This is a genomic window from Aeromonas sp. EERV15 (genome assembly GCF_900079845.1).
Taxonomy (GTDB): Bacteria; Pseudomonadota; Gammaproteobacteria; order Enterobacterales; family Aeromonadaceae; genus Aeromonas; species Aeromonas sobria.
In genome coordinates this window covers 1-114297 of the sequence record NZ_FKKY02000013.1, presented here as the reverse complement: position 1 = coordinate 114297, position 114297 = coordinate 1, and the positions used below count along the sequence as shown (strand labels likewise).

The following is a 114297-nucleotide window of genomic DNA, read 5'->3' as shown; positions in this document are numbered from 1 at the left end:
TTTGCGTGATTGGTTATGGCATGCCCCAGCCCATCGCACTGGTACAGCTGGCCGAGAGCGCCATGAAGGGTAATCGGGAAGAGGTGAATGCCAAGTTGGAGGCGGCGCGGGTGCGGGTCAACGATCAGCTGGAATCCCATGCCAAAATTCGCGGCATTCTGGTGGTGAAGACCCCCTGGAATATCGAGAACGGCGTGTTGACCCCGACCATGAAGATCAAGCGTCACCTGCTGGAGCATAAATATGCTCGACTGGGGGATGACTGGTCATCCTCCCACGCGGTGGTCTGGGAGGAGTAAGGCTTCCTTTACTGCCGATAACAGCATCAAACAACCGCGGCCCGTTATGGGCCGCGGTTGTTTTTGGGGATTGTCACTCGCCACTGTTTTGCGGGCGTGTGACAAGTGCCCCTTGGGCTAGATCAGCGCCAGCGCGGCGGCCAGATCGGCGATCAGATCGTCGGCATCTTCCACCCCGATGCTGAAGCGGATCAGATCGTCATTGACCCCGGCGGCGAGACGGCTCGCCTCGTCCATGGCGGCGTGGGTGGTACTGGCCGGATGGCAGGCCAGACTCTCCAGATCGCCCAAACTCACCGCCTGCACGAACAGCTGCAGGTTGTCGAGCAGGGTGGCGCAGCGGGCAAAGCCTCCTTCAAGTTCAATACTCACCATGCCGCCAAAGCCACTGGCGAAGGCGCCGAGGGCATCGTGGCCCGGGTGGTTGGCAAGGCCCGGGTAGATCACCTTCTTCACCGCCGGATGGGCCGCCAGAAACTCGGCAACCTTCTGCGCATTGTGCAGGTGAGCATCCATCCGCAGCGGCAGGGTCTTGACCCCCCGTTGCAGCAGGTAGGCCTCCTGGGGGCCAATGGGGGAGCCAATATGCTTGAGGGCCACGGTGCGGATCGATTTCATCAAGGCGTGAGAGCCCGCCACCACCCCGGCAATGATGTCGCCGTGGCCCCCCAGATATTTGGTGCCGCTGTGCATCACCACATCGACCCCGAGCTCCAGCGGGCGCAGCAGGTAGGGGGTAAGGAAGGTGTTGTCACACACTGTGATGGCGCCCACTTTGCGGGCCGCTTCCACTACCAGTCGCGGATCCACCACCTTGAGGGTGGGGTTGGTCAGGGTTTCGAACAGTACCACCTTGGTGGCGGGGCGGATGTTGGCCAGCAGATCCTGATCGCTCTCGTAGGCGGTGACCTTGATACCAGCTCGGCTGAAAGTCTGCTTGAGGAAGGCATCGGTGCCGCCATAGAGCGGGCCGATATAGGCCACTTCATCGCCACTGTCGGCCAGTGCATACATGATGGCGCTCACCGCCGCCATGCCGCTCGCTACCACCAGCGCTTCATCGGCACCCTCCAGCGCAGCCAGTTTCTGCTCCAGCTCGGCGGTGGTGGGGTTGCCAAAGCGGCTGTATATAAAACCGGGGGCCTGACCGGCAAAGCGATCCTTGCCCGCCTGGGCGTTGAAGTAGCTGAAGGTGCTGCTCTGGTAGAGCGGGGTGGTGAGGGCGCCGGTCTGGGGATCGATCCGCTGGCCACTGTGTACGCTCATGGTCTTGAATTTCATCGTATTACTCCGTTCGGGCCAGCTGCTGGCCCTGATATTCCGCGTTTAAAATCGATATGAAGGGGCGCAACTGGCGTCCCTTCCGGTGACATATTCGTTCGGGCGATGTCCAGGATCCCGCTGGTTCAGGCGGGCTCCCGCTCCCGCTGCTCCTTCGACAGCTCCCTCGGCTGCGATGGCACGGCGTAGTTGCTGGCATAGGGAGCAGCATAGTGACGCGCCGCCACATCCGGGTGGGAGCGCAGCCGCCCCTTGAGCACGTTCTCCCCCACCTGATAGAAGAGCGGGTTGGCCGGGTCACTCTCCGGCCCTTGCGCCTGCGTTGCCAGCTCGGGGGAGAGGGTGAGCAGCGGCACGGTGGCATCGAGCCGCGCCGCCATAAAGAAGGCGCAGGAGAGGCGTGAAACCCCAGGCGGCGGGCTCACCACCCGATGCAGGGTCGCTTTGAGATAACCGTTGGAGGCAAGCTCCAGCAGCTCGCCGATATTGACCACCAGCGCCCCCGGCAGGGGCGGCGCAGGGGTCCAGCCGTCGGCCGTCTCGACCTCCAGCCCGGAGTGGTCATCCTGCATTACCAGGGTCAGGTAGCCGGGATCCTTGTGGGCGCCGACCCCCTGACTGCTGCTACCCGCCTCTTGCCCCGGGTAGTGAATGAGCTTCATGTGCTGGTAGGGGGCGCCGCGAATGCTGGCGTCAAACACTCCGGCCGGTTGCTCCAGCACCTCGGCAAAGGCGGCTAGCAGGGTGAGGGTGATACCGCTCAGCCGCTCCTGCCACGCCAGCAGATGGGCTTTCATCTCGGGCAGGGCGGTCGGCCACTGGTTGGGGCCGATCAACCGCTGCCAGGGTTCACGGATCTGTGACGAAGGCAGAGCCTGCACCTCGTTCATGATATCGAACTGCTCCCGCAGATCCGGCCGCTGGCGGGTCAGCTCGGCGCCGACCCGGTTGTAGCCGCGAAAGTGGGGGCTGTTGACCATCTGCACCGCCAGCTTCTCCTGCTCCGGCAGGGCAAAGAAGCGCTCTGCCAGCGCCAGGGTCTCCCGCTGCTCGGCGTCACTCAGACCGTGTCCTGTCAGATAGAAAAAGCCCACCTCGCGGGCAGCTGCTGCCAGTTTGGCCAGCATAGGGCGACGCGTGTCGGGCGCCCCGTTGAGGGCGGCCAGATCGATGATTGGCAGTGGTGAATGTTCCATGTGCACCTCCTCACTCTTTCGTTATCTTTTGCTCTGCCGCCAGAGTTGGCGGGCGCTGATGAGCGGCAAACGGGGTGGCGCGACAGCGTGGCATAGTGAGCCCGGGTGATTGCGCCATTTGGATGAGGGGGATGCTACTGTGCGGTTTAGAAAGACGGAAACAACAAATTATTCTTAGTTATATACAAAATTCGAAATTGAATTCGGGATTGAATTCGGAATTGCGTGGCCATGCTGTCTGTTAGACAAGGGCATGCCGTGTGAGTCGCAGCGGGGAGCCGTAGCCAACCCGCAGGAGCATCCCACACGGAAAAAGGGGGGGGGATAATACCAATCACATTAGAGATGCTTTCACCCCCAAACGAGGGCAGGAGTTCGACAGCTCGGCAACCCATCTTTTGACGGGGTGGGGCAAGCGCATGGCATCCATACCTTTGTGGGGCAGCTGACATGGATGGCGGCCATCACGCTGGGTTACCTGATCAGTATCGGTGCCCATGTGTGGATCAATCAGGGGAGGGTCTAAGCGATAGGGAGGTTGGCCCGGTGATGTTCCGGGCCAGCCGCGTTACTCACTGGGCGTTTTCAATACCCAGTAGCTCAGGGCCGATCCCACGCCACAGCAGGCGATGGCGATGGCCATGGGCAGTGGCGATTGGGGGGGATTGAGGTTAACCAGAATGCCGACCAGGGCGCCGATGCCAAAGCGCAAGGTGCCCGCCAGCGCGGAAGCTGTGCCCGCTGACTGGGGGAACTGCCCCATCAGGCCGGTCATGGCATTGGCGCCCACCAGACTGATGTGGCCGATAAAGAGCACCACCGGAATCACTATGCCCCACAGGCCGCCGGTCTGGCTCCAGGCGTTGTAGATCAGCAGGGCGCCCGCACAGGGCAGCACCAGCAGGCCGTATTGCAGCATCCGCTCAGAACCCACCCCTTTCACCAGTCGGCTATTGACGAAGGTGACCACCATCATCAGCAGGATATTGAGGCCAAACAGCCAGCCGTAGTGCTCGGTCGGCACCTTGAAGTATTCGATATAGACGTAGGGTGAGGCGCTGAGAAAAGCGAACATGCCTGAGCTGGAGAGGGCACCGCACAGGACGTAGCCCATGGCGCCGCGATGGGAGAGCACCCCCCAGTAGTTCTTGAGGATCTGGCCGAGATTAAGGGGCTGGCGGTGTTCGGGTTTGAGGGTTTCCTGAATTTTCCACTGCATCACCAAGGACACCAGCAGGCTGATCCCCACCAGCAGCCAGAAGATCACTCGCCAGCTGGTATGGGCGCTGATATAGCCGCCAATCACAGGGGCGACCAGCGGTGCCAGCGTCATCACCAGAATGACGAATGACATGGCGCGGGAAAACGCATCCTTCTCGAAAAGGTCGCGCAGCAGGGCATTGACCACCACAGATCCTGCTGCGCCGCCAGCCGCCTGCAACATCCGATAAGCCAGCAGCTCCGGCAGTGAATCTGCCATGGCACAACCCACAGATGCGATGGCAAACATGGTGAGCCCGATCAGGATCACCGGCTTGCGGCCGTAGCTGTCGGCCAGCGGGCCGTAGAAGAGCTGGCCGATGGCAAAGCCGCCTAAAAAGGCGCTGATGGTGAGCTGGGCCCCATCAATGCTGGTGGCCAAGTCCCGGGCAATGGCCGGGATAGCGGGCAGGTACATGTCCACCGCCAGCGGAGTCAGGCCTGCCAACGCGCCAAGCAGAATAAATAGAAAGCGGGGTGAGAGAGGGAGGGGATGTCTGTGGGGCATAAGTTATCCGGTCGTGAACTATGGCGGCAGAAGAAGAGCGGGAATTCTATCAGCTTTAGCGTCGCCGAGCATGGCGTTACTGCCCCCTCACCGGAGGGGGCAGGTGTTAGCCTTGGCGCTGGCGCCGCAGGGTGCGGATCTGACTGGCCAGCAGCAGGCTCCAGATCAACCAGGCGATGAGAGAGAGGCCGTAACCGAGCCGCTCCGGCCAGCGGGCGGTCAGGGTGAAGGTAACCTGATGGCGACCAGCAGGCACCCACACCTGTATCAGCCCATTGCGGGTGCTGCTGATGGTCAGTGGCAAGGTGTCATCCAGCCTGGCTTGCCAGCCCGGGTAGTCAAATTGGTGCAGGATCAGTTTGGCAGGGGCTGGCGCATCGACGGTCAGGACGATCTGCCGTGGCTGCCAGTTGAGGATCTGCCACGAGATCCCTTGCTGCTCTGTGGTGACTGCGGGTTGAAATTCATCTTTCCAGGCCAGCAGGGTCGGGGCAAACATGCCTTTTGGCACCTGCTTTGGCCGGTATTCGCGGGCGCTGCGTTTGCTGTCAAACTCCCCGTCCAGCGCGCTCTTTTGCGGCGCCTGGGTGAGCGGCGATTCATGCACATAGACAGCTTGCGAGAGCAGGGTGAGGGCCAGCACCGTCCACCAGAGCCATTGCCATGGTCGATAGGCGGGGACGCCCAGCGCCACTACCGCGACGGTGGCAATCACCAGCAGCAGATTGAGCCGCCAGGGAAACTGCACCAGCTGTAGCGGAGGCAGCAGGTGCCAGAGTGGCTCGCTCAAGGGGAGCATCATTAAAAAGCTGAGGGTGCCCAGGGTGCCCCAGATCAGCAGTTCCGGATGGCGTGGTTCGCGGGCGGCAGCCCATGCCACCAGTAGCAGGACGAGGGTGAGCAGGGTCAGCCAGGCCAGATGGCCGCGAAAACGCCAGTCACTACTACTTTCGGGCAGACGGTCAAGGAAATTGCGGTGAAACTCGAACATGCCAATGCGCATCTGACCCATGGAGATCCCCCCCTGATCCAGCAAGGCTGGCAGCAGCAGGCTGGCCATCGCCAGTCCCCAGAGTTGGCCCAGCAGGGTGGGCCAGAGGTGCAGGGTTATCTTGCTGCGCCAGGCCAACAGCAGGCTGCGCACTGTGAGCAACCCCAAAATGAGTAGGGTGCTCGGCAGATGGGAGAGGGTCAGCAAGGCCACTGCCAGTGCGAGCAACAGCAGGGCAAAAGGGGCTCGGCGGCAGAGGCGATCTTGGGCCAGCAGCGCCAGCGGTGCCCAGACAAAGGCCCAGCTCTCGGCCAGTGCAAAGCGGGCATAGATATCGATCGCCAGATGATAGGGCAGCGCCATGTAGAGCAGGCTGGCGGCCAGCGCGCGCCCTGACGTGGCAAAGGGGCGTAGCCAGAGATAAGCAAACAGCCCGGATAAACCGAGCGCCAGAGTGTTGCTCCAGAGCAGGGGGATCATGGCGTGATGGGCGAGGGGCTCGGGGCCAGCGAACAGGGCACTCACATAGTAGGGGAGTGGGGGATAAAAGAAGAATGCCGGGCTGCCGAAGGCACCGTTCATCTCCATCAGCCAGCGGGGATAGATCTCCCCTTGCCACAGTTGCACCGCAAAAAAATGACCAGATAGCAGATGGTGAAACAGATCGTGACCCTGACTGCCCCCACGTAGCCAAAATGGCAGCAATAGCAGGGCGGTTGCGGTCATCAGTGCCAGTGGAACCCATAGCCACTCTCTGGTCATACGCATAAGGAGACTCACTTGTTATGGATGCGCAGTGAGTGTAACCGAGTCGCAACCCTCTTTTTGAGTCATTTGGGTGAGTTTTGCGCTCTTTTTATGTTGTTTGTCATTGGTGATTCAACGGTCACCGGTGAGGGTATGGCAAGCCAGAGTCCGGGCTCGGCGGCAAAGCGCGGGGCAAACCAGTGCTGGCGCGCCGCAGTGGGCATCTCGCTCGCTGCGATGGGGCGGCGACTGAGGCGACAGGCTCCCTGAGAGAGCGCCAGCGCCGCATCTCCCTTATACCAGCCATCGGTCACCGGCAGGGCCGTGGTCTCCCGCAGCAGCCGCACTCCCCACTGGGTCACCAGCGCCGGGCAGGCTTTTTCTGCCAGCCTGGCTGCCTGCACCATGGCGGGCGGACGGGGCAGGGTGACGGTTGCCGCGAGCAGCAGCAATCCAGCCACCGCTGCTAGCCCCTCGCCACGGCGTGGCAGCCAGCCTGCCAGCAGCACGATACCGAGCAGGGTGATGGGTGCCAGATGGCGGGGATTGTCGGGATTTTGGCCAAACAGGGTCCAGAGCAGCAGGGCGAGCCAGTAGAGCGTCCAGAGCGGGGATAGGGCGGCAGGGTGGTCTTTTGATCTTGGCCAGATCGGCAGTACCAGCAAGGCTCCGACAGCCAGGGGCCCGAGCGGAGTCAGCTGCTTGTTGAGGGTGTGCGCCCAGCTGAGCAGCCGATCGCCGTGGGCCGCCGCCGTGTTGCCCCACAGGGTAAAGTGGCCGTCGGTAAAGCGCCGCCCCTCGCTGAAATAGGCCCAGCCATCGGCTTGCCAGACAAACAGCAGGCAGGCTAGCCCAACCAACGCGATGGGGAGCACAAACCTGACGCGCGTCTCCTGCTGCGCCATCCCCAGCCAGAGCGGCAGCAGCGCCAGCACGAAGTAGGAGGGGCGCAGCGCCAGCAGCAAGCCCAGTAACAGACCCGCCAGCGCGAATCTGCGCTGCTGCAAGGCCAGCAGCGCCCCGAGCCAGGCGGCGAGCGCGGGCCCATCCGAGAGGCCGGAGAGCGCCAGCGTAGGTGTAAGCGGCAGGGCCAGCACCAGCAGCCAGACCGGGGCGAGCAGGCTTGGCCGTTGCCACAATCTGACCGCCAGCAAGGTGGCGAGCGGCGCCAGCAAACTGCTACCGAGCAGGCTTGCCCACTGCACCGCGCGGGCCGGATCGTCCACCAGCAGATTGACAAGACGCGCCAGCCAGATAAAGGCGGGGTAGCCCGGAAAGTGGGGGGAGAACTCCAGCACGCTAAAGCGCGTCACCCCGTGGGCGAAATTGAGGGCGTCGTCGGAATCGAGTGCCACAGGGAAGGCCAGCAGCCAGCCGAGCCAAGCCAGTTGCAGCAGGAGCAGTAACAGGAGCAGTAAGTAGGGTCGATTAGCGAAGCGTAATCGGCCGTGGTGACGCCCCCCTTCTCCCCTTGCGGGAGAAGGGTTGGGGATGAGGGGGGCTGTCATCATCGATGAGAGGCCATCAAAGCGGCGCCAGCACGGCCATCAGCGCTTTTTCTGCATCGCTAAAGGCGGCGGCATCGGCGGGCTTGGCACCCACCCCGAATACCCCCGGGTTGCCGATGGCATCGAGCACCTTGGCTAGCGCCTGTTCGGCGGCCTTGCGATCCCCTTCGCTGAGGGAGGGGAGGATCAAGTCGAGGAAGCGCTTGCTCTTGACCACCAGCACCTTGGCGGTCTGGTAGTCGCCAAGATTCTGGCTGGCCCCTTCGAGGCGGCGCTCGATCTCCGCCTTGTAAGCGCGATTGAGCAGGGCGGCAGTGGTGGCGGCGTCTTTCCCCTTGATGGCGGCCGCCAGCGGCGCTTGCAGTTCCACCTTGTGGTGCTGCTCCAGATAGGTCAGCTCGTCGGCAATCTCGCTCAAGGTGGCGCTGGCATCTTTGCCGTCAGTGGCAGCGCCAAGCAGCGTCTCGCGGGCGTCGATCAGTGGCTCCTTGCCGGCGGCGGCATAGGAGTATGCCTGCGCCTGTTCGCTGAGGGTCAGTCCGCTGAACGTCAACAGCAGGGTGAGGGCGAGTAAACCCGGGCGGATGGTCATCCTGTTCTCCTTACTTATGCCAAGAGGTTATGCCAATGGCGCGGCCATTAGGCCACGCTCTGGGTTTCGATCACGGTATTTTCGTTGCGATGGTTAAAGATGGCGTGGCGTCTGTCCACCCCGTCGATCACCATGTCGGCGGCCATCATCCCCATCTCCATGGCTGTGTCGGTGAAGATGTAGCGGAATGTCCCCTGACGGCCGGTCATGATGAGGTTACTGATCGGCATCAGCGCCTTGATGGCTTCGTTGCGGCGAGTCTGATAGCCCAAATCCATCAGCGGATAGGCGTATTCGCTGCGCGCTTCAAAAGTTTCATCGCCAAGCTTGGTGGTATCGACCCCGAGGCTCGCGAGATCGGCGGTAACCCGACCGCGCAGATCAGAGAGCGGCGCCTGCCAGGTGGCATCCCCCGGATTGCAGGGGATCTCCAGCATCACCGAGGTCTGGCCCTGGGGCGCCATAAAGGGGCTGCGGCGGCGCGGCTCCTGCAGGCGGGTGGCCAGGATATGGGGGTCGGAGAGGTACTGCCAGGTGTTGTCCGACAGGTTCTCCTGTTTGAGCGGCATATTGACGAAGCGAAGCGACCGGTAGTGCAGATCGCACGGCAAGCCCAGATGCTGGCAGGTGAGTGGCAGCGGCAGGGTGGAGATCACCTGATCAAAGCGCTCGCTCTGCTCAACGTCATCTTGTTTCCAATAAACCCGTTCAATTCGGCCATCAGCCTGCTCAAGGCGGGTGATGGTGGTGCCGGTTTTGAGCAGGGCCCCCTCTGCCACCAGCCGCTCGCCCAGGGTGGTGAAGATCTGGCCGAAACCATACTTTGGATAACGATATTTGCGGGCATAGGTGCGCACCGAGAGGTTGCCGTTGCGCCTTGGCAGCAGGCGGCGAGCCACGTCTTTGAGATCAATCAAGCTGATGCGCTGACCAGCCCAGTCGGCGGAGAGCTTGTCCGGGTTGATGCCCCACAGTTTGCCGGTGTAGCCCTCGAAGAACTGGCGATAGAGGGTGCGGCCGAAGTGGCTCTGGATCCACTCGGCAAAGCTCGCCTTGGCGAAATCATCCGGCTTCTTGCTAAAGGGCAACAGCAGCAAGTCCTTCACCGCACCGGCCATCAGCGGCAGCGGGGCTGTCTTGAGCAGGTTGGTTAGATTGAGGGGGTAGTCATAGGTGCGCCCGCCAAAGCGGATCACGCTCTTGCGATCGGCGTGGAGCAGATCGTCCCCCATCAGCTCGTCGATAAAGGCGAGCAGCTCGGGGTTCTTGGTGATAAAACGGTGGCCGCCGTAGTCGAAGCGATACTCGCCATCGTGCCCCTTGAAGGTCTGGGTAGCACACATGCCGCCGACCACCGGCTCCTGCTCGAACAGGGTGACTGCAAAACCGGCGCGGCGCAGGCGCCAGGCAGCCATCAAACCGGCTGGGCCGGCACCCAGCACTGCAATGTGCTTCTTGTTGTTATCGCTCATGACGTTTTCCGAAACTGCTTGATAGATAGGGGAACCGCACCAGGGCGCGGCTCCCGAATGGTGTTGTTACCCCGTGGCCTTGCTACCACAGGGCGTGCGGGCTCAGCCCTTGCCAGTCGCGGCACTCACCTGTGGACGATAGCTGCGCTGCCAGAGGGTAACGAAAATCGCCAGATAGAGGGCCCAGGTCAGCAGCTGCAAGCCAGCGGGTGAGGCATTGTAGCCAAACAGGGCGCGCAGGAAGGTACCAAATACCCCCTGATCGTCGAGAATGTGGCTGATGTCGAACACCGGCGTGGTCCAGAAGGTGATGATATCTGCCGCCTGCAACATGTTGACGGCGGACGACAGCAGACCTGCGGCGATGATGATGATAAGCAGGCCGGTCCAGCGGAAGAAGGGAGCCAGCGCCACCTTGCGGGTGGAGCGCAGCAGTCCCCACACCAGCGCGATGGAGACCAGCAGCCCCGCCAGCGCGCCCATCAGGCCGGATTGCAGATCGACCCCTTGCCCGGAGTAGAGCAGGGCGGAGAAGAAGAGCACGGTTTCAAACCCTTCGCGCATCACCGCCAGAAAGGCAAGCAGCACCAGACCAAACAGGTTGCCGCCATCGATGGCCGCATCGATGCGCGCTGTCATGGCCCCCACCTGGGATTTGGCCTGTTTTTGCATCCAGATCGCCATATAGGTGAGCACCAGAGTGGCAAACATCAGGATCCCCGCCATCAAGAGGTGGTTGTAGCGCTCGCTCTCGAACTGGCTCACCACCACCTGGAACAGGAAGGCGACGACAAGTGAGGCGATAAGGCCAAGCCCCACCCCCAGATAGATGAACTTGTTGTTGCGACTCGCCCCCAGCTTGGCGAGGTAGGAGAGGCAGATGCCGACCAGCAGGAAGGCTTCCAGCCCCTCGCGCAGGGTAATAAGAAAACTTGCAAACATCAGGATTGAGGCTCCGTAGCGGGCGTGACGGGGAGAGGCTGCAAGGTAAGTTGCAGCCGATTGAGTAGCACTATGGGTGGCTCCGGCAAGCTGGGCTCGGCGGCGCGCACCGCATCATTGACCCACTTGGGGTAGGTGCGGAAATTGAGTTTGATATCGGCCTTGAAGGGCCCTTGGGCATCTGCGGGTAGCGGCCAGGCTTCATCGCGCCAGCCATCGGCCGGAATGCGGGTATCTTCCAGCAGTTTGGCGTAGCGCCAGAACTTGAGCCCCACCGGCTTGCCCTCGGCATCGCCGAACACTTTTCTGAACAGCCGCGCATCTTCTGGGACAGCGCCATCCACCGGCTGGCCGCTGGCAAGCACCACCTTGCCGCTGGCGTCGGTGACGGTCAGCTCCAGCCAGAGTTCACGGAAATCAGCTACGCCAGTGGGCAGGGCATGGCCCGCGCCGGTATTGGCGACCCGCACCACCAGCTGCTGACTATCGGCAGCCTGTTCGATACGGGCGGAGAGGGTAGCGCTGGAGCGCAAGAGCGCCAGACTCTCCTGTTCAAGGTCGGGATTGCGCAGCCCCACCAGCTGGTGCTGGGCGCCGGTAAAGTTGTGGCGATAGAGACGCGCTTTCATGGTGCCGTTTTCGGTGGACTGGCCCGCCACCGGCGCGCCGCCATTGCCCGGCTCCGGGTTCATATGGCAGTCGATGCAGGTGCGCCGTTTGGCGGGATCCTCCGCATTTGCGAAGCTGGATTTTTCCCACTCGTCCCAGGTGTTGACGATATTGGCGCCGGTACCTGGGGCAAACTCGTTGTGGCACGACTTGCACAGGGCTGCGTCGCGGTAGAAATCCTTCTGATAGGAGGCTTTGTGGGCCGCCGGGCGGGCGTTGATCTGCCGCTCGGCCAGCCAGTGCTGGAGGCTGCCGCCCGGGGCATCCTCGAACACATAGCTCTCGCGGTCTTTCAAATTCACGGTAAAGGCGCTGTTGCCGCCCGCATCTTCTACCTTGGTGATGCGATGACAGAGCACGCAGCCGGTCCCTTCCTCCACCACAGGTTCGCCCGCCTTGTGGGCGGCAATGAGTGAGGCGCCCCCCTGCTCGAACATGTGGGAGCCCTTGGGCAGATCCAGCTGGCCTGTCATCACCTGCTGGGGCATATGGCACCCCTGACACCACTGACCGAACGCTTCCCCTTCGGTTTCGCGGGCCAGCGCCTGCACCACCTTGTAGTAGGGGTGGGAGTTGCCCATCAGCCGGTGGTTGCTCTCGCTCCAATCTTTGAAGGCCTGTTGGTGGCAGTTCTGGCAGGAGGCGGAGTTGAGCCACTCCTTCGGGTGGGTAGTCGGCGCCTTGGCGGGATCGGTGCGCGGGGCATCGAGTCGCAGCCAGTTGGCGAGATAGGGGAGGTTGCCATCGGCGGTGACGAAGGCGTGCAGATCTTCCATCATCGCCTTCACCTCGGGCTGGGGCTTGGCGGGGTCAACTGCCTCGGCCCCATCGCGGGTGTCATGGCCCATGCCGCCCTGGGTCTGCTGGGTCATGCGCAGGTATTCGCCGACAAAATCCCCCGCCACCATGTTGGTGAGGTTGGCGTGGCCGTTGATGGCGTTGTCGCCGCTCTTTTGGCGATGTGCCGCCATCAGATAGCGGTTGGTGAAGTTGAACCCGTCCAGATGACAGGAATTGCAGCTCATCCAGTTGTCTCCCGCCATGGGGAAGCGTGAGTTGGACGCTGTGTTACCCAGGTTAAACAGCCGCTCGCCGCGCTGAAGCGGCTTGGGGCGCGGATCCGTCTCTACCAGCTTGGCGAAGTGGGGCACATCGACCGTGACTCGGGCAAACGGGCCGCTGCCGCCACTATTGAGGCGGGTGAGATCCTGCCCCATGGCGTTGTGCACCAGAATATGGTCACCGTCGATCAGCAAGTCCCGCGGATTCTGGCCCGGCAGGTGGCGCAAGAGCTGGGTCGCCTTGGCGCCCCCCTGAAACTTCTTGCGGCGGTGACGGTTGTTGTTGGACTTGCCGCTGCGGGAGAGGTCAAACACCAGCAGATCTTCCGAGCCAGCCAGGGTCAGATAGACCCGCTTGCCGTCGGCGGCAAATCGGGCTGCAAACGGGTTGGAGACGATCTGGCTGCGGTTGCCGACGCTTGGCAGATTGATCTGCAAAAAGAGCTGTTTTCTTTCATCGACTCGCTCTTTCTCCTCATCGAGATCGATGATGGAGACCGCCGGAAAGACGGTGCTCTGAAACTGGAAGGGGTGGTCAAAGCTCCACAGCACATGGGGCAGCCAGGCTTCGCTGCCATCGGGGGAGAGGGCGATGCCATCGAGCAGGCGCGGCAAGCCCTGCGAGTCGCTTGGCGTATCGCTATGGGTCTCGGCCAGGGTAATGAGCTTGGGCTTGGGAAGCGAAGCGTTCTTGGCGCCGTGGCCAAGCTTGGCGAGATCATAGATGGCGAGCTGGCCTGTCATGGCGTGAGTGAGCAGCAGGCGATCGTCGTTGGTCAGGGCCAGCCCGCGGGGTGTCTCGGTAGTGGCCACATCCAGTTGCAGCTTACCCTCGGTGTCGTAGGCTTGCAGACGAGCTGATTCGAACAACGTGACCCAGAACCACTGCCGCTTGGCATCGAAGATGACGCCGTAGGGTCTATGGCCGGTGGGGATCGCCTTTTCCAGATCGAGATCATCATCCAGCAGCAGCAGGCGATCGCCGCTGTAGTCGGTGACCAGCAGGGTGCCGTCATCGGCGCGGGCCAGCTGGCGCAGATCGCCCGCCAGCTGCACCTCTTTCAGGCGCTTGCCGCTATCGCGCTCAAGCAGGGTGACGGAACCTGCGCTCAGGTTGGCGGTGACGAGGCGCGGGGCGCTTCCCTCCTCATAGGCGAGCATCCCTGAACTCATCTGCTGGGCAAACGCGAAGGGGCTGGCCAGCAGCAGGACGAGTGCCAGCAGGGGTGACAAACATGCACAAAGAGATGACTTCAACATGGGATCAGGAGCGCCATTTCAAGATGGTCCAGCGCCAGGCGTGGCGCAGCACCAGAGGAGTTAACGCCAACGCGCTCAGCCAGTGGGCCCAGCTGGCGAGGTTGCCCATGGCATCGCCTGGAGTGCCGTGCAGCACCAGCAGCAGGCCGCTGGCCAGACAGATCAGCAGCAGGGCTTCAATAATCCGCCCCGTGGTGCGTAAAAAGGGTTTGTTGCTGCGGTTCAACAAGCTGCGATGGGAGAGCCAGAAGGCGCCAAACAGCAGGGGAAACAGGGTGAGCGAGAGCATCACATGCAAAAACAGATTCCAGCGTGCCAGCGACCAGAGCGGGGTCAGCGGCTCCCACAGCAGCAGGCCGGAGAAGAACATCAGATAGAGGGTGCCCTCGGCGGCCTGATGGTGGTAGGCCAGCCACTGCCAGAATTGTCGGGGTGAGAGGGAAAGGCTTGTCATAAAGGCTCCAGCACCCGGGCGGGGCAGCCCGGGGGGAGCAAGTTTATAACGCAGTAAGGGTAATGAAAAGAGTTATCAATTGTATTGCTGGTGAATCAAGGCTGAACAAGCACAGTGATCCAGCCCGACTATTTATGATCCGCCATCCGTTCGGTTACGGCATAGATGAGTGCGGCGACCGAGAAGGCGAGAAAGACGATGACTGACCACTTCATCTCCACTTCATTGGTGATGCCATCTTCGAGGAAGGCTTTGAGCACTTCTACCCCGGCGATGGTGACCAGCGAGTTGATGACAATGAGCTTGAGGGAGGCAAAGTTGATCTTGCTGAGCCAGTTGTCGCCGATGGCCTCGCGCTGCTCCTGAGTCTGGATAAATTGCACATAGCCGCAGACCGCCACCAGGATCAGCATCTGGGCCACCAGCACGAAGTCCACCAGAGTTAGCACGCCGGTGATGAGGTCCATATAGTGGATCTCGATGATGTTGATGCAGAGCAGATAGAGTTGCATGGCAAACTTCACCATCAGCAGGGCCACGCATACCAGAATGCAGACGTAGAAGGGGAACATCATCAACCGGCTGCCATTGAGCATGAAATTGAATCGACGCATGAGAACTCCGATGTTGGAAAAAGTGTGAGTATGACGTGAACAGCCAGCGAGGGATCACGCTTGTGGCGGCTCATTATGGCGTTAGCATCCTGCTTGCGCCCATAAAAAGTAAACGGGTTACCAATAAAAAGAGGGAGGCATAATGCCTCCCTCACTGTTGAGCCCTGATCCCGCTTGGGGGACTCACATGTTCTTAACTGACCGGGATCAGATTAAGAGGCTTATTCCCATTCGATGGTAGCGGGTGGCTTGCCGGAGATGTCGTACACCACGCGAGAGATACCGCTGATCTCGTTGATGATGCGGTTTGACACATGACCGAGGAAGTCATAGGGCAGATGGGCCCAGTGAGCGGTCATAAAGTCGATGGTCTCAACGGCGCGCAGGGCAATCACCCAGTCATATTTGCGGCCATCGCCCATCACGCCAACGGAGCGCACCGGCAGGAATACCGCAAATGCCTGGCTGACCTGATTGTACAGGTCGGCCTTGCGCAGCTCTTCGATGAAGACGGCATCGGCACGGCGCAGGATATCGCAGTACTCTTTCTTCACTTCACCCAGCACGCGAACACCCAGACCCGGGCCCGGGAACGGATGACGGTAGAGCATGTCGTAGGGCAGGCCCAGCTCCAGACCAACGCGGCGTACTTCATCTTTGAACAGTTCGCGCAGCGGCTCGACCAGACCCATCTTCATCTCTGCCGGCAGGCCGCCGACGTTGTGGTGAGACTTGATGACGTGGGCCTTGCCAGTGGCGCTGGCGGCAGATTCGATCACATCCGGGTAGATGGTGCCTTGTGCCAACCAACGGGCGTTTTTCAGCTTCTTGGCTTCGTCGTCGAACACTTCCACGAACACGCGACCGATGATCTTGCGCTTGGCTTCCGGCTCGGCTTCACCAGCCAGGGCAGAGAGGAAGCGCTCTTCAGCGGCAACCTTGATGATGTTGAGACCGAAGTGATCACCGAACATCTCCATCACCTGCTCACCTTCGTTCAGGCGCAGCAGACCGTTGTCGACGAACACGCAGGTGAGGCGATCACCGATGGCACGATGCACCAGCATGGCGACCACGGAGGAGTCGACACCACCGGAGAGACCGAGGATCACCTCATCGTCACCCACCTGCTCGCGGATACGGGCAACGGCGTCGTCGATGATGGTGGCCGGGGTCCAGAGGCATTCACAACCGCAGATATCTTTGACGAAGTGCTCCAGCATGCGGGCACCCTGACGGGTGTGGGTCACTTCCGGGTGGAACTGCACGCCGTAGAAACGCTTGGCTTCATTGGCCATGGCCGCATGGGGGCAGGTCGGGGTGCTGGCGATGGTGGCGAAGTCAGCCGGGATGTCGGTGACCTTGTCACCGTGGCTCATCCACACATCCAGCAGGGTGTTGCCGTTGTCAGCGATGGCATCTTCGATGTTGCGCAGCAGGGCGCTGGTCTTGCCAGAGTCGCCCAGCACTTCCACCTTGGCGTAACCGAATTCACGCTCGGTGGAGGATTGCACCTTGCCACCCAGCTGCTCGGCCATGGTCTGCATGCCGTAGCAGATGCCAAATACCGGTACACCGGCGTTGAACACATAATCGGGGGCGCGCGGGCTGCCCGCTTCGGTCACGGATTCCGGACCGCCGGAGAGGATGATGCCGTTGGGATTGAATTCGCGGATCTGCGCTTCGGTGACATCCCAAGCCCACAGTTCGCAGTAAACGCCGATTTCACGGACACGGCGGGCGATAAGCTGGGTGTACTGAGAACCGAAATCCAGGATAAGGATACGGTGTTCGTGAATATTTTTAATCATGTTATTCCTGCATCAGGCGGATGTTTAACAAAAATCACGGGGATAAAAACGGTGACAAAACGGGGCCGTAGCCCCGTCTTGATCAGCCCATCCGATAGTTGGGGGCTTCTTTGGTAATGGTCACATCGTGGACGTGGGACTCTTTCATCCCAGCGCCGGAGATGCGCACGAATTCAGCCTTGGTGCGCATGTCGTCGATGGTGGCACAGCCGGTCAAACCCATGGAGGAGCGCAGGCCGCCCATCTGCTGGTGGATGATCTCTTTGAGGCGGCCCTTGTATGGTACGCGACCTTCGATCCCTTCCGGCACCAGCTTGTCAGCGGCGTTATCGGTCTGGAAGTAGCGGTCGCTGGAGCCCTTGGACATGGCGCCCAGGGAGCCCATGCCACGGTAGGATTTGAAGGAGCGACCCTGATAGAGCTCGATTTCGCCCGGCGCCTCTTCAGTACCGGCAAACATGGAGCCCACCATGACGCAGCTGGCGCCAGCGGCGATGGCCTTGGCCACGTCACCAGAGAAACGGATGCCACCATCGGCAATCACCGGAATACCGGTGCCTTCCAACGCTTCAACGGCATCGGAGATTGCGGTGATCTGCGGCACACCCACACCGGTCACGATACGGGTAGTACAGATGGAGCCTGGGCCGATACCAACCTTGACCGCATTGACGCCAGCCGCGACCAGCGCCAGTGCGCCAGAGGCAGTGGCGACGTTGCCACCGATGATCTGCAACTCAGGATAGGCATCGCGGGTTGCCTTGATGCGGTCCAGCACACCCTGAGAGTGGCCATGAGAGGAGTCAATCAGCAGCACATCTACACCGGCTTCCACCAGCGCTGCAACGCGCTCTTCGTTACCGGCACCAGCACCCACAGCAGCACCCACCCGCAGACGACCCTTGTCGTCTTTACAGGCGTGCGGCTTGCGCTCAGCTTTCTGGAAGTCTTTAACGGTGATCATGCCCTTGAGTTTGAAGTCGGCGTTCACCACCAGCACTTTTTCGATACGGTGCTTTTGCATCAGGGCAACCACCTCTTCGCGAGGGGCTCCTTCACGCACGGTGACCAGGCGATCTTTCTGGGTCATGATCTGTTCGACGGTCTGGGAGAGATCAATCACGAAGCGCACGTCACGGCCGGTGATGATACCGACCAGCAAGTTGCCTTCGGTCACCACAGGGTAACCGGCGAAGCCGTTCTTGTGGCTCAGCTCCTTGACCTGGGCGATGGTCATGTCAGGGCGTACGGTGACGGGGTCAGAGACCACACCACTTTCGTACTTCTTGACCTTGCGCACTTCGGCAGCCTGCTGCTCGATGGACATGTTCTTGTGGATAAAGCCGATACCGCCTTCCTGGGCCAGTGCGATAGCCAGACGGGCATCGGTCACTGTGTCCATAGCAGCGGAAATCATAGGGATATTCAAGCTGATAGAGGAGGTCAGCTGGGTACGCAGATCGGCAGTATTGGGAAGAACATCGGAGTGGGCGGGAACCAACAATACATCATCGAAGGTCAACGCTTCTTTGGTAATCCTGAGCATGGCAATATCTCACCGTTGAGGAAGTGGGGGTGTAAAATATTGCCGACGAAGTTTACTGACCGATCGGGTGTTGGTAAAGAAGTTTTTTTGATTTTTTATGGTCTAGCCGCACTTTAGGTCGCCAACAGGCTAAAAACCCAAGATTATCCCTCCTGAAATGGCCGTTTTGATGCAAAAGAGTGAAGCAGGTGCTGTTTTATACAACATTGACATCGTCAGCAGGCATCCGCTACAAGTGTCCCGCCCCGAGGTCGACGCCAGCACATCCCCGGCTATCGGCATGGCACCATCGCCCCAACTGCGCTGGGTTGGCACAGATCCAGGCCACTCAGATGCAGATTGCCATCGCGGCTGGATGACTGTGCTCAGATCACATTTTCAACCCGTAACTTGACCATAAAACGACCACCTTCAGGTGGTCATACCACCAAAGCACCTCTGACCGGTGAACCGTGGCATTTTTTGGGTCCAGTGGTGGTTCCGTGATACGGACTGTGCATTTGCCGTCAGGCACATCATCAACCAGATCAAGGGGCTGGCAATCCTATGCCATCAGCGCTGCAGCCATCTCCCCATAACCCACTAATCGACAGTCACGGTACACGCCAAGGTCTGTCACTTGTGCAAAAAATGTAAAAATACGCCATTACAGACACTTTTTTGCGTTCAATCGTTTGCGTGAAAATTTACGTTTAACAGCGAGGGCTTGATGTCCTCTCTGACTCGTTGTTCTCGATCGGGGAAATCGATATGTTGCTCATTGATAGCAGTGACGGGTGCTCTGTCTGAAAGGTGGGGATCCCAATTCAGGCCTCTGGAAAATAAAGGTGAAGCTCTACCAATGGATATTTCCAGCCACAACAGGGATGACCATTTTTTATGATTTTCGACCGACCATCCGCAGCAAGGTGTTATCTCTATCCAGTAGGTGATGTTTTAACGCCCCGACAATATGCACCAGCAACAATGCCAGTATGATATATGGCAAATAAACATGAAGGGTGTGAGCAATATCCCTGATGGACTCACTGTATGGGATCACATTGTCTGGATCATTGAGATCTGGATTCATCGGAATAATAAACCAGCCAAATATCGCAACACCTCGTCCAGCCGCCGCAGAATAACAGAGACCGGAAATCGGGATCAGCAGGGTTGAAATAAGCAATCCCCAGTGGATTGCCTTGGCAGCCAACGCCTCGTACACGGGATATTGGCGCACCGGCGCAGGCCACCCTTTGCCAAGGCGGATCATGGCGCGTGGCAGGATCAAGACCAGTGCAATGACCCCCAGAGATTTATGCAGGGCGTAGAGATCCCATATTTCAAATTTCACCATCAGATAGCCCAGCAGGGTCAAGGCGATCATCAGCAAGGCGACCGACCAGTGCAGCAAACGGGTCGTCAGACTTAACGGGGTTGAGGGATCCATGATCTACTCCAAATAGGGGGTGAGCAAAAGGTATCAAGTCGTGGTGCCCTGAGTATCGAGGGACATCAACGACATTGAGGCAGGTCGCAAGATGACCCGATGTGGGCAATCGCGAACTATATTGTCTGCCACCATAGTGCCTGCCCAGAGGAGTAGCCGCGTTTCCAATCTTGCTTTTCCAATGCTGCCCCAGATAAGCCCCGCATCCCTTTTCCTCGGCGTGTCGGAATATGCAGGAGCCTCCTGTTTCGCTCCCTCCCTTCTTTCCGCTTCACCAGCACGGCCATATTTCTTGGCTTGTAGTGGCTCACAGAGTGAGGCAAAAAGTCCCTTTGAGCATCAGATGGTTCTGGCTATGACCGTATCTTCCGTGATGGTTGTGGTGAAACCAGTTGTTCATGGCATCGGCATTAATCCAGAAGGTGAGTTCGCCACGGTTAATCAGAGGCCTGTTGTATTGAGGCCAGTTGGTGATGGGGGGAAGCGACTTGCCCATGATGCTGATTTGAAGGAGAGGGTGGTGATCAGATCACCGGCTCCGAGTTCCATTAAAGCGGCATCGATTTGGGAAACGATGCCGCTTTAATGGCTTTTATCGGTTACGGCGCGGACTCCTTGACGATCCCCTCGACCCGCACCTGCAGGCTCCCTTGTGCCAGGGTGGTGAGGAGCTGGTCGCCACAGCTGACCTGATCGGCGCGGCTGATGACTTCGCCACGCGCAGTGCGGGTGATGGAGTAGCCGCGACCGAGAGTAGCGAGCGGGCTCACCCCGTCGAGGCGGGCGATGAGCATGGCAAGGCGGTGGCTGGCCAGATCCTGGCGTTTGGCAATCAGCGCATGAAGCCGCTCCTCGGCCAGCTGGTGGCGGCGCTTGCCAGCGGCCAGCAAGCGCTCCGGACTCTTGCCCTGCAGGCGCAGCTCAAGGTTGGTGAGCCGCCGCTCTCCCTGATGCAACCGCTGGCGCAATAGCTGCTGCAAACGGGTGGAGAGCTCGTCGAGGCGCTGGGATTGCTGCTCCAGCCGCCGTTTCGGATCCTGATGGTCGAGCCGCTTTTGCAGCAGGATGAAATCGTGGCGGGCGGCGGTCTGCTGGCGGCTCATCGCTTGCAGCAGTCGCTGTTTGAGGTGGGCGAGGCGCTGAATGCGGGCCTGATTGTCCGGCGCCACCAGCTCGGCGGCAGCCGACGGGGTAGGGGCGCGCAAATCGGCGGCAAAGTCGCTGATGGTGACATCCACCTCGTGGCCCACCGCGCTCACCACTGGTATAGCGGAGTGGGCAATGGCGCGCGCCACCGCCTCTTCGTTAAAGCACCAGAGATCTTCGAGGGAGCCACCGCCGCGCCCGACGATCAGCACATCTACCTCGGCGCGCTGGTTCGCTTTGGCGATCGCCGCGACGATCTGGCTGATGGCGGCGCTCCCCTGCACCTGAGTTGGGTAGATAAAGATGGGCAGATCCGGCGCACGCCGTTTAAGCACCGTCAGCATATCGTGCAGGGCGGCGCCGGTGGCGGAGGTGATGAGACCCACTGCGCGCGGTTCACGGGGTAGCGGCCGCTTGCGACTCTCGTCAAACAGCCCCTCGGCGCCGAGGCGGCGCTTGAGCTCTTCAAAACGCAGCGCTAACACGCCGTCGCCCGCGGGCTGCATCGACTCGATGATCAGCTGGTAGTCGCCGCGCGGCTCATAGAGAGAGACCCGCGCCTGCACCAGCACCTGCATGCCATCCTGCGGGCGAAACACCACCCGCCGGTTGTTGCCCTTGAACATGGCGCAGCGCACCTGCGCCCCCAGATCTTTGAGCGAAAAGTACCAGTGGCCAGAGCTTGGCATCGCCAGATTGGAGAGCTCGCCGGTCAGCCACACCAGCCCCAGATCCTGCTCCAGGATCATGCGCACGGCGCTGTTGAGGCGGGTGACGGTAAAGACCTGCTGCTCGCGGCCGCTTGCCGCACTGGATGGGGTAAATCGGTTCAATGGCGTACCTGTGGTCTGCCGCGGCGAGTCGCCGAGGGGGAAACAATGGTCGTTATCTTAACCTGAAACAGGGGCGGGGGTTAAGGTGCGTGGGCATGCACTGGGTGCGCCATGCACCAAGCGCAGCATGACGGGGCATTGGCGATGACCAGCGTTGCCGCTGAGCGTGCAAGGTATTGGCATCCTGTGGCTGATCTTGCAGCTTGATCAGGATGCCCGTTTCCCAGCTTTATCCCGAGCTTATCAGCGTCGGCGATAGAGACCCGGCTCCACCTCTTCATAGTGGCTGGTCAGGTATTGATAGAAGGCGAGATGGGAGGGGGAGCTGGGCTTTTTAAGCTCCTCGCTCACCCGATCCGGCTTGGCGATGATGAACTTGGGAGTCTGGCGCTGGATATCGGCCAGCACTCGCTCGCGCACGTCATAGGGCGGATTGACGTTGGCAAAGAAGAGGTAGGCGGATGCCGGCTGGCGATCGGTCCAGAGATAATATTGCGGCTGGATGCCATCGACCCAGATCTTGTCGCTCGGGCTGGTTTCGGCCTTGATGCGATCGATCCGTACCTGGGCGGCCGGATTGAAGGGGCGCCCCTTGAGGGTTCCTTCCCAGGCGTTGTTGATCATCAGCAGCAGCATGGCCAGCGTCGCCAGCCAGGGGGTGGCACTGCGCACATCCCAGGCCCGCCAGAGGGGAATGAGGATCAGCACCGGCAGCGCCCACAGCAGACTGGTACCGAGCACCTCGTTGACCCGCTCGAGGGACCACTCCTTGGTGCTCCAGCCAAAGGCGAGCTGCTGGGCCAGCAGCCAGCTGGCGGTCAAGACGACCAGCGAGATGCAGAGTAGGCCGATGGCATCAGCCTGCTGTTCGCTGCGATCCAGCAATACCGCCAGCGGCAGCACCGCCAGTTGCAGATAGAGCACGTCGTAGTGATCGAACACATGGCCGGAGACCGAGTTGGCGATCAGGGTAAACAGCACCCCAAACAGGGTCGCCAGCAGGGCGGGCAGATACCACTCCTGACGGCGGCTCAGCATCAGAATGATAAAGGCGGGCAGCAGCATGACCAGGCCGGTGCGCAGCAGGCCGACGGCGCCTACCATGGGGGAGAAGCCGTTGCCGTAGCTCCCTTCGAAGAAGATGTCGAAGGCGTAGTATTTGAAGGCCGCCAGCATATCATGTTGCTGGAAGTAGGCATAAAGCGGGCCACCAATCAGCGCCAGCCCCAGCAGGCTGGAGATGAGCAGCAAGATGGCGTCACGCCACTTCTCGTGCAGACACCAGTGGCAGAACAACACCAGATACCAGGCGCCCCAGAAGGCGCCGTTGTTGGTGCGCATCCAGGCGACGATGGCAAAGGTGAGGGCCGCCACCAGCGCGGGCCACCAGCGAAATCCCTTGTCCAGCAGCAGGGTGATGAAGGCCCACTGGGCGATGAGGGCGAGGTGGAAGGTCCAGTCCTCGGTCATGTTGCCGTAGTAGTAACGGGTGCCGTAGAGGGCCAGCACCGCCAGCATGGCGCCAAGGCGCGCCTTGAACGAGAGACCGAGCTGGGCAAAGGCTTGCCAGCTGGCCAGCAGTCCGAGCCAGCAGAGCACCCACTCCAGCGCCCAGATCCCGACAAATCCCCCCAGTCCATAGCCCAGCGCGTCGAGGGCGAAGATCATCGGTCCCTTGATGTCGATCATGTCGCGATAGAGCACACCCCCTTCGCTCCACATCTTGCCCATCACCGCGAACAGCGAGGCATCAAAGCCCGGCGCCATGGCGTGGAAGAGCGGGTTGCGCAGACAGAAGAGCAGCGCCAGCAGGGCGGTCAGCAGCACGATGGCTGGCTTGATACCCGGGTTGACGCGAGGAGGGGTGAAACGGATGGAGTGATTCATGAAGTCGCCTGTTCCTGCAGCTGGTCTTGAAAGCGGGCCTATCTTGCCGAGCTAGTGAGTGCGATGCAATGGGGCGGGCCCGTGTGGGGCAAATATTGTCGAAAAAGCCCGGTTCTTGAAGGGAACCGGGCGCTTGCTGCGGCAATATTGGCCGTCAGGGGCATGTGGCAACAGCCATCCACCTCCTACATCAGCCGATGTACTCAATCAGGGGCGGCTGTGCTTCCAGCGTGGGCAGATGACGAGCCCAGCGGATAAAGGCGTCGGCCAGGGTGATACCGAGCTCCTGATTGTGCTGGGTCAGGGTTCGGGTCAGCGCGGTGTAGCCCTCCTTGCCGGAGGCGGTATAGGCGCTCGATACCCCGCGATAGATTTGTTGCGCATCGACAAACTGCCACTGGCCGGGAGTGGGTTCCCACTCCAGTCGGGTGATGCGCTGACCCTTGGGCCGATCGGCCTGATAGGTGAAGCGCACCCCCGCGGTGTAGGGGAAGCTGCCGTTGCCATTGCCGATCACGCCGTTGTTGGTGGCGTTGTCGATGGCATTTTCCATTGCTTCCGCCAGCTCGTGACCGTGCACCCGATAGAGGGTGAGCGGAATGGCAAACGGCAGCAGGCGACCGGCAATGTCCGCTTCGCTCAAGGGGCCCGGCTCCAGCGAGCAGCGCACGCCACCGGCGTTGTGCAGGGCAAAGTCCACTTCACCCACCTGCTCACGTGCGGCAGTCAGCATGGCGCGGGCCACCAGCGGGGCGAGTTGGCTGCCGTGGGGCAGGGTGGCATCCGGCAGCCGCTGATGGGGCAGTGGCGCCTCCAGTCGGGTGACGATGCGTTGACTCATGGTTTCAATTTCCGGCCGATAGCGTTTGGCCAGATGTTGTTCAAGCTGTGGGTCCGGCTCGCAGAAGGTGAGCCCGACAGGTGGCGTGGAGGCAAATGGCCAGGGCTGCCAGGGGAGCCACTCCAGCTGTCCCTGGCTTTGTACGACGCGGCCCGCTTCATCGAAGGTGAGCTCGCATACGCCGAGACAGAGGGCGCTGTGGCCTGCGTGCAGGATAGCGACTCCGTTGTTCATCAGGGGATAGCTGCCTTCGCTTGGCAGACCGAGGGGGGCGAGATCCCCCAGCAGGCTGTGGGTGTGGCCGCCGATGATGAGGCTGAGCTCGGGGAAGCGCTCGGCCAGCAGCTTGTCCTGATCCAGTCCGAGGTGGCTCAGCAGCACGATATGCTGGATCCCTTCGCTCTTTATCTCCCGCAGCACCCGGGTGAGGGTCTCGCTAACCGCATGGAAGCGGGTGTGGGCATCCGGGTTGGCGATGGCAGCCATCTGGGCGAGGGTGATGCCGAGCAGTGCAAAGGGAACCCCGTCGATCACCCGGCGATGCCAGGGCTGATGAGCGTCGTAGAGGTGGGGGATATCCCACAACCCGAGGGTTGTGTCGGCTGGCTCCTGGCTGTTATCCAGATTGGCGGCCAGCACCGGAAAATCGAGCTGGCGCAAGAACTCCACCAGCGGGCCGTTGCCCAGATCGAACTCGTGGTTGCCGAGCACCATGGCATCGGGGGCCAGCATGGCGAGCAGGTCGGCGTTGGCACGCCCTTTGAAGCGGTTGAAATAGAGCGATCCCTGAAAGGAGTCACCACCGTGCAGAAACAGAAAACTCTGGCCGGCAGTTGCGGCCTGGGCACGCAGTTGGGTCAGTCGGGTTAGGATCCGGGCATAACCGCCGCACTGGGTACGCCACTGCTCTTCACCGACAGGGGAGAAGCTCATGGGCGCGCCATCGAAATGGGAGTGGCAATCACTGAAATGGGCAAGTTGAACCGTAATACTCATCTCGGTCCTCCTTAGGGGGAAAATGAGCACCGAGTCTACTGCAAAGGGGGGGGATGATACCAGCCCGGCAGGATGCCGGGCTGGTGAACGATCAGGCGGGCACCATGATCTGGGTGGCAATGATCACCACCAGCAGGCCGACCGCGACCGGCATACTGGTGCGCTTGACCACTTCGAACGGCGATAGCTTGCCCATCCCCGCACAGGCGACCACCACCCCGGAGACCGGCGAAATGGTACGACCCAGGTTGGAGGCTTGCAGCATCGGGATCACCAGATAGGCCGGGTTGATGCCAAGGCTGGTGGCCAGGTTGGGGATCAGCTCCACGAAGGCGTAGAAGGGGGCATTGCCCGAGCCGGTAGTGAAGGCGGCCAGGGTGGTGATCACCACCAGTGACAGCATCATGATCATGCCGCCCGAGCCGAGATCTTGCGCGTGGGTCAGTAGGGTGTCGATAAAGCCGATGGTCATCAGACCCTGGGCAAAGACACCGGCACCGACCAGCAGCATGACCACACCGGCGAAGGCATCCGCCATGTGACGCCAGCAGACCTGCAGCCCGTCCAGCAGCTCCTTGCCGTTGCGGATCCGCACCAGCTCCAGCAGGCTGGCCAGCACCATGCACATCACTATGATGGTGACGATATCCAGTTGCGGGCCCCATTTACCGTCAAATACCAGCACCCCGATGATGGGGGTAAACGGCAGGATGGCGTAGAAGGCGGGGGCTGTGGTGACCAGATCACCCGGGGCGACCGGCTCATTGTGCTCGCCAGACTTCTGATCCAGATAGCGCTGCCAGAAGAAGTGAGTCACCGCCATGCAGGCGATGGCAATCAGCGAGATGGGCAGGGTCAGCTTGAAGGCAAAATCCAGCAGCGGCATGTTGGCGGCCTGAGCAGCCATCACCACGTCACCGGAGGTCGGTGCCAGAATGATGGCGGCTGGCGAGGCGCACACGGCCGCAGCCGCGCCACGGGAGATCCCCATGTTGACCATCAGCGGGAACAGGGTGGCCATCAACAGCACGCCGAGGCCAGTGGCAGAGCTCACTGCTAGCGACATGGCGCAGGCAACCAGATAGGCGGCAACCAGCAGGATGTAGGGGGACTTGATGATGCCGAGCGGTTTGCTGGCCAGCTTGACCAGAATGGTGTTGGCGCCGATATGGCTCATGTAGCCGGCGAAGCCGCACAGCACCATGATCAGCATCCCCAGTCCACCGCCACGGTCATTGAGCAGGAAGCGGATGTATTCGAAGATATCGGTCGCGATGTAACCGGTGCTGACCACCTTGCTCGGCAGTACCGGCTTGCCCATCATGGCGGTGATGACCAGCAGCAGCAAGCCGCCGCTCAGCAGCACCCCGGTCGCGGAGTATCCTTTGAAAATGGCACGGCCCACCACCAGGGTGACCAGGGTGCCAACGATGAGTTCCAGCATACGTTGCCTTCTGATTGGATGAGAGTGGGGGGAGTCTATTCCTATAGGGGTAGGCTGGCGACTGGCAACCGGATGTTGTGTGAGCTAAATCAACGTTTAACCCCGTGAACAGCATTAAAGAAAGGTAAAGGCACTTTACCCAGCGGGTTTGGCTACCTACCCTTGCCAGCCTTGGTTGTCTTTTGAGGCTTTTATATGGCGATTGGTGATTTTACAGGCGTTAAACGCTGTCTTTTTCTGCTTGCGCTGCTATTTTCACCTACTTGCGTGTTTGCGGTAACCAATGACGGTTTTCATCAAACCGGTCCTCATCAGGCGGTCGCCATGCGGCGTCTCATGGCCCCCCACTCTTACGGCGTAGTGGTTGTAGCCGAGGGGAACACACCCCGTTTTGCCGCGCTGGCCTCCAAAACCACCGAAGCAAACTGCCTGGCCCGTCACGCCATCCGCGTAGATGGGGTCGCGCTGCTGGTCACTCCGCGATTCTATGCCAAAGAGGGAAAACGGGGTCTTTGCGAGCTGTGGCTCAACGAGGGAGCAGATCAGGACTTTTTTGCCAACCGTCTTAAAAATGATCATTTTATTCAGATAGATGGTCATGACATCAATGTGAAAAACTACCATCTCGACTGGCAACGCATCAGCCGTCATGCTCAATAAAAATACAGTTTTGGCCTTGTGCCATACTCTGCTCACGCAACCTGTGAGCGTGCTCTGATTTCTGGTCGCATCATGGTATTGCGCCGCCTCGTCGTCACACATAGGCTATACCCGTCATCTGTGTGGCGGTGGGTTTCACCAAGGTTGGTACTCCGCCCGTGCAATCAAGGAAGGTCGTCTGGCATGGTCAGCAAGGTTTATGGAGTAGTGGGGGTCGGGTTGTTGCTGTTGCCCCTGATGAGTCAGGCTCAGCCGAGCCGGCCGCAAGTGGTGCCAGAGTCCCGCATCAATGTCCGTTTTTATGAGGTCAATGCAACCAGCCCTGATCAACTTGCCCGTGCGATTGCCCAGAGTGCCCCCAAGGTGAATGGCAAACCTGTGCTCGGTAAGGCGAGTTATCAGGTGGATTGGCAGCTGGATACCGAGCAGTTGCCGGGGCGCTGCCAGCTCAATCGGGTGACGGTGACGACAAACGCCACCGTGTTGCTGCCCCGCTGGCGTCAGAGCGCGGACAGTAACGATCCTGCCCGTCAGCGCTGGGGACGGCTGCTTTCCAGCATGTTTGACTACGAATCCCGCTTCAAGGAGATGGTGCTGCAGGGGGCCAATCAGGTGGGCGGTGCGATTGCGGCGTTACCGGGCCATGCAGATTGTCAGGCGCTGCGCTACGCGGCGTGGGCGGCGGGCAGTGGTGAGCTGAACAAGGTCAAGGGACGGCTCGACGGATTCCAGCGTCAGACGGACTACGGCGAACAGCTAGGGGTACATTGGCCCAAGTGAGCCGTGTTTCGAGGCGCTGTTCCTGCCAAACCACCGCTATATAGCAAGAGTTAACCCATAAAGAGTTAACCAATAAAAACAATGCCAGTCAGTTAAGCCTGACTGGCATTGTTTTTATTGGCTTTTGTCACTCTGCACTGCTGTTGTGGTGAGCAACCGGTGACTTAGAGGTGCTAATCCTCTACACCCGGCAAGGGGAAGTGTGTGAGAGGACGGCGGGAGTGATCCCGCCTCCTCCTCGATTAGGAGGGCACAGGATCAGTTGTCACACAAATCACTGGGCATATCCTGCCGCAAGCGGGTCCACAGCTTGCCAGATTCGATACCGTACTGACGCACTGTCATGAACACGGCATCGTGATCTTTGGTCTCCGCCAGATTCAGTAGCGCCTTATAATAGGCATCCGCAGTTTCTCTGGTCTGCTTGTCAGAGAAGTAGTAACTGCCTACCCGGCTATACAATCCCTTGAAACCGTTGAGGATCAAGGCGTAGATCGGGTTACCGGAAGCAAATGCCAGCTGGTGATGCAGACGATAATCGAACTCGGCATAGGCTTGCGCATTTTTATCAACCGAGCCTGCACCACGCAGGATCTCTGCTGCCTGCTCCGGGTTATGACGGATCGCACCCCGAATGAAGATAGTGCAGATATGGGTACGGGCAGAGAGCAACTGTGCGACCAGCTCAGGTACCTTGTCTTGATCCAGACGGGCAAGGGTCTCCAGAATATTGAGACCAGAGGTTTCCCAAAAATTGTTTACCTTGGTTGGTTTACCATGCTGGATGGTCAACCAGCCATCACGGGCCAACCGCTGCAACACTTCACGCAACGTAGTGCGAGTCACCCCGATCAACTCGGATAATTCACGCTCGGCGGGCAGAATTGATCCGGGAGGAAAGCGATTGTTCCAGATGGACTCGATGATGTATTCCTCGGCAAACCCTGCTGGGCTCTGCGCTTTTATGACCATGGATTAACTCTGTTGTAGTACGCAAAAAGGCGGCTGAATCATATCAAAGCAAGGAAGTGTGGCAAGTATAAGGTCAGTCCTCTGCTCACATATGCCAAATATAGTGTGATGGCAGTGCTGTTTATCCCATAACAGAAGCCAGATGACGCCGCCCAGCGGTGGTCGCAAAACAACCATATGAAGAAATATTCATCCACTATTATTTATAAACAACCCATTTTTTGATTAAAATCACGAGTAATCAGATAGATAAAAGCCAATATCGAGCGGAACAGGCGACACTATCCTTCACTGCATAGAAGCAGATCCTAACAACAGAGTTGAGACCCATCATCATGCCAATAAGCCTAGGGCAGGCATTCGCCAAGAACTTCTTGGGCAATGCACCACAGTGGTATAAAAACGCCATTTTGCTATTTCTGGTGATCAATCCGATCGCTTTTCACCTCGATCCTTTCATGGCCGGCTGGCTACTGGTTGTTGAATTTATCTTCACTCTGGCCATGGCCCTGAAATGTTACCCTTTGCAACCCGGTGGCTTGCTGGCTATTGAAGCCGTGCTGATCGGCATGACCTCTGCAGAGCAAGTCAAACATGAACTGGTGGCCAACATTGAAGTGCTACTGCTGCTGGTCTTTATGGTGGCGGGCATCTACTTCATGAAGCAGTTACTGCTTTATGTCTTTACCAAGCTGCTGGTCGGGGTTCGTTCAAAAATCCTGCTCTCCCTCTCTTTCTGTCTGGTATCTGCCTTTCTGTCAGCCTTCCTTGATGCCCTGACGGTCATTGCCGTGGTGATCAGCGTCGCGACCGGCTTCTACGCCATCTACCACAAGGTGTCATCCGGCAAGGGTTTTGGTCATGAACATGACCACACCCATGACCAAGAGGTGGAAGAGGATCAGTATCAGACCCTCGAACAATTTCGTGCCTTTCTGCGCAGTCTGATGATGCATGCTGCCATTGGTACCGCACTGGGTGGCGTCTGCACCCTGGTCGGTGAGCCGCAAAACCTGATCATCGGCGAACAGGCTGGCTGGAACTTTGGTGAGTTTGCCATTCGCATGGCCCCCGTTTCTGTACCTGTCTTTATTTGTGGCCTGCTGACCTGCGTACTGGTGGAGAAGATGCAGTGGTTCGGCTATGGCGCCAAATTGCCCGACTCGGTACGCAAGATCATGGAGGAGTACAACCGCCATGAGAATGCCAAACGCACACCGCAAGACAAAGCCAAGTTGATGGTACAAGCCTTGATCGCGGTCTGGCTGATCGTCGGTCTGGCGCTCCATCTTGCCGCCGTGGGCTTGATTGGTTTATCAGTGATAGTGCTGGCGACCTCGCTCACAGGTATTACCGAAGAGCATGCCTTGGGTAAGGCCTTTGAAGAGGCTCTCCCCTTTACGGCACTGTTGGCGGTGTTTTTTAGCATAGTGGCAGTCATTATCGATCAACAGTTATTCAAACCGGTGATCCACTGGGTCCTGTCGGCCGAGCGGGATCAACAATTGGCGCTCTTCTATGTGGCGAACGGTCTGCTCTCCATGGTCAGTGACAACGTCTTCGTCGGCACCGTCTATATCAACGAAGTGAAAACAGCGCTGCTCAATGGTGCCATCGACCGCGCCCAGTTTGATCTGCTGGCGGTCGCCATCAATACAGGTACCAACTTGCCCTCTGTCGCCACCCCCAATGGCCAAGCTGCTTTCCTGTTCATGCTCACCTCGGCACTGGCACCGCTGCTGCGCCTCTCCTATGGCCGCATGGTCTGGATGGCTCTGCCCTACACCTTGGTACTGGGGGTGGTCGGGTTCTTCGCCGTTGAATTGCTGCTCGCCCCAACCACCGAGTGGTTCTATCAGCATGGATGGCTGGTGATGGAAAGTGCCCTGCCAGCGGTGCAGTCAGCGCTTCATTAATCCCATGTAACACAGCTCAAGGGCCCTCAGCGCCCTTTTTGCTGATGACAACCCCCTGGCCGCCGATCCCGGGGGTTGACCTTGATGCACCGTTGGGGCTCTTTTCTTTTCGGTCATGCTCTGCTCTAATTCAGCCACTATTTTTTCTGTGAGATCAATCAGATGATCGAGTTTCTCCGCCGTTTAGCAGCCAATCGACTGGCCTGGGGTCTGCTGGCAGCCTCCGCCCTGTTCCTTGAGCTGTGCGCCCTCTTCTTCCAGCATGTATTAGGCTTGCATCCTTGTGTGATGTGCGTGTACGAGCGGCTGGCAACACTGGGTGTGCTGGCGGCAGGTCTGCTCGGCATGGTGGCGCCAGAGAAGTGGTATGTTCGCTGGAGTGCTCTGCTGCTTTGGGGCTATAGCGCATTCCGTGGCCTGCAGCTGGCGCTACAGCATGTGGATTATCAGGTTAATCCCTCACCCTTTAATGTGTGCAGCCCTTATGCCGACTTTCCGAGTTGGGCACCGCTTGATCAGTGGATCCCCTGGTTGTTTATGCCACAAGGGGATTGCGCTGAAGTGACCTGGCAATTCTTGACGCTCTCCATGCCCCAGTGGCTCGTGATCATCTTTGCCGCCTACCTGTTGGTGTTTACCGTGGTAGCCATAGGAAATCTGGTGAAAGGGCGCTGCTGCAACTGATCATCACAGCCGCCTGAACATAGAAAGGGGTGCCATCTCGGCTAATGCCGAGCAGGTAAGGCGCCATTGAACGAGCCTTGTGATGTGTGAAAATCCGACACCCAGTAATGGGTGTCGGATTTTTTTATGTGTATCGAACTATCCCCGGGGTCGCATGCATCTGCCAGATGGCGGCGAGCCTGAAAGGGGACACGGTGGGTCATCTTTGGCAAGCGCGGGTAATGGATTGAATGGTGTAAAGAGAGGGCAAAACGTTGATCCAGCGCAAATGAACCCTGCATTTATCACTTTGGTGGCATAGGACCCAACCGCTTATTGAGTTCAAATAGTGGCATCAAGAGCGGAGCCAATATCCGCCAGAAGGAACACACCTTTCACCGGATGAAGGACAGAAAATGAGTTTTCTTGAACACACCATCTGGACAGTACTGGGATATGGGGTGATGCCCTTTATCTTTCTGAGCGGATTTGTGGCGGTGGCAGTAACCTGCTGTGTGCTGCTCAATGCGTTCGGGGTGCAGTCCGCCGAGAAGTGAGTCGCTTCTCATGACCGCCAAATGCCAGTCTTCGGACTGGCATTTGTTTTTTGAGTCTTTTAAAGCACTTATCTGTGCTGAGGTGGGGGAAACTTTGGCTGAGATGGTCGAACCTGACCGCTATTTTGATTACACTGGCGGCCGTATTTTCCATTCACACGTTTTTACTCAGGTGTTCAAGGTTATCTATGGCGCTCAAGGCTACCGTATTCAAGGCCCAAATCAGCTTGTCTGATATGGACCGCAATGTGTATCAGGATTTTTCTCTCACGCTGGCCCGCCACCCTTCCGAAACCGATGAGCGGATGATGATCCGCCTCGCTGCCTTTGCCTGGCATGCGGCCGAACGACTGGAGTTTACCAAAGGGCTGAGTGCTGATGATGAGCCCGAGCTCTGGCACAAGAATTACACCGACGAAATTGAACTTTGGATCGAGCTGGGGCAGCCCGACGAGAAGCGCCTCAAAAAGGCCTGCAACCGGTCCCGTCACGTGGTGCTCTATCTCTACGGCGGCCGTGGTACAGCCGTCTGGTGGAAGCAGAACCAGGGCAAACTGAGCCAGCACGACAACCTCAGCATCATCGAACTGTCAGATAGCCAGACCTTGCCGTTGACCGCCATGGTTGAGCGCACCATGCACCTGACCTGCACCATCTCTGAAGGCCAACTGTGGGTCAGCAATGGCACACTGGATGTGACGCTTGATCCGGTCGTGCTGATGGGCAAGCCGGCTCACGAGCTATAACGGAGTCTGGTCATGTTCAGCGCCCTGCTCAATATCGTCATTCCGGTGTTCGGGGTCGTGATGCTCGGGGCACTGTATGGGCGATGGCGACCGGGGGCGACGCTCGGTTATGTCAATCTGGCCAATATCGAATTGTTTACTCCGGCGCTGGTCTTCTCCGCGCTGGTCAAGTATCCGCTGGCGTTGGGGGCTCATCTACCGCTGATTGCGGCGGGGGCGCTGGTTATTCTGTTACCCGGTCTGCTGCTCGCTCTGCTCAGGTTCAAGGGGATTGAGCGGGCTGCGCTGATCCTGCCCGCCATGTTCCGCAATACCGGCAACCTCGGTATTCCCCTGATGGTGCTTGCCTTTGGTGAGCAGCAGCTCGGGGCCATCGTGATCCTGTTTGTGCTCTCCAACCTGCTCCACTTCTCGGTCGGCATGTTTATCCTCTCGGCCAACACCTCCCGCTGGCTCTGGTTGCGCAGCCCTGTGCTGTGGGCCGCGCTGGCCGGTTTGCTGGTGGCCAACCTGCATATCACGCTGCCGGAGTATGTGGTGACCACGGCCTCCTTGCTTGGTCAGATCTCGGTGCCCTTGATGCTGTTTGCGTTAGGCATTCGCCTGATGGAAGGGAAGCTTGATCACCTTGGTCTTGCACTCAAGTGCAACCTGCTCTATCTGCTGGCGGGTGGATTGTCGCTGCTGCTGGCGATCTGGCTGTTGCCACTCAAAACAGAGTGGATCCCGCTGTTGATGTTGTCGGTCTCGCTGCCGCCAGCCGTGCTTAATTACATGCTCTGCGAGCAGTACCACTGTCAGCCGGACAAGGTGGCCAGTATCGTGCTTGGTGGCAATGCCCTCTCGGTGCTGGTGATCCCGCTGGCGGTCTGGCTGGCGCTCCATTTGCCAAGCTGAACAACCCTGGCTCGGGGAGCCTTCTCCCGTGTTTGCGTTATTCCATAAATGCATTAATGGTGCAGATATTGCTGTGTTCGCCGTTGAGATGAGAATGGAGAGCGAACAATGATCATTGGTGCAGCCCGATATCAATTAATGCAACCTGCGTTGGGGGCGACCCGGACGAGCGAATATGCCGAACCGCAGCAGAAAAGTATCCAACTTGCGGACGACAAGGTGACGTTGAATTCGAGTCGTGATGGTTTTTCTGCGACCTATGAACGCCCCGCGCTAGCTCGCAAGGATCCGGATCGAAGTCTGACCCAGATCGCGTGGGATAACCTGCTGGCACAACGTATCGGCCTTAGCAGGGAAAAACTCGACGAGCTCGCAGAGAAGAAGAAAGAGATTGAGGGCAGTACCGAGCTGTCTGACGAAGAGAAGCAACGGTTGCTGGCAGATCTCGACAAGCAGAAGGAGGAGCTTATCAAGGAGGCCAGCGAGCGGCGTCAGGCGCGTGGAGACGAAGAGCGCCAATCCAATCCAGACTCAGGCTCACCCAGTTAAAAATTGCTATTGGCGGCAACAGGTTGCCGGCTGCCAGGCAGCCCTTTGCCGTTTATAACGCACCATCTTCTTTCCCCGGACCTGCCTGCACATAGTGCGAGCTGTAGCGACACGCCATTTCCCTTTTCGTGATCCCCCCCGAAGTAGTTGCTCCTGATATCCCTTAGTATCTGGCCAGCATGACTCCCCTTAGAGGGAGCTCAATAAGAAAAGGAATGATGGATGAGCTCCGTGAGCAACCAATGTCTGTTGATGCAGATCCAGCCGACCATCTTGCGTTTTGCCAAGATGCTGGCGAGTGTGCTGCAGCTTGAGGTCGAGATTGTGGATGCCGATATGGTGCGGGTGGCTGGCACCGGGCCCTATGGCAAGTTCTTCGGTCGTCAGCTGGAGGGGGATTCCCGCCTGCTGCGCTATGTGATTGATAACCAGCGGGAGAAGATCGTTACCCACACCAGCGATGATCCGGTGTGTGACGGTTGTACCTGCAAGGAGAGCTGCCGTGAGCGCGCTTTCCTCGGGGTGCCGATCATGGTGGACGAGCGCTGCATCGGGGTGATCAGTCTGGTGGCGTTCAACGCCGAGCAGCAGGCTCGCCTTAACAACAATTTGCAGGATGTGTGCGACTATGTGCGCCATATCTCGGCCATCTTCGTGGCCAAGCTACTCGATTCGCGCGGGCTGTCGGACGGGGTCAACAAGGTGTTCCTCAATCTGATGACCAACATGGATCAGGGTTGCCTGCTGCTCGATGACAAGAGTCAGCTGCTCTACGCCAACGAGGCAGCGCTCCATCACCTGGGTTGCCAGCAGGAGCAACTGCAGGGACGCGAGCTGGGGATCCGCCCGCTCACCTTCTCCCAGCAGGGGCTGAGCGGCCATCTGCAGCACATCATTACCTTTGAAGCTCGTCAGGAGCTGATCATCGGTCAGTTGCACCATGTGCAGGGCCAGCAGCTCTTTCTGATGGCCTTTCACCAGTCCCACTCCGGTCTGGTTCCGGAGCCGGATCCGGACACGCGGATTGATCAGCTCATCGGCGAGAGCAAGCCGATCCGCACCCTCAAGCGATTGCTACACCGCATCGCCCTGAGTCCCTCCAGCGTGCTTATTTGCGGCGAGAGCGGCACCGGTAAAGAGGTGGTGGCCCGTGCCGTCCATCGCTTGAGCCCGCGTCAGGACAAGCCATTCATCGCCATCAACTGCGCCGCCATTCCTGAACAACTGCTGGAGAGCGAGCTGTTTGGCTACGTCAAGGGCTCGTTTACCGGCGCCTCCAGCGGCGGCAAGCAGGGCCTTATTCAGGCGGCCCATCAGGGCACCCTGTTCCTCGACGAGATTGGCGATATGCCACTCACCATGCAGGCCAAGCTGCTGCGGGTGCTGGAACTGCGGGAGGTGACCCCCATCGGGGCCAGCCGACCGGTGCCGGTGGATATTCGCATCATTGCCGCCACCCATCAGCATCTTGAGCAGTGCATCGCCGAAGGGAAGTTTCGCGAAGACCTGTTTTATCGCATCAACGTTATCCCGCTCAATCTGCCGCCGCTGCGGGAGCGGGAAGGGGACGTGGAGCTGCTGACCCACTACTTCCTCAACCTCCACACCAGCCGGATCGGCATTGTTTATCCCGGGCTGGCGCCCGAGGTAATGGCGCTGCTCAAGGGGTATCGCTGGCCGGGCAACGTGCGCGAGCTCAGTAACCTTATCGAATATCTTGTCAACGTCAGCCAGGCGGGCGAGGTGATCGACGCCAGCCTGCTGCCCCCCAATATCATCCGCAATCAGGAGCCCCATCCCGTCACGGCCCAGTCGATCCCGTTAACCAATCTGGATGCGGCATTCCATGTGCCTGCCACAGCAGCGCTCGCGGAGATGCCGGAGAAGCTGCCTGAGCCCGTTCCGGGTGAGAGTGGCCTTGAGAGCATGGAGAAACAGATGATTGAAGAGACTCTGCAGCGGCTGGGTAACAAAAAACTGGCCGCCCAGGCACTGGGGATTGGGATTGCTACCCTCTATCGCAAGATAAAGAAGTACGAGATTGCCGTGCAGAGCTGAGGATCTGGCGGCGTGTATCCGGCCCGTGTCATGTGAGTGATGACACGGGCTTTTTCTTGGTGCTCGGGGTGACCTGTTGCGTCTGGTGCAGCTGCCGTCAAATAACCACTTTAGGCAATCTGGGATTGTAAATTTTTCTATGTAAGTGGTTTTTAGTTACTGTTCTAGCCGCTCGCCGAACAGGAGCATAAATTGGCTCATCGCCTGCTGCCTGTCCCGTATCGGCATGGTCCATTGTTACTTGACCACTTACAGTCACCTATGACATTGCGATCATGTAGCGATGTGATGGTGGCAGCCTAATCAGTCACTGCGGGTGGACAGGTCTACTCTGGCTCGGTCTGGCCTTTTTGGCGATAGCAATGTCCATGCATAGGCAATGGCCACAGCCTTGGCAGGGCCTGCGTTAGGGGGACGCGCTTTTTTGCTAGAGCAGCAGGTTAGGTGAAGGCTGGCAGCAGCGCATGGCGCTCTTTAGAGTTCGTGGGCGTGGAATCCCTTGCGATAGCGGGTTTCGCAGCGCGGGCAGCGTTGCAGGGTTGGATCCTGCTCCAGCTGTTCGATGGCCAGTTGCTCTTCACAATCGGAGCAGAGGCCATAGAGGCCGAGATCCATCTGGCAGAGTGCCGCGTCGATCCGCTTGAGCCGTACCACGCTCAACTCGACCTTGGGCAGATCCAGCCGACTGGTGAGTTCAACCAGCTGATCGGGTTCGCAGTGATCCACTTTTTCTGCCCAATCGTCATGGCGAGAGGCTTTGAGCTGACCGATCAGCGTTTCTCGTACTTGTGCCCAGTCGAACAGCAGGCGATTACGCCAGACTGCCAACTGTGCTTGCGTCATTTCACACACATTATCCCCCAGAGACAAACCACAGATGCGAGGCAGTATAGGGAAGCGATAAGATTATCAGGATGATATGCGTCAAGTTAAACGTGGTTAGCCATGGCTTTTAGCTGCTTGCAGCAGGGCATCACGGATGGGCGCCGTCTCTTTGAGTACCCGCAGATCCTGAAATAACAGATCCGCTTCGGGATATTCCCGTTTGAGATAGCTGAACCACTGTTTGATGCGGCTGGGGTAGTAGTCAGCCTTCTCACTGGCCAGATCCTGCTCGGTGTAGCTCACCATCAGCTGCAGCACGTCGGCCCAGCTCATGTGCGGGCAGCCGGTTTTCATCACGTTGGCCAAATTGGGCAGGGAGATAGCACCGCGCCCGACCATCAGGGCATCGCAACCGGAGACGCTGGCACAGGCGAGGGCATCTTTATGATCCCAGATTTCGCCGTTGGCGGTGACGGGAATGGGTAGGGCGCGGCGGATGGCGTCTACATACTCCCAGTGAGCAGGAGCCTTGTACCCTTCACGCTTGGTGCGGGCATGGACGGCCAGCTCGTTGGCGCCCCCCTGAAAGACCGCCTGGGCGTTCTCCAGATAGAGCTCCTTGTCATCGTAACCGAGGCGGATTTTGGCGCTCACCGGCAGGTGGGCGGGCACCGCCTCGCGCACCGCCTTGACGATGCGATAGATGGTCTCGGGCTCTTTGAGCAGCACGGCGCCGCCCTTGCTTTTATTGACCGTGGGGGCGGGGCAGCCGAAGTTGAGATCGACGCCGGGGGAGCCCAGTTCGATGGCGCGCACGGCGTTTTCGGCCAGCCACTCGGGGTGCTGACCCAGCAGTTGAACCCGTACCGGGGTGCCTGCACGGGTCTTGCCATCCTGCTTGAGCTCGGGGCAGAGGCGGTAGAACACCTTGGCAGGCAGCAGCTGATCGACCACCCGAATAAACTCGCTCACGCAGAGATCGTACTCATTGACGGAGGTGAGTACCTCCCGCATCAGGTGATCCAGCACCCCCTGCATGGGGGCCAAAATTACGCGCATAACTGCTTCCGAAGACAAGGGTAAAAAAGAGCGCAGATTGTAGTGGGATTGATGCCCGCTGTCAGCTATCACCCAAATGCTGTTACGCTATGTGAAGACCCATAAAGCGAGGTTCGGCAGTGAAGCGTTGGTTTTTGATGGCTCTCGGGTGGTTGGCATTTGCCACCGGTATCGTTGGTATTGTGTTGCCGCTACTGCCGACCACCCCCTTTATGTTGCTGGCTGCCGCCCTGTTTGCCCGCTCATCCCCGCGTTTTCATCGCTGGTTGCTGACCCACCGCTGGTTCGGCCCGCCCATTGTCGATTGGCAGCAATATCGCGGTATTCGTCGCCATGCCCGGCGACGCGCCATTATCTTCATTTTGCTCACATTTTCGGTATCGCTGGCGGTGGTGCCGCTGCTGTGGGTCAAGGGGCTGCTGGTGGTCATAATGGTGATCCTGCTCACCTGGTTAATGCGTCTGCCGGTGCTGGAGCCGGTTGCAATGGAGAAGTGAAGTCCCTAAGCTATTGCAGCAATAATGCTATGGAGTCGGCCTGTCATTTTTGCGTGACAGGCTTTTTTATTTCCCGCAGAAGGGAATTGAGAAAAATGGCCACCCCTGGGTCAAAAAAATAAGCGGTCAACACATGAATCCGGAAACCCTGAAGTTTATTGAAGCGAGCATCAAGACCATTCCCGACTATCCGAAGCCGGGTATTTTGTTTCGCGACATCACCAGCCTGATCGAGAATGCAGAGGCTTTCAAAGCCACCATCGATCTGCTGGCAGCGCATTACCGTGGTCAAGGGATCACCAAAATTGTCGGCACCGAGGCCCGTGGCTTCATTTTCGGTGCACCCGTTGCCTTCGCCATGGGACTGGGCTTCGTGCCGGTACGCAAACCGGGCAAGCTGCCGCGCGCAGTGATCGAGGAGTCCTATGCCCTCGAGTACGGTACCGACACCCTGCAACTGCACACCGATGCCATCGTGCCCGGTGACAAGGTGCTGGTAGTGGACGATCTGCTGGCGACCGGCGGTACCGTCGATGCGACCGTCAAGCTGATCCGCCGTGCCGGTGGTGACGTGGCTGACGCTGCGTTCATTATCTCCCTGCCGTCTCTGGGTGGTGATGCTCGTTTGACCGCGGCAGGCATCAAGGTGCTCTCACTGGTCGAATTGGCTGGCGAGTAATGCCTCTTCGGCCCGATCCTCTGCATCGGGCCTGCGTTGAACCGGTGCCCTTGCGGGCATCGGTTTGAAAATCCAGCGATCCCTCCCGCTCTGACCGATAGCCGATACAGCCAGCCCGCCATTTGTGTTAGCATCCGGCCTCAATGCCTTGTTTTCCCTGCATGATGGATTTATGAGCTATCAGGTTCTGGCGCGTAAATGGCGCCCCCATACGTTTGAACAAGTGGTAGGCCAGCACCATGTGCTGACCGCCTTGACCAACGCCCTGGATCAGGGACGGCTGCATCACGCCTATCTGCTGAGCGGGACCCGCGGGGTCGGCAAAACCACCATCGCCCGCATTCTGGCCAAGAGCCTCAACTGCGAGCAGGGGATCAGCAGCCACCCGTGCGGCGTCTGCGATACCTGCCGCGAGATCGATCAGGGCAACTTTGTCGACCTGCTGGAGATTGACGCGGCGTCGCGCACCAAGGTGGAAGATACCCGCGAGCTGCTCGACAACGTGCAGTACCGTCCGGCCCGTGGCCGCTTCAAGGTCTACCTCATCGATGAAGTGCACATGTTGTCGCGCCACAGCTTCAACGCGCTGCTGAAAACCCTGGAAGAGCCGCCCCCCTATGTGAAGTTTCTGCTGGCCACCACGGATCCGCAGAAGCTGCCGATTACCATCCTCTCGCGCTGCCTGCAGTTTCATCTGAAGAGTCTGGATCAGACCCAGATCGCCAAGCAGCTCGAATGGGTGCTGGATCAGGAGGGTCAGCCCTTCGAGCCACGCGCTCTGCTGGCACTGGCCAAAGCCGCCGACGGCAGTATGCGCGATGCCCTGAGCCTGACCGATCAGGCGCTGGCCCACGGCAACGGCAGCGTGCGCCTCGAGAGCGTGCTGGCGATGCTGGGGACGCTCGATCACCGCCACCTGCACCAGCTGCTGGAAGCCATTTTGCGGCAAGATGCCCCCGCGACCATGGCCAAGATCACCGAGATTGCCACCCTGGGCCCCGATTTTGATCAGCTCCACGCCGAGCTGGAGGGGTTGCTCCATCGCATCGCCATGGCGCAGCTGCTGCCTGCCAGTGTGCAGGAGCAGGGGGCGGATGCCGATTCCCTGCTGCAACTGGCCAAGGCGATGAGCCCGGAAGAGGTGCAGCTCTGCTACCAGATTGTGCTGGGTGGTCGTAAAGATCTGCCCTGGGCCCCCGATGGCCGTACCGCGCTGGAGATGACCTGCCTGCGGATGCTCGCCTTCTCGCCAAGGCGCGATGCCCTGCATCCGGCCAGCCTCACCGCACTGCCCCCGTCAATGACGAGCAGTGCAGCGAGCAGCGCCACGCCGGTAGCCTCCTTGCCGGGAAAGCGCCCGGCCGCTGAATCGGCCGCACTGGCACCGATCAGCGGCGCCGTGCCCGCACCGCTAGCCAGTCCTCCCGTTGCCAACAGTGCTGCGCCAGCGGCTGATGCCTCCCTGCCTGCGATGGCGTCCGCGATGATGGATGACATCGGCAACACCGCCGACAGCGAGGAGGCGGCGCAAGCCGCCGAGCTGTTCAGCCAGCAGGATGAGCTGCTGCGCGAAGCTGCTGGCATGGGGTATCAATCTGAGCCTGCTCTGCCAAATTCACAGCTTGATGTGCCTGCGCACTCTGCCGCACAGCCCGCTGATGATGGTGCTCCTGCCGCAGCCGATACGGCCTATTCCCGTGGCGGGACGCTGACCACCTCCTTCGAGCCTGCAGCCGAGCCCGCGCTCGAGCCGATAGCCGAACCGACAGCCGAGCCGGTTGCCGCTGCTGAAGCCGTTTCTGCGGTATCGAGCATGCAGAGCCTGCTTGGCAAGCGAAACATGCTGCGTAGCCGTCAGCGTGGTCAGGATGCCCCGGTGGCTCCCGCACCGCGTGCGGTACCGGTTGCGCCAGCGCGCCCTGTAGCGCCCGCTGCCGCACCGGTCGTCGCTCCACAACCTGCGCCGTTCAGCCAACCGGTCGGGCAGGGGATGGCGGCGATGGGTCACTATGATGATCTGCCGCCGCTGGATCTCTATGGTGACGGTGATGAGCCGCAGGGTGACAACGGGGAATACGAAGAGTACCTCAATCAGGGCTTTACGGAGCAGGCTCCGGCGATGAGCCACGCTCCCGTCAAGGCACCGGCCCAGCCAACCGATCTGCCTCCCTGGGATCTGGAGGGGCAGCCGAGCTATCGGCCCGGTGAGCGCGCCGCCGTGGCTCCTGTTGTTGCGTCAGCGCCGCAGTCTGTTGCTGCTGTGCCGGTAGCCGCTATGGTGAGCGCCCCGGTGGTGGAGAGCCTCCCTTCTCAACCGGTGCTGGAGACCATCGACTGGGATGAGATTGAGAGCGACGAGGAGCCGCAAGAGGGTGAAGTGAGCCGCCTGATGCCCTCATCCCTGCTCAACAACTGTGGTGATGCCTGGTCCGAGCTGATTGCCCATACCCAGGTTGGCGGGCGACTGCGCCAGCTTGCCATCAACTCGGTGATGAAACAGGAAGGGGATAAGGTGTTGCTGACCCTCAAGCCGGAGCAACGCCATCTGGTGAGCGACAAGGCGCGCGCCGATCTGGCCGAGATCATCGGCCCGGCACTGGGGCAACCGGTGCAGGTGGAGGTGACCCTCGGCGTGGTGCCAGATCAGGAGACCCCCCTTGAGATCGAACACCGCCTCTATATTGGGGTGCGCGAACAGGTAGCGCGGGATCTGGATCAGGATCCTAACGTACAGTTTTTAGTTCAGCGGTTTGGTGCCGTGCTCCACCACGAGAGCATCGAGCCCCTCAACCGCTAAATTCCGTGGCCGGGAGTTCGCTCCCGGTTGAAAAGCAGTTTGGCTGTCCCCATCTAGGACAGACAAGCCCACAGCCCGGCGCTGGATGCCGGATTTCAAGACGAGAGACGACATATGTTTGGTAAAGGTGGAATGGGGAACCTGATGAAACAGGCCCAACAGATGCAAGAGCGCATGCAGAAGGCGCAAGAGCAACTGGCTCAGATGGAAGTGACCGGTGAAGCTGGCGCAGGTATGGTCAAGGTCACCATGACCGGTAGCCACAGCGTCCGTCGTATCGAGATCGATCCTTCACTGATGGAAGATGACAAGGAGCTGCTGGAAGATCTGGTTGCCGCTGCTTGTAACGATGCCGTACGTCGTGTGGAAGAGCAGAACAAGACCAAGATGGGTGAATTGACCGGCGGCATGCAGTTGCCACCTGGCTTCAAGATGCCGTTCTAAGGCGCCTCTCTTCGCGCATTCTTGATCCCTTTGTGCAGGCCGTTCGGGCCAACTTGAGAGGGATGGCAGAGAGACAAAAAACGCAGTTGCTATCGCCCAGGCGATGCAGCTGCGTTTTTATTTGTGCCCCGTTATTTGTCTGACTGGCCTGCTTTTCCTCACATACCGGCGACCTTGCCGGAAAACCCTATCCACTTCATGTTCTCTTCACATCGGGGTGGAGAATGGGTGACTCGTTCAAGATGAAACAAAGGTGGGCTCGATAATGATGACCATGATGATGCGTATTGGGGCCGTGCTGGCTGCCATGGGCTTGGCCTGTTTTGTGGCCTTCGAGCTGATTGGCTCGACGGTGGATGAGAACGGCCTGCTGCATGAACCCTTCGCCCTGATCCCCATCGGTTTTCTGTGTGTGGCCGTGGGTGTCTTGCTGGCGCTGCCGAGATTGATCCGCACTTTTGTGGGTCGCTGTCGCCACCGTGTGGGCAAATAGCGCCATAGCCCGCTGCACCTCGGGGAAGGCCGCCGCTGTTTGTCGATACCCGCTATCGGATATCCCGGTTTGGCGTGGGCGGGTAGGATCGGCATAATGGCGGCTTGCTGTATTGAGGAGATTGTATGAAATATATCGGAGCCCACGTCAGTGCGGCCGGCGGGGTGGAGAATACCATCGCCCGCGCCCAGGCCATCGGGGCCAACGCGTTTGCCCTCTTTACCAAGAATCAGCGTCAGTGGCAGGCGGCCCCTTTGTCGGATGCCACCATCCGCGCCTTCAAGGCGGCCTGTGACAAGGCAGGTTTTCTGCCAGAGCAGATCCTGCCCCACGACAGCTACCTCATCAATCTGGGTCACCCGGATCCCGATGCTCTTGCCAAATCCCGTGACGCGTTTCTAGATGAGATGAAACGCTGCGAGCAGCTGGGGCTTTGTTATCTGAACTTCCACCCCGGCAGCCATCTCAAGCAAATTCCCGAAGCGGCCAGCCTCAAGCTGGTGAGCGAGTCCATCAACTGGGCGCTGGAGCGCAGTGCAGGGGTGACGGCGGTGATCGAGAACACCGCCGGGCAGGGGACCAACCTCGGCTGGTCGTTCGAGCACCTTGCCACCATCATCGAGGGGGTGGAGGACAAGAGTCGGGTCGGGATCTGTTTCGATACCTGCCACGCCTTTGCCGCTGGCTACGATCTGCGCACCGCCGAGAGCTGCGCCGCCGTGTTTGCCGAGTTCGACCGCACGGTGGGTTTCCAGTATCTCAAGGGGATGCATATCAACGGCGCCAAGTGCACCTTCGGTAGCCGGGTCGATCGCCACCACAGCCTGCGGGAGGGCAATCTGGGGGAGGCGGTATTCCACCACATCATGAATGATGATCGCTTCGATCGCATTCCGCTGATCCTCGAGACCATTGACGAGGCCATCTGGGGCGAGGAGATCAGCTGGTTGCGCAGCCTGGCGAAGTGATAGTCAGCGAGCGAGTCAAAGAGAGGGAGCCGTGGCTCCCTCTCTGCTTTTTGCGTTTCTGCCGTTGGCGTGCTGCTCTGCCATCGACGAGTTGGCCGGCGTTACTCCGGGCTGATCACCTCGGCATCGTTCACCTGAGCCCGGCAGAAGTTAATAAAGTGGCGCAGGGAGGCGGAGTGATACTTCTGCTTGTGCCAGATGAGGGAGAGCTGGCGCGGGAAACGGCGGCTGAGGGGCAGGGCGATCAGCCGACCATCTTTGAGCCGATCAGAGACTGCAAGGCGGGAGATAAAGGAGATCCCCAGCCCCTTTTCCACTGCCAGCATCACCGCCTCCAGGGTATTTAGCTCCAGCCCCGCCTGCCAGTTGGGCAGCTCGGGCTGCACCTGCTGGATAAACTGCTCACGGCTACCCGATTGTGGTTCACGCAGTACCCAGGTTTCGCCCCCCAGTCGGGAGAGGGGGATCGCCACCTGATTGGCGAGGGGATGGCCGGGCGGGGCCACCACCAGCATCTCGTCTTGCAACCAGTTCTCGCTGATGAGGTCGGGGTGGTGGTTTTCCCCTTCGATCAGTGCCAGATCCAGTTCGAAGTTGGCCAACGCATGGCAAAGCAGGTGGGTGTTGGTGATGGTCACCTTGGGGGGCAGCCCCAGCTCCTGCTTGCTGCTGGCGAGCAGAGTCGGCAGCAGATAGTTGCCAATGGTCTGACTGGCCCCCAAGCGCAGTTGACCGCTTGGCTCGGCATCGGGGCTAAACAGGTTCTCGATATCCTGGATCCGGGTCAGCAGCTCTTCGGCTGCAGGCTGTAGCAGCCGCCCTTCGTTGTTGAGCTGCAATCTGGGGTGAATGCGGTCAAACAGCGGGGTAGCGAGCTGGCGCTCCAGCTCCTGCAATGACTGGGATACGGCCCCTTTGCTCAGGAATAGCTCGTTGGCGGCAAGACCGAGGTTGCCGTAGCGGGCAATGGTGGCGAACACTTTTAACTGCTGCAGGGTCAGTTTCATGGTGTTTGGTATTCCTGAATGATTGATTTAATTCATTTAGATATCGTAAACGATAAGGGGCCATTATCCTATCGCCATAGTCATCAATAGAAAGGTGTCATCATGATCGCAAGAACCCGTAAATCACTGGCTGCCGCCCCGACTCCCATGGCGGGTCTGGCCCTTGGCATCGCCAGTCTCGGTTGGTGTTGGGAGAATGCCGGTCACTTCGATGGCCGCATGCAACTGCTGGGCGCCGCTGTTGCGGCCGTGCTGCTGGTGATCCTGACCTTCAAGTTTCTGCTCCACCCCCGCCTGCTGTTGCAGGATCTTGCTCACCCGGTGGTGGGCAGCGTGGTGCCGACCTATGCCATGGGCACCATGGTGGTCTCAAAAGCGCTGGGTATGATTGCACCGCAAGCGGGCGAGGCTCTCTGGCTGTTCGCCGTGGCGGTTCACCTGCTGTTTCTGGCCACCTTTATCTGGCATCGTGCCAAAGAGTTTGAAATCCACCACATGGTGCCGAGCTGGTTCGTACCGCCGGTGGGGATCATCGTGGCTGATGTTGCCTTCCCGGGCGGTCAGTTTGCCGCGCTGGCTAACGGTCTGCTCTGGTTCGGGATCATCTGCTACGGCTTGATGTTGCCGCTGATGCTCTATCGCCTGATCTTCAGCCATGAAGTGCCGGATGCAGCCAAACCGACCATCGCCATTCTGGCGGCTCCTGCCAGCCTCTCTCTGGCCGGTTACCTGACCGTCAGTCTTGACCCTTCCTTGCTGCTGGTGGCTGTGCTGCTGGGGATCGCTCTGCTGATGACCGGTATTATCTATCTGGCCTTCATCAAACTGCTGCGTCTGCCCTTTTCACCGGGTTATGCCGCCTTTACCTTCCCGCTGGTGATTGGTGCCACCGCCCTGTTCAAAGTGGCCCATCTGGTTGAAGGCTTCGATCAAGCTGCCCACTATGTGGAGCAGATCAGACTGTTGGCCCACTTCGAGCTGGGGGTCGCTACCGTCATCGTCGGTTATGTGGCACTGCGTTACCTGATGTTTTTTCTGCCGCAGCGTGACAGCGCAATGAACAACGGCATGGCAGGCCAGGGGGCTCACCGGTAAATCTGAAATGGTGAAACCGGGAATGGTTAAGCAGTGCGCTCAGAGAGCGACGGGATAAGCGACCAGTCATATGATGGATGGCCAAAGAGCCACCACCCTGGTTGTGTAACGAGCAAAATGCCCCACAGTATGGGGCATTTTTTATGGTTTCTTGATGTGGCGCCGGTGTTGGGTCGCTCGCCATGGAATTAACTGGTATTACCTGTCAGGACGACTACAATACAGCACCACTTTTTTCGCTCGATCCTGAATCATGTCTGCCCAAGACCCCGTATTTGACTCCTCCTTTGAAGCCCGCTTTTTACATCCCCGTTACTGGTTTAGCTGGCTGGCCCTCGGCGTGCTGATGTTGCTGGCGTTTGTGCCGGTCCGGTTGCGTGACCGTCTGGCAGATATGCTGGCACCGCTGGTGTTTCGCCTTTCGAAAAAGCAGGTCTACATCGCCAGAACCAATCTGGAGATCTGCTTCCCCCAGAAGAGCCCGGAGGAGCGGGATGCCATTGCGTTGACCTCGATCCGCGTTGGACTCAAGAGTCTGCTGGGGTTTGGCGAGTTCACCATGCGTAGCCAGCGTTATCTGATGAGCCGGATGCAGGTGAGCGGTTGGGAACACATCGAGGTGGAGCGGGCTGCCGGTCGTCCGGTGATCCTGGTGGTGCCCCACACCTGGCCGGTGGATGCAGCCGGTTACTGCTTCACCCAGCGCGGGGTGCCCATGTGCACCATGATGAAGCGGGCACGCAATCCGGTATTTGACTGGCACCTCAACCGGGCTCGGGCCAAAAACGGCTGCCGCGTCTATGAGCGCAGCGCCGGGATCAAAGCGGTGATCAAGACCATCCGTCGAGGCCGTAGTTTCTTCTACCTGCCTGATCAGGACCATGGCCGCGAGAAGAGCATCTTTGCTCCCTTCTTTGATTGCCAAAAAGCAACCTTGCCTGCCTTGCCCCGTCTGGTGCAGGTCAGCGGTGTCAAGGCGGTGCCATTGCTCGCTTGCTACGATGAAGAGCATCACTGCTACCGGTTGGAGATCGATCCCCCGTTTGACAACTATCCCACCGATGATGTGATGGCAGACACTTGCCGGATGAATGACATGGTGCAGCAGCAGCTGACTCGCCATCCGGGTCAGTACATGTGGTTCCTCAAGATCTTTGATACCCGTGAAGATCAAGAGGGGTCGGATGGCCGTTACGAAGAGGGTATCCAGCGGATCCGCAAGGGGTTGCCACCACAGGGCTAATCCGTGCACTGTGCTATCTGACATGGCCCCAAGCGGGCCATTTCTTATGATAACTAGTCTGATCAGTGCCTTGCAGGTCGGCGGCCAGCCTCCTCAGGGTAGAAAAAAATGTCAGAATAATTACAATATCCGTTTGTTTTTTTATGACGTGATGGCCGTTATGTCTGCATTCGAACCGCTATTTGATACCTCATTTCATATCCGCTTGCTGCATCCCAAATGGTGGGGCAGCTGGTGTGCCTTGGGCCTCTTGTCCCTGTTAGCGTTCACTCCAGCCCGCTTAAGGGATCGCTTTGCTGATCTGGTCTCACCGACTGTGCTGCGATTTTCGAAAAAGCAGGCCTATATCATCGATACCAATCTCAAGATCTGTTTTCCCGAGCTGGATGCGGCTGATAGGCAGGTATTGCTGCTCAAATCGATCAGGGTCGGTCTCAAGACCTTTATGGGCTTTGGCGAGCTGAGTTGGCGCAGCAAGGCGCGCCTGATCCGCCGTATCAAGGTGAGCGGTTGGGAGCATATACAAGCAGAGCAGGAGGCGGGCCGTCCCCTGATTCTGGTGGTGCCTCACACCTGGGCGGTCGATATGATAGGCCGCTATTTTTCCATGATGGGCATAGAGATGTGCACCATGATGAAGAGTCCGAAAGATCAGGTATTCGACTGGTACATCAACCGCGAACGGGCCAAGGGCGGCAAGGTGTACGAGCGCAGTGTCGGCATCAAGCCGGCAATCAAGGCGATCCGCCGTGGCGCCAGTTTTTTCTACCTGCCGGATCAGGATCATGGTCGCGAGGCGAGCGTCTTTGTGCCATTTTTTACGCGTCCGAAAGCGACCCTGCCTGCCTTGCCCAAACTGGTGAAGCTGACCGGAGCCAAAGCCGTGCCTATTTGTGCCAGTTATGACGAGGATGAGGGGTGCTACCTGCTGGAGATAGAGCCGCCGTTTGACCCGTATCCCACCACGGATCTGCTGGCTGATATCAATGAAATGAACCGCATGGTGGAGCGACAGGTTGCTCGCCATCCAGAGCAGTACATGTGGTTTTTGAAAATTTTCGAAACGCTGGAGCATCCGCACAGGGATAGCGGTCTCTATGAAGAGGGGATCCAGCGGATCCGCCAGGGGCTTCCCCCTGAGCCGTGAGCCAGGGGCTGCAATCTTATCGTGACGTGATCGATCGCTGGATGATGGTGGGTTGCACAGGTAGCTCGATGTGATGTTTTTTTAGGCGTGCGGGTGGACAAAAATAGGGCAAACAGGGGATAAAAGGGTGTCATATGAAAGGGATAGGCAGGTGAGCGTGCGCGGAGCTATCTTCCGGAGCGGAAATAGGGTAAAAGGGCGGCCATGAAAATTCCAAATCGAATCCAACCTCTGGTTGATGACGGCCTGGTCGATGAGGTCGTCAGCCGGTTGATGAGCGGCAAAGAAGCCGACGTCTATGTGGTGCGCTGCGGCGATGCGATCCGCTGCGCCAAAGTGTATAAAGAGGCCTCCAAGCGCAGCTTCAAACAGGCGGTGGTCTATCAGGAAGGGCGCAAGGTGCGCAACAGCCGTAGTGCCCGCGCCATGGAGAAGGGCTCCAAATACGGTCGCAAGCAGCATGAAGAGGTGTGGCAGAACACCGAGGTCGATGCCCTGTTCAAGCTGGCCGCGGCCGGTGTACGGGTGCCACAGCCTTATGTCTGCCTCGACGGCGTTCTGCTGATGGAGCTCATCACCGATGAGGATGGCAATGTTGCGCCACGCCTCAACGATGTGGCGCTCTCCCCCGAGCAGGCGGTTATCGATCACCACAAGGTGATCCGCTACGTGGTACGGATGCTCTGCGCCGGTCTTATCCACGGCGATCTCTCGGAGTTTAACGTGCTGGTGGACGAGCATGGTCCCGTCATCATCGATCTGCCTCAGGTGGTGGATGCTGCCGCTAACAACCAGGCCAAGGCGATGCTGGAGCGGGATGTCAACAACATGCGCAACTACTACGGCATGTATGCCCCCGAGTTGCTGAAAACCCGTTACGCCAAGGAGATGTGGGCGCTGTTTGAAGATGGCAATCTCACCCCTGAAACCGAGTTGACCGGCCTGTTTGAAGAGAGCACCGAAGCGGTCGATATCGATGCCGTGCTGCACGAAATCGAGAGCGCCGAAGAAGAGGCCTATGCCCGTCAGGCCCGGATGAACGCCGAACAGGAAGACAGCTACTAACAGCTTCTCTTCCCCATAAAAAGAGCGCCTTCGAGGCGCTCTTTTTATTGCTATATCGGCTGTGGTGGCAGCGGTCGGGTGGTAGCGTTATTCCTGCAACTGATCGCTTGTTGCTGTTGCCAATAGATCTGCGGCTGTCGGGCGTGGCCGGGGGGCTAGCTGGTACATCTCCAGCCAGCGGCGATCCCCCGGATGGAAGCGCCGCCCCAGCAACACGCCACCTGCCGCTGTAATCACCTTGCGGGAGGCCAGATTCTCTTCGCCACAGCTGATCAGCACCGGCGCCGCCAGCACTTGCTGTATCCAGTGCAGCAAGGCAGAGGCAGCCCCTTCGCCACGGCGGGTGGGACGGGTCTCGTAGCCGATATGGCCCAACCATTGCCGGGTTGCCTCATTGTCACCGTGACGCAGGCGCAAGGTGGCGAGGATCTCCTCTCCATCAAGGGCAAAATAAGTGGTGGTAGGCAGGTATCCGCTGGGCAGATGATGTCCAGCGGCGTGATCCAGCAGGCTCTGTAGCCAGCCGTCCGGGTCAAATTGCGCCACCTGATAGAGCGGCATCCCCGCTTCGGCACACTCGACCACATATTGGTGATAGGCCGGGGCATCCGTCAGTCGGGCCGGGCGGCATTCGAAAAGGGTCGGCTCTGGCTGGTCTGGCGCCTTGAAGGTTGAGTCGGTCATTTAATCTGCTGCTACGACCGGTAGTGCCATCACAGTGGCCTGCCGCCCGAGATGGGCTAATAGACGGCGCACGTCGTCGAGGCGGATGATCAGGGTGGCGGTGTTGACCAGCGGATGGCACTGTACCTGCTCGGCCTGCCAGATACTTTCATCCACCACCAGCTCTACGGCCTGTTCGCTATCGCGCACCATGGCGAGCAGGGTCACCGAGCCTGGGGTGAGCCCGAGCACCGCATCGAGCCGCTCTGGGGAGCCAAAGCTCAGCCGCTTGACGCCAAGCTTTGCCGCCAGCGCCTTGAGATCGACTCGGCTCTCCTCCGGACTCACCACCAGAAACAGCCGCTCGCTTTTCGGGTCGCGCAAAAAGAGGTTCTTGGTCTTGGCGGCGGGCAGATCGGGCAGCAGCCTGCTCGCCTCCTCGCAGGTAAACACGGGGGGATGATCGACACGCTGGTAGGGGATGGTCAGCTGATCCAGCAGGGAATAGATTGCCACAAAGACTCCTTTCGTCAGTAACGCGCGGTAAGAAGCGCAGTCATAGCGCGGGAATAGCGCAGTCATAACCGGGTGGACGGGAATGATGACGGCATCGAGCTTACCAGTTTGCCTCCCGCCCCGCAGCTTGCGTGACGATTGCGAGTAGGCACTGTATGAACGTACAATAGTCCCATTCTCGGACAGCCTCTTTACGCTTCATGACTGCAACCCAGCCCACCGTACCCGCCACCCCACCGCTCGACGGTTTTATCCTGACCCGCCACGGTCGGGACGTGCGCGGCCGCAACGGGCACGCTGCCACCACCGAAATCGTGATGTGGCTCTGGAGCGCGCAGGGGCCGGTGCGGGTGGTGGTGCCGGGGCAGGAGCCTGTGTTCTTTTTGCCACAGAGCCACATGGCAGAGGCCGCCGAGCTGTTCAAAGGCGCCGGGGTGAGCGGGCGGTTTCGCCGCCTGCCGATGCACACCTTCGACGGTCGCCCTGTGGTGGGCTGCTATTTTGCCACCCTGAGCGCCTTTCACCGCGCCATCGAGCTGCTGCTCATTCGCGGGCTGGAGCACTTCGAGGCGGATATCCGGCTGCCGGAGCGTTTTCTGATGGAGCGCTTCATTACCGCTGGCGTGCGTTTCGATGGCCGGGCGGTGAAGAGGGGGGGCAAGCAGGGCTACTGGGAGGTCAACGAGGCACGCTGCGCGCCGCAGGCGGTGACGCCCACCCTCTCTTGGGTATCGCTGGACGTGGAGTGCGCCATGGACGGGGCCCTCTTCTCGGTCGGTCTTTATAGCGAGCAGGATGCGCGGGTCATCATGATCGGCACTCCGGAAGCGGATGCCGACAGCTGGGGCACCCAGGTCGAGTGGGTGGTGGATGAAAGTACCCTGCTCGGCGCGCTGGAGAGCTGGTTCAGCCTGCACGACCCCGATCTGGTGATTGGCTGGAACGTGGTCAACTTCGACTTTCGCCTGCTGCTGCGCCGCGCCGAGCTCAACAAGCGGCGGCTGCGGCTCGGGCGGGGGCGCGAGCTCTGCTTCTGGCGCTCGTCACGAAACGATCCCCAGACCGGCAACGTCATTATTCCTGGGCGAATGGTGCTCGACGGCATCGACACCCTCAAAAGCGCGACCTGGCAGTTTGCCAGCTACAGCCTGGATGCGGTGGCGAGCGAATTGCTTGGCCGTGGCAAGGATATCGAGGATGTGGCCAATCGGGGGGAGAAGATCACCGAGCTGTTTCACTCCGACAAGGAGGCGCTGGCCCGCTACAACCTGGAAGATTGCAAGCTGGTGTGGGAGATCTTCGACTACTGCCACCTCATCCCCTTTGCCATCGAGCGTGCTTCCCTTACCGGTCTGGAGCTCGACCGAGTGGGGGGCTCGGTGGCGGCCTTTACCAACCTCTATCTGCCGCGGCTTCACCGCGGTGGCTATGTGGCGCCCAATCTGCCTGCCGATGGCGGACTGGCGAGCCCGGGCGGCTATGTGATGGACTCCAAGCCCGGTCTCTATCGCCATGTGCTGGTGCTCGATTTCAAGAGCCTCTATCCCAGCATCATCCGCACCTTCTGCATCGACCCCATGGGGCTGGTGGAGGGGTTGCAACATCCCGATCACGCCATTCCTGGCTTTCGCGGCGCCCTGTTTTCCCGCGAGCGGCACTTCTTGCCGGATCTGATTGCCACCCTGTGGGCGGCGCGGGATAGGGCCAAGGGGGCCAGCAACAAGGCGCTCTCCCAGGCCATCAAGATCATCATGAACTCTTTTTATGGGGTGCTGGGCTCGGGGGGCTGCCGCTTCTACGATCCCAGGCTTGCCTCATCCATCACCCTGCGTGGTCACAGCATCATGCAGCAGACCCGCGAGTGGATTGAGGCGAAGGGGTTCGAGGTGATCTATGGCGATACCGACTCTACCTTTGTCCATCTGGGCAGGGAGACCAACCCGCAGCAGGCCGAGCAGATTGGCCGCGAGCTGGCCGCCATGATCAACGACAACTGGACAGCGCTGATCAAGGACGAGTTCGACCTGCCGAGCTATCTGGAGATCGAATACGAAACCCACTACCGCCGCTTTCTGATGCCGACCATCCGCGGCTTGGAGAAGGGGAGCAAGAAGCGCTATGCCGGGCTGGTAGGCGAGGGCGAAAGGGCACATCTGGTGTTCAAAGGGTTGGAGACGGTGCGCACCGACTGGACCATGCTGGCCAAGCAATTCCAGACCCGCCTCTATGAGCTGGTGTTTCACGATGAAGACCCCAGCGGCTATGTGCGCACCATGGTGGATGAGACCCGTGCCGGTCGCCACGACGATCTGCTTATCTACCGCAAACGGCTGCGCCAGAAGCTGGAGGAGTATCAGAAGAATGTGCCACCCCATGTGCGGGCGGCGCGGCTGGCCGATGAGGAGAACCTGCGCCGAGGTTTTCCCCAGCGCTATCAGCATCGGGGTACCATCGCCTATCTGATGACGCTGGGCGGCCCGGAACCGCTGGAGTACCGGCGCAGCGCTATCGACTACGAGCACTACATCGACAAGCAGTTGCGGCCCATCGCCGACGCCATCCTGCCCTTTATCGGCGAGTCATTCGACCGGATCTGCGGTCAGCAGCTGGATCTTTTCTGATTGGATCATGATGCCCCTTTACTTCTCTTTAATACTGGATAAAAATACAGTTATAAATCATGGAGAAGTACCCTATGCGTCTTGAAATCATCATCGATAGAAAACACCAGATCCCGACCTTGACCATGGAGGCGCTGCGTCAGGAGCTGCTCAAGCAGCTTGGTGAGAAGTTTCCCGACATCCACGTGCGGGTTGCCCCCGGCAGCGCCATGGCCCTGACCGTCAGCCGTGCCAGTAAAGAAGACAAAGAGCTGGCTGAAGCCATGGTGCAGGAAGTGTGGGAGAACGCCGAGAGCTGGATGCCGGAAGAGAACGTCCCGTCCTGATGCGGGTGGCGCCTGAGCGCAGATGAGGGTTGTTACTCCATCATGCGGCTTAGGCGCCATTTTTTCTGCGAGATTTGCCAAGATACCTCCCGGTTGCCTATTTAGGGCAGGAGTTAAAAAGGCATATACAGAAAAACCGGCACAAGGCCGGTTTCAAATTGTGCAATCACTGCACGCTGTCAGTCATTCTGACGGTCTGGACGAGGTTAGAAAAGGGATGGCTAACCACGAAACAGATAATAATGGGGTGGCTGATGGGGCTCGAACCCACGACAACCGGAATCACAATCCGGGACTCTACCAACTGAGCTACAGCCACCACTGAACTTTTTTACCATTTGTGTTTATCAGGAAGATCGAGGCAATAAATAACGAGTGCGTGATAAGTCACTGTATCCGTCGTTATTGCACTGATTTCAAACACATCTCAAATGGTGCGCCCTGCAGGATTCGAACCTGCGACCCACGGCTTAGAAGGCCGTTGCTCTATCCGACTGAGCTAAGGGCGCTCTGTATCGACCTGCTGCAGCAGCAAGTCGATGAACATGGTCGGTGATAAAGGATTCGAACCTTTGACCCTCTGGTCCCAAACCAGATGCGCTACCGGACTGCGCTAATCACCGAAAAACCCTGACCAGCATATCGACAAGAGATGTACTGGGCAACGGGCGGGCATCATAGCCAAGCGTACCGGCTAGCGTCAATGACTTTTTCCCCTAGTAAATTCAAGTGCCTACTTATTGCCCGCTACAGGCCTGACGAGCGTCTGCCGCTAACATCCCGGCTAAAAAAATGCGACAATGCGCGGCAGTTGAACAGAGGGTGAGTGGAGAACGATGTCTGCCAAAATCATAGATGGAAAACAGGTTGCGCAAACGATTCGTAGCCAGGTCGCGGCGCAAGTGCAACAGCGGCTGGCGGCAGGGAAACGGGCTCCCGGGCTGGCAGTCATTCTGGTGGGGGCTGACCCCGCCTCTCAGGTCTATGTCGGCAGCAAACGCCGGGCGTGCGAAGAGGTTGGTTTTCTCTCCTGCTCTTATGATCTGAGTGCGGCCGCGAGTCAGGAAGATCTGCTGGCGTTGATCGATAAGCTGAATGCCGACAGCCAGGTAGACGGCATTCTTGTTCAGTTGCCGTTACCGGGTCACTTCGATACCACTCAAGTGCTGGAGCGGATCAATCCTGACAAGGATGTTGACGGTTTCCACCCTTATAATGTGGGTCGGCTGGCTCAGCGTATTCCAGCGCTGCGCCCCTGTACCCCGAAAGGGATCATGACGCTCATTGAGACGACCGGCGTGAAGACCCATGGCCTGCATGCGGTCGTGGTGGGCGCTTCCAATATCGTTGGTCGCCCCATGACCCTGGAGTTGTTGTTGGCGGGCTGTACTACCACTACTTGTCACCGCTTTACCCGGGATCTGGAAGATCAGGTGCGCCGTGCCGATCTGCTGGTGGTCGCGGTAGGCAAGCCCAACTTCATTCCCGGTGAGTGGGTAAAGCCGGGGGCGTTGGTGATCGATGTGGGTATCAACCGTCTGGCGGATGGTTCTTTGGTTGGCGATGTGGAGTTTGAGACGGCCCGCAGCCATGCAGCCTTCATCACACCGGTACCCGGTGGCGTGGGCCCCATGACAGTGGCCAGCCTGATGGAAAACACCCTGATTGCCTGCAGCGAATATCATGACTGATCATGGCTGGCGATAACCCTGTGATCCCGTGAGGATGCAGGATGCGCCAGAAATCTGACAATAAAAAACCGGTTGCTCAAAGAGGAACCGGTTTTTTATTTATCCAACGGGTGTTATTTACATATTTTGTGCTTCGTTTGGCACAATAAGAGAGGCGTGATTCCCTTTCGGCCCCTGTTGCAGCTCAAAATTGACGGCCTGACCTGCTTTCAAGGTCTTGTAGCCCTCCATCTTAATGGTGGAGTAGTGAGCGAAGATATCTTCACCGCCTCCTTCCGGACAGATAAACCCAAATCCTTTTGCGTTGTTAAACCACTTAACTGTGCCGGTTGCCATACTTCTACATCCTTTTATTGATTACCCAGAAGTCGTTGAGTAACCTGCGCCAGCCCATTATAACTAGGGACATGAGCCCGTAGCAGACGGGCACAGATTAGCAAGTAATCAATTTAGTCTAAGTTTTGAGCGAGTCAAGGAGTTGTTAACAGCTGATGTGATCTGGTTAACAAGTCTATTGACAACCTTGTGTTAGACGGTAGTAATCTAGAGGTACCAAAGCGCGATTATGAGCAAGCAGAAAGAACTCTTTGCTAATGAAGAACTAGCAGAGGCAGAGAAAACCAAACTGCAGCCGCCATCCATGTATAAAGTTGTGTTAAACAACGATGACTATACGCCAATGGAATTTGTGGTAGAGGTGCTGCAAAAGTTCTTTGGTATGGATTTGGACAAGGCGACTCAGGTCATGCTGAGCGTGCATTATAGTGGTAAAGGGGTCTGTGGCATGTTTACTGCAGAAATAGCTGAAACCAAGGTAGTCCAAGTCAACACCTATTCACGTAACAACGAACATCCACTGCTATGTACTATGGAAAAGGCTTGAATTCGATGAGTTGATGGCGAGTGTGACACCACATTGCTGCTGTACTAGGGGAGGTGCCTATGTTGAATAAAGATCTAGAAAAGACGCTGAACGAGGCTTTCAAACTGGCCCGTGATGAGCGCCATGAATTCATGACTGTCGAGCACCTGTTGTTAGCCCTTCTGGATAACAGTTCAGCTCATGAAGCGCTGAGCTCCTGTGGTGCCGATATCGAGCTGATGCGCAAGGAGATCCGCGCATTCATCACCCAAACAACCCCGCTTATCCCTCGCGATGACGAAGATCGTGAAACTCAGCCAACCCTGGGCTTTCAGCGTGTGCTGCAACGCGCAGTGTTCCATGTGCAATCGTCTGGCAATACCGAAGTCAGCGGTGCCAACGTGTTGGTCGCCATCTTCAGTGAGCAAGAGTCTCAAGCTGCCTATTTTCTGAAAAAATCCGAGATAAGCCGCCTTGATGTGGTCAATTTCCTCTCCCATGGGGTGCGCAAGGATAGCAAACCGGATATCAGCAGTAACAATAATCCCGAGTCTGATGACGATGTCTCGGCTGCCCAGATAGAAAGCTTTGCCACCAACCTCAACCAGCTGGTGCTGGAGGGACGCATTGATCCGCTGATTGGTCGTGACCAGGAGCTCAGTCGGACTATCCAGGTGCTCTGCCGTCGCCGCAAGAACAACCCACTGCTGGTGGGTGAAGCGGGCGTGGGCAAGACTGCCATTGCCGAAGGGTTGGCCTACCGGATCGTCAAGGGCGATGTGCCCGAGGTGATAGCCGGTAGCACCATCTATTCGCTGGATATGGGTTCTCTGCTAGCTGGCACCAAGTATCGCGGCGACTTCGAGAAGCGCCTCAAGGTACTGCTCAAGCAGATTGAGCGTCAGGAAGGTGCCATTCTCTTCATTGACGAGATCCATACCATCATTGGTGCCGGAGCGGCATCCGGTGGGCAGTTGGATGCGGCTAACCTTATCAAGCCGTTACTTTCCAATGGTTTGCTGCGCTGTGTGGGGTCAACCACTTATCAGGAATATGCTCAGGTCTTTGAAAAAGATCGTGCATTAGCGCGTCGCTTCCAGAAGATCGATGTTGTCGAGCCGACGGTGGATGACACCACCCGCATTCTGATGGGCCTTAAAAGTCGCTATGAAGCACACCATGGGGTGCGTTACACCGCCAAGGCGATCCGTGCGGCTGCCGAGCTTTCCGCCAAGTACATTAACGATCGCCACCTGCCTGACAAAGCGATCGATGTGATCGATGAGGCCGGCGCTGGCCAACGGTTACTGCCAGCGAGCAAACGCAAGAAAGTGATCAATGTGCAGGAGATTGAGTCCATTGTGGCCAAGATTGCCCGCATTCCAGAGAAATCAGTCTCCTCCTCTGACAAAGAGGTGCTGAAACACCTGGAGCGTAACCTCAAAATGGTGGTCTTTGGTCAGGACAAGGCTATCGAAGTGCTGGCTGACGCGATCCGCTTGTCACGCTCGGGTCTTGGCAATGAACGTCGTCCGGTAGGTTGCTTCCTGTTTGCAGGCCCTACCGGTGTCGGTAAAACAGAGGTGACCCAACAGTTGGGCAAAGCATTGGGTGTCGAGATGCTGCGCTTTGATATGTCCGAGTACATGGAGCGTCATACTGTTTCACGACTGATCGGTGCGCCACCCGGCTACGTCGGTTTTGAGCAGGGCGGTTTGCTGACAGATGCGGTGATCAAGCATCCCCACTCGGTGGTGTTGCTCGACGAAATTGAGAAAGCACACCCCGATGTGTTTAACCTGCTGCTGCAGGTGATGGACAACGGCACCCTGACCGATAACAACGGGCGTAAGGCAGATTTCCGTAACGTCATTCTGGTGATGACCACTAACGCCGGTGTGCAGGAGACCCAGCGCAAATCGATAGGCTTCCAGCAACAGGATTTGAGCCACGATGCCATGGCGGTGATCAACAAGACGTTCAGTCCGGAGTTTCGTAACCGACTTGATCACTCTATCTGGTTTAACCACCTGGATATGGCGGTGATCCACCAAGTGGTCGACAAGTTCATTGTTGAGTTGCAGGTGCAGCTGGATGCGAAGGGGGTTTCTCTCGAGGTGTCTGAGCGAGCCCGTCATTGGTTGGCAGAGAAGGGATATGACAGAGCCATGGGCGCCAGACCGATGGGTCGGGTTATCCAGGAGCACCTCAAGAAACCCCTGGCCAACGAGATCCTGTTCGGTTCATTAGTTGACGGGGGGATTGTGAAGGTTGAGTTGGTAAATGACAGCCTCAGCTTTGATTTTCAGGTCAATGTTGAAGCTGTTTCCCACTAAGCGTCAGTGATCAGAAAACGACAAAAAACCCCAACCGATAAGGTTGGGGTTTTTTGCTGAATTCCTGGCTTAGCGAGAGCGGAAAACAATACGTCCCTTGGAGAGATCGTAGGGTGTCAGTGCTACCGTTACTTTGTCTCCAGTCAGGATACGAATGTAGTTTTTGCGCATCTTGCCTGAAATATGAGCGATAACCACGTGACCATTCTCCAGTTCCACACGGAACATGGTATTGGGCAGGGTTTCGAGAATAGTGCCCTGCATCTCAATACTGTCTTCTTTAGCCATTGAATCCTCTTGATAAGCCACAACAAAAAACCGCTGGATCATGCCGGATTTAAGGCTATGTGTAAAGTTTACTCGGGCTTGGTGTCGATATTTTTCCATTCCCCCTGAATTAACAGCTCGTGTGGCAGGTAATTACGCTTGTAATTCATCTTGCGGCACGCCTCCACCAGATAGCCGAGATAGAGCCAGCTCCGTCCGGTACGCCTGGCCAGATCGAGCTGACAGAGGATGGCAAAGGTGCCCAAGGAGCGATCGGCGTAGTCCGGGTCGAAGAAGGTGTACATGGCGCTCATGGAGTGGGGCAGCAAATCTGTGGTGGCCACGCCGATAAGGCGGCCCTCCTTGCGCATCTCCAGATAGAGTGGTGGCATCCAGTCACAATGGAGAAAGCCGCGGTACTGGTTGCGGTTGGGGGGATACATGCTGCCATCATGGTGGCGTTCGCGAATATAGCGTTCGTAGAGCTGGTAATACTCGGGCTTGTCATCGTAACTCAGGACAAGTTCGATATCCCTGTTGAGCTGGCGGATCCGCTTCTGGCCGCGGCTCGGACGAAATTGTTCGCTGTGAATACGCAGAGATTGGCAGGCGTGACATGCGGAACAGTGGGGACGATAGATGTCGTTGCCACTGCGGCGAAAACCGGCAGTCAACAAGCGCTCGTAGCCGTTGGCATTGAGCAGGTTGTGATCCATGAGCACTAGCAACTGCTCCTGTTCATGGTCCAGATAACTGCAGGGATGCTTGGGGGTCAGCCCTACTTTGAGGATCACTTCTTCAGTCATAAGCTGATCTCTCCCTCTTGCCAGCAGGAAGCCAATAGTGGTTGCTGGCCAAGGCGCGCCAGCTCGGCCAGAAAGCGCGACCTTGGCCACTCCTCGATACCCAGGGTGGCCAGAAACGGGTTCTGCATCTGGCAATCGATGAGGGCACCTCGATGGCGGGCAAAGTGGCGGCAGAGTGCCACCATCGCCAGCTTGGCGCCGTTATCAATCCGGCTGAACATGGATTCCCCGCAAAACAGTCTGCCGATAGAGAGGCCATATAGCCCCGCTTGCAGCTCTCCCTCCTGCCAGATTTCGATGGAGTGGGCATGGCCCAGCCGGTGCAATTGTTGATAGGCCTCGATCATCGGTGAGCTGATCCAGGTGCCATCAGCGGTGCGACGAGGGGCGGCGCAGGCGGTGATTACCTCATTAAAGGCGCGATTGACGGAAATATCGAATGGGGTGCGGCGGATAATCTTCTGCAATGTCCGCCCCACATGGAGTTGGTCGGGGCGGATCACCCCGCGAGGATCCGGTGACCACCACAGGGTCGGTTGGTGGGGTTCATTCCACGGGAAGATCCCCTTGTGGTAAGCTGCCAGCAATCTGGCCGGGGAGAGATCTCCGCCGATCGCCAGCAAGCCGTTGGGCTCTTCCAGCGCATGGCTGGGGTCGGGAAACCAGCAAAGCTCATCATCCAGTTGGGTAAGATAGCGAGACATAAGGCAACGAGGTTCATAGATGAAGGCCATTATCCTGATAGTATCCAGCTTGCTCTGCTTTGTCACGGCGCCCGCCGGGGCGGAAGTTTACCAGCGCAATACCGCGCGGCCGGTCAATCAGGTGGTGTTTGGCCAGGTCGAAACGGTGCGCAATATTACCCAGCGTCAAATACTGGAGTCAGAGCACTCTGGCTGGAAGACGTTGGGCGGTGCTGTGCTCGGTGGTCTGCTTGGCAACCAGTTTGGTGGCGGTCATGGTCGTGAAATCGCCACCGCCGTCGGGGCGCTGGCGGGGGCTGCGGCCGCGCAGCAATACCAGTCAGGGGGAACTGTGGTGGAAAACAAGTTGGTGGAGCTGCTGATCCGCAACGAGCAAAATGCCCTTATCAACGTGATCCAGGATTATGATCCCGCCATGGTCTTTGCCAATGGAGACAAGGTGCGCGTTCTCTATTTCGATGATGGGGTGCGGGTTGACAAGAGCTACTGATGCTCGTATTGCATGATACAGTTACGGCCAGCATGTTTGGCTTTATAGAGCAACTGGTCGGCATGGCTCAGCAAGACGCCCAGCTCGTCCGACTCCATATTGGTGACACCAAAGCTGATGGTGATGGAAAAAAAGGTCTCTTCGAATGCGATGGCTAATTCTGATATCGCTAGCCTGAATTGTTCTAGTTGGTTAATGAGGCCATAAAAATCGGGGCGCTTGCTCAAAATACAGAACTCTTCTCCCCCCAGGCGGGCAACCAGATCCCCTTTAAAGAACTCGCCGAGTTGCTGAGCGACCAACTTCAGGACGTTGTCACCGACATGGTGACCATAGTGATCGTTCACCCGCTTGAAATGATCAATATCGAGCAGACATGCCGTTAGCTTCGGCTGCTCTTGCAACCATTTATTGCCATTCTCGAACAGAAAGCGACGGTTGTAGAGGTTGGTCAGGTAATCACGGTTGGCGGTGTCGCGGATGGTATCCATCAGCTCCAGGGTTTCGAGATTATGCCCAACACGGCAGTAGAGCTCTTCTGGCGTAAAAGGTTTACTTAAAAAGTCGTTAGCCCCCAGTTTAATAAAGCGGGCCGAGAGGGTTTTATCTTCTGAACTGGAGAGACCAAGAATGGCCAGTGACTGCTTGTCAAACTGGTCTCGCAGCCTGCGTACCAACTCAATACCATCCATATGTGGCATCAGGTAGTCGGTGACAATCAGGCGAATGGCTGGGTGCTCTTTGAGCAGGTCAAGGGCCTGTTGACCCGATTCGGCTTCCCATACGGTGAGTAACTGACGGCGCAAATGGTTTGCAATGTAATGGCGGGAGAGTATGGAATCATCCACCACCATGACTTCGAGGTGACGGTTATTGGAGAGGCGGCGCACCATACTGACAGTGTATTGCGCGCTGAATCGTGAGTCCTTGATGATGTAATCCAGAGCCCCCTGTTCTAACCAGTACTTGCGTGACTCTTCGTTAAGGTTGGCGGTGAGAATAATGACGGGAACATGGCGGGCCAGCAATTCTCTGGCAGCTTCTCCGTTGGGGGCATCTGGCAGTGTCAAATCGACGAGCGCAATAAAATAGTCTTGATGGGGTTTGGCCAGGCACTCTGCCAGGGTATAGACAGCATCAAGCTCCAGATTAAGGCTCTTTCGAATTGCCTGAGCCAGCATGCGGCTGATGGTCTGGCTATCTTCCACCAGGAGGATCTTGGTCATTGCGCTTATTCCCTGCGATGGTTAGGTTTTTAGAGCAAAAGGTATACCAGAGTATACCTTTTGTGCAGTCATTAACGTGTGGTGACAGAGTGTTATTGGGCGTCGAGGTAGCGTTCGGCATCGAGTGCCGCCATGCAGCCAGTACCGGCAGAGGTGATGGCCTGACGGTAGTTGTGATCGGCCACGTCACCGGCGGCAAACACCCCTTCAATGCTGGTCTGGGTAGCAAAACCATCCAGTCCGCCACGAACGATCAGATAGCCGTTTTTCATCTCCAGCTGACCGTCGAAGATCTGGGTGTTGGGCTGATGACCGATGGCGATGAAAACCCCCATCAATGGCAACTCGCTGGTGCTGTTGTCCTGAGTGCTGCGCAGACGCACCCCGGTGACGCCCATCTGGTCGCCCAGCACTTCATCCAGGGTCTGGTGGGTGTGCAACACGATGTTGCCGCTCGCGACCTTGTCGTGCAGACGCTTGATCAGGATCTTCTCGGCACGGAACTCGTCGCGGCGGTGAATGAGGTGCACTTTCTTGGCGATGTTGGCCAGATACAGCGCCTCTTCGACAGCGGTGTTGCCGCCGCCGATCACTGCCACTTCCTGATTGCGGTAGAAGAAACCGTCACAGGTGGCACAGGCAGAAACACCGCGGCCCTTGAAGGCCTCTTCGGAGGGCAGGCCCAGATACTTGGCGGAGGCGCCGGTGGCGATGATCAGCGCATCGCAGGTGTATTCGCCGTTGTCGCCCTTGAGGCGGAACGGGCGCTGGGTCAGTTCGACACTGTTAATGTGATCAAACAGGATGCGGGTATCGAACTTCTCTGCATGCTCTTTCATGCGTTCCATCAGCGCCGGGCCGGTCAGACCTTCCGGATCGCCTGGCCAGTTTTCCACTTCGGTGGTGGTGGTCAGCTGACCACCTTGCTGCATGCCGGTGATGAGCAGGGGATTGAGGTTGGCGCGGGCGGCGTAGACGGCTGCGGTGTAACCGGCCGGGCCGGAGCCCAGGATCAGCAATTTGCTGTGAGTGACTTGGCTCATGATGTAATTTCCGGGATGTGATGAGTTTGCGCGATTGTAGGTAATTCGTGATCTGCGGTCAAAGGCTGGTGAGTCGATTGCACTAATCGTGTGCGCAAGGGTGACAGCGCGAAATAAAGGGATAAAAAAACCGCCCATCGCGGGCGGATTTTTACTCATCAATACTGGCGCAGGCCAGCAGAGATCAGTTCAACAGGGTCAGTGCATCCGTATAGGCAAGGCCATGAGCCACGGCTACCTCCTTGCAAGTCAGCTTGCCATTCATCACGTTGAGGCCATGACGCAGGTGTACGTCTGACAACAGGGCGTCGCGGTAGCCTTGCTGAGCCAATTTAATGATGAAGGGGAGGGTGGCATTGTTGAGGGCCACGGTCGAGGTTCGGGCAACGGCCCCCGGCATGTTGGCGACACAGTAGTGCACCACCTCATCGATGATATAGGTCGGGTCCTGATGGGTGGTGGCGTGGGAGGTCTCCACACAGCCGCCCTGATCGATGGCCACATCGACGATGGCAGAGCCCGGCTTCATGCGCGCAATGTGGTCACGGCTGACAAGTTTTGGCGCAGTGGCACCCGGCACCAATACACCGCCGATGACCAGATCCGCTGCCAGCAGATGGCGCTCCAGGGTCTCGCTATTGGAGTAGACCACCTTGGCTGCTCCCTGAAACTCGTTGTCGAGACGACGCAGGGTATCGATGTTGTTGTCGAGGATGGTGACATCCGCGCGCAGGCCGATGGCCATGCGGGCCGCATTGGAGCCTACCACCCCGCCGCCGATGATCACCACCTTGGCCGGTTCGACACCGGGTACACCGCCGAGTAACACGCCGCTTCCGCCGCGGGATTTTTCCAGTGCCTGGGCGCCAGCCTGAATAGACATGCGTCCAGCGACTTCTGACATCGGAGCCAGCAGGGGCAGGCCGCCACGGCTGTCAGTGACGGTTTCATAGGCAATACAGATAGCGCCGCTTTGCAGCAGGGCTTCGGTCTGGGGCAAGTCTGGCGCCAGATGCAGGTAGGTGAACAGGGTTTGACCCGGACGCAGCATGGCACATTCGACCGGCTGAGGTTCCTTGACCTTGACGATCATCTCGGCTTTGGCGAAAACCTCTGCGGCAGAGGCCAAAATTTCGGCACCAACAGCAATATAATCTGTATCGCTGAAGCCAATGCCGTTTCCGGCACCGCTTTGGACGAAAACAGTATGGTTTCGTGCTGTCAGTTCACGTACACTGGCCGGAACCATGCCTACGCGGTATTCATGGTTTTTTATCTCTTTAGGTACACCGATAATCATGCTATCCCTCGTCTATCGATTGGTGTTTCATGTTGCCAAAATGTTAACCAACATTTGCGCCTAGTATATTCAGGTATTGACAGGATTTGTGACCATAATTATAAAATGACTGGTGATTCTTACCAAAAAATAGCCAAAGGATGGAATAAAATGATGGAAGCTAAGAGTCGGCTAAAGGATTTGGACAGGATTGACCGCAACATTCTCAATGAACTGCAAAAGGATGGCAGGATTTCGAATGTTGAGTTGTCCAAACGAGTTGGCCTAAGTCCTACACCGTGTCTGGAACGGGTTCGTCGCCTTGAGCGACAAGGTTATATCGAAGGATATGCCGCTATTCTGAACCCTCATTATCTGGATGCATCTCTGCTGGTGTTTGTCGAGATAACCCTTAATCGCGGGGCGCCCGATGTATTTGAACAGTTTAACAAGGCTGTTCAGGTGCTCGAAGAGATCCAGGAGTGTCATCTGGTCTCCGGTGATTTCGACTATCTGCTCAAGACCCGAGTCAGCGACATGTCGGCCTACCGACGCCTGTTGGGTGAAACCCTGCTGCGTCTGCCCGGTGTCAACGACACCCGCACCTATGTGGTGATGGAAGAGGTCAAGCAGAGCTGTCGTCTGGTGATCAGCACCCGATAAAGCAGGTTATGCCGTGGTGTATTGTCCATATGAGGCACCATGACAGTCAGAAACGAGCGGCCGGTCCGCTCGTTTCTTCTTGTAAAGAGAAGTGCAAATATAGCCCCGTCCCATCAGGCATTGGCTGACAATCGGTGGGCTTTTCGGGGATACTAGGCCCCCTATTTCCTGCATTACATGTTTTCAGAAAGGAGCCGGAGTTTGGCCGATAAAAAGCTGTTTACTCCTTTATCAGGTACACAACGGATCTTCGAAGCCGTCTTGATCGCCATCACCCTGATGGCCGCGTATCTTCTGCTTGCCCTGTTGTCCTATCATCCCGCCGATCCCGGCTGGTCCCAGACCTCCTGGCAGGGGGAGGTGAAGAACCTCTCCGGCAGCGCCGGAGCCTGGCTCGCCGACATCACCATGTTCACCTTCGGTGCTTTTTCCTATCTGGTGCCGCCGCTGGTGGTATTGCTGGGCTGGAGCTTGTTCTGGCGCCCCAGCCGCTTGCTTGAGGTGGATTACCTCACCCTGGGGGTGCGGATCATCGGCTTTATCCTGACCGTGCTTGGCATGTCGGCCATTGCCAGCATGAACTTCAACGATATGCAGAATTTCTCCGCCGGTGGTCTGGTGGGGGATGTGATCGCCTCTGCGGTGGTGCCGCTGTTTGGCGGTGTCGGGGCCAACCTGATGCTGCTCTGCTTCGTGGCAACCGGCATTACCCTGTTTACCGGCTGGTCCTGGCTCACCATTGTCGAGCGGATCGGTGCGACCTGCACCGGTTCGGTCAGCGCGATTTACCACTTCCCGACCACCCTCGGCCGCTGGTTGACTGGCGGCTGGCGTCAACCCCGCAACGAGGGGCCGGATCCCTTGCTGGAAGGCGGGGTAGGGACCATAGAGTTTGATGACGAGGACGATGAGCCCCACAGCAGCTGGACTCGTCGACCCAAGGCCAAAGATCAGAAGGCGGCCGCTGAAGAGTGGCTGCCGGAGCTGGACGACGACACCTTCGAGTTCGATCCGCAATTTGATGATGAAGATGACGAGCCAGCCCCTGCTGCCAAGCCCAAGCGTGCGGTGGCTGCCGCCAATGGTCGCCGTCAGCCGGTACTGGCTGTGGCCGATGATGACGATGAGGATGAGCTGGATCTGCCTTGGGCGGAGGGGAACGAAGATGCCCCTGCACCCGCCGTCGTCACACCGGGCAAACCCAAGCGCCGCCCTCAGCCAGCTATGGCTCCTTTGCCAAGCATCGAGCTGCTCGACCGCCCGCCTGCCAAGACCCAGATGATGAGCAAGGACGAGCTGGATCGTATGGCCCGTCTGGTTGAGGCCAAGCTGGCCGATTACAACGTGCAGGCCAAGGTGGTTGGCGTCTATCCAGGCCCGGTCATCACCCGTTTCGAGCTGGATCTGGCGCCAGGCATGAAGGCGAGCAAGATCACCAACCTGTCGCGGGATTTGGCCCGTTCCCTCTCGGCCAGCAGTGTGCGGGTGGTGGAAGTGATCCCGGGCAAGACCTTCGTCGGTATCGAACTGCCCAACCGGGTGCGCCAGACGGTCTACCTGCGCGAAACCCTCGACTGCGATGCATTTCGCGATAGCCATCACCCTCTTTCCATGGGCTTGGGTCAGGACATCGCAGGGGAGCCGGTAGTGGTGAACCTGGCCAAGATGCCCCACCTGCTGGTGGCCGGTACTACAGGTTCCGGTAAGTCGGTGGGGGTCAATACCATGATCATCTCGATGCTCTATAAGTCATCCCCCGATGATCTGCGCTTTATCATGATCGATCCCAAGATGCTGGAACTCTCGGTCTACGAAGGGATCCCCCATCTGCTGACCGAGGTGGTCACCGACATGAAGGACGCTGCCAACGCCCTGCGCTGGTGCGTGGGCGAGATGGAGCGCCGTTACAAGCTGATGTCGGCAGTCGGGGTGCGTAACCTCAAGGGCTACAACGACAAGGTGTTGGCAGCGGCCGCCGCAGGTGAGCCTTTGCGTGATCCGCTGTGGCGTCCGGGTGACTCCATGGATCAGATAGCGCCGGAGCTGGAGAAGCTGCCCCACATCGTGGTGGTGGTGGATGAATTTGCCGACATGATGATGATCGTCGGCAAGAAGGTGGAAGAGCTGATTGCCCGGATCGCCCAGAAGGCACGAGCGGCCGGTATTCACCTTATTCTGGCGACCCAGCGCCCGTCGGTGGATGTCATTACCGGTCTTATCAAGGCCAACATCCCGACCCGCATCTCGTTCCAGGTATCGAGCAAGATCGATTCCCGCACCATTATCGATCAGGGCGGTGCTGAATCTCTGCTCGGTATGGGCGACATGCTCTACATGCCGGCCGGTACCTCCAACCCGACCCGGGTGCACGGCGCCTTTGTCGATGACCACGAGGTGCACAAGGTAGTGGCAGACTGGAAACTGCGCGGCGAGCCAAATTATATCGAGGAGATCCTCGCCGGTGAAAGCAGTGAGGGTGGCAGCAGCGAGTTTGGCGGCGGTGGCGATGAAGAGCTCGACCCCTTGTTCGACGAAGCGGTCGCCTTTGTGGTGGAGTCACGTCGTGGCTCGACCTCCAGCGTCCAGCGCAAGTTCAAAATAGGTTACAACCGGGCGGCCCGTCTCATCGAGCAGATGGAGAATCAGGGCATCGTCAGCTCACCGGGTGGCAATGGTCAGCGCGACGTGCTGGCACCGCCACCGGTGCGGGACTAAGCCTCACCGTTTCATACAATCCCTGGCCATGCCCTCCACGGGCGTGGCCTTTTATCGAGAGCGTCTTTATGAAGAGCGTGATGAAAAAACAACTGTTGATGGGTACCGTGCTGCTGATGGCCAGTAGCCAGGTGTGGGCCGATGCGGCCAGCGACCTCAAGCAAAAGCTGGCAGATGTCAGCCTCTTCTCCGCCAAGTTTGCCCAGACCGTCTATGACAGCAAGGGCAAGGAGCTGCAAAAGGCCAGCGGCGATCTGTTGGTGCAGCGTCCCAATCGTTTCAACTGGCACACCACCTCACCGGACGAGAGCCTGATCGTGGCCGATGGTCAGGATGTGTGGGTCTATGATCCCTTCGTCGAGCAGGTTACCGCTCTCAAGCTGAAGGATGCGGTACTCAATACCCCCTTCATTCTGATCGCCGGTAATGACGACAAGTTTTGGAAGAACTATGACGTGACCCAGCAAGGGGATGTCTATACCGTCACCAGCCGTAACAAGGACGAGCTGATCGCCTCCTTCCGCGTCACCTTCGATCGGGCCAACAACATCAGCCGTTTCGATGTGAAAGAGGCGCAAGGGCAGTGGAGCGAATTCACCCTGAGTAGTTTCAACCGCAAGCCGCTGCTCAAGGGCAACGAATTTGTGTTCAAGATCCCGAAGGGGGTCGAGCTGGACGACCAGCGCTAATGCGCACACGGTCGTTGGATTGCTCGCCACTGCGTCTGCCAAAGGCGGGTGGCGTGACGCTGGGTGGTCAATACAGATGAGTAACCTCTCATTGGATTTCTCGTCGGACCGTTTTTCCATGGCGCTATCCGTGATACTGAACGGTCAATACAGATGAGCAACTTGTCGCTGGATTTCTCATCGGACTTTCGTCCGCTGGCGGCCCGGATGCGGCCGCAAAACCTCGACCAGTATATCGGTCAGCAACATATCCTGGGGGCTGACAAGCCCCTGCGCAAAGCGATCCTGGCGGGGCACTGCCACTCGATGATCCTGTGGGGGCCGCCCGGTACCGGCAAGACCACCCTGGCGGAGCTGATGGCCCATTACTGCCAAGCGGAAGTGGAGCGGCTCTCTGCGGTCACCTCCGGCATCAAGGAGATCCGCGCCGCCATCGACAAGGCGAAGGAGAACAGCTGGCGCGGGGTACGCACCATACTGTTCGTGGATGAAGTGCACCGCTTCAACAAGAGCCAGCAGGATGTGTTCCTGCCTCACATCGAAGATGGCACCATCACCTTTATCGGTGCCACCACCGAAAATCCCTCGTTCGAACTCAATAACGCACTGCTCTCCCGGGCCCGGGTCTATCTGCTCAAGCGGCTGGAAGAGCGCGACATCCTCGCCATGATCGATCAGGCGATGCAGGATCCCCGTGGTCTCAATGATCCGGCGCTCACCTTTGCCCCCGGCGTCAAAGAGGCGCTGGCCAAGGCGGTGGAGGGAGACGGGCGCAAATCCCTCAACTATCTGGAGCTGTTGGCCGACATGGCCGAGCAAGATAGCAGTGGTCACAAGCAAATTGACAGCGCCCTGCTCGCCGCCGTGGTGGGGGAGCATGTGGCCCGCTTCGACAAGGGGGGGGATCACTTCTACGACCTCATCTCGGCGGTGCACAAGTCCATTCGCGGCTCGGCGCCGGATGCGGCGCTCTACTGGTATGCCCGCATGGTGAGCGCCGGTTGCGATCCGCTCTATATTGCCCGCCGCTTGCTGGCGATTGCCTCGGAAGATGTGGGCAATGCCGATCCCCGTGCCATGCAGGTCGCCCTGTCGGCATGGGATTGCTTCCATCGGATCGGTCCAGCGGAAGGGGAGCGCGCCATCGCCCAGGCGATCGTCTATCTCGCCTGCGCCCCGAAGAGCAATGCGGTCTATACCGCCTGGAAGGCGGCACTTAATGATGCCAAAAACCTCCCTGACTTCGAGGTGCCGCCCCATCTTCGCAACGCACCCACCAAGCTGATGAGCGAGCTGGGCTACGGCGCCGAGTATCGCTATGCCCATGACGAACCGGGCGCCTATGCCGCGGGTGAGGACTATCTCCCACCAGAACTGGCTGGCAAGCAGTACTACCAGCCCACCGATCGCGGCCTTGAAAAGCAGATCGGTCAAAAGCTCGATTATCTTCATGAGCTGGATCGGCAGAGCCCGCAGCAACGGGGCAAATAGCCCCTTTGTTACCTCGCATGGCTGAAAATTGGTCAGGCGTTTGAATATGCAGGACGGTGTGTGTGCCAACGTCGGTAAAAACGACACAAATAGTCCCTGTTCGGGCGGGGGGGCGGTCTGCTACACTGCCCATCCGACCCCGTTTGTCTTGGCCTCGCGCCATCTTCCTGATTTCGAAGGCCTGATTGTTAAGGCCCGATCCTGAAGACGATTGGGGTGCGCCAACCGATGTTAACTTCCGGATCTGTTTCCCAGCCCGTCATGATGACTCAGGCCCAGATCCCATTTTAAAAAAAGTAGGTAAACCATGCTGGATCCCAAATATCTGCGCAGCGATATCGAAGAGGCTGCCGCTCGTCTGGCGACACGTGGCTACGTTCTGGACGTAGTGGCTGTCAATGCTCTGGAAGAGAAACGCAAGGATCTGCAGTCCCGCACTCAGGAGCTGCAGGCCGAGCGCAACGCCCGCTCCAAATCCATCGGTGAAGCTGCCCGTCGTGGTGAAGATGTTGCCCCGCTCAAGGCTGAAGTGACCAAGATCAACGACGAGCTGGAGACCAGCAAGGTCGAGCTGGATACCCTGCTGGCCCAGCTGAAAGCCATTGCTGATGCGATCCCGAACCTGCCGAGCGAGACCACCCCGGTTGGCCGTGACGAGAATGACAACGTGGAAGCACGTCGCTGGGGTACCCCGCGCGAGTTCAGCTTCCCGGTACGCGACCATATCGATCTGGGCGAAGCGGCCAAGGGCGTTGACTTCAAGAATGGCGTCAAGCTCTCCGGTACCCGTTTCGTGGTGATGAAGGGTCAGATTGCCCGTCTGCACCGCGCCCTGGCCCAGTTCATGCTGGACCTGCACACCCTGCAGCACGGTTATACCGAGTGCTACGTGCCTTATCTGGTGAACCCGGACAGCCTCTATGGCACCGGTCAGTTGCCAAAATTTGCTCAAGACCTGTTTAATACCGGTATCGAGGGCGAAGGGGAAGAAGAGGGCAAGGTGCGCAAGTTCTCGCTGATCCCGACCTCTGAAGTGCCGCTCACCAACATGGCCCGTGACGAGATTTTTGACGCGCAAGAGCTGCCGATCAAGATGACCGCTCACAGCCCCTGCTTCCGTTCTGAAGCCGGTTCCTACGGTCGTGATACCCGTGGCCTCATCCGTATGCACCAGTTCGACAAGGTCGAGATGGTTCAGCTGGTTCACCCGGAGCAATCCTGGGAAGCGCTGGAAGAGATGGTCGGCCACGCCGAGAAGGTACTGCAACTGCTGGAGCTGCCGTATCGCGTGATGGCGCTCTCTACCGGTGACATGGGCTTCTGCGCCTCCAAGACCTACGATCTGGAAGTGTGGCTGCCGGCCCAGAACACCTACCGCGAGATCTCCTCTGTCTCCAACTGCACCGACTTCCAGGCGCGCCGCATGCAGGCTCGCGTGCGCATCGACGGCAAGCCGCAGCTGCTGCACACCTTGAACGGTTCCGGTCTGGCGGTGGGTCGTACTCTGGTTGCCGTGATGGAGAACTACCAGCAGGAAGATGGCCGCATCGCCATCCCGGCTGCGCTGCAATCCTACATGGGTGGCCTGACCCACATCGGGTAAGCTCACGCCGCTGACCACAACGCCATGGCATTGCCATGGCGTTGTGCATTCTGGCGCCGATCAACCGTTTTAGTGCTGAAAAAATGCGGCTGTTCGGCACTGCTTTGAACAGTTAACACAATTTTATCAAGCAATGCGCAATCGTTTTTGTTAGACTGCGCCGCAATTTCGCAGGACATCTTTTTCTATGGTCTGGATTGATTACACCATCATCGGCATCGTCGGTTTTTCTGCTCTCATCAGCCTGGTGCGCGGCTTCGTCAAGGAGGCCATGTCTCTCGTCACCTGGTTTATCGCCTTCTTTATTGCCAGCCATTTCTATCCCGATCTCGCCGTCTATTTCACTTCGTTCTCCGATGCCATGGTGCGCAATGGGCTGGCTATTGCGGCCTTGTTCGTCGCGACCCTGATCCTGGGGGGAGTGGTGAACTACGTAGTGGGGTTGCTGGTTGAAAAAACCGGGCTCTCTGGCACCGATCGGGTGCTGGGGGTCTGCTTCGGTGCAATTCGCGGGGTACTGATTGTCAGTGCCCTGTTGTTTTTTATGGATACCTTCACCAGCCTCTCCCAGAGCGACTGGTGGGTGGCGTCCAAACTGGTGCCGGAGTTCAAACCGGTGATCCAGTGGTTTTTCGGGTTCATGTTGAACTCATCAAGCTTTCTTCAACAGGTACAGTGACTTCGAGGTAGCAAAGACATGTGCGGTATTGTCGGTATAGTTGGCACCACCCCCGTCAATCAGGCCCTCTACGACGCCTTGACGGTGTTGCAGCACAGGGGACAGGATGCCGCCGGGATCGTGACCATTGATAGTGGAAACTTCCGGCAACGCAAGGCCAATGGCCTGGTGAAGGATGTGTTTGAAGTGCGGCATATGCAGCGTCTGCAGGGGAACATCGGCATAGGTCATGTCAGATACCCCACCGCAGGCAGTTCCAGTGCCGCGGAAGCCCAACCTTTTTATGTGAACTCTCCCTACGGCATGGTGCTGGCCCATAACGGCAACCTCACCAACGCCAAGGATCTCAAAGAGCAGCAGTTCAAGGTCGCCCGCCGTCACATCAATACCACCTCTGATTCGGAAGTGTTGTTGAATGTGCTGGCCCACGAGCTGGATCTCTGTGACAAGATGGCTCTGCGTCCCGAAGATATCTTCGCTGCGGTGCGCAGAACCCATCAGCAGATCCGCGGCGCTTATGCGGTGGTCTTGCTGGTGATTGGTCATGGCCTGATTGGCTTTCGCGATCCCAACGGCATCCGCCCGCTGATCCTCGGTCGTCGTCAGGACGAGCAAGGGCATCTGGAGTACATGCTGGCGTCCGAGAGCGTGGCACTCGATGCCATCGGTTTCGAGACGGTGCGGGATATTGCACCGGGTGAAGCCATCTACATCACCGAGCAGGGGCAGCTCTTCTCCGAGCAGTGTGCGGAGAATCCGCAGATGAGTACCTGCATCTTCGAATATGTCTACTTTGCTCGTCCTGACTCGTGCATCGACAAGGTGTCAGTGTATGCCGCTCGTCTCAACATGGGTCGCAAGCTGGGTCAGAAGATTGCCCGCGAATGGGAAGATCTCGACGTCGATGTGGTTATCCCCATCCCCGAGACCTCCTGTGACGTGGCACTGGAAATAGCCCACACCCTCAACCTGCCATATCGTCAGGGCTTCGTTAAGAACCGCTACATCGGCCGTACCTTCATCATGCCGGGCCAGACCCAGCGCAAGAAGTCGGTACGTCGCAAGCTCAATGCCATTGGTTCCGAATTCAAGGGCAAGAAGGTATTGCTGGTGGATGACTCCATCGTACGTGGTACCACCTCCGAGCAGATCATCCAGATGGCCCGTGAAGCGGGTGCCGCCAAGGTCTACTTCGCCTCGGCGGCGCCGGAGATCCGTTTCCCCAACGTCTATGGCATTGACATGCCCACCGCCAACGAGCTGATCGCCCATGGCCGTGAAGTGGAAGAGGTGTGCGCGCTGATTGGTGCCGACGGCCTGATTTTCCAGGATCTGGAAGATCTGGAAGAGGCAGTGCGGGAGCTCAACCCGGATCTGCGCCACTTTGAGACATCGGTGTTCAACGGCCATTACGTCACCTCCGACGTGGACCAATCCTATCTGGATCACCTCAATGCCCTGCGCAACGATGACACCAAAGCGGTGCGTGAGTGGCAGGAAGGCACCAGCAATCTGGAAATTTTTAACGAAGGAAGTTAAACGTTTTCGCTGGCGGTGCTTGAGATGAGATGGGGGCTAAGGCCCCCATTGTTATGTCTGCTCGGTGGGGATGGCAAAAGTAGTGCACATGAGATTGAAAAGTAAGCACTTATTTTGTTGGATATGGGCATGTCAGGCCGGATCCGTTAGCATAGAGGCCAACCTGTATGACCGATACGCTTTTAACCGACGAGAGTTGTGATGGACGATCTGCTAGCCCCTGTGCGCCAGTTTCTGCAGTGCGAGACCCCGGATGAGTGGGTCGAGATGGCGCGGGATCCGGCCCGTTTGCCGACCCTGCTCATCGATCACGCCAACTGCGAGACCAAGGCCGCGCTCACTGCCCACAGTCTGGTGCGCCGCTACTGCCTGCCCAAGGGCAAGCGTCATCTGCTGCCCAAACTGGAGTTCTATCGCGAGCTGGATGCCATCCCGGAGAAGGCCGAGATCCTGGGAAAACGCAGCATGGGAGAGTCTGATCGCACCGTCTTTGCCGAGCTGGAACGCAATCCGTTGCTGTTTCCCATGGTGCGGCTCATTCAGGAGGAGCTGCATCATTTCGAGCAGGTGCTGGAGATCATGCAGGCCCGCGGCATCGAATACGGGCCGGTGACGGCCTCCCGTTATGCCCGCCAGCTGATGCAGCATGTGCGCACCCATGAACCGGCCACCATTGTCGACAAGATGATCATCGGCGCCTACATCGAGGCGCGCTCCTGCGAGCGGTTTGCCAAGCTGGCCCCCCATCTGGATGAAGAGCTGAGCCGCTTCTATATCTCTTTACTGCGCTCCGAGGCGCGCCACTATCAGGATTACCTGAACCTGGCCGAACAGTATGCGGGGGAGGATATCAGCGAGCGGGTGGCCTTCTTTGGCAAGCTCGAAGCCGAGCTTATCTGCTCATCGGATCCGCAGTTCCGGTTCCATAGCGGTCTGCCTGTCACATCTGACAGTTGTTGACGCACAGGGGGCACACTACGATTGCCCTGTTCCTACTACGAGCGACAAGTAGTTATTTTTGAGCGCAATTCCCGGCCCTGAGCCGGGATTTTTTTATCGCGAGCCTGCTGACAGCCAATTGGCTCACTCTGCGTAAACCCTCATTATTTTTGCGCATCTTCCTTACGGTGAAATCCTGTTCGGTCAGCGGGCAATAATGGTGAGAAACTGCTCACTCAGGCGGCTCGAGCTTGTAGAAACGGGCGAAACCGTGTACTTTTTTGCCTTCGCAATATTTGAATAACCAATCAATAGGAGCGTGTATGCGCATTGTTCTGTTGGGGGCTCCGGGCGCCGGCAAAGGTACTCAGGCTCAGTTCATCATGGAAAACCACGGTATTCCCCAGATCTCCACCGGCGACATGCTGCGTGCGGCGATCAAAGCGGGCACCGAGCTCGGTCTGAAAGCCAAAGCTGTGATGGACGCAGGTCAGCTGGTCTCTGACGACATCATTATCGGTCTGGTCAAAGAGCGCATCGCTCAGCCGGACTGCGCCAAAGGCTTCCTGTTGGACGGTTTCCCGCGCACCATTCCCCAGGCGCAAGCCATGAAGGACGCCGGTGTCGTGGTTGATTTCGTGCTGGAGTTCGATGTGCCGGACGAAGAGATCGTCAAGCGCATGAGCGGCCGTCGCGTTCACTCCGGCTCCGGCCGTACCTACCACGTGGTGTTCAACCCGCCGAAAGTGGAAGGCAAGGATGACGTGACCGGTGAAGATCTGGTGATCCGCGCCGACGACGAAGAGACCACAGTACGCAAGCGTCTGGATGTATATCATCAGCAGACCGCGCCGCTGATCGGTTTCTACGGCAAAGAGGCGGAAGCGGGCCACACCCGTTACGTCAAGATCGACGGCACCCAGCCGGTTGATCTGGTCAGCAAGCAGCTTGCCACCATTCTGGGCTGATCTTTGCTGCCGGCACTGTTTCCCGTGCCATCAGATAAATAAAGAGAAGGGCCCTGTCGGGCCCTTTTTGCATAATGACAGATAGACAGGAAGCCAACGTGACCACGAAAACCGGAATATTGCTGGTCAATCTGGGTACCCCAGCCGCACCGACCACCGCTGCCGTCAAAGCGTTCCTCAGCCAGTTCCTGCACGATCCCCGTGTGGTGGACCTGCCCCGTTACCTCTGGTGCCCGCTGCTCCACTTCATCATCTTGCCGACGCGCTCGCCCAAAGTGGCCAAGCTCTATCAGCAGGTGTGGACCGAGCAGGGCTCGCCGCTGATGGTGATAAGCAAGCAGCAGCGCGCCGCACTGGAGCAGGAGCTCAAGCGGGAGGGCGTTGAGGTGCCGGTGGAGCTGGCGATGACCTATGGTTCTCCGTCAGTGAATGATGGCTGGCAGGCGCTCAAGGCCAAAGGGGTCAACCGGGTGATCCTGTTGCCGCTCTATCCGCAATATTCGGTCAGTACCACCGCCTCGGTCTTTGATGCCTGGGGCAAGGCAATGAAGAAAGAGCGCAATCTGCCGGTGGTACGGCTCATTCGTGATTATCACGCCCATCCCGAATACATACAGGCGCTGGCCATGAGTGTGCGCCGTCACTGGGAGCAGCACGGTCAGGGTGATCACCTGCTGATGTCGTTCCACGGCATTCCCGAGCGCTACGAGAACGAAGGGGACCCCTATGGTCACCAGTGTCGCCATACCGCCAGCTTGCTGGCCGAGGCGCTCGGGCTGGAGGCCGGGCAGTGGACGGCCAGTTTCCAGTCCCGCTTTGGCAAGGAGGAGTGGCTCAAGCCTTACACAGACGTGACCATCGAAGGGTTGCCTGCGAGCGGGATCAAGCGGCTCGATGTGATCTGCCCGGCGTTTTCCGCTGATTGCCTGGAAACCCTGGAAGAGATCCAGGTGCAGAACCGGGAGATTTTCATGGAAGCGGGTGGCGAACAATTTGAATATATTCCGGCACTCAACAGCGATCAGGCCCATATCAGGATGATGGTCTCTCTGATCTGCCGCGAGCTGGCCTGAGTGCACCTTGTAATAGCAGGAGTGACAAGATGATCCATATCACGCTGATTTATGCAGGCCTGCTGGGGTTGCTGTTTTTGGGGCTCTCTTTTTGGGTGGTCAGACGCCGCGCCCAGTTCGGGGTGATGATAGGGCAGGGGGAGGCTCCCGAGCTGCTGGCGGCGATCCGTGCTCATGGCAACTTCGCCGAGTATGTACCGCTGACCCTGCTGCTGATGGCGCTGTGTGAGCTTGCCGGTGCGGATGCGCTCTGGTTGCATGCCGGCGGTGCCATGTTGCTGGTCGGCCGCATCCTCCATGCCATCGGTATCCAGATCCCGAAAGCGCCCAATGTGCCCCGTTTTGTGGGGACCTTGCTGTTCTGGCTCGCCCTCGGGCTTTTCTCGGTGCTGGCACTGTTGCAGGGCGTTGTGGCAGCCTGAAAACCGATGCTTTTTTGTGCGTGAGAACCACCCCGGGCGGGGTGGTTTTTTTATGGTGAAAAGACAAACGTTTTCTCTGATAGCCCTTGGCTATACTGACCCCAGAATTTAATCAGGGCGACTTTTCGGGGCGGCGGATTGTGTTAAAATCCCGCCCCTCTTTCCCCCAGAGCACAGAACATTGCCATGAAATTTCCCGGTCAGCGCAAGTCCAAACACTATTTCCCTGTCGACAGACGTGATCCGCTGGTATCGCACAATCCGCTGTTGACCGAATTGGGCAAAGCCTATGTGGTCGGGATCGATCAGACCCTGGTAGATATCGAAGCCCATGTGGATGAAGACTTTCTGACCCGTTATGGTTTGAGCAAAGGTCATTCTGTGGTGATCAAGGATGACGTGGCTGAACGGATTTATGATGAGCTCAAAGCCAACAATATGGTGGTGAGCGAGTTTGCCGGTGGCACCATCGGCAACACGGTTCACAACTACTCGGTGCTGGCGGATTCTCACTCCATCCTGCTGGGTGTGATGAGTCAGGATATTCGCATCGGCTGCTACGCCTACCGCTATCTGTGCAACACCTCTTCCCGCGTCAATCTCGACTATTTGCAGCCGGTCGATGGCCCCATCGGTCGCTGTTTTACCTTCATCACCGAGTGCGGTGAGCGCAGTTTTGGTATCAACGCCGGCAAGATGAATCAGCTGGATGTCAATCATATCCCTGCAGAGGTGATCAAAGGTGCTTCGGCCCTGGTTATTACCGCCTATCTGGTGCGTGGTGATGATGGTGACCCGATGAAAGAGGCCGCGATGGCCGCCGTGCGCCATGCTCGCGAGGCCGGGGTGCCGGTCATCTTGACCCTGGGTACCCGCTTTGTCATCGACGAAAACCCCCAGTGGTGGCGTGACTTCATTGCCGAGAACGTGACCGTGCTGGCGATGAACGAAGACGAAGGTGAGGCCCTTACCGGGATCAAAGATCCACTCGGTGCTGCCGACAAGGCGCTCGACTGGGCCGACATGGTGCTTTGCACCGCGGGCCCCATTGGCCTCTATATGGCGAGCTACACCGACGAAGATTACAAGCGCGAAACCACCCATACCCTGTTGCCTGGCGTTATCCCCGAGTTCAACATGTATGAGTTCAGCCGCCCGATGGCCCGCGCCAAGTGCCGCAAGCCTGCCCGGATCTACTCCCACATCTCCCCGTACATGGGTGGCCCGGAGAAGATCAAGAACACCAACGGGGCAGGGGATGGCGCCCTTTCTGCCGTGCTGCACGACATGGTGGCCAACTCCTATCACCGGATGAATGTGCCCAACTCCGCCAAGCATATCTCCGAGTTCCTCACCTACTCCTCTTTGGCTCAGGTGTGCAAGTACGCCAACCGTGTCAGCTATGAAGTGCTGGCCCAGAGCAGCCCTCGTCTTTCGCGCGGCTTGCCGGAGAAAGAGGACAGCCTGGAAGAGGTTTACTGGGAGCGTTGATCCCAGGTTGTTATAACGCGCCTCCCCCGGGAGGCGCTTTTGCAGGCAAATGGCGGTTATCCCGGCTTTTTTCCATCAATAACCCCAATATGCTTGAGTCCATGTCACTTTTACGACACCATTTGGCCATCGTATTGTCGCCCGACAATGCCGCAGCACCCGAAAGAAAGAGAGAGCCCCATGAGCATGCTTAACGACAACCTTGACGCCAATTTCCAACTGTTTATCGAACAAGTCCGCGAGTCGGGTCAGGTGTGGGGTTTGCGCTATGGGGAAGACTGGGTCGTCTGCCGTTCCGCCGAATTTGAAGATGCCGATGTGATGCCGCTCTGGTCTGCCGAAGAAGATGCTCGTCTGCACTGCGTGGACGAGTGGGCTGACTATGAGCCGGAAGTGATCGAGCTGGAAGAGTTCCTTGATATCTGGATCAACGATCTGGATGAAGACGATGTACTGGTCGGCCCGAACTGGAACGCCGATCTGGAAGGCCAGGAGCTTGAACCGATCGAGCTGGCCAAGGCACTGGTAGAACTGAACGCCTGAAAGCACCTCCATTGATGGCCTGACAAGATAGGCCCATCCTTGGTTAAAGACCGGTATCTGCGAGGATACCGGTCTTTTTTATGGTCGATTGGGCCCAATGATGGCTTTAACGACGATTTGCCTTTGCACCTGCCTGGGGGATGGTCCATCATCAACCTTTTGCCAAAGGGGGCGCGCCATGTTTGTATTCGACGTAACAGGAGTGGCGGGAGGACGAGCCGAGATCCGGCTGCAGGCGCTTGACTGGGCGCAAGCTGGGCCTGTGACCTTCCAGTGTGACGACGATGAATTGGCGGTGATACTCTTGAGCGGCTGCCGTTGCGATGCGGTGGGATTTTTCAGTCTGCTGGCGGGCTGCAAGCCGCTGTATCTCGAGCAGTGGCTGAGCTATCTGCAGGAGAGCGGTCGTATCGGCAAGTGGAGCCACCAGACCGAGAGTCCGGCCGATACCCAATATCTGGCCCGAGCCGGTCTGGCGCATGATGAGCTCAATACCCTGTTGGGGCAGGTCTATCAGGTGGCGGGGTTCAACCGGTTGCAGATCAACCGTTACCTCAAAAATCGCCATAACCCCACCACGCTGGCGACCCGCTACGATCAGAAGGAGCTGGAACGTTACCGCCAGCTCAACGACATCATTCTGACTCTGTTGAAGTTGAAACATCCTCAGTAAACAGTCCTATCTGGCTGATATCCGGTCGCAACGGTTGCGGCCGGGCGATCAGATAGCCCTGCAAGCCATCCACATACATCCCCTGCAGCAGCTGTTTCTGGCCAAGCTGCTCTACTCCTTCTGCAATCACCTGGCATCCCATCCGGTGTGACACATCAACAATCATCCGCACGAACTGCTGATTGGTCTGATCTTGCTCCAGCCCGGTGATCAGGGCCGGATCCAGCTTGATATAGTCGGGTTTGAGTTCGCGAAACAGGGTGAAAGAGCCGATCCCCTTGCCGAAGTTGGCGATGGCCGAGCGACTGCCGTTGCGGCGCAGTAGCTCAAACACCCGCTTGGCACCGGTCAGGTTGCGCTCAAGGTTTTCTTCATCCAGTTCGAATACCAGATTGGCACTGGTGTTGGGATCCTTGATCAACTGGCGGTCGAGCCAGATCAAAAAGGCACTGTTTTGCAGCAGGTTGGGGGAGAGGTTGATCCCCCAACGGCTCTGATTCGCACCAAAAGCCCGGTACTGACGCATGATGTGGGTAATGACCAATTGTTCAAGGCGCATCACCAGATCGAGTCGCTGTGCCATGGCAAACAGGGTGTCAGTGGGCAGGGCGGTGCCATCGTTGCCACTGAAGCGAGTGTAGATCTCGTTGTAGGCCAGCATGCTGCGATGTAGTGGCTGGATCGGCTGATAGGTAAAGCTGAGGCGCTCCTGTGCCAGTACCTCGGTCAGCACTTCGCGCCAGTGATGCTGTCCCTGCAGGTCAGAGACGTTGTCATCTTGCTGAATAGCCCAACCATTGATGGTCTCGGTCTGGGCGCGGGCCAGCGCCAGATCTGCTCTGGCCAGCACAGCTTCGATTTTCTGGCCGCTGTTGAGTTTGGTCAGCCCCGAGTAGGCTGTGCTCTCCAGTTCATGTTGATCCTGATAGTGATCGAAGGCCATCTTCAAATCCTGCCCCAGCAAATGGGGCGGGATATTGGCGACCGGCTGGACCAGCACTGCGAAGTCGGCCCCCGAGATGCGATAGACCTGATTGCCCGGGAAGCGGCTCACGACTCGCTTGATCAGGGTTGCCATGTCCTTGATGTAGGCATCACCGGACTGGAAGCCACGCTGGGCATTGATCTTGCCAAGTTCGGTGGCGCGGATCAGCACCAGGGTGGCGGTTTGGGTGTCCTGATCCCGCTGCAGCAGCTCGGTCATGTCACGGCGAAACGCGTGGCGGTTGAGTAGCTGGGTCAGTTCGTCGGTGGTAGCCAGATTGCTCAGTTCGGTCAGTTGGCGATGGGCACTCTGTTCGGCACTGTCAAACTGCTCCAGCAGCTGTTGCAGCACCTCTTGTGAGGCGGGCTCATCGAGTTGTGAGGGATCCCGGCCCCTGATCGCCTTGACCCAGGTGAGCTCCTGATGCTGGAGCATGCCATCCATGGTGCGAATGGCCAGCATCAGCAGCAAGATCATGCCGAGCAGTGTGGTGGCCAGAATAATGGCCATGGTGAGCGGTGTGCTCTGAAGGGCCAACCAAACTGCTTGCAGGAGTAGCAGGGGTATGGTCACTATGATAGCGATCAGAAAGAGCGGGCGTCCGAGCTTGTGAACCATCTTGTCATCCTTGAAGTGGCTGCTTTTATGGGGGAATTTTAACCAAGCTTGCAGATCAAATCATGCTATTCCTCGCAACTCGGTTAAAAGGGTCAATTGAGATCGGTTAAATGTGAGTGAAACCACTTTCAGCATCATCTAAACCAGCGAAGATAGGTTGAAAACAGATCAAACAGGGCAGAGGTAAATCATGTTGCTAGAGCCAGAAAATAGTGCCAAAGCACGACAATTGTTAAATCAGAGTATGGCACTGGTGCTGGCGGGTGGACGTGGCAGTCGCTTGCAGCAGTTGACCGCTAATCGTGCCAAGCCTGCCGTCCATTTCGGTGGCCAATTCCGGATCATTGATTTTGTGCTATCCAACTGTATCAACTCGGGGATCCGCCGGGTGGGTGTAGTGACACAATACAAATCTCACAGCCTGCTGCGTCACCTGCAATCGGGCTGGTCCTTCTTGCGTTATCAGATGAACGAGTTCATCGATTTGCTGCCTGCCCAGCAAAGAGTGGACGAAGTGCACTGGTATCGCGGTACCGCCGATGCCATTTATCAGAACGTCGATATCATTCGTGACTACGGCCCCAAATACATAGTGGTGCTGGCGGGGGATCACATCTACAAGATGGACTACGCCGCCATGCTGCTCGACCATGTGCGCCTTGGCGCCAAGGTGACGGTGGCCTGTATCGAGGTGCCACGGGCCGAGGCGTCAGCCTTCGGGGTCATGGACATTGATGAGCAGCGCAAGATCCGCGCCTTTGTAGAGAAACCGGCCAATCCGCCCGCCATGCCGGGTCGGGATGATCGCTCCCTCGCCTCCATGGGGATCTATATCTTCGAGGCCGAGTATCTCTATCAACTGCTGGAAGAAGACATTCTCAATCAGGACTCCAAACACGACTTCGGGATGGACTTGATCCCCCGTATCGTTGAGGAAGGCAAGGCCTATGCCCATCCCTTCAATATGTCTTGTGTGGGTGCCCGTGAGGGGCAAGCGCCTTACTGGCGTGATGTAGGGACCCTGGATTCGTTCTGGGAGGCGAACATGGATCTCGCCTCTGTGGTGCCCGAACTCGATATCTATGATGAAAACTGGCCTATCTGGACCAGCCAGACCCTGACGCCACCGGCCAAGTTTGTGCAGGACCGCAACGGTCAGCACGGCATGACCATCAACTCGATGTTTGCTGGCGGCGCCATCGTCAGTGGCTCCTTCGTGCTCAATTCGGTGATCTTTACCAATGTGCGGGTCCACTCTTTTTGTACCCTTGATCAGGCGATCATTTTCCCGGGGGTTGAAGTGGGGGCAGGTTGCCGTCTGCGCCGGGTGGTGGTGGATAAGGGATGTGTGCTGCCCGATGGGTTGGTGGTGGGCGAGAATGCCGATGAGGATATCCGCCGCTTCTACCGCTCCGAGCAGGGGATCGTGCTGGTGACCAAGGAGATGCTGGACAAGCTGGTTTAGCCGGGTTGTGAAAAAAGTACCTTGAAACTGTGTCAGACGCTGTAATGCAAAGGGAGCCAAATTGGCTCCCTTTTACATGTGGGTGAATGGCGATGATTATTCGCTGACCACCGCTTTGGCGGCCATCACCATGGCGGTGCCGTGCTTGCCACCGGCGGCAGTCACTTGCGGTACCCCATCTTCATCGGTGTCGCTGCCGGCACCTTCGATGATGTTCTCGCCGGAGTCACCGATCCACTCGGCCATCTGCATGCCACCGTTGACGGTGCCACGGAACCAGCTGACGTACTGACCGGTCAGCTTGGCCAGCTCCAGCTCGGGCGCCTGCTCGGCCCCTTCGTTGCGCAGGTTCAGCATGGCAGAGCGCAGGGCGCCGGAGATGGCAGCCTGGGTCCAGGGGGTGTATGCATCCTGTTTACCCGCCAGCCAGGAACCTGCTTTGGCATTGAAGTAGGCCTTGTCGGTGGCGATGAACAACTCGCGGGCGGCAGTGCGGTACTTGGCATCGGAGGTGGCGAGGAACGCGGCAGTCAGGCCACGGATGGCTGCGAACTGCGCATCGATGGAGTGGCCTGCATCGAGCTTGCCACCCAGCGTGATGCCGTCATGCACCAGACCATTTTTGCCCTTGAGATTGGCAAGGATGAAATCGGCCTGTTTACGGATCAGCTCGAGCGCCTGCTGACCCTGCTTGGTCTTGAGGTTCAGCTCGCCATTGTCACCGGCGGCGTAACCGACCGGCAGCGCATCCTGAGCGCGCTGGAAGATCTGCAGGGCGACCAGTGCGTAAGCGGCGTCAAAGGTGGTGACGTGCTTGCCCTGTTTGCCTGCCTGCCAGCTGTCGACCAGGGTGCCAGCCTTGGTATCAAAGTGCAGGGCGGCCAGGTTCTTGAAGGTGAGGTTGGAGAGATTGATCGCCAGCGAGAAGGCATCGCTGCCCGCGACGGCTTTACCCAGATCATTGGCCTGGTTGGCAGCCGGTGCGGCGGCAAACGGTGCGCCGTCAAACACGGCGTGGAAGGCCGGGTTCTGGTTGGTGTTGGCGCTGCGCTGATCGCTGAAGGCATAGAACTCGGAGAGCGGCCACAGCATCATCCAGGCATCGCGCAGCTGGGCGGAGCCATCCACCACCTCCAGCTTGCCGATGGCACCGGCATCGTTGTTGCTGGTTTCGGTCACTTTCACCTGATGGGGGAAGTAGATCACACCTTTGGCCGGATCGTACTGCGGGGTGATCTTGGCGCCCAGTTGCTTGCCATCGAAGCCGAGCTGGTTCTGCATGATGGCCAGCTTGTCGATGGATTGCTCGGTCAGCATCATGCCGTTGAAGCCGTCAGCGGCAGAGACGCCCAGCTTGTGCTTGCCATCCTGATCCATGGTGGTGGAGGCCGCCTCTACCTCTTCATCGGTTTCGGCCACGTGCATGCCGCCGAGGAAGTCCTGAGACCACATCACCTCTTTGAGCAGGATGCCGCCCACGGCTGCGGGCACCAGCAGGTTGTCACTGCCGCTCCAGCGCAGGGTGCTGTAGTCACGGAAGTAGGCGGGCACCTGGGTCTTGACGGTTTTCTCGGTGCCTTTGGCGGTCTTGATGGTGATCTGGTCACCATTGACCGGAGTGGTATTCACTGCCTGGGCAAACTCAGGATTGGCGGAGGCGTAGGGCAGGGAGAGGGGATACATGCCCTGCGGCACTTCATCAGCCGGGAAGCCAACGGCGTCGGCCATTGCCAGCACCCGTTTGCCGAGATCGGCCATGGTGCCACCACGGGCCAGGTTTTGCGGCCCGTTCACCAGATGCGGGCCCATGCCGGATTGGTAGTTGAGGGCGTACATCGCCTCTTCGGAGTATTCGTAAGATTCGATGCCGGCAGCGAAGTCGAACGGGGTCGGCTCATCGGCACGGTTGGCATCCAGTACATCCAGGTCTAGCCCCAGCGCTTCGGCCAGCGGCTCACCGGAGAGCTCGAATTCGGTATAGGCCAGCATGTTGGCGGCAGTATTGAATGTTTTGTCTTCGACCTTGACGGCAGCGTGCGCGGCGCCGCTGATCAGTGCGCAGGCGATCGCCTGAACCAGTACGGTTTTTCTCATGTCCCTTCTCACCATTGGTTTTATTATTGACGCTTCTCATGACGAATCTAAATGAGAATGGTCTGCATTATGCTGTGTTGGAGGGGACTTGAGAAGTAAAAAACCGCCCTGATCGGCAGCACGTTAAACCGGATGTGCGCTGTCGAAGAGGACGGTTATCTGTTTATTGCCATGAAAGTGCCAGTGCGGCGGGGATCAGAGCAGCTTGAACGGGATCACCAGACGACCCGGCTCTACCTTGAGGGCTTCGACCTTATCCTTGATCCTGGCTTCGTTCTTGCGGCTGCTGTCGAGGCGGTAGACCGGGGTCTGCGACAAGAACAGGGAGAGCGACTGATTGAAGGTGGGCAGCAGAGGGGTGAGGGCGGCCCCGATATCGGCAGGCTCGGTCTTGACCGAGACCAGCTCAAGGTCGCGCAGGTAGATGGCGCCCTGGTCGGCCACATAGTCCGGGCGGGCACTCAGGGCAAAGCGGATCTTCATCTGCTGGCTGCCAAGGGGACTGCTCACCTGCAGGTCGCCAGCGGCATCCAGCTCGATGCGATCCGGTTGCTTGCGGCCGATACGGCTCTGCATCTCGTCCAGACGGATCTTGCTCGACATGATGCCGGGGATCCCCAGCTGTTTTTCAAAAGAGACCTGATCTTTGAGGTACTGGTTGATTTCGGCCTCGTTGACGTTGTACTGGGTCAGGGAGCAGGCCCCCAGCAGCAGGGCGAGGGGGAGTAACAACAGCTGTTTCAACATGATGGATTCCGCGTGGGCAAATATGAGTGCGCTATCTTACGCGATAACGGGCGTGGATTGAGAGCCTCATACCGTGGGAAAGCACGGACTAGCTGCATTCCCGGTTGTTTTTTGGCAACCGCCGGGTTCATCATCAACGGGTTAACTGAACAGGGCAGAGCTGTTGGCAACGGGCGTTGGCCCACGCCTGAGCAGAGCGTGAGTAGAGCACAAGAAGAGAGCGAGGAGAGCGTAATGGTTCGGATGAGCAAGGTTGGCCGCAGGGCGCTGCTGTGGCTTGGCTGCATGATGGGACTCTGGAGCTCGTCGCTGTGGGCTGAGGTGAAGGTGATCCCGGTCTTCGAGGCGCAGGCGGCGGTGCAGACCCTCAAGGAGATCTACCCCCAGCTTGGGGTGAGTGCCATGGGCAATCAGCTGGTGCTGAGCGGAACGCCAGCCCAATTGCAGGAGGCTGAAGCCACGTTGGCCCAGATCAACCAGCCACCGCAAAGCCTGCTTATCGAGTGGCGGGTGGATGGGGCCGCCAGCGGCCAGCAACTGGGGGGCTCAATCAGTCGCGACGAGGCCAAAAGGCAGTGGCTGCTCGATGGCAATGCCGAGCAGTATCAGCGCAGCCAGAACGACAGCTGGCAGGTGCGTGGGCTTTCGGGTCGCCCTGTGCTGCTGCAGATGGGCTCCTATCAGCCGGTGACCTTCTATCAGTGGAACGGGGGCGCCGTGGTGGGGATGATGCCGCTGATCAACGGCCTCTATGCCACGGCCAGCTTGATTGGCGATCGGGTGCAGATTGCGCTCAGTAGCGAACAGGCGAGGCTGGATCAGGGCACCATCAATCGTGGGCAGAGTGCCACCGAAGTGAGCGGGGCCCCGGGCCAGTGGCTGACGGTGGGGGAGCTCTCGACCAGTTCAGCAGATCAGGGGAGCCGCCTTGGTACCCAGCTACAGGGAGGGCGAGGCAGTCAGAGCGAGCGCCAGACCCTGCAGATCCGGGTTACTCGCCAATAGATGTCAGCCCCGTCCGTCAGTGGGGCTGGTCTGCGGCATATTCCCGCAGCTGGCGACTGCGCAGCAGATACCAGAGGGCCCAGAGGCTGGCGACCAGCACCAGTGCGGTGGGCCAGCTAAACGACCATTTTTGCAGATTGAGGCTATGCAGTTGCATCAGCAGGCCGCTGACGGCAGAGCAGAGTAGCAGCAGCGGGCTGTGGCGCCTGAGTCTGGCGCGAATGCTTTGGGTCTGCTGATAGGTACCCCCGCAGGCGAGCAGCGCCAGCATGGCGGGCACGTCGGTCAGCAGACTGATGTAGAGGGTGATCTTGTCCGGATAGAAGAGGGTCAGGATCTCGCTGCCGCTCTCGCGGGTGACCCCAGCCATCAGAAACAGCCAGACCGAGCGGGTCAGCAACAGGGCGATGGGCCAGAACCAGAGGGGCGGGCGTAACTGGCCGTGATCGTCATATCGGTGTTCGGGGTAGAGGGTCATGGTTGCCCGTTATCCACGTGAATGGAGTGATAGAGGGGATATGGGGCGACGAAGAGCCCTTTGCAAGGCGTTGGGCGTGGCGCAAATTAATCGGGGGGCCATGCCCCCCAATCTGTTTCTGCAGATATCGCAGCGTGCGTCAGCGGCCTTATAGCCAGCCTTTGCGCTTGAAGAAGAGGCCGGTGCCAAGCGATGACATCACCATCAGCACCAGCGACATGGGATAACCATACTCCCAGGCGAGCTCCGGCATCCGGCCGAAGTTCATGCCGTAGATACTGGCGATCAGGGTCGGCGGCAGGAAGATCACCGCAGCAACCGAGAATATCTTGATCACCTTGTTCTGCTCCAGATTGGTTACCCCCATGGAGGCCTCCAGCTGGAAGTTAATCTTGTCGAACAGGAACTGGGTGTGAGGCAACAGCGATTCCACGTCGTGCAGCATCTCATCGATCCACTTGTTCTGCTCCAGGCTCATGCGCTGGCGCAGGCTGCGTTTGAGGAAACGCAGGGCGCGGCGGGTATCGTGCAGGGAGAGACGGATCTGGCCGTTGGCCTCTTCCTGCGCCATCAGCTCCTTGAGCATTGAATTGATTTGGTCAGGCTCGAAGATTTGATCCGCGGTGTTTTCCAGAGTCTTGTAACCATCTTCGATCAAGTCAGAGAGGTACTCTACCTTGAGGTTTTGCACCTCGAGCAACACATCGAGGGCATCTTCCACCTCCAGCCGATCCTGGCGCATATAGTGGCGTAGCAGGCGCACCAGCCCGATATCATCTTCACGAATACTGATCAGCAGGTTGTTGCGCAGGGTAAAGGATACGTGGACACCCTTGGTGTCACGGCCGATCCGCTGGGGAAACAGAGAGTGAATGTGCAGACCATCGGTATCCCAGTAAAAACGGGCAGATGCTTCGATGTCGTCAAGCTCTTCCTTGTCGGGAACCTCTTCCAGAAACAGGCCCGTCAACCATTCTCGCTCTGCCGTGTCTGGTTTGTAGGCATCCAGCCAGATCGTGTTGTCAGGCACTATGTCGTCAGGCCCGAGCGTGACTATGTCCAGCACCTTGTTATTGAGAATGTAGGCGGTGATCATCTGTCCCCCCTTAAAAAGTCATGGGTCATCAGGGATGGTTGCACAGGTCATGCGGCCTAGATCGCACAGAAAGCGATCCCGTGGATAAGCAAAACGGGCCGATGGAAAACCTGAATGCGGCGAACTATACAGGGGCGGGCCGCGCTTGTCAGGGCCAATTCATAGGGGGTCTGGCGTGTTTGTTTAAAAAAGCAGCGAGGTCGGATCAGCTGAGCGGATGTTTGGGGGAGCACCTGCCCCATAATGGATGCAATGAAAATCAGGTGCCGGATTTTGGGGTAGCCCCGCTTCATCACATATTGGGATAATTCGGCCCGGAGCCTCCCTGTGGCGGCGTCCAGATGATGTTTTGACTGGGATCTTTAATGTCACAGGTCTTGCAGTGAATACAGTTGGCTGCGTTGATTTGCAGTTTGGCCGCGCCTTCCATTTCCAGCACTTCAAACACCCCGGCCGGGCAGTAGCGTTGGGCGGGTTCAGCCCAGGTGGGCAGATTGACCTCGACCGGAATGCGCTCGTCCTGCAGCTTGAGGTGGCAAGGTTGATCCTCGTCGTGACTGGTGTTGGCCAGATACACAGACGAGAGCTTGTCAAAGCTCAGCTTGCCATCGGGTTTGGGATAATGAATGTGCTCGCAGCGGCTGGCCACGCGCAACTGACGGTAGTCGTGAGCCTTATCGAGCAGCTTGAAGGGCGAGTTTGCGCCAAACAGCCGTTGCTCCAGCCAGTTGAAGGTACCGCCCAACCAGGGACCATAGCGGTGAAGAGCAGCGCCGAAGTTGCGCGCCGCCTTGAGTTCGCGGGCCAGCCAGCTCTGGTGCAGCTCGTCACCATATTGGGCCAGATCCCGTCCCCCCTCATCGCCCCCCCGCAGCGCCATCACGACGGTTTTTGCCGCCAGCATCCCTGATTTCATGGCGGTGTGGATCCCCTTGATGCGGGAAAAATCGAGGGTGCCCGCATCACAACCGATCAGCAGGCCGCCCGGGAAGTGCATGCGGGGCAGGGCGTGCCAGCCCCCTTTGGTGATGGCGCGAGCACCGTAGCTGATGCGCTCTCCCCCTTGCAGCAGGTCGGCGATGAGCGGGTGATGCTTGAGGCGCTGGAATTCGTCGAACGGGCTGAGCCAGGGATTCTGGTAGTTGAGATCGACAATCAGCCCGACCGCGACCTGATCCCCTTCCATTTGATAGAGATAGAAACCACCGTGGCTATCGTCGCCGCCCTGCTTGCCAAGGGGCCAGCCACTGCCGTGCAGCACCTGTCCTGCTTTCCCCCGACCTGCTGGCAGTTGCCACAGCTCCTTGAAGCCGATGGCATAGTGCTGGGGCTGGGCAGGATTTGCCAGATTGAAGTCGGCGATCAGCTGCTTGCCGAGATGGCCGCGAGCCCCTTCGGCAAAGAGGGTGTAGCGGCCGAGCAGCGCCATGCCGGGCACATGATCCGCTTTCGGGTTGCCTGCCCGATCCAGCCCCAGATCGCCGGTGATAACCCCCTTGACCCGGCCCGTTTCCATGATAAGTTCGCTGGCGGTAAACCCCGGGTATATTTCGACTCCCAGTTTTTCCGCCTGCTGGCCGAGCCAGCGGCAAAGGTTGCCGAGGCTGACGATGTGACAGCCCTCATTGTGCATCCGGGGTGGCACCGCCCAGGCGGGCAGTTGCAGGGAGCGTTGCTCGCTTTGCAGCAGATGTACCTGATCGTCGCTGACCGGCACGCCAAGCGGCGCTTGCTGCCAGCAATCCGGCAGCAGCTCTTGTAAGGCGACGGGATCAAACAGGGCGCCGGAGAGCAGGTGGGCGCCAATTTCGGCCCCTTTCTCCAACAGACAGACAGATAGAGTGGCATCCTGCTGTTTCAGGGCGATGGCTGCAGTGAGCCCCGCCGGACCGCCGCCGACGATGACGACATCAAATTCCATTGCTTCCCGTTCCATCTTGCCTCTGCGCTCTGGTTGGCCTAGGGTAATGCTGGTAGTTTACGTAAACGTAAAGTGGTTGTAAGCAAAACTAAGCAAGAAAAAGCAAAAAATCAGGCAAAGGCGTACTGCAACAAGCGCAGAGGCACACTAATGAATTCAATCCAAACAGACGAGGCATGACCCCATGAAGCTGCTGGTCGCGATCAAACGGGTAGTCGACTACAACGTCAAGATCCGGGTGAAGGGAGACGGCTCCGACGTGGAGCTCGCCAATGTGAAGATGGGGATCAACCCCTTTTGTGAAATTGCGGTGGAGGAGGGGGTCAGGCTGCGGGAAGCGAGTATCGCCAGCGAGCTGGTGGTGGTGACCTTTGGCCCGGACGCTGCCGCCGAGCAGCTGCGCCATGGGCTGGCACTGGGGGCGGATCGGGCGCTGCATTATGTCACCGATGAGACGCTCGCACCGCTCACTGTCGCCCGTGCCTTGCACAAGGTGTGTGAGCAGGAGCAGCCGGATCTGGTGCTGCTTGGCAAGCAGTCCATCGATTCGGATAACAATCAGGTAGCCCAGATGCTGGCAGCCCTCAATGAGTGGCCGCTGGCGACCTGCGCGTCCGTCCTCAAGGTGGAAGCGGGGGAACTGCTGGTGACCCGTGAAATCGACGGCGGACTGGAGACCCTCGGCATGCCGCTGCCTGCGGTGGTGAGCGCCGATCTGCGTTTGAATGAACCGCGTTTTGCCTCGCTGCCCAACATCATGAAGGCCAAGCGCAAGCCGCTTGATAGCGCCCCGTTCTCGACACTCGCCGTTGAGGTGGCCAATCAGACCCGCCTGCTCGGGGTGATGGCACCGCCAGCACGCAGCGCCGGGATCAAGGTGGGCTCGGTGGACGAGCTGGTGGACAAACTCAAACACGAAGCGAAGGTGCTGCCATGAGCGTGCTGATCATTGCCGAACATCATCAGGGCCATCTGGCCGACAACGTGGCACAACTGGTCACCGCCGCCGGATTCATCGGCGGTCAGCTCGATCTGCTGTTGCTGGGTCAGGGGCTGACCGAGGCGGGTGAACAGGCGGCTGCCATTGGCGGTGTCGACAAGGTGTTGCTTGCCGAACATCCCCAGCTGGCCGATGGGCTGCTAGATGGGGTGGACAAGCTGCTGGCCAGCTGGTGCGAAGGTTACAGCCACTGCCTGATGGCGGCGAGCGCCATGGGCAAGGCGCTGCTGCCACAGGTGGCGGCCCGGCTCGGGGTGGAGATGCTCTCCGAGGTGATCGGCATCGAGAGCAGCGACACCTTCCTGCGCCCCATCTATGCGGGCAATGCCATCGCCAGAGTGGCAAGCTCGGCGCCCATCAAGGTGATGACGGTGCGGGCCACCGCTTTTGCCAAGGCGGCGACAGGTGGGCAGGCTCTTATTGAGCGCTTGGCTGTGCCTGAATTCGCTGGTCGTACCCGGCTGGTCGAGCGCCGCGCGGTGCGCTCCAGCAGACCCGAACTGACCGCCGCCCGGGTGGTGGTCTCCGGTGGCCGGGCGCTTGGCTCCAAGGCGCAGTTTGCTTTGATAGAAGCGCTGGCCGACAAGCTGGGCGGCGCGGTGGGGGCATCGCGGGCCGCCGTTGATGCGGGATATGTCGCCAACGATCTGCAAGTGGGGCAGACCGGCAAGGTGGTGGCGCCTGAGCTCTATATCGCGGTCGGTATTTCGGGTGCCATCCAGCATCTGGCGGGGATGAAGGAGTCGAAGGTGATTGTGGCCATCAACAAGGACAGCGAGGCCCCCATCTTTCAGGTGGCGGACTACGGGCTGGTGGGGGATCTCTTCACCCTGCTGCCGGAGCTCACCGCCAAACTGTAAATTTGTCAGAAACGGCGCAGCTGTGGCCGTTTATGCGCTCTGCCTGCCATTTCTGTGCATGTTCCCTGCAAGCCCTGACCCGTTCAGGGCTTTTTCTGCTGCAAGGGGGATGCAGAGTAACGGTAAAAGGTTGAGCCAGCTCCCAAAAAGCCTTTGATCCGCTGGCTGCTCTTGTGTAAAACCTGACAAGTCATCGATTCCTCTCATCCACTCACGGAAAGCGTCATGAGCAAACAGATTTACAACTTCTGCGCCGGCCCCGCCATGCTGCCGGTTGAAGTCATGGAGCGCGCCCAGCGCGAATTTTGTAATTTTCAGGGGCTGGGAGCCTCGGTCATGGAGCTTTCCCATCGCGGCAAGCCCTACATGGCGGTGGCCGAGAAGGCCGAAGCCGATCTTCGCGAGTTGCTGGCGGTGCCGGACAACTACAAGGTGCTGTTTATGCACGGTGGTGGTCGCGGCCAGTTCTCCGCCGTGCCCATGAACCTGCTGGGCGGCGCCAACAAGAAGGCGGACTTCTTGCTGACCGGCGTCTGGTCCCAGAGCGCAGTGGATGAAGCCAAAAAGTATGGCGATATCCAGACTTTCCAGGGGGTCGCCAAGAACGAGCAGGGGATCTCTCACCTGCTGCCGACCCCGGCATTTCGCGCCGATGCGGCCTATGTTCACTACTGCCCGAACGAAACCATCGACGGCATAGAGATGTTCGACATCCCGGCCACCGGTGAGGTGCCGCTGGTGGCGGATCTCTCCTCCACCATTCTCTCCCGTCCTATCGACGTGAGCCGCTTTGGCATCATCTATGCTGGTGCCCAGAAGAATATCGGGCCGTCCGGGCTTGCCATCGCCATCGTGCGCGACGACTTGCTGAACCAGGCGAGAGCCGACGTGCCCTCGATTTTTGACTATCAGCTCACCGCCAAGAACGACTCCATGTTCAACACGCCGCCCACCTACGCCTGGTATCTGGCCGGTCTGGTGTTCGAGTGGCTCAAAGAACAGGGTGGCCTTGAGGCGATGGAAGCGCGCAACAAGGAGAAGGCCGACTTCCTGTACGACTATCTCGATCAGTCGAGCTTCTACGGCAATCAGGTGGATGTCAGCTGCCGTTCGCGGATGAACATCCCGTTCCAGCTGAAAAATGCCGAGCTGGACAAGCAGTTCCTGGCAGAATCGGAAGCCGCTGGCCTGCTGGCCCTCAAGGGGCACCGCATTGTCGGTGGCATGCGTGCCAGCCTCTATAACGCCATGCCGCTGGAGGGGGTAAAAGCCCTGGTGAGCTTTATGGATGGCTTTGCCAAGCGTCACGGCTGAGAAGAGAGCACTCATCTGTTTGCTGGCGGCTTCTTGTGACAACCCATGAGCCGCTTCCAGTTATTTGCAATGATTCAAGACGCCGGGGAGACCCCGGCGTCTTTTTTTCAACAGAACCAGCGCGCTGGCGTTCGCCGTGGGATTTCCCCTGAAAGTGCCCTTGCCGAGCGGGACGCAGGCTGTTAACGTCCGGACAGGCATTTATTTTGAGATAGCACAGGAAGTCTATGAATTCGTTGCGTTTGGAACCTATTTCTCGTGTGGCCGGTGAGGTCAATCTGCCCGGCTCCAAAAGTGTCTCTAACCGTGCGCTGCTGCTGGCGGCGCTGGCCCGTGGCACCACCCGTCTGACCAACCTGCTCGACAGCGATGACATTCGTCATATGTTGGCTGCGCTGACCCAGCTTGGGGTCAAGTACAAGCTCTCCGCCGACAAGACCGAGTGCACCGTGCACGGTCTGGGTCGCAGTTTTGCGGTGAAAGAGCCGGTCAATCTGTTCCTCGGCAACGCCGGTACCGCCATGCGTCCGCTGTGCGCCGCGCTGTGCCTCGGCTCCGGTGAATATACCCTGGGTGGCGAGCCGCGCATGGAAGAGCGCCCCATCGGTCATCTGGTGGATGCCCTGCGTGAAGCGGGTGCCCATATCCAGTACCTGAAAAAAGATGGCTATCCGCCACTGGTGGTGGATGCCAAGGGGCTGTGGGGCGGCGATGTGCACGTCGATGGCTCTGTCTCCAGCCAGTTCCTGACTGCATTTTTGATGGCGGCGCCAATGGCGGCCGGTGATACCCGGATCCACATCAAGGGGGAGCTGGTCTCCAAGCCCTACATCGACATCACCCTGCACATCATGAAGCAGTTCGGGGTGGTCATCGAGCACGACAACTACAAGCTGTTCTACATCAAGGGCAACCAGACCTACATCAGCCCGGGTGACTTTCTGGTGGAAGGGGATGCCTCCAGCGCCTCCTACTTCCTCGCGGCAGGCGCCATCAAGGGCAAGGTGCGGGTGACCGGTATCGGCAAGCACAGCATTCAGGGTGATATCCACTTCGCCGACGTGCTGGAGAAGATGGGCGCACGCATCACCTGGGGCGATGACTTCATCGAGGCGGAACAGGCGCCGCTGCACGGGGTGGATATGGACATGAACCATATTCCCGATGCGGCCATGACCATCGCCGTTGCCGCGCTGTTTGCCGAGGGGCCGACCTCCATTCGCAATATCTACAACTGGCGGGTGAAGGAGACCGATCGTCTGCACGCCATGGCGACCGAGCTGCGCAAGCTGGGCGTCGAGGTAGATGAGGGGCGGGACTTCATCACCGTGACCCCACCGACCCAGCTCAAGCACGCCGAGATCGATACCTACAACGATCACCGTATCGCCATGTGCTTCTCGCTGGTGGCGCTGTCGGATACCCCGGTCACCATCAATGATCCCAAGTGCACCTCGAAGACCTTCCCGGATTACTTCGACAAGCTGGCCAGTATCAGCCAGCGTGGCTGATCACTGACAAATCCGTCATCAACTACTCTTCGGGCCCGCGCTGAGCGGGCCTTTTTGCCTTCCTCACCCGCATCGCCATTTCGCCTAGCATCATTTCAATAACTTGCAAGATTGCCTCACAAAATAGTTTTGTGATTGCTGTAATTTCCTATTTACACATGCTCTGTCGCGGGCTATGTTGAGATTTCCTAATCGCAGTCACTAGCAGGAAGCCTTGTCATGCAGCATCAAACCGACGACGTTCGTATCAGTGAAATCAAAGAGTTATTACCCCCGGTTGCGGTGCTTGAGAAGTTTCCGGCTACCGAGACCGCATCAAATACAGTCTTTGAATCCCGTCAGGCCATTCACCGGATCCTGACCGGTGAAGATGAGCGTCTGCTGGTGGTGATTGGTCCTTGCTCCATCCACGATCCGGTGGCCGCGCTGGAGTACGGCAAGCGCCTCAAGGCGTTGCGCGACGAGCTGAAAGGTCAGCTGGAGATCGTGATGCGGGTCTACTTCGAAAAACCGCGCACCACAGTGGGCTGGAAGGGGCTGATCAACGACCCGTACCTCGACAACAGCTGCAAGATCAACGATGGTCTGCGCATTGGTCGCAAGCTGTTGCTGGATCTCAACGACATGGGGCTGCCGACCGCCTCCGAATTCCTCGACATGATCACCCCGCAATATGTGGCGGATCTGATGAGCTGGGGTGCTATCGGTGCCCGTACCACCGAATCCCAGGTACATCGCGAGCTGGCCTCCGGTCTCTCTTGTCCAGTGGGCTTCAAGAACGGCACTGACGGTACCATCAAGGTCGCCATCGATGCCATCGGGGCCGCCAGTGCGCCGCACCACTTCTTGTCGGTCACCAAATATGGTCACTCCGCCATCGTGGCGACCCGCGGTAACCCGGATTGTCACATCATCCTGCGCGGTGGCCGTGAGCCGAACTACAGCGCAGCCCATGTTGACGAGGTGGTGAAGGGGCTGGAGAAGGCCGGTCTGCCGCAGAAGGTGATGATCGATTTTAGCCACGCCAACAGCAGCAAGCAGTTCAAGAACCAGATGGTGGTGGCCGAAGATGTGGCTGGCCAGCTGCGTGCCGGTAGCAAGGCGGTGTTTGGTGTGATGGTGGAGAGCCATCTGGTAGAAGGTCGTCAGGATCTGGTGGATGGGGGCGAACTCACCGTCGGCCAGAGCATCACCGATGCCTGCATCGGCTGGGCCGACACCGAAGTGCTGCTGCGCAATCTGGCGGATGGTGTCGCCACCCGCAATGCCGTTTAACTGAGTCACAGGCTTCCAGCGCCATCGGAAGCCTTGTAGAACAGCTGCCATGCTGGCAACATGCTGTTTACACTAACTCATCGGATCAGTTCGCATATGGATTTGCAACGCTTCAAAGCCAATCTGGCGCTTCGGCTGTTTGCCTGGCGCTACATTCCCGTCATCGGATTTTGCGCCCCGGTCATCGAACAGATGAGCGCCAGGGCGCTGCGCATTCGCATTCCCCTTGGCTGGCGTACCCGCAACCACCTGGGCAGCATGTATTTCGGGGCTCTGGCAACCGGCGCCGATCTGGTAGGTGGCCTGCTGGTGATGGAGAAGGGGCGGCAGCGGCGCAAGAAGGTGCACTTCGCCTTCAAGGATGTGCAGGGGGAATTTCTGAAGCGTCCGGAAGGGGATGTGCAGTTTGACTGCGCAGCGGGGGAGGAGATCGATGCCATGATCGATGAGTCGCTGGCGACCGGTCAGCGCATCAACCGCCCCATCCAGGTGGTGGCCACCTGTCCGTCATTGAACGGGGATGAGGCGATGGCGCGCTTTGTACTGACCTTGTCGATCAAGGCCAGCTAGCGAGTTATCAGAGGCAGACCCCTGACTCGGGGCGTTAGCCAATCTCCGGGCTGATGCCCTCTTTGACGACTACTTTCATGCCGTTGAAGTTGACGACTTGCTCCGCCACGATTTTGCAGCGTTTGCGGGTTTCGATCTGGCCGTCTACTTCTACCAGACCTTCGGCGATCAGCGCCTTGGATGCGCCACCACAGTCGGCCCAACCCTGATGTTTGATAAGGTCACACAAGGCAACGAAGGGGTGGCCTTCGAGCAAAAACGTCTCCATGGAAAATCCTCTAGATGGATGAATGCCGATTACAGCAGGGCGGCTATTTTAGGCAGTTAAGTGAGGCAATGAAAGGAAAGGCCGGTATGTCAGGCGAAAAAGTGCCAGATAGTGCTGATCCGTGTGCCAATCCGCCAAAAATCGCGGGATACCGCCGCTGGCGGCCGTGACGTATCGTGACGCACCTCGTCCCCGCTGGTGTGCCCACACTCTCCCCTGACTGTTAGGATCGGGTCACTCTCAATGGCCCAAGGAACTTCCCATGACACTTTCACGACAGCAACTGGCACGCCTGCTACTGGCGTGCAGCGCCCTTACCCTGTGGGGTGTCGCGCAGGCCAGTACACCGGTGCAGATTTCGCTGCCCGGGGTTAATTTGCCCGCCTCCCATCAGGTAGAGGGGGCACGCGCCTCGCTGCTCTATGGCCGCACCGGTCAGGTGAAGGGGATCGATCTGCCGATCTTCGCGCTGTCTGATGTGGATCAGTTCAGCGGTCTGCAACTCGGGATCTTCCTCGGCGCTGGGCGGGTACGCCACCAGTTTAACGGGGTCGCCATCAACGCCATCAACTGGCACGAAGGGCAGGATACCGGCGTCAACCTGGGGCTGGTCAACCTGACCAACAACGTGCAGGGCCTCAACTGGGGTGCGGTCAACATCGCCAAGGGCAACGCGCTGGCCAACGTTGGTCTGGTTAACTATGCCGAGCGCACCACCTTCCAGATCGGTTTTATCAATGCCACCCGGCATCTCGATGGGTTGCAGATCGGGCTCGCCAACTACGCCGCCAACGGCGTTTTCCCCATTTTGCCGCTGGTGAACTTCCAGAAATCGTTCTGACAAGGCGGTTCGCTTTGCGTTAAGGGCGTCTGCTGATTACCCTGTGCCCCTTGCAACGTGTGACAGGCAAAATGAGGTAATTGATGACGGCAGGGCAGATGAGTGCAATCGGGATCGGCTGGGATGTGCGTGGCTGGCAGGGCAGCGCCCAGGCGGTGGCCGTGGTGGGTTGGCAGGCCGGTTCGAACCGCCTGCACTGGCTCGGGGTGTCGCCACTGTTTCGCCTGAGCTCGCGGGTGGCGCCGGATCTGGCCGCCCTGCTGCGTCCGGCCCTGCAAAATGAGGCCACGTTGGCGCAGGTCGAGGCTTGCCCGCAACTGGCGCTCGGTATCGATGCGCCGCTCGCCTTTCCCCGCGCCTTGCGCGAGCTGCTCAACGGCCAGCCACACAGTTGCGCCGCCCCCGAGCGGGAGATAGACAACCCCTACGCCTATCGCGACTGCGAGCGCTGGCTTTATCAGCAATATGGCAAGAAGCCCCTCTCGGCCACCTTCGACCGGCTCGGCAACAACGCCACCCTGGCGCTCTCCATGCTGCCCAATCTTGCGGATCTGCAACTGGTGCCCAAGGGGCAGGCGCAGGCCAGCCGCGCCGTGCTGGAGGTCTATCCGGCACTGGCTAAAGTCGGCGGCAAGGCATCCCCGGCACGCCCCGATCTGGTGGCCTTGCTGCCCGATGATCTGGTGGTTGGCACCGATCGCTACGATGCGGCGCTCTGCGCCCTGATGGCGTTGCAATATGCCGCTGGTGGCAAGGTGGCGGCGTTGCCCGCACTGGTGCAACCGCCAAGTGACATGCCTCGTGATGAAGGGTGGGTCTATCACTTTGCCCGCTAGTATGGTGTTAAGCGCAATGAGATATGACGGACGGGGGCACGGCGCATCATGGCGCCGCTCACTGTTCCGAACTTGGCTAAATGGCGCAAAAACCTGTCTTTAGTCAGGAAATTGCCTGTTCATCCCGCGCCAAGGTGGCGCATCGTTATCTTCATCCGATATATTGCCCACCTTGCTGATCCTTTGCTGTGGTATTCCCGATGAAATCCGTTCTCTCTATTCAGTCCCACGTGGTCTTTGGCTGTGCCGGTAACAGTGCGGCCGTCTTCCCCATGCGCCGCCTTGGTATGGATGTATGGCCCATCAACACGGTGCAGTTTTCCAACCATACCCAATATGCCCAGGGGTGGCAGGGGATGGCGATGCCAGCGGGCCATATCAGCGCGTTGGTTGAGGGATTGGGCAATATCGAGGTGCTCGGTGGCTGTGACGCCGTGCTGAGCGGATACCTTGGCTCCGCCGAGCAGGGGGACGAGATCCTGACCGTGGTCAAGGCCGTCAAGGCGGCCAACCCCGATGCCATCTATTTTTGTGACCCTGTGATGGGCCATCCGGAGAAGGGGTGTATCGTTGCCCCCGGCGTCACCCGTTTTCTGACCGAGCAGGCGCTGCCGGTGGCCGACATGATGGCTCCCAACCTGCTGGAGCTGGAGACCCTCTGCGATACCCATCTGGCGGATCTGGCCCAGACCCGCGCAGCCGCCCATCAGCTGCTGGCCCGCGGCGTCAAGCTGGTGCTGGTCAAACATCTCGGCCGTGCGGCGCAGGACTCCCGCCGCTTCGAGATGCTGTTGGCAACCCCGGAAGGGGATTACCTGATTGCCCGTCCGCTCTACGACTTTGCCCGCCAGCCGGTGGGGGTTGGCGATCTCATCAGCGCCCTGATGCTGGCCAATTTGCTGGCTGGTCACGATGCGGTCAGCGCATTCGAGCGCACCAACGCCTCGGTGGATGCGGTGCTGCAAGAGACCTGGCGCCAGCAGGCTTACGAGCTGCAGCTGATCGCCGCGCAAGACGCCTTTGCCCTGCCAGAGGTTCAGGCGCGGGCGGTGAAACTGCCCTGATGTAGGTAGCTTCGAATGTAAAGAGGTGAGCCATTGGCTCACCTCTTTTGTTTGCACCGCTCTCGTTTATAGGGTTAGCGGATCAACCCCTGCTCAACCAGCCAGGCAAACAGCAGGCGGGAGACGGGGGAGAGTTCATCGAGATGAGTGCTGTCGAGCCAGCGCAGCTCGGCGATCTCGGCCGAGGCGACCGGGGTGCCGCTGGCTTTGCCGGTGTAGCAGCGCAGTCGCACCTCGACCCCTGTAGGTTTGCCATCGGCCTGGGCGCTGAATTCGCAGGCAAAGCGCAGGGTATCGGGTTGCAGGGTGACGGCCAGCTCCTCCTCAATCTCGCGGATAAGGGCCGCCTCATCGCTCTCGCCCGGTTCGCGCTTGCCGCCGGGGATGTAATAGATATCCTTGCCGTGGGAGCGGGCACAGAGTAGTTGCTGATCTTTAAAAGTGAGCCAGGCGAGTTTGTCGATCATCCGTTTTCTCTCCGATGGTGTTGCCGTGATGAGCCGGGGCGCAGTCAAGCGCGCCGCGGTTTTGCATGCTGGCAGCCTAACAAAGATGAAGTTGAGTCCCAAGGGGAAAGAGGGGAGAGGCCGGAAACGCACTGTTTCCAGCGCGGTGACCGCGCTGGTGAAATGGTGCGCAAGCGTTGTCTCGCCACAGCCGCCTCGTCCCTAAAAAAGCGGACTGGCGCACACCACGGCAGGCCCGGACTGGGCGAAGGTGGGGGCCTTGTGGTTTAATCTTGCCACTTTAGCGGTAGTGGGCGATGGGCCTGCTACCTGACGTGGGCAAGATGCAGGTGAGCAAGATGCAGATAGCAGCAGAGAGCAAGTTTATCGGACTCGGGGTAGCGGGCAATTTCGCCGGTCATCTGGAGCAGGCAGGCGAAGCGTCAGACTTCGTGGCGGTGGTGGTGCGTGATACCACGGCGCCCAAGGCACTGTTCCCCTTCTTCGTGCCGGGCCACCCGGGCCAGCTAGGGGTGTTCCCCTTAAGCGATAAGGCAGTGTTCCTGCCGGAAGCGGCGGTCAGTGGTGACGAGAAGGTGCAGATCGAGCCGGAAGTGGCGCTCTGGTGCGAGCTGGAGTATGCGGGCAAGCAGGTGGTGGCGATCCATCCCCGTGCGTTTGGCGCCTACAACGACTGCTCCATTCGTCGTCCCAACGCCAAGAAGATCAGCGAGAAGAAGAACTGGGGCGAAGAGAGCAAGGGGCTGGCGGCTAAGCTGCTGCCGCTCTCCGGTTTCGCCGCCGGTTGCGAACTCGATGACTATCGCATCGCCTGCTATCTGGAGCGGGACGGTGAGCTGCACACCTACGGGGTAGACAGCGCCGCCATCGATTACAGCTACTTCCACGGTCAGCTGCTCGACTGGGCCATCGACAAGTTCAACCATCAGCAGGACCAAGGCCCGGCAGAGCACATTCAGGGGCTGCTGGCGCAGGCGGGACACCCTCCCCACGCGCTGATCAGTATCGGGGCCACCCGCTATACCCCGTTTGGCGAGACCCACTTCCTCAAACCGGGCGACACCGCCTGCGTGGTGGTCTACCCGGGCAGCCGTTATAGCGAAGCGGATATCCGCGAGGCGATCCGTACCCGCAGCTTTGGCGCCGACGTTTCGGTATTGCTGCAGGCGGTGCAGGCTCGCTAATCACCTTTGCCAGCGGGGAGGTGTCTCTTCCCGCTGGTTATCATATCGAGTCATTTAATGAAGATTGTTCCTGTATCCCGAGCCGATTATCCGGCGCTGATCAAGCTGTGGGAGGCCTCGGTGCGGGCAACCCACAACTTCCTGCCCGAGGCCGAGATCCTGGCCCTCAAACCCCTTATTCTCGAACGCTATTTCGATGCGGTGACACTGCACTGTGCCCGCACAGAAGAGGGGAGCATTGTGGGCTTTAGCGGGCTGTTGGACGGCAAGATAGAGATGCTGTTTGTGGCTCCCGAGGCGCGCGGTAGTGGCGTGGGGCGTTTGCTGGTGGCCCATGCCATCACGCAGGGCGGCGCGACGCAGGTTGACGTCAACGAGCAGAACGAACAGGCGGTGGGCTTCTATCTGAAGATGGGGTTCACCGTGACGGGCCGCTCAGCGCTGGATGGTCAGGGCAAGCCCTATCCGCTGCTGCATATGGCGTTGGCGATGCGCTAGTCGCTCCTGATGAGGCGTTGTACCCATAAACGAACGAGGGATGGCGTGTGCCATCCCTCGTTTTTTGATCCCGCCTGTTACTTGCCGGCGACCTTGCTCACCACCTTGATCAGCTGATAGCGCAATGACGAGGCATCGGCTGGCACATCGGTGAGCTGCTCCTTGCTGACGCTGAGCTGGTACTGGTAGCCCGGCTCGAACTGGAAGCCCTCAATCTGCTGATAGAAGAAGGTCCAGGGTTGCTGTTCGTCACTGCGCACCTGCATGCACTGCATCGGGCCAACCCCGACGCAATCGACCAGCTGGCTGTTGATATAGAGGGTCTCCCCCTGTGACGGTGCGGGTGCGCTCTGGCAGGCGGTCAGCAGCAAGGCTGCGCTGATAAACAGTGGTTTCATGATGGACTCCTTCAACGCGAAAGGGGGCATTAGAGCGGCAAACAAAAAGGCGGTCAATGACCGCCTTTGTAACAAATCATGTTGATTCAGCCTGTTAGCGCTGCTCGAGCGGAACGAATTCCCGCTGTGGCTGGCCGATATAGAGCTGACGTGGACGACCGATCTTCTGATCCGGATCCGAGTGCATTTCGTTCCAGTGGGCAATCCAGCCAATGGTCCGAGAGATGGCGAAGATCACGGTGAACATGCTCATCGGGATACCGATCGCCTTCATGATGATGCCGGAGTAGAAGTCCACGTTGGGGTAGAGCTTCTTCTCGACGAAGTAGGGGTCGGACAGCGCAATGCGCTCCAGCTCCATGGCGACATCCAGCAGCGGATCCTTGATCTGCAGCTCGGTCAGCACTTCGTGACAGGTTTGACGCATCACCTGGGCACGGGGGTCGTGGTTCTTGTAGACCCGGTGACCGAAGCCCATCAGACGGAACGGATCGTTCTTGTCTTTGGCTTTGGCGATGAACTCGGGAATGCGATCCACCGAGCCGATCTCTTCCAGCATGCGCAGGCAGGCTTCGTTGGCACCGCCGTGAGCCGGACCCCACAGGGAGGCGATCCCCGCAGCGATACAGGCGAACGGGTTGGCACCGGAGGAGCCAGCCAGACGGACGGTGGAGGTGGATGCATTCTGCTCGTGATCAGCATGGAGGGTAAAAATACGATCCATGGCCCGTTCGACTGTGGGGTTGACCTTGTACTCTTCGGTCGGCACGCCAAACATCATGTGCAGGAAGTTACCCGCATAGGAGAGGGCGTTACGGGGCTGCATAAACGGCTGGCCGATGGAGTACTTGTAACACATGGCGGCCAAGGTCGGCATCTTGGAGAGCAGACGGAAGGCGCAAATCTCGCGGTGCTGCTCGTTGTTGATATCGAGGGCATCGTGATAGAAGGCGGAGAGGGCGCTGACCACACCGCACATGATGGCCATGGGGTGGGAGTCACGACGAAAACCGCGGAAGAAGAAGGCGATCTGCTCGTGCACCATGGTGTGACGGGTCACCAGTCGGTGGAACTCGGCATATTGCGCCTTGGTCGGTGCTTCGCCATAGAGCAGGATGTAGCAGACTTCGAGGTAGCTCGATTGCATCGCCAGTTGGGCGATGGGGAAACCACGGTGCAGCAAGACACCCTGATCGCCATCGATGTAGGTAATAGCGGATTTGCAAGAACCGGTGGCCATAAAACCGGGGTCGAAGGTGAAATACCCTTGGGCGCCCAATTTTCTGACATCGATGACATCCGGTCCGATCGTACCAGAGAGGATAGGCAGTTCGACCGGATCTTTTCCGGGTAGGTGTAGGGTGGCTATTTTATCAGCCATAGCACGTCTCCTTTGCTCTTTATAATTTGGTTCCAGTCCTACTCTATTACGACTTTCATGACGCTGGCAAAGGTTGTTACCCATACCGAGGCGGCTGGAGCGCCTTATTTGAAACAGAGTTCCTTATCAATGTCAATTTTGCTGGGACCCCATTAATGACATTAATGAAATGTTAAATTAAATATGCGATCCAGTTTGCGGTTTTGTGTTTTCTTTGTAGCTGTTTGATTGTCTTCGGTTAAAGCCGCCGATATACTGCGCCACGTGGGTCATGGCTGTGGGCGTTTGAAACGCGTTGGCAAAGCCTGATGTGAAACCGAAAACTGGATTTTTGGCTTTTTCAGCGTGTTTTGGTAACAAATAACCAACAATCACCATCCCGTGCCCTCAAGTGTGAGTTAAAACAATAACTAACGTGCTCAATGGAGCTGAGTGGGCAAGCGTGAAAAACAAACAGAGACCGGTCAACCTCGACCTACAGACGATCAGCTTTCCTGTCACTGCCATTGCATCCATCTTGCACCGTGTTTCAGGGGTTATCACCTTTGTCGCACTGGGCATCTTGCTGTGGATGCTTGGTACTTCACTCGCCTCTCCCGAAGGGTTTGCCACCGTAGTTGCCATCATGGACAACTTCCTGGTCAAACTCGTGCTGTGGGGGATCCTGACTGCGCTGGCATACCACATTGTGGGCGGCTTGCGTCATCTGGTCATGGATATGGGCTATTGGGAAGAGCTGGAATCCGGCAATCAGAGCGCCCGTGTGGCCTTCGTGATCACCGCGATCCTGGCTGTATTGGCGGGAGTGCTTGTATGGTAACCAATTCTGCAACCTTCGGGCGTAGCGGCGTTCACGATTACATCCTGATCCGCGCCACCGCCCTCATCATGACCTGTTACGTGCTCTATCTGGTGGGATTTGTCGCGTTCAACGACATCACCTACGAGGTGTGGGCAGGCTTCTTCGCCAAAACATTCACCAAAGTATTCACCCTGTTGACCCTGCTCTGCGTACTGATCCACGCCTGGATTGGTCTGTGGCAGGTGCTGACTGACTATATCAAGCCGGTAGGGCTGCGTGGGGCGCTGCAATTTGCCTTGGTCGTGGTGCTGTTTGTCTATCTGATGACGGGTTTCGTCGTGCTGTGGGGTGTGTAAGGTGACTATTCCAACTCGTGAATTTGATGCTGTGGTGATTGGGGCCGGTGGTGCCGGTATGCGCGCCGCGCTCTCGATTGCCCAGTCCGGCAAGAGCTGCGCTCTGTTGTCCAAGGTTTTTCCAACCCGTTCTCACACGGTATCCGCCCAGGGCGGGATCACGGTTGCGCTGGGCAATGCCCACGACGACAACTGGCAGTGGCACATGTATGACACCGTCAAAGGCTCCGACTACATCGGTGACCAGGAGGCCATCGAGTACATGTGCAAGACCGGCCCCGAGGCCATCTACGAGCTGGAGAACATGGGCCTGCCCTTCTCCCGCTTTGAAAATGGTTCTGTCTACCAGCGTCCGTTTGGTGGTCAGTCCAAGAATTTTGGTGGTGAGCAGGCTGCTCGCACCGCGGCGGCCGCTGACCGTACCGGTCACGCCCTGCTGCACACCCTCTATCAGCAGAACGTCAAGAGCAAGACCACTGTCTTCTCCGAGTGGTATGCGCTGGATCTGGTGAAAAACCAGGACGGTCACATCGTTGGTTGTACCGCCATCGATATGGAGAGCGGCGAAGTGGTCTACTTCAAGGCCAAGGCGACCGTGCTGGCCACTGGCGGTGCCGGTCGTATCTACCAGTCCACCACCAATGCCCACATCAACACCGGCGACGGTGTCGGCATGGCGCTGCGCGCCGGGGTAGGGGTGCAGGACATGGAGTTCTGGCAGTTCCACCCGACCGGCATCGCCGGGGCAGGGGTGCTGGTGACCGAAGGGTGCCGTGGTGAAGGCGGTTATCTGCTTAACAAAGATGGCGAGCGCTTCATGGAGCGTTACGCACCCAACGCCAAGGATCTGGCCGGTCGCGATGTGGTGGCCCGTTCCATCATGATCGAGATCCGCGAAGGCCGTGGTTGCGACGGTCCCTGGGGCCCGCACATCAAGCTCAAGCTGGATCACCTCGGCAAAGAGGTGCTGGAATCCCGTCTGCCGGGTATCTGCGAGCTGTCGCGCACCTTCGCCCACGTGGATCCGGTCAAAGAGCCGATTCCGATCATCCCGACCTGCCACTACATGATGGGCGGCGTGCCGACCAACGTGAATGGCCAGTGTCTGGCACAAGACAAAGATGGCAATGACGTACCTGTAGTCGGCCTGTTTGCAGTGGGCGAGATTGCCTGCGTTTCTGTGCACGGCGCCAACCGTCTGGGTGGCAACTCGCTGCTGGATCTGGTGGTGTTCGGTCGTGCCGCTGGCATGTATCTGGTCAACACCCTGGGCGAGATGGAGCACGGCCGCGAAGCGTCAGAGTCCGACATTGACGCCGCCATGGCCCGCTTCAACCGCTGGGAAAATTGCCGTGACGGCGAAGACCCGGTGCAGATCCGCAAGGACCTGCAGACCTGCATGCAGAATAACTTCTCGGTATTCCGTGAAGGTGATGCCATGGCAGAAGGGCTGGCCGAGCTGAAACTCATTCGCGAGCGCCTCAAGCGTGCCCGGCTGGATGACACCTCCAAGGAGTTCAACACCCAGCGCATCGAGTGCCTGGAGCTGGACAACCTGATGGAGACGGCGTTTGCCACCGCGGTGGCGGCCAACTTCCGTACCGAGAGTCGCGGCGCTCATAGCCGCTTTGACTTCCCGGATCGGGACGACGAGAGCTGGTTGTGCCACAGCCTCTATCATCCGGACTCCGAGTCCATGACCCGTCGCGCGGTCAACATGTCTCCGAAAACCCGTGAAGCGTTCCCACCCAAGGTGCGGACTTACTGATTACGGAGACAAGCACAATGAAGGTCACATTCTCGGTATGTCGCGACATCTGCCGGTCTGTGAACAGAGGGGAGGAACACCCCTCCCTCTTATCCAACGTGCGGTATTACTGATTGCGGAGCCAAGCCCTATGAACGTCACATTCTCTGTCTACAGATACAATCCGGATGTTGATAACGTCCCTCATATGAAGGAATATCGTCTTGATATTCCTGAAGGTTCCGACATGATGGTGCTTGATGCACTGATCCAGTTGAAAGAGCTGGACCCCACCCTTTCCTTCCGCCGCTCTTGCCGCGAAGGGGTCTGTGGATCTGACGGTCTCAACATGAATGGCAAGAACGGTCTTGCCTGTATCACCCCGCTCTCTGATCTGCTGAAGAAGGGCAATAACGTGGTGCTGCGTCCCTTGCCCGGGCTGCCGGTGATCCGCGATCTGGTGATCGACATGACCCAGTTCTACACCCAGTGGGAGAAGGTCAAACCCTTCCTCATCAACGATGACAAGTTGCCGCCGGTGCGTGAGCACCTGCAATCCCCCGAAGAGCGCGCCAAGCTTGACGGCCTGTACGAGTGCATTCTCTGTGCCTGCTGCTCCACTTCGTGCCCCTCCTTCTGGTGGAACCCTGACAAGTTCATCGGTCCGGCCGGGCTGCTCGCAGCCTACCGCTGGCTGGCAGACAGCCGCGACACCGCGACCACCGAGCGATTGGGTAATCTGGACGACGCCTTTAGCGTGTTCCGCTGCCACGGCATCATGAACTGCGTGAACGTCTGTCCGAAAGGCTTGAACCCGACCAAGGCGATTGGCCAGATCAAGTCGATGTTGCTCAATCGGGCCGTTTAGTTTTTGGGCTAGCCCAACGTCTGGAGAGCCATCCCACCCGTGGCAGGATGGCTTTTTGAACCCTACAAGCTGCGCAGCAGTAACAAGATGTACAAGGGATAGAAATGCATAACGGCGTGATGAAGGCCTGGTTGGAGTCATCTCACCTGGCTGGTGCGAATGCTAGCTATATCGAGGATCTTTACGAATCCTTTCTGGAAAATCCTGACTCCGTGTCCGATGAGTGGCGCAGCCTGTTTAGCGAGCTGCCCCAGGTCAATGGCCACGTGGTTGAACAACCTCACTCCCAGGTCCGCGATTATTTCCGTCGTCTGGCCAAGGATCCTTCCCGTTACAGCGCCCCTGTTACCGATCCCCAAGTGGATGCCAAGCAGGTACGGGTGCTGCAGCTGATCAATGCCTTCCGTTTTCGTGGTCACCAGAATGCCAATCTGGACCCGCTGGGCCTGTGGCAGCGTGAAACCGTTGCCGAGCTGGACCCCGCATTCCACAACCTGCAGGGCGCAGACATGGAGGCCACCTTCAATGTGGGCTCCTATGCCATCGGTCGCGAGACCATGGTACTCGGTGATCTGTACGCCTCGCTGAAAAAGACCTACTGCAGCAGCATAGGTGCCGACTACATGCACCTCACCTCCACGGAAGAGAAGCGCTGGCTGCAACAGCGTCTCGAATCCATTGAAGGGAAGGGGAGCTACACCCTCGAAGAGAAGACCCGTTTCCTCGAGAGCCTGACCGCCGCCGAAGGGCTGGAGAAATATCTGGGCGCCAAATTCCCGGGAGCCAAGCGCTTCTCGCTGGAAGGTGGCGATGCCATGATCCCCATGCTCAAGGAGCTGATCCGTCGCGCCGGTGAGCAGGGCTGCAAAGAGGCCGTCATCGGTATGGCCCACCGTGGCCGCCTCAACGTGCTGATCAACGTGCTTGGCAAACGCGCACAAGACCTGTTCGACGAGTTCGCCGGCAAGCATGGGGAATCTTGGGGCACCGGTGATGTGAAGTACCACATGGGCTTCTCCTCTGATTTCGCGACCCCAGGTGGCAACGTGCATCTGGCGCTGGCGTTCAACCCGTCCCACCTCGAGATCGTTAACCCTGTGGTCATCGGTTCTGTGCGTGCGCGGATGGATCGCCATGGTGACAAGGATGGCGCAAGCGTGTTGCCCATCACCATTCACGGTGACTCGGCCATGTCCGGTCAGGGCGTAGTGGCCGAGACCTTCAACATGTCCCAGACCCGTGCTTATGGCGTGGGCGGGACGGTGCGGATCGTCATCAACAACCAGGTCGGTTTCACCACCTCTTACCATCGTGATCTGCGCTCCACCGAATATTGCACCGACATCGCCAAGGCGGTGCAGGCGCCAGTGCTGCACGTCAACGGCGATGATCCGGAAGCCGTGGTGCTGGTGACCCAGATTGCACTGGATTACCGCAATACCTTCAAGCGCGACGTGGTGATCGAGCTGGTCTGCTACCGTCGTCACGGTCACAACGAAGCTGACGAGCCGAGCGCGACCCAGCCGCTGATGTACCAGCAGATCAAACAGCACCCGACCCCGCGCAAGATCTACGCCGATCAGCTGGTGGCCGAGGGCGCTGTCAGTCAGGAGCTGGCCACCACCCTGGTCAACGACTATCGCGACACCCTGGATCGCGGTGAGCGGGTGAGCAAAGAGTGGCGGCCGATGGAGCTGCACTCCGTCGACTGGACCCCCTATCTGGGTCACGACTGGGCGATGCACTATGACAGCACCTTGCCGCTGGATTACCTCAAATCCCTCGGCGATCGGGTGAGCCAGTATCCGGCGACCCATGTGCTGCAGCGTCAGGTTGAGAAAATTTACGAAGACCGTCGTCTGATGGCGGCGGGTGAGAAGTTGCTGGATTGGGGCTTTGCCGAGACTTTGGCCTACGCCACTTTGGTGGACAAGGGCTCCCGCATCCGCTTCACCGGTGAGGACTCCGGTCGTGGCACCTTCTTCCACCGTCATGCCGTGATCCACAATCAGACCGATGCCAGCACCTACACCCCGCTGTGCAACCTGCACGACGAGCAGGGGCCGTTCGAGATTTACGACTCGGTGCTGACCGAGAACGCGGTACTGGCCTTTGAATATGGCTACGCCAGCGCCGAGCCGGCTGGCCTCACCATCTGGGAAGCCCAGTTTGGTGACTTCGCCAACTGTGCCCAGGTGGTGGTGGATCAGTTCCTCTCCTCCGGCGAGCAGAAGTGGGGCCGGATGTGCGGCCTGACCATGCTGCTGCCGCACGGTTACGAGGGCCAGGGCCCGGAGCACTCCTCCGCCCGTCTCGAGCGTTTCTTGCAGATGTGTGCCCAGCACAACATGCAGGTGTGCGTGCCCTCTACCCCGGCGCAGGTATTCCACATGCTGCGTCGTCAGGTGATCCGTCCGATGCGTCGTCCGCTGATCGTGATGACGCCAAAATCCCTGCTGCGCCACCCGCTGGCAGTGAGCAAGCTCGAAGAGCTGGCGGAAGGCACCTTCCAGAATGCCATCGGCGAAATTGATGCGCTGGATCCGAAAGCGGTCAAGCGGGTGGTGTTCTGCTCCGGCAAGGTCTATTACGACCTGCTCGATGCCCGTCGCAAGGCCGAGCAGCAGGATGTGGCACTGGTGCGGATTGAGCAGCTCTACCCCTTCCCGGAAGAGGAAGTGCGCGCCATTCTGGCCCACTACAGCCATGTCACCGACTTTGTCTGGTGTCAGGAAGAGCCACAGAATCAGGGCGCCTGGTACTGCACCCGTCACCACTACGATGGGGTGCTGCCGGTCGGTACCACCCTGCGTTATGCCGGTCGCCCCGCGTCAGCCTCGCCGGCCGTTGGTTATATGTCTGTCCACACCAAGCAGCAAAAAGCCTTGGTGGAAGATGCCCTTACCCTGTAAAGCCTCTGGCATAGAAGTAAAAGGAACTGATTAGATGACTATCGAGATCAAGGTACCGGACCTGCCGGAATCAGTGGCCGATGCCACTATCGCCACCTGGCACAAGAAGCCCGGTGATCTGGTCGCCCGTGACGAAGTGCTGGTCGACATCGAAACTGACAAAGTAGTGCTGGAAGTGCCGGCACCGCAAGCCGGTGTGCTGGGGGAGATCCTGCAAGGGGAAGGGGCGACCGTGTTGTCCCGTCAGCTGATTGCCATCCTCAACGCGGCCCCGGTGGCCGGTGAAGAGACCAAAGAGAAACCGGCAGAAGCGGTGGCCGATGACGGCGCCGATGGCTTGAGCCCCTCGGTGCGCCGCCTGATTGGCGAGCATGACATCGATGTGAGCAAGGTCACCGGCACCGGCAAGGGCGGACGCATCAGCAAGGAAGATGTGGAGGCCTACATCAAGGCGAAGAGCCAGCCTGCAGCTGCCGCGCCCGTCGCTGCTGCCCCTGCGGCCAAAGTGGCGCCGCTGGGTGGTCGCAGTGACAAGCGGGTGCCGATGACCCGTTTGCGCAAGCGCATCGCCGAGCGTCTGCTGGAAGCGAAAAACACCACCGCCATGCTGACCACCTTCAACGAGGTCAACATGAAGCCGATCATGGATCTGCGCAAGCAGTACGGCGAGATCTTCGAGAAGAAGCACGGCATCAAGCTCGGCTTTATGTCCTTCTACGTGAAAGCGGTGGTCGAATCCCTCAAGCGCTATCCGGAAGTGAATGCCGCACTGGATGGCGATGAAGTGGTTTACCACAACTACTTCGATGTCAGCATCGCCGTCTCCACCCCGCGCGGGCTGGTGACCCCGGTGCTGCGCGACTGCGACAACATGAGCCTGTCGGACATCGAGAAGGCCATCAAGGATCTGGCGGGCAAGGGCCGTGATGGCAAGCTGACCGTGGATGAACTGACTGGCGGTAACTTCACCATCACCAACGGTGGCGTGTTTGGCTCCCTGATGTCCACCCCGATCATCAACCCGCCCCAGAGCGCCATTCTGGGGATGCACAAGATCCAGGATCGCCCGATGGCGGTCAACGGCAAGGTCGAGATCCTGCCGATGATGTACCTGGCACTTTCCTACGATCACCGTCTCATCGACGGACGTGAATCGGTCGGCTTCCTGGTCTCCGTTAAGGAGCTGCTGGAAGATCCAACCCGTCTGTTGCTGGACGTCTGAGCACTGTAATACCCGAGCGAGCGAAAGATAACGAGGGGCCGCCCAGGCCCCCATTCATAGGGGATTGAGAAACACCAACCCCGGACGGAAATACCTACAACACGGATAGAGCATCTATGAATCTGCATGAATATCAGGCAAAAAAGCTGTTTGCCGAGTATGGCCTGCCGGTCTCCGAAGGTTATGCCTGTGCTACCCCACAAGAAGCGGCCGAAGCGGCTGACAAGATTGGCGGCAATATCTGGGTCGTCAAATGCCAGGTGCACGCCGGTGGTCGCGGTAAAGCGGGCGGCGTGAAAGTGGCCAAGAGCAAGGATGAGATCCGTGCCTTCGCCCAGAACTGGCTTGGCAAAAATCTGGTGACCTACCAGACAGATGCGGGCGGCCAGCCGGTCACCAAGATCCTGGTTGAATCTTGCACCGACATCGCCAAAGAGCTCTACCTGGGTGCCGTGGTTGACCGTGGCTCACGCCGCGTGGTCTTCATGGCCTCTACCGAAGGTGGCGTGGATATCGAGAAGATTGCCCACGAAACCCCCCATTTGATCCACAAGGCGGCCATCGATCCGCTGGTGGGTCCGCAGGCCTATCAGGCCCGCGAACTGGCCTTCAAACTGGGTCTGGTCGGCGATCAGATCAAACAGTTCACCAAGATTTTCTTAGGCTTGGGCCAGATGTTCCTGGATTGCGATTTCGCGCTGCTGGAGATCAACCCGCTGGTGATCACCAAGCAGGGCAACCTGCACTGCCTGGATGGCAAGATCAACATCGACGCCAACGCCCTCTATCGTCAGCCCAAGCTGCGCGAGATGCACGATCCCTCTCAGGATGACCCCCGCGAAGCGCACGCCGCTCAGTGGGAACTCAACTATGTGGCCCTCGATGGCAACATCGGCTGCATGGTCAACGGCGCCGGTCTGGCCATGGGCACCATGGACATCGTCAACCTGCACGGCGGCAAGCCCGCCAACTTCCTTGACGTCGGCGGCGGCGCCACCAAGGAGCGGGTGACCGAGGCGTTCAAGATCATCCTCTCCGACAGCAACGTCAAAGCGGTGCTGGTCAACATCTTCGGCGGCATCGTGCGCTGCGACATGATCGCGGAAGGCATCATAGGTGCGGTCAAGGAAGTGGGGGTCAAGGTGCCCGTGGTTGTGCGTCTGGAAGGCAACAATGCCGAGCTGGGTGGTATCAAGCTGGCCGAGAGCGGCCTCAACATCATTGCGGCCAAGAGTCTGACCGATGCCGCGCAGCAAGTCGTCAAAGCAGCGGAGGCCAACTGATGAGCGTACTGATTAACAAGGAAACCCGAGTCATCTGCCAGGGCTTTACCGGCGGTCAGGGTACTTTCCACTCCGAGCAGGCGCTCTCTTACGGCACCCAGCTGGTGGGCGGCGTCTCTCCGGGCAAGGGCGGCACCACCCATCTGGGGCTGCCGGTGTTCAACACCGTTCGTGACGCGGTTGAAGCGACCGGCGCCACTGCCTCCGTCATCTATGTCCCGGCGCCGTTCTGCAAGGACGCGATCCTGGAAGCGATCGACGCGGGCATCAAGCTGATCGTCACCATCACCGAAGGCATCCCGACTCTGGATATGCTGGACGTCAAAGTGAAGCTGCAAGAGACCGGCGTGCGGATGATCGGCCCCAACTGCCCGGGTGTGATCACCCCGGGTGAGTGCAAGATCGGCATCATGCCGGGCCACATTCACAAGCCGGGCAAGGTGGGCATCGTCTCCCGCTCCGGCACCCTGACCTACGAAGCGGTCAAGCAGACCACTGACGAGGGCTTTGGCCAGTCCACCTGCGTCGGTATCGGTGGCGACCCCATCCCGGGCTCCAACTTTATCGACATTCTGGAGATGTTCCAGAACGACCCGCAGACCGAAGCGATCGTGATGATCGGCGAGATCGGCGGCAACGCCGAGGAAGACGCGGCCGCCTATATCAAGGCCCACGTCACCAAGCCGGTGGTCTCCTATATCGCCGGTGTTACCGCGCCTCCCGGCAAGCGGATGGGCCACGCTGGCGCCATCATCTCCGGTGGCAAGGGTACCGCCGCCGACAAGTTTGCCGCGCTGGAAGATGCTGGCGTGAAAACCGTCCGCTCCCTTGCCGATATCGGCAAGGCCCTGCGCGAAGTGACTGGCTGGTAATTCCCGTTCATGTACAGGATCTTTAGCGGCAACCAATTGAAATAGATATAAAAAAGGCTTCGTTTGTGATCTGATTTTATCGCCAAACAAAATCAACACGCGCGAAGCCTATGACCATTATTAATGCTAATCAC

Annotated in this window: 105 protein-coding genes, 3 tRNA genes and 1 pseudogene (1 of these 109 only partly in view); 62 read left to right on the top strand and 47 right to left on the bottom strand. The window is 58.7% G+C overall.

Annotated elements, in window-relative coordinates; genetic code table 11:
* A protein-coding gene (locus BN4575_RS13125) for an AMP-binding protein (protein ID WP_068978484.1) crosses the window boundary here: on the top strand, positions 1 to 299 show its end. 1366 nt of this gene lie to the left of the window's left edge; 299 of the gene's 1665 nt are visible here — the last part of the coding sequence; its start codon lies off the left edge, out of view; the stop codon is at positions 297 to 299.
* A 117-nt stretch (positions 300 to 416) separates the two neighbouring features.
* On the opposite strand, the gene BN4575_RS13120 is transcribed toward BN4575_RS13125, so the two are convergent.
* From BN4575_RS13120 to dcuC, 19 genes and pseudogenes are all read right to left on the bottom strand, one after another.
* On the bottom strand, positions 417 to 1580 hold the full coding sequence (locus BN4575_RS13120; protein ID WP_068978483.1) for a trans-sulfuration enzyme family protein: 1164 nt from the start codon (positions 1578 to 1580) through the stop codon (positions 417 to 419).
* A 125-nt stretch (positions 1581 to 1705) separates the two neighbouring features.
* Positions 1706 to 2776 carry an isopenicillin N synthase family dioxygenase gene (locus tag BN4575_RS13115; protein WP_068978482.1) on the bottom strand — a complete coding sequence of 357 codons (1071 nt, stop codon included), beginning with the start codon at positions 2774 to 2776 and terminating at the stop codon, positions 1706 to 1708.
* A gap of 568 nt (positions 2777 to 3344) precedes the next feature.
* Positions 3345 to 4544: a Bcr/CflA family multidrug efflux MFS transporter gene (locus BN4575_RS13110; protein ID WP_042022455.1), complete on the bottom strand. Its 1200-nt coding sequence runs from the start codon at positions 4542 to 4544 to the stop codon at positions 3345 to 3347.
* Between the two features lie 106 nt (positions 4545 to 4650).
* Positions 4651 to 6303 (bottom strand): hypothetical protein, encoded by a 1653-nt coding sequence (locus tag BN4575_RS13105; protein WP_068978481.1) that lies wholly within the window; start codon positions 6301 to 6303, stop codon positions 4651 to 4653.
* Between the two features lie 62 nt (positions 6304 to 6365).
* Positions 6366 to 7793, bottom strand: coding sequence for a hypothetical protein (locus BN4575_RS13100; RefSeq protein ID WP_256028965.1), 1428 nt, complete (start codon positions 7791 to 7793; stop codon positions 6366 to 6368).
* 13 nt (positions 7794 to 7806) lie between these two features.
* A complete protein-coding gene (locus tag BN4575_RS13095) occupies positions 7807 to 8382 on the bottom strand; it encodes a hypothetical protein (protein ID WP_068978480.1) in 576 nt (191 codons plus the stop codon).
* Positions 8383 to 8429: 47 nt separating this feature from the next.
* Positions 8430 to 9854 carry an NAD(P)/FAD-dependent oxidoreductase gene (locus BN4575_RS13090; RefSeq protein WP_068978479.1) on the bottom strand — a complete coding sequence of 475 codons (1425 nt, stop codon included), beginning with the start codon at positions 9852 to 9854 and terminating at the stop codon, positions 8430 to 8432.
* A 102-nt stretch (positions 9855 to 9956) separates the two neighbouring features.
* Positions 9957 to 10796 carry an FTR1 family iron permease gene (locus BN4575_RS13085; protein WP_068978478.1) on the bottom strand — a complete coding sequence of 280 codons (840 nt, stop codon included), beginning with the start codon at positions 10794 to 10796 and terminating at the stop codon, positions 9957 to 9959.
* Positions 10796 to 13786, bottom strand: coding sequence for a YncE family protein (locus BN4575_RS13080; RefSeq protein ID WP_068978477.1), 2991 nt, complete (start codon positions 13784 to 13786; stop codon positions 10796 to 10798). Before BN4575_RS13080 ends, BN4575_RS13085 begins: the two co-directional genes overlap by 1 nt.
* Before the next feature lie 4 nt (positions 13787 to 13790).
* Positions 13791 to 14240 (bottom strand): hypothetical protein, encoded by a 450-nt coding sequence (locus BN4575_RS13075; protein WP_058056695.1) that lies wholly within the window; start codon positions 14238 to 14240, stop codon positions 13791 to 13793.
* A gap of 128 nt (positions 14241 to 14368) precedes the next feature.
* Positions 14369 to 14854 (bottom strand): YqhA family protein, encoded by a 486-nt coding sequence (locus BN4575_RS13070; RefSeq protein ID WP_068978476.1) that lies wholly within the window; start codon positions 14852 to 14854, stop codon positions 14369 to 14371.
* A 221-nt stretch (positions 14855 to 15075) separates the two neighbouring features.
* Entirely contained in the window at positions 15076 to 16665 is a 1590-nt protein-coding gene (gene guaA / locus BN4575_RS13065; protein WP_068978475.1) for a glutamine-hydrolyzing GMP synthase, read from the bottom strand.
* A gap of 82 nt (positions 16666 to 16747) precedes the next feature.
* Positions 16748 to 18211: an IMP dehydrogenase gene (guaB, locus tag BN4575_RS13060; protein ID WP_042022475.1), complete on the bottom strand. Its 1464-nt coding sequence runs from the start codon at positions 18209 to 18211 to the stop codon at positions 16748 to 16750.
* Positions 18212 to 19088: 877 nt separating this feature from the next.
* Positions 19089 to 19643, bottom strand: coding sequence for a cytochrome b (locus BN4575_RS13055; protein WP_068978474.1), 555 nt, complete (start codon positions 19641 to 19643; stop codon positions 19089 to 19091).
* A gap of 310 nt (positions 19644 to 19953) precedes the next feature.
* A pseudogene (locus BN4575_RS21235) lies at positions 19954 to 20139 on the bottom strand (IS5/IS1182 family transposase); the annotation flags it as partial.
* A gap of 103 nt (positions 20140 to 20242) precedes the next feature.
* Positions 20243 to 21622: an exodeoxyribonuclease VII large subunit gene (gene xseA / locus BN4575_RS13045; protein ID WP_068978472.1), complete on the bottom strand. Its 1380-nt coding sequence runs from the start codon at positions 21620 to 21622 to the stop codon at positions 20243 to 20245.
* A gap of 243 nt (positions 21623 to 21865) precedes the next feature.
* Positions 21866 to 23509 carry a hypothetical protein gene (locus BN4575_RS13040; protein WP_068978471.1) on the bottom strand — a complete coding sequence of 548 codons (1644 nt, stop codon included), beginning with the start codon at positions 23507 to 23509 and terminating at the stop codon, positions 21866 to 21868.
* A gap of 190 nt (positions 23510 to 23699) precedes the next feature.
* Positions 23700 to 25346 carry a bifunctional metallophosphatase/5'-nucleotidase gene (locus BN4575_RS13035; protein ID WP_068978470.1) on the bottom strand — a complete coding sequence of 549 codons (1647 nt, stop codon included), beginning with the start codon at positions 25344 to 25346 and terminating at the stop codon, positions 23700 to 23702.
* Between the two features lie 91 nt (positions 25347 to 25437).
* Positions 25438 to 26790, bottom strand: coding sequence for an anaerobic C4-dicarboxylate transporter DcuC (gene dcuC / locus BN4575_RS13030; protein WP_068978469.1), 1353 nt, complete (start codon positions 26788 to 26790; stop codon positions 25438 to 25440).
* Positions 26791 to 26985: 195 nt separating this feature from the next.
* Between dcuC and BN4575_RS13025 the strand changes: the two genes are divergently transcribed.
* A complete protein-coding gene (locus BN4575_RS13025) occupies positions 26986 to 27450 on the top strand; it encodes a hypothetical protein (protein ID WP_068978468.1) in 465 nt (154 codons plus the stop codon).
* A gap of 183 nt (positions 27451 to 27633) precedes the next feature.
* On the top strand, positions 27634 to 28230 hold the full coding sequence (locus tag BN4575_RS13020) for a DUF922 domain-containing protein (protein ID WP_068978467.1): 597 nt from the start codon (positions 27634 to 27636) through the stop codon (positions 28228 to 28230).
* 258 nt (positions 28231 to 28488) lie between these two features.
* Here the strand turns inward: BN4575_RS13020 and fadR are convergent, their stop codons facing one another.
* The gene (fadR, locus tag BN4575_RS13015; RefSeq protein WP_042022486.1) at positions 28489 to 29202 is read right to left on the bottom strand and encodes a fatty acid metabolism transcriptional regulator FadR; all 714 of its coding nucleotides are present in this window, start codon (positions 29200 to 29202) and stop codon (positions 28489 to 28491) included.
* Between the two features lie 335 nt (positions 29203 to 29537).
* Here fadR and nhaB point away from each other — a divergent pair, with 335 nt between their 5' ends.
* The 8 genes from nhaB to BN4575_RS12980 all read left to right on the top strand — a co-directional run bounded on the left by nhaB (position 29538) and on the right by BN4575_RS12980 (position 36588).
* Positions 29538 to 31118, top strand: coding sequence for a Na(+)/H(+) antiporter NhaB (nhaB, locus tag BN4575_RS13010; RefSeq protein ID WP_068978466.1), 1581 nt, complete (start codon positions 29538 to 29540; stop codon positions 31116 to 31118).
* 162 nt (positions 31119 to 31280) lie between these two features.
* Positions 31281 to 31802, top strand: a complete 522-nt coding sequence (gene dsbB, locus BN4575_RS13005; protein ID WP_042022488.1) for a disulfide bond formation protein DsbB — start codon at positions 31281 to 31283, stop codon at positions 31800 to 31802.
* A 395-nt stretch (positions 31803 to 32197) separates the two neighbouring features.
* Positions 32198 to 32338 (top strand): TIGR02808 family protein, encoded by a 141-nt coding sequence (locus BN4575_RS13000; RefSeq protein WP_068978465.1) that lies wholly within the window; start codon positions 32198 to 32200, stop codon positions 32336 to 32338.
* 10 nt (positions 32339 to 32348) lie between these two features.
* The gene (locus BN4575_RS22095; RefSeq protein ID WP_157774529.1) at positions 32349 to 32573 is read left to right on the top strand and encodes a hypothetical protein; all 225 of its coding nucleotides are present in this window, start codon (positions 32349 to 32351) and stop codon (positions 32571 to 32573) included.
* Positions 32527 to 33084, top strand: a complete 558-nt coding sequence (locus BN4575_RS12995; RefSeq protein ID WP_042022489.1) for a YaeQ family protein — start codon at positions 32527 to 32529, stop codon at positions 33082 to 33084. Before BN4575_RS22095 ends, BN4575_RS12995 begins: the two co-directional genes overlap by 47 nt.
* Before the next feature lie 12 nt (positions 33085 to 33096).
* Positions 33097 to 33981, top strand: coding sequence for an AEC family transporter (locus BN4575_RS12990; protein WP_068978464.1), 885 nt, complete (start codon positions 33097 to 33099; stop codon positions 33979 to 33981).
* Positions 33982 to 34089: 108 nt separating this feature from the next.
* Entirely contained in the window at positions 34090 to 34530 is a 441-nt protein-coding gene (locus BN4575_RS12985) for a hypothetical protein (RefSeq protein ID WP_068978463.1), read from the top strand.
* Between the two features lie 222 nt (positions 34531 to 34752).
* Positions 34753 to 36588, top strand: a complete 1836-nt coding sequence (locus BN4575_RS12980) for a sigma 54-interacting transcriptional regulator (RefSeq protein WP_068978462.1) — start codon at positions 34753 to 34755, stop codon at positions 36586 to 36588.
* Positions 36589 to 37062: 474 nt separating this feature from the next.
* On the opposite strand, the gene BN4575_RS12975 is transcribed toward BN4575_RS12980, so the two are convergent.
* Together BN4575_RS12975 and dusC are read right to left on the bottom strand one after the other, a co-directional pair.
* Positions 37063 to 37431 (bottom strand): TraR/DksA family transcriptional regulator, encoded by a 369-nt coding sequence (locus BN4575_RS12975; protein ID WP_068978461.1) that lies wholly within the window; start codon positions 37429 to 37431, stop codon positions 37063 to 37065.
* Between the two features lie 96 nt (positions 37432 to 37527).
* Entirely contained in the window at positions 37528 to 38472 is a 945-nt protein-coding gene (dusC, locus tag BN4575_RS12970; protein ID WP_068978460.1) for a tRNA dihydrouridine(16) synthase DusC, read from the bottom strand.
* 119 nt (positions 38473 to 38591) lie between these two features.
* Between dusC and BN4575_RS12965 the strand changes: the two genes are divergently transcribed.
* From BN4575_RS12965 to nfo, 6 genes are all read left to right on the top strand, one after another.
* Entirely contained in the window at positions 38592 to 38969 is a 378-nt protein-coding gene (locus tag BN4575_RS12965; protein ID WP_042024036.1) for a YbaN family protein, read from the top strand.
* Positions 38970 to 39102: 133 nt separating this feature from the next.
* Positions 39103 to 39648 carry an adenine phosphoribosyltransferase gene (apt, locus tag BN4575_RS12960; protein ID WP_068978459.1) on the top strand — a complete coding sequence of 182 codons (546 nt, stop codon included), beginning with the start codon at positions 39103 to 39105 and terminating at the stop codon, positions 39646 to 39648.
* A 172-nt stretch (positions 39649 to 39820) separates the two neighbouring features.
* Positions 39821 to 42445: a DNA polymerase III subunit gamma/tau gene (dnaX, locus tag BN4575_RS12955; protein WP_068978458.1), complete on the top strand. Its 2625-nt coding sequence runs from the start codon at positions 39821 to 39823 to the stop codon at positions 42443 to 42445.
* A 114-nt stretch (positions 42446 to 42559) separates the two neighbouring features.
* The gene (locus BN4575_RS12950) at positions 42560 to 42889 is read left to right on the top strand and encodes a YbaB/EbfC family nucleoid-associated protein (protein ID WP_033113565.1); all 330 of its coding nucleotides are present in this window, start codon (positions 42560 to 42562) and stop codon (positions 42887 to 42889) included.
* Positions 42890 to 43163: 274 nt separating this feature from the next.
* Positions 43164 to 43382: a DUF3955 domain-containing protein gene (locus BN4575_RS12945; RefSeq protein ID WP_068978504.1), complete on the top strand. Its 219-nt coding sequence runs from the start codon at positions 43164 to 43166 to the stop codon at positions 43380 to 43382.
* 125 nt (positions 43383 to 43507) lie between these two features.
* Positions 43508 to 44350, top strand: coding sequence for a deoxyribonuclease IV (gene nfo, locus BN4575_RS12940; RefSeq protein ID WP_068978457.1), 843 nt, complete (start codon positions 43508 to 43510; stop codon positions 44348 to 44350).
* 101 nt (positions 44351 to 44451) lie between these two features.
* Here nfo and BN4575_RS12935 read toward each other — a convergent pair whose 3' ends face one another.
* Positions 44452 to 45357, bottom strand: a complete 906-nt coding sequence (locus tag BN4575_RS12935) for a LysR substrate-binding domain-containing protein (RefSeq protein WP_068978456.1) — start codon at positions 45355 to 45357, stop codon at positions 44452 to 44454.
* Positions 45358 to 45459: 102 nt separating this feature from the next.
* Here BN4575_RS12935 and BN4575_RS12930 point away from each other — a divergent pair, with 102 nt between their 5' ends.
* The 4 genes from BN4575_RS12930 (at position 45460) to BN4575_RS12915 (ending at position 49907) form a co-directional block, all read left to right on the top strand.
* Entirely contained in the window at positions 45460 to 46452 is a 993-nt protein-coding gene (locus tag BN4575_RS12930) for a TDT family transporter (protein ID WP_068978455.1), read from the top strand.
* Between the two features lie 253 nt (positions 46453 to 46705).
* Positions 46706 to 47695, top strand: a complete 990-nt coding sequence (gene lpxM, locus BN4575_RS12925) for a lauroyl-Kdo(2)-lipid IV(A) myristoyltransferase (RefSeq protein WP_068978454.1) — start codon at positions 46706 to 46708, stop codon at positions 47693 to 47695.
* Positions 47696 to 47846: 151 nt separating this feature from the next.
* On the top strand, positions 47847 to 48842 hold the full coding sequence (locus BN4575_RS12920) for an LpxL/LpxP family acyltransferase (protein WP_068978503.1): 996 nt from the start codon (positions 47847 to 47849) through the stop codon (positions 48840 to 48842).
* 204 nt (positions 48843 to 49046) lie between these two features.
* A complete protein-coding gene (locus BN4575_RS12915; RefSeq protein WP_042024013.1) occupies positions 49047 to 49907 on the top strand; it encodes a PA4780 family RIO1-like protein kinase in 861 nt (286 codons plus the stop codon).
* An 87-nt stretch (positions 49908 to 49994) separates the two neighbouring features.
* Here the strand turns inward: BN4575_RS12915 and BN4575_RS12910 are convergent, their stop codons facing one another.
* Together BN4575_RS12910 and BN4575_RS12905 are read right to left on the bottom strand one after the other, a co-directional pair.
* Complete coding sequence (locus tag BN4575_RS12910) at positions 49995 to 50591, bottom strand: GNAT family N-acetyltransferase (RefSeq protein WP_068978453.1); 597 nt, start codon at positions 50589 to 50591, stop codon at positions 49995 to 49997.
* Positions 50592 to 51086, bottom strand: a complete 495-nt coding sequence (locus BN4575_RS12905) for a prolyl-tRNA synthetase associated domain-containing protein (protein ID WP_068978452.1) — start codon at positions 51084 to 51086, stop codon at positions 50592 to 50594.
* Positions 51087 to 51286: 200 nt separating this feature from the next.
* Between BN4575_RS12905 and BN4575_RS12900 the strand changes: the two genes are divergently transcribed.
* Positions 51287 to 53707 (top strand): DNA polymerase II, encoded by a 2421-nt coding sequence (locus BN4575_RS12900; protein ID WP_068978451.1) that lies wholly within the window; start codon positions 51287 to 51289, stop codon positions 53705 to 53707.
* A 74-nt stretch (positions 53708 to 53781) separates the two neighbouring features.
* A complete protein-coding gene (locus BN4575_RS12895; protein WP_042024004.1) occupies positions 53782 to 54033 on the top strand; it encodes a DinI family protein in 252 nt (83 codons plus the stop codon).
* Positions 54034 to 54276: 243 nt separating this feature from the next.
* Here the strand turns inward: BN4575_RS12895 and BN4575_RS12890 are convergent.
* The 3 genes from BN4575_RS12890 to BN4575_RS12880 form a co-directional block, all read right to left on the bottom strand.
* Positions 54277 to 54352: transfer RNA gene (locus BN4575_RS12890), tRNA-His, on the bottom strand.
* Positions 54353 to 54465: 113 nt separating this feature from the next.
* Positions 54466 to 54542: transfer RNA gene (locus tag BN4575_RS12885), tRNA-Arg, on the bottom strand.
* A 37-nt stretch (positions 54543 to 54579) separates the two neighbouring features.
* Positions 54580 to 54656: transfer RNA gene (locus BN4575_RS12880), tRNA-Pro, on the bottom strand.
* A 213-nt stretch (positions 54657 to 54869) separates the two neighbouring features.
* On the opposite strand from BN4575_RS12880, the gene folD reads away from it, so the two are divergent.
* Positions 54870 to 55724, top strand: coding sequence for a bifunctional methylenetetrahydrofolate dehydrogenase/methenyltetrahydrofolate cyclohydrolase FolD (gene folD, locus BN4575_RS12875; RefSeq protein WP_068978450.1), 855 nt, complete (start codon positions 54870 to 54872; stop codon positions 55722 to 55724).
* Between the two features lie 117 nt (positions 55725 to 55841).
* Here folD and cspD read toward each other — a convergent pair whose 3' ends face one another.
* A complete protein-coding gene (gene cspD / locus BN4575_RS12870) occupies positions 55842 to 56060 on the bottom strand; it encodes a cold shock-like protein CspD (protein ID WP_042023999.1) in 219 nt (72 codons plus the stop codon).
* Between the two features lie 229 nt (positions 56061 to 56289).
* On the opposite strand from cspD, the gene clpS reads away from it, so the two are divergent.
* Both clpS and clpA read left to right on the top strand, forming a co-directional pair.
* Complete coding sequence (gene clpS, locus BN4575_RS12865; protein WP_042023997.1) at positions 56290 to 56607, top strand: ATP-dependent Clp protease adapter ClpS; 318 nt, start codon at positions 56290 to 56292, stop codon at positions 56605 to 56607.
* Positions 56608 to 56666: 59 nt separating this feature from the next.
* Positions 56667 to 58922, top strand: coding sequence for an ATP-dependent Clp protease ATP-binding subunit ClpA (gene clpA, locus BN4575_RS12860; RefSeq protein ID WP_068978449.1), 2256 nt, complete (start codon positions 56667 to 56669; stop codon positions 58920 to 58922).
* Positions 58923 to 58991: 69 nt separating this feature from the next.
* Here clpA and infA read toward each other — a convergent pair whose 3' ends face one another.
* The 3 genes from infA to aat all read right to left on the bottom strand — a co-directional run bounded on the left by infA (position 58992) and on the right by aat (position 60699).
* The gene (infA, locus tag BN4575_RS12855; RefSeq protein WP_005300033.1) at positions 58992 to 59210 is read right to left on the bottom strand and encodes a translation initiation factor IF-1; all 219 of its coding nucleotides are present in this window, start codon (positions 59208 to 59210) and stop codon (positions 58992 to 58994) included.
* Positions 59211 to 59278: 68 nt separating this feature from the next.
* On the bottom strand, positions 59279 to 59995 hold the full coding sequence (locus BN4575_RS12850; RefSeq protein ID WP_042023995.1) for an arginyltransferase: 717 nt from the start codon (positions 59993 to 59995) through the stop codon (positions 59279 to 59281).
* The gene (aat, locus tag BN4575_RS12845) at positions 59992 to 60699 is read right to left on the bottom strand and encodes a leucyl/phenylalanyl-tRNA--protein transferase (RefSeq protein ID WP_068978448.1); all 708 of its coding nucleotides are present in this window, start codon (positions 60697 to 60699) and stop codon (positions 59992 to 59994) included. The genes BN4575_RS12850 and aat overlap by 4 nt, the downstream gene beginning before the upstream one ends.
* A gap of 19 nt (positions 60700 to 60718) precedes the next feature.
* Here aat and BN4575_RS12840 point away from each other — a divergent pair, with 19 nt between their 5' ends.
* On the top strand, positions 60719 to 61189 hold the full coding sequence (locus tag BN4575_RS12840; protein WP_068978447.1) for a glycine zipper 2TM domain-containing protein: 471 nt from the start codon (positions 60719 to 60721) through the stop codon (positions 61187 to 61189).
* Here the strand turns inward: BN4575_RS12840 and BN4575_RS12835 are convergent.
* The 3 genes from BN4575_RS12835 to ald all read right to left on the bottom strand — a co-directional run bounded on the left by BN4575_RS12835 (position 61183) and on the right by ald (position 64758).
* Positions 61183 to 62415 carry a diguanylate cyclase gene (locus BN4575_RS12835; protein WP_068978446.1) on the bottom strand — a complete coding sequence of 411 codons (1233 nt, stop codon included), beginning with the start codon at positions 62413 to 62415 and terminating at the stop codon, positions 61183 to 61185. The genes BN4575_RS12840 and BN4575_RS12835 overlap by 7 nt on opposite strands.
* A gap of 92 nt (positions 62416 to 62507) precedes the next feature.
* A complete protein-coding gene (gene trxB / locus BN4575_RS12830) occupies positions 62508 to 63458 on the bottom strand; it encodes a thioredoxin-disulfide reductase (RefSeq protein WP_068978445.1) in 951 nt (316 codons plus the stop codon).
* Between the two features lie 184 nt (positions 63459 to 63642).
* Positions 63643 to 64758: an alanine dehydrogenase gene (gene ald / locus BN4575_RS12825; protein ID WP_068978444.1), complete on the bottom strand. Its 1116-nt coding sequence runs from the start codon at positions 64756 to 64758 to the stop codon at positions 63643 to 63645.
* A 150-nt stretch (positions 64759 to 64908) separates the two neighbouring features.
* Here ald and lrp point away from each other — a divergent pair, with 150 nt between their 5' ends.
* From lrp to serS, 5 genes are all read left to right on the top strand, one after another.
* Positions 64909 to 65400: a leucine-responsive transcriptional regulator Lrp gene (gene lrp, locus BN4575_RS12820; RefSeq protein WP_042023989.1), complete on the top strand. Its 492-nt coding sequence runs from the start codon at positions 64909 to 64911 to the stop codon at positions 65398 to 65400.
* A 201-nt stretch (positions 65401 to 65601) separates the two neighbouring features.
* A complete protein-coding gene (locus BN4575_RS12815; protein ID WP_068978443.1) occupies positions 65602 to 68115 on the top strand; it encodes a DNA translocase FtsK in 2514 nt (837 codons plus the stop codon).
* Between the two features lie 80 nt (positions 68116 to 68195).
* Entirely contained in the window at positions 68196 to 68804 is a 609-nt protein-coding gene (gene lolA / locus BN4575_RS12810) for an outer membrane lipoprotein chaperone LolA (RefSeq protein ID WP_068978502.1), read from the top strand.
* Positions 68805 to 68957: 153 nt separating this feature from the next.
* A complete protein-coding gene (locus BN4575_RS12805) occupies positions 68958 to 70295 on the top strand; it encodes a replication-associated recombination protein A (RefSeq protein WP_141689789.1) in 1338 nt (445 codons plus the stop codon).
* A gap of 307 nt (positions 70296 to 70602) precedes the next feature.
* Complete coding sequence (gene serS, locus BN4575_RS12800; RefSeq protein ID WP_068978441.1) at positions 70603 to 71898, top strand: serine--tRNA ligase; 1296 nt, start codon at positions 70603 to 70605, stop codon at positions 71896 to 71898.
* A gap of 2 nt (positions 71899 to 71900) precedes the next feature.
* On the opposite strand, the gene BN4575_RS22090 is transcribed toward serS, so the two are convergent.
* Entirely contained in the window at positions 71901 to 72077 is a 177-nt protein-coding gene (locus BN4575_RS22090) for a hypothetical protein (RefSeq protein WP_176716435.1), read from the bottom strand.
* 8 nt (positions 72078 to 72085) lie between these two features.
* On the opposite strand from BN4575_RS22090, the gene BN4575_RS12795 reads away from it, so the two are divergent.
* From BN4575_RS12795 to BN4575_RS12755, 9 genes are all read left to right on the top strand, one after another.
* Positions 72086 to 72577 carry a CvpA family protein gene (locus tag BN4575_RS12795; RefSeq protein WP_042023984.1) on the top strand — a complete coding sequence of 164 codons (492 nt, stop codon included), beginning with the start codon at positions 72086 to 72088 and terminating at the stop codon, positions 72575 to 72577.
* An 18-nt stretch (positions 72578 to 72595) separates the two neighbouring features.
* On the top strand, positions 72596 to 74116 hold the full coding sequence (gene purF / locus BN4575_RS12790) for an amidophosphoribosyltransferase (RefSeq protein ID WP_068978440.1): 1521 nt from the start codon (positions 72596 to 72598) through the stop codon (positions 74114 to 74116).
* 201 nt (positions 74117 to 74317) lie between these two features.
* Positions 74318 to 75076: a tRNA isopentenyl-2-thiomethyl-A-37 hydroxylase MiaE gene (locus BN4575_RS12785; protein ID WP_068978439.1), complete on the top strand. Its 759-nt coding sequence runs from the start codon at positions 74318 to 74320 to the stop codon at positions 75074 to 75076.
* 302 nt (positions 75077 to 75378) lie between these two features.
* On the top strand, positions 75379 to 76023 hold the full coding sequence (gene adk / locus BN4575_RS12780) for an adenylate kinase (protein ID WP_068978438.1): 645 nt from the start codon (positions 75379 to 75381) through the stop codon (positions 76021 to 76023).
* 98 nt (positions 76024 to 76121) lie between these two features.
* On the top strand, positions 76122 to 77096 hold the full coding sequence (gene hemH / locus BN4575_RS12775; RefSeq protein WP_068978437.1) for a ferrochelatase: 975 nt from the start codon (positions 76122 to 76124) through the stop codon (positions 77094 to 77096).
* 29 nt (positions 77097 to 77125) lie between these two features.
* The gene (locus tag BN4575_RS12770) at positions 77126 to 77518 is read left to right on the top strand and encodes an MAPEG family protein (protein WP_068978436.1); all 393 of its coding nucleotides are present in this window, start codon (positions 77126 to 77128) and stop codon (positions 77516 to 77518) included.
* 186 nt (positions 77519 to 77704) lie between these two features.
* Entirely contained in the window at positions 77705 to 79009 is a 1305-nt protein-coding gene (locus tag BN4575_RS12765) for an inosine/guanosine kinase (RefSeq protein WP_042023960.1), read from the top strand.
* Between the two features lie 180 nt (positions 79010 to 79189).
* Positions 79190 to 79552 (top strand): DUF2750 domain-containing protein, encoded by a 363-nt coding sequence (locus tag BN4575_RS12760; RefSeq protein WP_042023959.1) that lies wholly within the window; start codon positions 79190 to 79192, stop codon positions 79550 to 79552.
* A gap of 178 nt (positions 79553 to 79730) precedes the next feature.
* Positions 79731 to 80225: a hypothetical protein gene (locus tag BN4575_RS12755; protein ID WP_042023958.1), complete on the top strand. Its 495-nt coding sequence runs from the start codon at positions 79731 to 79733 to the stop codon at positions 80223 to 80225.
* Here the strand turns inward: BN4575_RS12755 and BN4575_RS12750 are convergent.
* Complete coding sequence (locus BN4575_RS12750) at positions 80188 to 81828, bottom strand: EAL domain-containing protein (protein ID WP_068978435.1); 1641 nt, start codon at positions 81826 to 81828, stop codon at positions 80188 to 80190. The two genes, BN4575_RS12755 and BN4575_RS12750, sit on opposite strands and share 38 nt — an antisense overlap.
* 190 nt (positions 81829 to 82018) lie before the next feature.
* Here BN4575_RS12750 and glgC point away from each other — a divergent pair, with 190 nt between their 5' ends.
* Positions 82019 to 83293, top strand: a complete 1275-nt coding sequence (glgC, locus tag BN4575_RS12745; RefSeq protein ID WP_042023956.1) for a glucose-1-phosphate adenylyltransferase — start codon at positions 82019 to 82021, stop codon at positions 83291 to 83293.
* 96 nt (positions 83294 to 83389) lie between these two features.
* On the opposite strand, the gene BN4575_RS12740 is transcribed toward glgC, so the two are convergent.
* The gene (locus BN4575_RS12740; RefSeq protein ID WP_068978434.1) at positions 83390 to 85387 is read right to left on the bottom strand and encodes a hypothetical protein; all 1998 of its coding nucleotides are present in this window, start codon (positions 85385 to 85387) and stop codon (positions 83390 to 83392) included.
* Between the two features lie 195 nt (positions 85388 to 85582).
* Complete coding sequence (locus BN4575_RS12735) at positions 85583 to 86134, bottom strand: lipoprotein (protein ID WP_068978433.1); 552 nt, start codon at positions 86132 to 86134, stop codon at positions 85583 to 85585.
* A gap of 234 nt (positions 86135 to 86368) precedes the next feature.
* Between BN4575_RS12735 and BN4575_RS12730 the strand changes: the two genes are divergently transcribed.
* Positions 86369 to 87139, top strand: a complete 771-nt coding sequence (locus tag BN4575_RS12730; protein ID WP_068978432.1) for a hypothetical protein — start codon at positions 86369 to 86371, stop codon at positions 87137 to 87139.
* 16 nt (positions 87140 to 87155) lie between these two features.
* Here BN4575_RS12730 and BN4575_RS12725 read toward each other — a convergent pair whose 3' ends face one another.
* From BN4575_RS12725 to BN4575_RS12710, 3 genes are all read right to left on the bottom strand, one after another.
* The gene (locus BN4575_RS12725) at positions 87156 to 87617 is read right to left on the bottom strand and encodes a DUF2919 domain-containing protein (RefSeq protein WP_042023947.1); all 462 of its coding nucleotides are present in this window, start codon (positions 87615 to 87617) and stop codon (positions 87156 to 87158) included.
* A gap of 148 nt (positions 87618 to 87765) precedes the next feature.
* Entirely contained in the window at positions 87766 to 88713 is a 948-nt protein-coding gene (corA, locus tag BN4575_RS12720) for a magnesium/cobalt transporter CorA (protein WP_042023944.1), read from the bottom strand.
* 292 nt (positions 88714 to 89005) lie between these two features.
* Entirely contained in the window at positions 89006 to 90649 is a 1644-nt protein-coding gene (locus BN4575_RS12710; protein ID WP_068978430.1) for an electron transfer flavoprotein-ubiquinone oxidoreductase, read from the bottom strand.
* 169 nt (positions 90650 to 90818) lie between these two features.
* Between BN4575_RS12710 and BN4575_RS12705 the strand changes: the two genes are divergently transcribed.
* From BN4575_RS12705 to BN4575_RS12680, 6 genes are all read left to right on the top strand, one after another.
* Positions 90819 to 91571, top strand: a complete 753-nt coding sequence (locus tag BN4575_RS12705; protein WP_068978429.1) for an electron transfer flavoprotein subunit beta/FixA family protein — start codon at positions 90819 to 90821, stop codon at positions 91569 to 91571.
* Entirely contained in the window at positions 91568 to 92494 is a 927-nt protein-coding gene (locus tag BN4575_RS12700) for an electron transfer flavoprotein subunit alpha/FixB family protein (RefSeq protein WP_068978428.1), read from the top strand. Before BN4575_RS12705 ends, BN4575_RS12700 begins: the two co-directional genes overlap by 4 nt.
* A gap of 225 nt (positions 92495 to 92719) precedes the next feature.
* Positions 92720 to 93808: a 3-phosphoserine/phosphohydroxythreonine transaminase gene (gene serC / locus BN4575_RS12695; protein ID WP_068978427.1), complete on the top strand. Its 1089-nt coding sequence runs from the start codon at positions 92720 to 92722 to the stop codon at positions 93806 to 93808.
* 227 nt (positions 93809 to 94035) lie between these two features.
* Entirely contained in the window at positions 94036 to 95319 is a 1284-nt protein-coding gene (gene aroA, locus BN4575_RS12690) for a 3-phosphoshikimate 1-carboxyvinyltransferase (RefSeq protein WP_042023927.1), read from the top strand.
* 219 nt (positions 95320 to 95538) lie between these two features.
* A complete protein-coding gene (aroG, locus tag BN4575_RS12685; RefSeq protein WP_068978426.1) occupies positions 95539 to 96594 on the top strand; it encodes a 3-deoxy-7-phosphoheptulonate synthase AroG in 1056 nt (351 codons plus the stop codon).
* A gap of 96 nt (positions 96595 to 96690) precedes the next feature.
* Positions 96691 to 97164, top strand: a complete 474-nt coding sequence (locus BN4575_RS12680; protein WP_068978425.1) for a DUF4442 domain-containing protein — start codon at positions 96691 to 96693, stop codon at positions 97162 to 97164.
* A gap of 34 nt (positions 97165 to 97198) precedes the next feature.
* Here BN4575_RS12680 and ybcJ read toward each other — a convergent pair whose 3' ends face one another.
* Entirely contained in the window at positions 97199 to 97432 is a 234-nt protein-coding gene (gene ybcJ, locus BN4575_RS12675; protein ID WP_042023921.1) for a ribosome-associated protein YbcJ, read from the bottom strand.
* Between the two features lie 262 nt (positions 97433 to 97694).
* Here ybcJ and BN4575_RS12670 point away from each other — a divergent pair, with 262 nt between their 5' ends.
* From BN4575_RS12670 to pdxY, 3 genes are all read left to right on the top strand, one after another.
* Entirely contained in the window at positions 97695 to 98273 is a 579-nt protein-coding gene (locus BN4575_RS12670; RefSeq protein WP_068978424.1) for a VC2662 family protein, read from the top strand.
* A gap of 83 nt (positions 98274 to 98356) precedes the next feature.
* Complete coding sequence (locus BN4575_RS12665) at positions 98357 to 99109, top strand: DUF429 domain-containing protein (RefSeq protein WP_068978423.1); 753 nt, start codon at positions 98357 to 98359, stop codon at positions 99107 to 99109.
* A gap of 200 nt (positions 99110 to 99309) precedes the next feature.
* Positions 99310 to 100173 carry a pyridoxal kinase PdxY gene (pdxY, locus tag BN4575_RS12660; protein WP_068978422.1) on the top strand — a complete coding sequence of 288 codons (864 nt, stop codon included), beginning with the start codon at positions 99310 to 99312 and terminating at the stop codon, positions 100171 to 100173.
* Positions 100174 to 100247: 74 nt separating this feature from the next.
* Here the strand turns inward: pdxY and BN4575_RS12655 are convergent, their stop codons facing one another.
* The gene (locus tag BN4575_RS12655) at positions 100248 to 100640 is read right to left on the bottom strand and encodes an NUDIX hydrolase (RefSeq protein WP_068978421.1); all 393 of its coding nucleotides are present in this window, start codon (positions 100638 to 100640) and stop codon (positions 100248 to 100250) included.
* A 338-nt stretch (positions 100641 to 100978) separates the two neighbouring features.
* On the opposite strand from BN4575_RS12655, the gene BN4575_RS12650 reads away from it, so the two are divergent.
* Together BN4575_RS12650 and BN4575_RS12645 are read left to right on the top strand one after the other, a co-directional pair.
* Positions 100979 to 101824, top strand: a complete 846-nt coding sequence (locus tag BN4575_RS12650; protein ID WP_068978501.1) for a DUF5718 family protein — start codon at positions 100979 to 100981, stop codon at positions 101822 to 101824.
* A 57-nt stretch (positions 101825 to 101881) separates the two neighbouring features.
* On the top strand, positions 101882 to 102322 hold the full coding sequence (locus BN4575_RS12645; protein ID WP_068978420.1) for an acetyltransferase: 441 nt from the start codon (positions 101882 to 101884) through the stop codon (positions 102320 to 102322).
* 77 nt (positions 102323 to 102399) lie between these two features.
* Here BN4575_RS12645 and BN4575_RS12640 read toward each other — a convergent pair whose 3' ends face one another.
* The 3 genes from BN4575_RS12640 to BN4575_RS21770 all read right to left on the bottom strand — a co-directional run bounded on the left by BN4575_RS12640 (position 102400) and on the right by BN4575_RS21770 (position 104479).
* Positions 102400 to 102720: a DUF4377 domain-containing protein gene (locus BN4575_RS12640; RefSeq protein WP_068978419.1), complete on the bottom strand. Its 321-nt coding sequence runs from the start codon at positions 102718 to 102720 to the stop codon at positions 102400 to 102402.
* Positions 102721 to 102814: 94 nt separating this feature from the next.
* On the bottom strand, positions 102815 to 104101 hold the full coding sequence (locus BN4575_RS12635) for a citrate synthase (protein WP_068978418.1): 1287 nt from the start codon (positions 104099 to 104101) through the stop codon (positions 102815 to 102817).
* 177 nt (positions 104102 to 104278) lie between these two features.
* On the bottom strand, positions 104279 to 104479 hold the full coding sequence (locus BN4575_RS21770; RefSeq protein WP_139244989.1) for a hypothetical protein: 201 nt from the start codon (positions 104477 to 104479) through the stop codon (positions 104279 to 104281).
* A 64-nt stretch (positions 104480 to 104543) separates the two neighbouring features.
* On the opposite strand from BN4575_RS21770, the gene sdhC reads away from it, so the two are divergent.
* The 8 genes from sdhC to sucD all read left to right on the top strand — a co-directional run bounded on the left by sdhC (position 104544) and on the right by sucD (position 114163).
* Positions 104544 to 104921 (top strand): succinate dehydrogenase cytochrome b556 subunit, encoded by a 378-nt coding sequence (gene sdhC / locus BN4575_RS12630; protein WP_021231296.1) that lies wholly within the window; start codon positions 104544 to 104546, stop codon positions 104919 to 104921.
* The gene (gene sdhD / locus BN4575_RS12625; protein WP_005333558.1) at positions 104915 to 105259 is read left to right on the top strand and encodes a succinate dehydrogenase, hydrophobic membrane anchor protein; all 345 of its coding nucleotides are present in this window, start codon (positions 104915 to 104917) and stop codon (positions 105257 to 105259) included. The genes sdhC and sdhD overlap by 7 nt, the downstream gene beginning before the upstream one ends.
* A 1-nt stretch (position 105260) precedes the next feature.
* Positions 105261 to 107027: a succinate dehydrogenase flavoprotein subunit gene (sdhA, locus tag BN4575_RS12620; RefSeq protein WP_042023903.1), complete on the top strand. Its 1767-nt coding sequence runs from the start codon at positions 105261 to 105263 to the stop codon at positions 107025 to 107027.
* 130 nt (positions 107028 to 107157) lie between these two features.
* Positions 107158 to 107874, top strand: a complete 717-nt coding sequence (locus tag BN4575_RS12615) for a succinate dehydrogenase iron-sulfur subunit (protein WP_042023901.1) — start codon at positions 107158 to 107160, stop codon at positions 107872 to 107874.
* Between the two features lie 104 nt (positions 107875 to 107978).
* Positions 107979 to 110786 carry a 2-oxoglutarate dehydrogenase E1 component gene (gene sucA / locus BN4575_RS12610; protein WP_068978417.1) on the top strand — a complete coding sequence of 936 codons (2808 nt, stop codon included), beginning with the start codon at positions 107979 to 107981 and terminating at the stop codon, positions 110784 to 110786.
* Positions 110787 to 110820: 34 nt separating this feature from the next.
* Entirely contained in the window at positions 110821 to 112008 is a 1188-nt protein-coding gene (gene odhB / locus BN4575_RS12605) for a 2-oxoglutarate dehydrogenase complex dihydrolipoyllysine-residue succinyltransferase (RefSeq protein WP_068978416.1), read from the top strand.
* A 116-nt stretch (positions 112009 to 112124) separates the two neighbouring features.
* Entirely contained in the window at positions 112125 to 113291 is a 1167-nt protein-coding gene (gene sucC, locus BN4575_RS12600; RefSeq protein ID WP_068978415.1) for an ADP-forming succinate--CoA ligase subunit beta, read from the top strand.
* A complete protein-coding gene (gene sucD, locus BN4575_RS12595) occupies positions 113291 to 114163 on the top strand; it encodes a succinate--CoA ligase subunit alpha (protein WP_033116130.1) in 873 nt (290 codons plus the stop codon). The genes sucC and sucD overlap by 1 nt, the downstream gene beginning before the upstream one ends.
* The last annotated feature ends 134 nt before the right edge of the window (positions 114164 to 114297 follow it).

Bases quoted from the DNA above. Each gene is read 5' to 3' on its own strand.
- guaA (WP_068978475.1), bottom strand. From the start codon at position 16,665: ATGATTAAAAATATTCACGAACACCGTATCCTTATCCTGGATTTCGGT.
- lolA (WP_068978502.1), top strand. From the start codon at position 68,196: ATGAAAAAACAACTGTTGATGGGTACCGTGCTGCTGATGGCCAGTAGC.
- BN4575_RS13115 (WP_068978482.1), bottom strand. From the start codon at position 2,776: ATGGAACATTCACCACTGCCAATCATCGATCTGGCCGCCCTCAACGGG.
- BN4575_RS12750 (WP_068978435.1), bottom strand. From the start codon at position 81,828: ATGGTTCACAAGCTCGGACGCCCGCTCTTTCTGATCGCTATCATAGTG.
- BN4575_RS12710 (WP_068978430.1), bottom strand. From the start codon at position 90,649: ATGGAACGGGAAGCAATGGAATTTGATGTCGTCATCGTCGGCGGCGGT.
- infA (WP_005300033.1), bottom strand. From the start codon at position 59,210: ATGGCTAAAGAAGACAGTATTGAGATGCAGGGCACTATTCTCGAAACC.
- serC (WP_068978427.1), top strand. From the start codon at position 92,720: ATGAGCAAACAGATTTACAACTTCTGCGCCGGCCCCGCCATGCTGCCG.
- cspD (WP_042023999.1), bottom strand. From the start codon at position 56,060: ATGGCAACCGGCACAGTTAAGTGGTTTAACAACGCAAAAGGATTTGGG.
- BN4575_RS12835 (WP_068978446.1), bottom strand. From the start codon at position 62,415: ATGACCAAGATCCTCCTGGTGGAAGATAGCCAGACCATCAGCCGCATG.
- BN4575_RS12650 (WP_068978501.1), top strand. From the start codon at position 100,979: ATGCAGATAGCAGCAGAGAGCAAGTTTATCGGACTCGGGGTAGCGGGC.
- folD (WP_068978450.1), top strand. From the start codon at position 54,870: ATGTCTGCCAAAATCATAGATGGAAAACAGGTTGCGCAAACGATTCGT.
- BN4575_RS12765 (WP_042023960.1), top strand. From the start codon at position 77,705: ATGAAATTTCCCGGTCAGCGCAAGTCCAAACACTATTTCCCTGTCGAC.
- BN4575_RS12795 (WP_042023984.1), top strand. From the start codon at position 72,086: ATGGTCTGGATTGATTACACCATCATCGGCATCGTCGGTTTTTCTGCT.
- BN4575_RS12655 (WP_068978421.1), bottom strand. From the start codon at position 100,640: ATGATCGACAAACTCGCCTGGCTCACTTTTAAAGATCAGCAACTACTC.
- BN4575_RS12840 (WP_068978447.1), top strand. From the start codon at position 60,719: ATGAAGGCCATTATCCTGATAGTATCCAGCTTGCTCTGCTTTGTCACG.
- pdxY (WP_068978422.1), top strand. From the start codon at position 99,310: ATGAAATCCGTTCTCTCTATTCAGTCCCACGTGGTCTTTGGCTGTGCC.
- purF (WP_068978440.1), top strand. From the start codon at position 72,596: ATGTGCGGTATTGTCGGTATAGTTGGCACCACCCCCGTCAATCAGGCC.
- BN4575_RS12990 (WP_068978464.1), top strand. From the start codon at position 33,097: ATGTTCAGCGCCCTGCTCAATATCGTCATTCCGGTGTTCGGGGTCGTG.
- BN4575_RS13000 (WP_068978465.1), top strand. From the start codon at position 32,198: ATGAGTTTTCTTGAACACACCATCTGGACAGTACTGGGATATGGGGTG.
- BN4575_RS12670 (WP_068978424.1), top strand. From the start codon at position 97,695: ATGACACTTTCACGACAGCAACTGGCACGCCTGCTACTGGCGTGCAGC.
- dcuC (WP_068978469.1), bottom strand. From the start codon at position 26,790: ATGCTGGAACTCATCGTTGGCACCCTGGTCACCCTGGTGGTGGGCCGT.
- BN4575_RS12985 (WP_068978463.1), top strand. From the start codon at position 34,090: ATGATCATTGGTGCAGCCCGATATCAATTAATGCAACCTGCGTTGGGG.
- BN4575_RS12895 (WP_042024004.1), top strand. From the start codon at position 53,782: ATGCGTCTTGAAATCATCATCGATAGAAAACACCAGATCCCGACCTTG.
- BN4575_RS13095 (WP_068978480.1), bottom strand. From the start codon at position 8,382: ATGACCATCCGCCCGGGTTTACTCGCCCTCACCCTGCTGTTGACGTTC.
- BN4575_RS13040 (WP_068978471.1), bottom strand. From the start codon at position 23,509: ATGAATCACTCCATCCGTTTCACCCCTCCTCGCGTCAACCCGGGTATC.
- BN4575_RS12995 (WP_042022489.1), top strand. From the start codon at position 32,527: ATGGCGCTCAAGGCTACCGTATTCAAGGCCCAAATCAGCTTGTCTGAT.
- nfo (WP_068978457.1), top strand. From the start codon at position 43,508: ATGAAATATATCGGAGCCCACGTCAGTGCGGCCGGCGGGGTGGAGAAT.
- BN4575_RS12665 (WP_068978423.1), top strand. From the start codon at position 98,357: ATGACGGCAGGGCAGATGAGTGCAATCGGGATCGGCTGGGATGTGCGT.
- dsbB (WP_042022488.1), top strand. From the start codon at position 31,281: ATGATCGAGTTTCTCCGCCGTTTAGCAGCCAATCGACTGGCCTGGGGT.
- BN4575_RS12805 (WP_141689789.1), top strand. From the start codon at position 68,958: ATGAGCAACTTGTCGCTGGATTTCTCATCGGACTTTCGTCCGCTGGCG.
- BN4575_RS12945 (WP_068978504.1), top strand. From the start codon at position 43,164: ATGATGATGCGTATTGGGGCCGTGCTGGCTGCCATGGGCTTGGCCTGT.
- BN4575_RS12755 (WP_042023958.1), top strand. From the start codon at position 79,731: ATGTTTGTATTCGACGTAACAGGAGTGGCGGGAGGACGAGCCGAGATC.
- BN4575_RS21770 (WP_139244989.1), bottom strand. From the start codon at position 104,479: ATGGTGATTGTTGGTTATTTGTTACCAAAACACGCTGAAAAAGCCAAA.
- BN4575_RS12850 (WP_042023995.1), bottom strand. From the start codon at position 59,995: ATGACTGAAGAAGTGATCCTCAAAGTAGGGCTGACCCCCAAGCATCCC.
- BN4575_RS12730 (WP_068978432.1), top strand. From the start codon at position 86,369: ATGGTTCGGATGAGCAAGGTTGGCCGCAGGGCGCTGCTGTGGCTTGGC.
- ald (WP_068978444.1), bottom strand. From the start codon at position 64,758: ATGATTATCGGTGTACCTAAAGAGATAAAAAACCATGAATACCGCGTA.
- BN4575_RS12740 (WP_068978434.1), bottom strand. From the start codon at position 85,387: ATGAGAAAAACCGTACTGGTTCAGGCGATCGCCTGCGCACTGATCAGC.
- ybcJ (WP_042023921.1), bottom strand. From the start codon at position 97,432: ATGGAGACGTTTTTGCTCGAAGGCCACCCCTTCGTTGCCTTGTGTGAC.
- BN4575_RS13035 (WP_068978470.1), bottom strand. From the start codon at position 25,346: ATGAGTATTACGGTTCAACTTGCCCATTTCAGTGATTGCCACTCCCAT.
- sucC (WP_068978415.1), top strand. From the start codon at position 112,125: ATGAATCTGCATGAATATCAGGCAAAAAAGCTGTTTGCCGAGTATGGC.
- BN4575_RS12615 (WP_042023901.1), top strand. From the start codon at position 107,158: ATGAACGTCACATTCTCTGTCTACAGATACAATCCGGATGTTGATAAC.
- BN4575_RS12975 (WP_068978461.1), bottom strand. From the start codon at position 37,431: ATGACGCAAGCACAGTTGGCAGTCTGGCGTAATCGCCTGCTGTTCGAC.
- corA (WP_042023944.1), bottom strand. From the start codon at position 88,713: ATGATCACCGCCTACATTCTCAATAACAAGGTGCTGGACATAGTCACG.
- guaB (WP_042022475.1), bottom strand. From the start codon at position 18,211: ATGCTCAGGATTACCAAAGAAGCGTTGACCTTCGATGATGTATTGTTG.
- BN4575_RS12735 (WP_068978433.1), bottom strand. From the start codon at position 86,134: ATGTTGAAACAGCTGTTGTTACTCCCCCTCGCCCTGCTGCTGGGGGCC.
- BN4575_RS13120 (WP_068978483.1), bottom strand. From the start codon at position 1,580: ATGAAATTCAAGACCATGAGCGTACACAGTGGCCAGCGGATCGATCCC.
- BN4575_RS13070 (WP_068978476.1), bottom strand. From the start codon at position 14,854: ATGCGTCGATTCAATTTCATGCTCAATGGCAGCCGGTTGATGATGTTC.
- apt (WP_068978459.1), top strand. From the start codon at position 39,103: ATGAATCCGGAAACCCTGAAGTTTATTGAAGCGAGCATCAAGACCATT.
- BN4575_RS12770 (WP_068978436.1), top strand. From the start codon at position 77,126: ATGATCCATATCACGCTGATTTATGCAGGCCTGCTGGGGTTGCTGTTT.
- serS (WP_068978441.1), top strand. From the start codon at position 70,603: ATGCTGGATCCCAAATATCTGCGCAGCGATATCGAAGAGGCTGCCGCT.
- BN4575_RS12700 (WP_068978428.1), top strand. From the start codon at position 91,568: ATGAGCGTGCTGATCATTGCCGAACATCATCAGGGCCATCTGGCCGAC.
- trxB (WP_068978445.1), bottom strand. From the start codon at position 63,458: ATGAGCCAAGTCACTCACAGCAAATTGCTGATCCTGGGCTCCGGCCCG.
- BN4575_RS12935 (WP_068978456.1), bottom strand. From the start codon at position 45,357: ATGAAACTGACCCTGCAGCAGTTAAAAGTGTTCGCCACCATTGCCCGC.
- dusC (WP_068978460.1), bottom strand. From the start codon at position 38,472: ATGCGCGTAATTTTGGCCCCCATGCAGGGGGTGCTGGATCACCTGATG.
- BN4575_RS12760 (WP_042023959.1), top strand. From the start codon at position 79,190: ATGAGCATGCTTAACGACAACCTTGACGCCAATTTCCAACTGTTTATC.
- fadR (WP_042022486.1), bottom strand. From the start codon at position 29,202: ATGGTCATAAAAGCGCAGAGCCCAGCAGGGTTTGCCGAGGAATACATC.
- BN4575_RS13100 (WP_256028965.1), bottom strand. From the start codon at position 7,793: ATGATGACAGCCCCCCTCATCCCCAACCCTTCTCCCGCAAGGGGAGAA.
- BN4575_RS13080 (WP_068978477.1), bottom strand. From the start codon at position 13,786: ATGTTGAAGTCATCTCTTTGTGCATGTTTGTCACCCCTGCTGGCACTC.
- BN4575_RS12930 (WP_068978455.1), top strand. From the start codon at position 45,460: ATGATCGCAAGAACCCGTAAATCACTGGCTGCCGCCCCGACTCCCATG.
- BN4575_RS12680 (WP_068978425.1), top strand. From the start codon at position 96,691: ATGGATTTGCAACGCTTCAAAGCCAATCTGGCGCTTCGGCTGTTTGCC.
- BN4575_RS12635 (WP_068978418.1), bottom strand. From the start codon at position 104,101: ATGGCTGATAAAATAGCCACCCTACACCTACCCGGAAAAGATCCGGTC.
- clpA (WP_068978449.1), top strand. From the start codon at position 56,667: ATGTTGAATAAAGATCTAGAAAAGACGCTGAACGAGGCTTTCAAACTG.
- BN4575_RS12705 (WP_068978429.1), top strand. From the start codon at position 90,819: ATGAAGCTGCTGGTCGCGATCAAACGGGTAGTCGACTACAACGTCAAG.
- BN4575_RS12645 (WP_068978420.1), top strand. From the start codon at position 101,882: ATGAAGATTGTTCCTGTATCCCGAGCCGATTATCCGGCGCTGATCAAG.
- lpxM (WP_068978454.1), top strand. From the start codon at position 46,706: ATGTCTGCCCAAGACCCCGTATTTGACTCCTCCTTTGAAGCCCGCTTT.
- BN4575_RS13020 (WP_068978467.1), top strand. From the start codon at position 27,634: ATGGTCAGCAAGGTTTATGGAGTAGTGGGGGTCGGGTTGTTGCTGTTG.
- clpS (WP_042023997.1), top strand. From the start codon at position 56,290: ATGAGCAAGCAGAAAGAACTCTTTGCTAATGAAGAACTAGCAGAGGCA.
- BN4575_RS13055 (WP_068978474.1), bottom strand. From the start codon at position 19,643: ATGGATCCCTCAACCCCGTTAAGTCTGACGACCCGTTTGCTGCACTGG.
- BN4575_RS12920 (WP_068978503.1), top strand. From the start codon at position 47,847: ATGGCCGTTATGTCTGCATTCGAACCGCTATTTGATACCTCATTTCAT.
- sucD (WP_033116130.1), top strand. From the start codon at position 113,291: ATGAGCGTACTGATTAACAAGGAAACCCGAGTCATCTGCCAGGGCTTT.
- glgC (WP_042023956.1), top strand. From the start codon at position 82,019: ATGTTGCTAGAGCCAGAAAATAGTGCCAAAGCACGACAATTGTTAAAT.
- odhB (WP_068978416.1), top strand. From the start codon at position 110,821: ATGACTATCGAGATCAAGGTACCGGACCTGCCGGAATCAGTGGCCGAT.
- BN4575_RS13110 (WP_042022455.1), bottom strand. From the start codon at position 4,544: ATGCCCCACAGACATCCCCTCCCTCTCTCACCCCGCTTTCTATTTATT.
- BN4575_RS12980 (WP_068978462.1), top strand. From the start codon at position 34,753: ATGAGCTCCGTGAGCAACCAATGTCTGTTGATGCAGATCCAGCCGACC.
- BN4575_RS12640 (WP_068978419.1), bottom strand. From the start codon at position 102,720: ATGAAACCACTGTTTATCAGCGCAGCCTTGCTGCTGACCGCCTGCCAG.
- nhaB (WP_068978466.1), top strand. From the start codon at position 29,538: ATGCCAATAAGCCTAGGGCAGGCATTCGCCAAGAACTTCTTGGGCAAT.
- BN4575_RS12915 (WP_042024013.1), top strand. From the start codon at position 49,047: ATGAAAATTCCAAATCGAATCCAACCTCTGGTTGATGACGGCCTGGTC.
- aat (WP_068978448.1), bottom strand. From the start codon at position 60,699: ATGTCTCGCTATCTTACCCAACTGGATGATGAGCTTTGCTGGTTTCCC.
- sdhD (WP_005333558.1), top strand. From the start codon at position 104,915: ATGGTAACCAATTCTGCAACCTTCGGGCGTAGCGGCGTTCACGATTAC.
- sucA (WP_068978417.1), top strand. From the start codon at position 107,979: ATGCATAACGGCGTGATGAAGGCCTGGTTGGAGTCATCTCACCTGGCT.
- BN4575_RS22095 (WP_157774529.1), top strand. From the start codon at position 32,349: ATGACCGCCAAATGCCAGTCTTCGGACTGGCATTTGTTTTTTGAGTCT.
- BN4575_RS13085 (WP_068978478.1), bottom strand. From the start codon at position 10,796: ATGTTTGCAAGTTTTCTTATTACCCTGCGCGAGGGGCTGGAAGCCTTC.
- dnaX (WP_068978458.1), top strand. From the start codon at position 39,821: ATGAGCTATCAGGTTCTGGCGCGTAAATGGCGCCCCCATACGTTTGAA.
- aroG (WP_068978426.1), top strand. From the start codon at position 95,539: ATGCAGCATCAAACCGACGACGTTCGTATCAGTGAAATCAAAGAGTTA.
- BN4575_RS22090 (WP_176716435.1), bottom strand. From the start codon at position 72,077: ATGTCCTGCGAAATTGCGGCGCAGTCTAACAAAAACGATTGCGCATTG.
- BN4575_RS12950 (WP_033113565.1), top strand. From the start codon at position 42,560: ATGTTTGGTAAAGGTGGAATGGGGAACCTGATGAAACAGGCCCAACAG.
- adk (WP_068978438.1), top strand. From the start codon at position 75,379: ATGCGCATTGTTCTGTTGGGGGCTCCGGGCGCCGGCAAAGGTACTCAG.
- aroA (WP_042023927.1), top strand. From the start codon at position 94,036: ATGAATTCGTTGCGTTTGGAACCTATTTCTCGTGTGGCCGGTGAGGTC.
- BN4575_RS13090 (WP_068978479.1), bottom strand. From the start codon at position 9,854: ATGAGCGATAACAACAAGAAGCACATTGCAGTGCTGGGTGCCGGCCCA.
- BN4575_RS12785 (WP_068978439.1), top strand. From the start codon at position 74,318: ATGGACGATCTGCTAGCCCCTGTGCGCCAGTTTCTGCAGTGCGAGACC.
- BN4575_RS12725 (WP_042023947.1), bottom strand. From the start codon at position 87,617: ATGACCCTCTACCCCGAACACCGATATGACGATCACGGCCAGTTACGC.
- BN4575_RS12900 (WP_068978451.1), top strand. From the start codon at position 51,287: ATGACTGCAACCCAGCCCACCGTACCCGCCACCCCACCGCTCGACGGT.
- BN4575_RS13075 (WP_058056695.1), bottom strand. From the start codon at position 14,240: ATGACAAGCCTTTCCCTCTCACCCCGACAATTCTGGCAGTGGCTGGCC.
- BN4575_RS13105 (WP_068978481.1), bottom strand. From the start codon at position 6,303: ATGCGTATGACCAGAGAGTGGCTATGGGTTCCACTGGCACTGATGACC.
- BN4575_RS12910 (WP_068978453.1), bottom strand. From the start codon at position 50,591: ATGACCGACTCAACCTTCAAGGCGCCAGACCAGCCAGAGCCGACCCTT.
- lrp (WP_042023989.1), top strand. From the start codon at position 64,909: ATGATGGAAGCTAAGAGTCGGCTAAAGGATTTGGACAGGATTGACCGC.
- BN4575_RS13025 (WP_068978468.1), top strand. From the start codon at position 26,986: ATGGCGATTGGTGATTTTACAGGCGTTAAACGCTGTCTTTTTCTGCTT.